This window comes from Pseudomonas sp. B15(2017) (genome assembly GCF_002113215.1).
Lineage (GTDB): Bacteria > Pseudomonadota > Gammaproteobacteria > Pseudomonadales > Pseudomonadaceae > Aquipseudomonas.
The window spans coordinates 1-88,518 of the sequence record NZ_NEJZ01000023.1 but is presented as its reverse complement, the minus strand read 5'-3'; the positions used below and the strand labels follow the sequence as shown (position 1 = coordinate 88,518).

At 60.9% G+C, this 88,518-nt stretch carries 70 protein-coding genes and 3 pseudogenes; 47 read left to right on the top strand and 26 right to left on the bottom strand.

Translation table 11 applies throughout. The annotated features are described in order from the left end of the window. Positions 1-823: 823 nt before the first annotated feature. Both CAF73_RS27095 and putP read right to left on the bottom strand, forming a co-directional pair. Positions 824-2,830: pseudogene (locus tag CAF73_RS27095) on the bottom strand (type VI secretion system tip protein VgrG); the annotation flags it as partial. A gap of 351 nt (positions 2,831-3,181) precedes the next feature. After that, on the bottom strand, positions 3,182-4,666 hold the full coding sequence (putP, locus tag CAF73_RS27090; protein ID WP_085701076.1) for a sodium/proline symporter PutP: 1,485 nt from the start codon (positions 4,664-4,666) through the stop codon (positions 3,182-3,184). A gap of 456 nt (positions 4,667-5,122) precedes the next feature. Between putP and putA the strand changes: the two genes are divergently transcribed. Together putA and CAF73_RS27080 are read left to right on the top strand one after the other, a co-directional pair. Next, positions 5,123-9,076 carry a trifunctional transcriptional regulator/proline dehydrogenase/L-glutamate gamma-semialdehyde dehydrogenase gene (gene putA, locus CAF73_RS27085; protein ID WP_085685356.1) on the top strand — a complete coding sequence of 1,318 codons (3,954 nt, stop codon included), beginning with the start codon at positions 5,123-5,125 and terminating at the stop codon, positions 9,074-9,076. A 277-nt stretch (positions 9,077-9,353) separates the two neighbouring features. Further along, complete coding sequence (locus CAF73_RS27080) at positions 9,354-11,156, top strand: acyl-CoA dehydrogenase (RefSeq protein WP_085704993.1); 1,803 nt, start codon at positions 9,354-9,356, stop codon at positions 11,154-11,156. A 161-nt stretch (positions 11,157-11,317) separates the two neighbouring features. On the opposite strand, the gene CAF73_RS27075 is transcribed toward CAF73_RS27080, so the two are convergent. From CAF73_RS27075 to CAF73_RS27065, 3 genes are all read right to left on the bottom strand, one after another. Then, positions 11,318-13,255: a methyl-accepting chemotaxis protein gene (locus CAF73_RS27075; protein ID WP_085701079.1), complete on the bottom strand. Its 1,938-nt coding sequence runs from the start codon at positions 13,253-13,255 to the stop codon at positions 11,318-11,320. Between the two features lie 100 nt (positions 13,256-13,355). Next, positions 13,356-13,658: a cell division protein ZapA gene (locus CAF73_RS27070; protein WP_085704991.1), complete on the bottom strand. Its 303-nt coding sequence runs from the start codon at positions 13,656-13,658 to the stop codon at positions 13,356-13,358. After that, complete coding sequence (locus CAF73_RS27065) at positions 13,655-13,885, bottom strand: hypothetical protein (RefSeq protein ID WP_085685455.1); 231 nt, start codon at positions 13,883-13,885, stop codon at positions 13,655-13,657. Before CAF73_RS27065 ends, CAF73_RS27070 begins: the two co-directional genes overlap by 4 nt. Positions 13,886-14,057: 172 nt before the next feature. Here CAF73_RS27065 and CAF73_RS30880 point away from each other — a divergent pair. The 6 genes and pseudogenes from CAF73_RS30880 to trxC all read left to right on the top strand — a co-directional run. Then, positions 14,058-14,936: pseudogene (locus tag CAF73_RS30880) on the top strand (MCP four helix bundle domain-containing protein); the annotation flags it as partial. After that, complete coding sequence (locus CAF73_RS30875) at positions 14,919-15,791, top strand: methyl-accepting chemotaxis protein (protein WP_371850982.1); 873 nt, start codon at positions 14,919-14,921, stop codon at positions 15,789-15,791. The pseudogene CAF73_RS30880 and the gene CAF73_RS30875, both read left to right, overlap by 18 nt. A gap of 300 nt (positions 15,792-16,091) precedes the next feature. Then, on the top strand, positions 16,092-17,834 hold the full coding sequence (locus CAF73_RS27055; protein ID WP_085701081.1) for a potassium/proton antiporter: 1,743 nt from the start codon (positions 16,092-16,094) through the stop codon (positions 17,832-17,834). Between the two features lie 34 nt (positions 17,835-17,868). Further along, a complete protein-coding gene (gene mscK, locus CAF73_RS27050; RefSeq protein ID WP_085701082.1) occupies positions 17,869-21,222 on the top strand; it encodes a mechanosensitive channel MscK in 3,354 nt (1,117 codons plus the stop codon). Positions 21,223-21,270: 48 nt separating this feature from the next. After that, positions 21,271-22,734 carry a protein adenylyltransferase SelO gene (selO, locus tag CAF73_RS27045; RefSeq protein WP_085704987.1) on the top strand — a complete coding sequence of 488 codons (1,464 nt, stop codon included), beginning with the start codon at positions 21,271-21,273 and terminating at the stop codon, positions 22,732-22,734. Positions 22,735-22,815: 81 nt separating this feature from the next. Beyond that, complete coding sequence (trxC, locus tag CAF73_RS27040) at positions 22,816-23,250, top strand: thioredoxin TrxC (protein WP_011332109.1); 435 nt, start codon at positions 22,816-22,818, stop codon at positions 23,248-23,250. Positions 23,251-23,257: 7 nt separating this feature from the next. Here trxC and CAF73_RS27035 read toward each other — a convergent pair whose 3' ends face one another. Next, positions 23,258-24,028, bottom strand: coding sequence for a ParA family protein (locus tag CAF73_RS27035; RefSeq protein WP_064382864.1), 771 nt, complete (start codon positions 24,026-24,028; stop codon positions 23,258-23,260). A gap of 370 nt (positions 24,029-24,398) precedes the next feature. On the opposite strand from CAF73_RS27035, the gene CAF73_RS27030 reads away from it, so the two are divergent. From CAF73_RS27030 to queC, 22 genes are all read left to right on the top strand, one after another. Next, a complete protein-coding gene (locus CAF73_RS27030) occupies positions 24,399-25,124 on the top strand; it encodes a beta-ketoacyl synthase chain length factor (protein ID WP_085704985.1) in 726 nt (241 codons plus the stop codon). Further along, positions 25,100-25,909: a 1-acyl-sn-glycerol-3-phosphate acyltransferase gene (locus CAF73_RS27025; RefSeq protein WP_085704983.1), complete on the top strand. Its 810-nt coding sequence runs from the start codon at positions 25,100-25,102 to the stop codon at positions 25,907-25,909. The genes CAF73_RS27030 and CAF73_RS27025 overlap by 25 nt, the downstream gene beginning before the upstream one ends. Next, positions 25,890-26,150 (top strand): phosphopantetheine-binding protein, encoded by a 261-nt coding sequence (locus CAF73_RS27020; RefSeq protein WP_085701087.1) that lies wholly within the window; start codon positions 25,890-25,892, stop codon positions 26,148-26,150. The genes CAF73_RS27025 and CAF73_RS27020 overlap by 20 nt, the downstream gene beginning before the upstream one ends. A gap of 9 nt (positions 26,151-26,159) precedes the next feature. Then, entirely contained in the window at positions 26,160-26,414 is a 255-nt protein-coding gene (locus CAF73_RS27015) for an acyl carrier protein (protein ID WP_007947135.1), read from the top strand. After that, complete coding sequence (locus CAF73_RS27010; RefSeq protein WP_007952346.1) at positions 26,411-26,956, top strand: hypothetical protein; 546 nt, start codon at positions 26,411-26,413, stop codon at positions 26,954-26,956. Before CAF73_RS27015 ends, CAF73_RS27010 begins: the two co-directional genes overlap by 4 nt. Further along, a complete protein-coding gene (locus CAF73_RS27005; RefSeq protein ID WP_085704981.1) occupies positions 26,953-28,632 on the top strand; it encodes an acyl-CoA synthetase family protein in 1,680 nt (559 codons plus the stop codon). Before CAF73_RS27010 ends, CAF73_RS27005 begins: the two co-directional genes overlap by 4 nt. Continuing rightward, positions 28,625-29,359: a glycosyltransferase family 2 protein gene (locus tag CAF73_RS27000; protein WP_011332103.1), complete on the top strand. Its 735-nt coding sequence runs from the start codon at positions 28,625-28,627 to the stop codon at positions 29,357-29,359. Before CAF73_RS27005 ends, CAF73_RS27000 begins: the two co-directional genes overlap by 8 nt. Continuing rightward, on the top strand, positions 29,356-30,303 hold the full coding sequence (locus CAF73_RS26995; RefSeq protein ID WP_085701091.1) for a glycosyl transferase: 948 nt from the start codon (positions 29,356-29,358) through the stop codon (positions 30,301-30,303). Before CAF73_RS27000 ends, CAF73_RS26995 begins: the two co-directional genes overlap by 4 nt. After that, a complete protein-coding gene (hutH, locus tag CAF73_RS26990; RefSeq protein ID WP_085704979.1) occupies positions 30,284-31,828 on the top strand; it encodes a histidine ammonia-lyase in 1,545 nt (514 codons plus the stop codon). Before CAF73_RS26995 ends, hutH begins: the two co-directional genes overlap by 20 nt. Next, a complete protein-coding gene (locus tag CAF73_RS26985; RefSeq protein ID WP_085685400.1) occupies positions 31,821-32,246 on the top strand; it encodes a thioesterase family protein in 426 nt (141 codons plus the stop codon). The genes hutH and CAF73_RS26985 overlap by 8 nt, the downstream gene beginning before the upstream one ends. Further along, entirely contained in the window at positions 32,243-32,845 is a 603-nt protein-coding gene (locus CAF73_RS26980) for an outer membrane lipoprotein carrier protein LolA (RefSeq protein WP_085701093.1), read from the top strand. Before CAF73_RS26985 ends, CAF73_RS26980 begins: the two co-directional genes overlap by 4 nt. Next, entirely contained in the window at positions 32,829-35,168 is a 2,340-nt protein-coding gene (locus tag CAF73_RS26975) for an MMPL family transporter (RefSeq protein ID WP_085704977.1), read from the top strand. The genes CAF73_RS26980 and CAF73_RS26975 overlap by 17 nt, the downstream gene beginning before the upstream one ends. Beyond that, positions 35,165-36,325, top strand: a complete 1,161-nt coding sequence (locus tag CAF73_RS26970; protein WP_085704975.1) for a sodium:proton antiporter — start codon at positions 35,165-35,167, stop codon at positions 36,323-36,325. The genes CAF73_RS26975 and CAF73_RS26970 overlap by 4 nt, the downstream gene beginning before the upstream one ends. Beyond that, on the top strand, positions 36,312-37,559 hold the full coding sequence (locus CAF73_RS26965) for an NAD(P)/FAD-dependent oxidoreductase (protein ID WP_085704973.1): 1,248 nt from the start codon (positions 36,312-36,314) through the stop codon (positions 37,557-37,559). Before CAF73_RS26970 ends, CAF73_RS26965 begins: the two co-directional genes overlap by 14 nt. Beyond that, on the top strand, positions 37,556-38,281 hold the full coding sequence (locus CAF73_RS26960; RefSeq protein ID WP_085704971.1) for a class I SAM-dependent methyltransferase: 726 nt from the start codon (positions 37,556-37,558) through the stop codon (positions 38,279-38,281). Before CAF73_RS26965 ends, CAF73_RS26960 begins: the two co-directional genes overlap by 4 nt. Further along, positions 38,281-38,877, top strand: coding sequence for a hypothetical protein (locus tag CAF73_RS26955; protein WP_176247775.1), 597 nt, complete (start codon positions 38,281-38,283; stop codon positions 38,875-38,877). The genes CAF73_RS26960 and CAF73_RS26955 overlap by 1 nt, the downstream gene beginning before the upstream one ends. Further along, entirely contained in the window at positions 38,874-40,070 is a 1,197-nt protein-coding gene (locus tag CAF73_RS26950) for a beta-ketoacyl-[acyl-carrier-protein] synthase family protein (RefSeq protein WP_085704969.1), read from the top strand. The genes CAF73_RS26955 and CAF73_RS26950 overlap by 4 nt, the downstream gene beginning before the upstream one ends. Continuing rightward, complete coding sequence (locus CAF73_RS26945) at positions 40,067-40,546, top strand: hotdog family protein (RefSeq protein WP_085704967.1); 480 nt, start codon at positions 40,067-40,069, stop codon at positions 40,544-40,546. The genes CAF73_RS26950 and CAF73_RS26945 overlap by 4 nt, the downstream gene beginning before the upstream one ends. Then, positions 40,539-41,267, top strand: coding sequence for a 3-ketoacyl-ACP reductase FabG2 (locus CAF73_RS26940; protein WP_085704965.1), 729 nt, complete (start codon positions 40,539-40,541; stop codon positions 41,265-41,267). The genes CAF73_RS26945 and CAF73_RS26940 overlap by 8 nt, the downstream gene beginning before the upstream one ends. Further along, complete coding sequence (locus CAF73_RS26935; protein ID WP_085704963.1) at positions 41,267-42,493, top strand: beta-ketoacyl-ACP synthase; 1,227 nt, start codon at positions 41,267-41,269, stop codon at positions 42,491-42,493. The genes CAF73_RS26940 and CAF73_RS26935 overlap by 1 nt, the downstream gene beginning before the upstream one ends. A 25-nt stretch (positions 42,494-42,518) precedes the next feature. Further along, a complete protein-coding gene (locus tag CAF73_RS26930) occupies positions 42,519-43,322 on the top strand; it encodes a hypothetical protein (protein WP_085704961.1) in 804 nt (267 codons plus the stop codon). Between the two features lie 180 nt (positions 43,323-43,502). Next, a complete protein-coding gene (gene queC, locus CAF73_RS26925) occupies positions 43,503-44,201 on the top strand; it encodes a 7-cyano-7-deazaguanine synthase QueC (protein ID WP_085704960.1) in 699 nt (232 codons plus the stop codon). Positions 44,202-44,253: 52 nt separating this feature from the next. Here queC and CAF73_RS26920 read toward each other — a convergent pair. Both CAF73_RS26920 and CAF73_RS26915 read right to left on the bottom strand, forming a co-directional pair. Continuing rightward, positions 44,254-45,133, bottom strand: a pseudogene (locus CAF73_RS26920) (queuosine precursor transporter). Next, positions 45,117-45,719 carry a helix-turn-helix domain-containing protein gene (locus CAF73_RS26915; protein WP_085704958.1) on the bottom strand — a complete coding sequence of 201 codons (603 nt, stop codon included), beginning with the start codon at positions 45,717-45,719 and terminating at the stop codon, positions 45,117-45,119. Before CAF73_RS26915 ends, CAF73_RS26920 begins: the two are co-directional and overlap by 17 nt. Positions 45,720-46,059: 340 nt before the next feature. Between CAF73_RS26915 and CAF73_RS30315 the strand changes: the two genes are divergently transcribed. Both CAF73_RS30315 and CAF73_RS26905 read left to right on the top strand, forming a co-directional pair. Further along, positions 46,060-46,389 carry a DUF6124 family protein gene (locus CAF73_RS30315; protein WP_085704956.1) on the top strand — a complete coding sequence of 110 codons (330 nt, stop codon included), beginning with the start codon at positions 46,060-46,062 and terminating at the stop codon, positions 46,387-46,389. Between the two features lie 73 nt (positions 46,390-46,462). Further along, the gene (locus CAF73_RS26905; protein WP_085704954.1) at positions 46,463-46,741 is read left to right on the top strand and encodes a hypothetical protein; all 279 of its coding nucleotides are present in this window, start codon (positions 46,463-46,465) and stop codon (positions 46,739-46,741) included. Positions 46,742-46,943: 202 nt separating this feature from the next. Here the strand turns inward: CAF73_RS26905 and CAF73_RS26900 are convergent, their stop codons facing one another. Further along, the gene (locus tag CAF73_RS26900) at positions 46,944-47,327 is read right to left on the bottom strand and encodes a type II toxin-antitoxin system PemK/MazF family toxin (RefSeq protein WP_085704953.1); all 384 of its coding nucleotides are present in this window, start codon (positions 47,325-47,327) and stop codon (positions 46,944-46,946) included. 209 nt (positions 47,328-47,536) lie between these two features. On the opposite strand from CAF73_RS26900, the gene CAF73_RS26895 reads away from it, so the two are divergent. Beyond that, the gene (locus tag CAF73_RS26895) at positions 47,537-47,974 is read left to right on the top strand and encodes an excinuclease (protein WP_085704951.1); all 438 of its coding nucleotides are present in this window, start codon (positions 47,537-47,539) and stop codon (positions 47,972-47,974) included. Here the strand turns inward: CAF73_RS26895 and CAF73_RS26890 are convergent, their stop codons facing one another. Next, the gene (locus CAF73_RS26890) at positions 47,975-48,871 is read right to left on the bottom strand and encodes a LysR family transcriptional regulator (RefSeq protein WP_085701104.1); all 897 of its coding nucleotides are present in this window, start codon (positions 48,869-48,871) and stop codon (positions 47,975-47,977) included. Between the two features lie 114 nt (positions 48,872-48,985). On the opposite strand from CAF73_RS26890, the gene CAF73_RS26885 reads away from it, so the two are divergent. The 3 genes from CAF73_RS26885 (at position 48,986) to CAF73_RS26875 (ending at position 52,250) form a co-directional block, all read left to right on the top strand. After that, on the top strand, positions 48,986-50,263 hold the full coding sequence (locus CAF73_RS26885; RefSeq protein ID WP_085704949.1) for an MFS transporter: 1,278 nt from the start codon (positions 48,986-48,988) through the stop codon (positions 50,261-50,263). A gap of 77 nt (positions 50,264-50,340) precedes the next feature. Continuing rightward, a complete protein-coding gene (locus CAF73_RS26880; RefSeq protein ID WP_085701106.1) occupies positions 50,341-51,609 on the top strand; it encodes an AAA family ATPase in 1,269 nt (422 codons plus the stop codon). Continuing rightward, complete coding sequence (locus tag CAF73_RS26875) at positions 51,606-52,250, top strand: retron system putative HNH endonuclease (RefSeq protein ID WP_085704947.1); 645 nt, start codon at positions 51,606-51,608, stop codon at positions 52,248-52,250. The genes CAF73_RS26880 and CAF73_RS26875 overlap by 4 nt, the downstream gene beginning before the upstream one ends. A 71-nt stretch (positions 52,251-52,321) precedes the next feature. Here the strand turns inward: CAF73_RS26875 and hemE are convergent, their stop codons facing one another. From hemE to CAF73_RS26815, 11 genes are all read right to left on the bottom strand, one after another. Next, positions 52,322-53,389 carry a uroporphyrinogen decarboxylase gene (gene hemE, locus CAF73_RS26870; protein ID WP_085704945.1) on the bottom strand — a complete coding sequence of 356 codons (1,068 nt, stop codon included), beginning with the start codon at positions 53,387-53,389 and terminating at the stop codon, positions 52,322-52,324. Positions 53,390-53,642: 253 nt separating this feature from the next. After that, the gene (locus CAF73_RS26865) at positions 53,643-55,061 is read right to left on the bottom strand and encodes an FAD-dependent oxidoreductase (protein ID WP_007909438.1); all 1,419 of its coding nucleotides are present in this window, start codon (positions 55,059-55,061) and stop codon (positions 53,643-53,645) included. Positions 55,062-55,094: 33 nt separating this feature from the next. Next, complete coding sequence (gene gltB / locus CAF73_RS26860) at positions 55,095-59,540, bottom strand: glutamate synthase large subunit (protein ID WP_085704943.1); 4,446 nt, start codon at positions 59,538-59,540, stop codon at positions 55,095-55,097. A gap of 349 nt (positions 59,541-59,889) precedes the next feature. Next, positions 59,890-61,491 carry an AAA family ATPase gene (locus CAF73_RS26850; RefSeq protein ID WP_085698120.1) on the bottom strand — a complete coding sequence of 534 codons (1,602 nt, stop codon included), beginning with the start codon at positions 61,489-61,491 and terminating at the stop codon, positions 59,890-59,892. Positions 61,492-61,501: 10 nt separating this feature from the next. After that, positions 61,502-62,602, bottom strand: coding sequence for a 3-dehydroquinate synthase (gene aroB, locus CAF73_RS26845; protein ID WP_085704941.1), 1,101 nt, complete (start codon positions 62,600-62,602; stop codon positions 61,502-61,504). A gap of 152 nt (positions 62,603-62,754) precedes the next feature. Then, on the bottom strand, positions 62,755-63,273 hold the full coding sequence (aroK, locus tag CAF73_RS26840; protein ID WP_011332081.1) for a shikimate kinase AroK: 519 nt from the start codon (positions 63,271-63,273) through the stop codon (positions 62,755-62,757). A gap of 4 nt (positions 63,274-63,277) precedes the next feature. Further along, positions 63,278-65,356, bottom strand: a complete 2,079-nt coding sequence (gene pilQ, locus CAF73_RS26835; protein WP_085704939.1) for a type IV pilus secretin PilQ — start codon at positions 65,354-65,356, stop codon at positions 63,278-63,280. A gap of 14 nt (positions 65,357-65,370) precedes the next feature. Then, entirely contained in the window at positions 65,371-65,895 is a 525-nt protein-coding gene (locus CAF73_RS26830; protein ID WP_085704938.1) for a pilus assembly protein PilP, read from the bottom strand. Further along, positions 65,892-66,515: a type 4a pilus biogenesis protein PilO gene (gene pilO / locus CAF73_RS26825; RefSeq protein ID WP_085698116.1), complete on the bottom strand. Its 624-nt coding sequence runs from the start codon at positions 66,513-66,515 to the stop codon at positions 65,892-65,894. Before pilO ends, CAF73_RS26830 begins: the two co-directional genes overlap by 4 nt. After that, a complete protein-coding gene (locus CAF73_RS26820; RefSeq protein WP_085698115.1) occupies positions 66,512-67,078 on the bottom strand; it encodes a PilN domain-containing protein in 567 nt (188 codons plus the stop codon). Before CAF73_RS26820 ends, pilO begins: the two co-directional genes overlap by 4 nt. Next, entirely contained in the window at positions 67,078-68,142 is a 1,065-nt protein-coding gene (locus CAF73_RS26815; protein WP_007952389.1) for a pilus assembly protein PilM, read from the bottom strand. The genes CAF73_RS26820 and CAF73_RS26815 overlap by 1 nt, the downstream gene beginning before the upstream one ends. Before the next feature lie 218 nt (positions 68,143-68,360). Between CAF73_RS26815 and CAF73_RS26810 the strand changes: the two genes are divergently transcribed. Continuing rightward, on the top strand, positions 68,361-70,805 hold the full coding sequence (locus CAF73_RS26810) for a penicillin-binding protein 1A (RefSeq protein ID WP_371918985.1): 2,445 nt from the start codon (positions 68,361-68,363) through the stop codon (positions 70,803-70,805). Between the two features lie 243 nt (positions 70,806-71,048). Here CAF73_RS26810 and CAF73_RS26805 read toward each other — a convergent pair whose 3' ends face one another. From CAF73_RS26805 to rpmE, 3 genes are all read right to left on the bottom strand, one after another. After that, the gene (locus tag CAF73_RS26805) at positions 71,049-72,317 is read right to left on the bottom strand and encodes a malic enzyme-like NAD(P)-binding protein (protein ID WP_085698113.1); all 1,269 of its coding nucleotides are present in this window, start codon (positions 72,315-72,317) and stop codon (positions 71,049-71,051) included. Positions 72,318-72,502: 185 nt separating this feature from the next. Beyond that, positions 72,503-73,285, bottom strand: a complete 783-nt coding sequence (locus CAF73_RS26800; protein ID WP_085704936.1) for a thermonuclease family protein — start codon at positions 73,283-73,285, stop codon at positions 72,503-72,505. Positions 73,286-73,326: 41 nt separating this feature from the next. Beyond that, positions 73,327-73,545, bottom strand: a complete 219-nt coding sequence (gene rpmE / locus CAF73_RS26795; protein WP_085698111.1) for a 50S ribosomal protein L31 — start codon at positions 73,543-73,545, stop codon at positions 73,327-73,329. Positions 73,546-73,829: 284 nt separating this feature from the next. Between rpmE and CAF73_RS26790 the strand changes: the two genes are divergently transcribed. The 10 genes from CAF73_RS26790 (at position 73,830) to CAF73_RS26740 (ending at position 86,811) form a co-directional block, all read left to right on the top strand. Further along, positions 73,830-76,049 carry a primosomal protein N' gene (locus tag CAF73_RS26790; protein WP_085704934.1) on the top strand — a complete coding sequence of 740 codons (2,220 nt, stop codon included), beginning with the start codon at positions 73,830-73,832 and terminating at the stop codon, positions 76,047-76,049. Positions 76,050-76,215: 166 nt separating this feature from the next. Next, entirely contained in the window at positions 76,216-77,952 is a 1,737-nt protein-coding gene (argS, locus tag CAF73_RS26785; RefSeq protein ID WP_085704997.1) for an arginine--tRNA ligase, read from the top strand. A 1-nt stretch (position 77,953) separates the two neighbouring features. Beyond that, on the top strand, positions 77,954-78,670 hold the full coding sequence (locus CAF73_RS26780; RefSeq protein WP_085704932.1) for an SPOR domain-containing protein: 717 nt from the start codon (positions 77,954-77,956) through the stop codon (positions 78,668-78,670). A 258-nt stretch (positions 78,671-78,928) separates the two neighbouring features. After that, positions 78,929-79,459 carry an ATP-dependent protease subunit HslV gene (gene hslV, locus CAF73_RS26770; RefSeq protein WP_039772440.1) on the top strand — a complete coding sequence of 177 codons (531 nt, stop codon included), beginning with the start codon at positions 78,929-78,931 and terminating at the stop codon, positions 79,457-79,459. A 55-nt stretch (positions 79,460-79,514) separates the two neighbouring features. Then, positions 79,515-80,852, top strand: coding sequence for an ATP-dependent protease ATPase subunit HslU (gene hslU, locus CAF73_RS26765; protein ID WP_085704930.1), 1,338 nt, complete (start codon positions 79,515-79,517; stop codon positions 80,850-80,852). A 153-nt stretch (positions 80,853-81,005) separates the two neighbouring features. Beyond that, positions 81,006-81,383 carry a gamma-butyrobetaine hydroxylase-like domain-containing protein gene (locus CAF73_RS26760; protein ID WP_085698107.1) on the top strand — a complete coding sequence of 126 codons (378 nt, stop codon included), beginning with the start codon at positions 81,006-81,008 and terminating at the stop codon, positions 81,381-81,383. Positions 81,384-81,640: 257 nt separating this feature from the next. Beyond that, positions 81,641-83,320 carry a class II poly(R)-hydroxyalkanoic acid synthase gene (gene phaC, locus CAF73_RS26755; protein ID WP_085698106.1) on the top strand — a complete coding sequence of 560 codons (1,680 nt, stop codon included), beginning with the start codon at positions 81,641-81,643 and terminating at the stop codon, positions 83,318-83,320. A 154-nt stretch (positions 83,321-83,474) separates the two neighbouring features. Further along, complete coding sequence (gene phaZ / locus CAF73_RS26750) at positions 83,475-84,329, top strand: poly(3-hydroxyalkanoate) depolymerase (protein WP_007952412.1); 855 nt, start codon at positions 83,475-83,477, stop codon at positions 84,327-84,329. 151 nt (positions 84,330-84,480) lie between these two features. Further along, positions 84,481-86,163 (top strand): class II poly(R)-hydroxyalkanoic acid synthase, encoded by a 1,683-nt coding sequence (gene phaC / locus CAF73_RS26745; RefSeq protein ID WP_085704928.1) that lies wholly within the window; start codon positions 84,481-84,483, stop codon positions 86,161-86,163. A gap of 27 nt (positions 86,164-86,190) precedes the next feature. Continuing rightward, a complete protein-coding gene (locus CAF73_RS26740; RefSeq protein ID WP_085704926.1) occupies positions 86,191-86,811 on the top strand; it encodes a TetR/AcrR family transcriptional regulator in 621 nt (206 codons plus the stop codon). Positions 86,812-86,911: 100 nt separating this feature from the next. Here CAF73_RS26740 and CAF73_RS26735 read toward each other — a convergent pair whose 3' ends face one another. Together CAF73_RS26735 and CAF73_RS26730 are read right to left on the bottom strand one after the other, a co-directional pair. Next, positions 86,912-87,775 (bottom strand): phasin family protein, encoded by an 864-nt coding sequence (locus CAF73_RS26735; protein WP_085698103.1) that lies wholly within the window; start codon positions 87,773-87,775, stop codon positions 86,912-86,914. 10 nt (positions 87,776-87,785) lie between these two features. Beyond that, a complete protein-coding gene (locus CAF73_RS26730) occupies positions 87,786-88,208 on the bottom strand; it encodes a phasin family protein (protein WP_085698102.1) in 423 nt (140 codons plus the stop codon). Between the last annotated feature and the right edge of the window lie 310 nt (positions 88,209-88,518).

The following is an 88,518-nucleotide window of genomic DNA, read 5'->3' as shown; positions in this document are numbered from 1 at the left end:
ACGAGCGGCCTCATCTGTCGCTGAAATACAAAACACCCGATGCGGTGCATCGGGCGTTTTGAGGCTGAAACAGGTGTAAACCTATTTCAGGACTAGACACCTTACTGGCTTTGCTTACCCCTTCAATATGCGTCGCATAGCCCGGAATTCCGACGGAACTGCCAGCTTTTCTCCAGTGATGAACCAAGTTGCGACTGGAAATACCCAACGCACTTCTAAGGTCCGGGTGGTCGGGTAAACCGACCATTTTGCGCATCAGTGGGCTGAGGCTGTTATCCAGTTGCGCCATCAACTGTTTGCGCCTGGAAAAGAAATCAGCGCCCTGAAGTTTTCCGTGTTTTTCGAAGGTTTGCTTATGCAGTATCTCCAGCTCTTTCAGCGTCTTGCCAAGATTGTCCAGATGATTACTGAACATCGCCGAGCCGATCCCCACGGCCGTCGAACCCTGAGATAAAAACGACTGAATCTCACCGTGATGCCGCGCCATAAACTCAGCCTCCGCATCACTCATTGGCGCCAGCGCCGCATCAACCTTCTGCGCCGCCTCCATCAATAAGGCTTCTTCGCGCGTGCACTGCGTATTACGTGGATCACTCAGGACAATAAGTTGACCGGGTTTTGCGTATTGAGTGAGTTGTGGATTAAGACTGCGGAATTTATCCAGCACGGCAGAATCCGGCTGCGGGAACAACATTGATTCAAGCGCTGCCCGAGACATTCCCTGTTCAACAATATGAAAGCCCGGCTCAACGCTGGAAGGCGTTGGCCGGGCCGAAGGCTTTGGGGAGTGAGTCAAGCTGTTCGAGGGCAGAGTCGGAGTTGGGCACACACCCTCCTTACAGCGCTCGCACTCTTCACAGAACGGCGCGTCTCCCTTAAGGCTCATGATTTGCGCGGCAGTCAGAATCGCAGCCGGCGCTGCCACCAGTTTTTCCGGCAACCCCGGCACGGTCGGCGCCGCGCTCATCGCCGCCATCGGCGCACCACCCACCACAATCGGCACGCTACTGAAAATCCCGCCAGGGCCAATGTTGATCCACTGCCCGCCCGCCTGAATCGTCGCGCTCGCCCCACCGTCGATCACCACTTGCTGGCCGGCGCTGACGTGGAATTGAGCGCTGGCGTGGATCGCCTGATTACTCACGCGGATGTGCCGATCGCCGGTCACCGTGAGGTGGTCGTCCTGCTTCACTTCGGTCTGGCGCTGACCGTGGGTGATGCGCTGCTCATCGGCTTTATGTTCATGTTTGGCGAGACCGGTGACGACGACACTGCGCTGGTTATCCACCTGCACCTGCTGATCGTTCAGCACATGCTGGGTCCAGTTTCGCTGGGCGCGCAGGTAGATTTCCTCGGCGCCTTTGCGATCTTCAATGCGCAATTCGTTGTAACCGCCACCACCCGGACTGCTCTGACTGCGGAAAATGCTGCGGGTCTTGTCGGCCGGCAGGTCCAGCGGCACGGGTGTTTCGGCGTTCGGCAGGCAACCCATGACCAACGGTTTGTCGGCATCGGAATCGATGAACCCCACCAGCACTTCCATGCCGACCCGCGGGATCAGCACGCTGCCATAACGGTCATGGGCCCAACCGCTGGCGACCCGCAGCCAGCAACTGGAATGCTCGTTCAGTTCGCCGTCGCGATCCCAGGCCAGTTGCACCTTGACCCGACCGTACTCGTCGCAATGGATTTCACTGTCTTTCGGGCCGGTTACCACGGCCGGTTGATAGCCGAGCATCCGAGGCTTTTCCGGGCCCATCGGCGGGCGAAAGAACACGTCCCACGGCGTGGCCAGAAAGGTATTACGGTAACCCTGGAATTCGTCGCCATCGCTAGTGACCGATTCCTCCAGCACTTGCGGCTGTCGTCCATGGTGTTCGATAGCGGTCAGCAGCCAGAGGTCATTCAAATCCTGGCGCGGATGCTCGGTCAGTTGCAGGAAATGTCCGCTGACCAAGGAGGATTGATCGCTGCGACCCTCGGCCTGACGGTAGTCGGCGAGATGTCGCTCAAGCGTGCGCTGGGCCTGCTGCCTGCCGGTTTCGCGCTCGGTGAACTGGCCAGGAAAGTGGTAATCCTCGAGCACCGGGCGCTGTTCGCTCTCGGCGCGACTTTGCAGCGCCAGCCGGGGCTTGGTGAAGTCGTAATCACGTCGGGTGACCACGCTGGTGCGGGTTTCCACGCGGACGGTGAAGCGTTTGATCGCCGGTGCCGCCGCAGCCATGCCGCTGCCCGGCAGGTACAGGGTCGGCTCGGCCAGACGCGGAAACACCGTTTGATCGTCGCCGAACACCATCAGATGCCCGTCCGGGCTGTGCTGAAAATGGAAATGAATGCCCACTTCGGCACACAGGCGCTGAATGAAGGCGAGATCACTCTCGGCGTACTGCACGCAATATTCACGGGGCGGATAATCGCTGCCGAGGCGAAATTCGAAGGCATCGCGCAGGATCGCGTGATCCTTGAGGATCTGCGTCACGATCTGCGGCACGCTTTGGTGCTGGAAAATCCGCTGATTGATCCGGTGCCCCAGATAGGCCAGACGTGGAACGAGGCTGACGTGGTAGCGGGTCAGACGCTTGCCGGAATCCCCCTGCCCGACCCGATAGATCTGACCGTGGATACCGGAACCGCCTTCATCAAAACTCAGAAAGGCCTGACAGTGCAGCAGGCTTTCCAGATCCAGATCCGGCCGTTCACTGACCAGTTCCAGGTCAAAGCGAAAGGGTTGGCTGATGGCTTCCTTGCCCGTGAACTCAAGGACTTTGAGGTCAAATTGGGCGCCTTCGACGGTCAACGTGAAACGCGGTTGATTGGCAGGCGCGAACATCCGATGTCTCTCTGCAGATTGAGGGCGGGCGATTCTGCATGAGGGGCAAGGAGTGCAGGTTGGGTGACCGGAAAATCAGATTTTCCCTACTTGAAACTTCACTTTCCCCTTCAAAAATTAGCGCTTTCAACTACAGACATTTCCCTCAACAACATCACCAATCCCTGTGGGAGCGAGCTTGCTCGCGAATGCGGTGTGTCAGAAAAACAGATTTGAATGACAGGACGCCTTCGCGAGCAAGCTCGCTCCCACAGGGTTCTCGGTGTTTTCAAAGAACTTGCAGACAATAAAAAACGGCCCGTTTCCTGGCAGGAAACGGGCCGTTCTTTTGTGAGCCTCAGCTCATTCCCATCACTTGTTCAGATGGAAATCCTTCTCGGCCGCTTCAAAGCGCTGAACCATGCCAACACTCGGCTGGCCCATCAGGCTGACCAGGTAGATTGCCAGGCTGGCGAAGATGAAGCCCGGGATGATTTCGTACAGACCCAACAGTTCGAAATGCTTCCACACGATTACGGTGATCGCGCCGACCAGAATGCCGGCCAGTGCGCCGTTTCGGGTCATTTTTTTCCAGATCACCGAGATCAGCACTACCGGGCCGAAGGCTGCACCGAAACCGGCCCAGGCGTAGGACACCAGACCCAGTACGCGGTTTTCCGGATTGGCGGCCAGAGCGATGGCGACCAGGGCGACCAGCAGCACCATCGCACGACCGACCCACACCAGTTCAACCTGGGAAGCGCTCTTGCGCAGGAAAGCCTTGTAGAAGTCTTCGGTCAAGGCGCTGGAACACACCAGCAACTGGCAGCTCAGGGTACTCATCACTGCCGCGAGAATCGCCGACAACAGCACGCCCGCAACCCACGGGTTGAACAGGATTTTCGCCAGTTCGATGAATACGCGCTCGTGGTTTTCGGTCACTGGACCCGCCACTTCCGGGTGCGCCGAGAAGTAAGCGATACCGAAGAAGCCCACGGCCACGGTGCCGCCCAGGCACAGGATCATCCAGGTCATGGAGATGCGACGGGCGTTGGCGATGGATTTCACCGAATCAGCGGCCATGAAGCGCGCCAGGATGTGCGGCTGGCCGAAGTAGCCCAGACCCCAACCCATCAGCGAGATGATGCCGATGAAAGTGGTGCCCTTGAGCATGTCGAAGTTGCTCGGGTCCTGCGCCTCGATGGCCAGGAACGTGGTATCCACGCCACCGGTAGCCAGCAGCACGATGATCGGGGTCAGCAGCAGCGCGAAGATCATCAGGGTGGCTTGCACGGTGTCGGTCCAGCTGACCGCGAGGAAACCGCCGACGAAGGTGTAGGCAATTGTCGCCGCAGCACCGGCCCACAGCGCCGTCTCGTAGGACATGCCGAAGGTGCTTTCGAACAGGCGGGCGCCGGCCACGATGCCGGAAGCGCAGTAGATGGTGAAGAACACCAGAATCACGACTGCGGAAATGATCCGCAGCAGACCGCTCTTGTCTTCGAAACGGCTGGAGAAATAGTCCGGCAGGGTCAGCGCATCGCCGTTGTGTTCGGTTTGAACACGCAGACGACCGGCGACGAACAGCCAGTTCAGGTAGGCACCGACGATCAGGCCGATGGCGATCCAGCTTTCGGACAGGCCGGACATGTAGATGGCGCCCGGCAGGCCCATCAGCAACCAGCCGCTCATGTCGGAAGCGCCGGCGGACAATGCCGTCACCACGCTGCCCAGGCTGCGGCCGCCCAGAATGTAATCGGAAAGGTTGTTGGTGGAGCGATAGGCCATGAAGCCGATCAGCACCATTGCTGCGATGTAGATCACGAACGTGATCAGGGTTGGGTTGCTTGCGCTCATTACGTACGTGCCCTGGCTTTGTTTTTATGTAGCGGCGGCGGTTGCACCGTTTGCAGACTGACGTCTGACAGACGATTCGCACGGCCACGCATTTATGACCAATGTTTCCCCAGGAAAGCCATTGGCCGGTGCGCAGGGTTTCCCCGGTTGCACCTTGGGCGCGAATCCTATGCAACAAAGCAAAACAGGTGCAACCAGTTTCTGGAGAATAAGTTGCACCCAGTCGGATTTATCCTGCGAAAGTCGCTTTTTGCTCCCTTTTAACGCAGTCACAGCGCTTTTCTAGAAGCAAAAGCACCAAGCAGGAGCAGCACTTTCGTACCAGAAATTATTTCCTGACGAGTTGCAGAATATTCCGACAAAAAAAGGTTGCACCCGGTTGCACCTCTTTCGGCTCGCGGCTAATCTTGCCGCCAGCTGTTGTCGCGCAACTGCGGCACCTATGAGGATAAAAATATGGCTACCACCACCCTTGGGGTCAAACTTGACGACCCGACCCGCGAGCGCCTGAAGGCTGCCGCAACCTCGATTGATCGCACACCGCACTGGCTGATCAAGCAGGCAATTTTCAATTACCTGGAAAAACTCGAGGGTGGTGCAACCCTGACCGAGCTGAACGGTTTGACCGCCAAGGACGCCGACGACGCGGGCGAAGTCCACACCGATCACGCTCACCAATGCTTCCTCGAATTTGCCGAAAGCATCCTCCCGCAATCGGTGCTGCGCGCCTCGATCACCGCCGCTTACCGTCGCCCCGAGCCGGAAGTGGTGCCGATGCTGATCGAGCAGGCTCGCCTGCCGGCACCGATGGCCGAAGCCACCAACAAACTCGCTGCAACCATTGCGGAAAAACTGCGTAACCAGAAGAGTGCCGGTGGTCGTGCAGGCATTGTTCAGGGCCTGCTGCAGGAATTTTCCCTGTCGTCCCAGGAAGGCGTGGCGCTGATGTGCCTGGCCGAAGCGCTGCTGCGTATTCCGGACAAGGGCACTCGCGATGCGCTGATCCGCGACAAGATCAGCACCGGCAACTGGCAGCCGCACCTGGGCAACAGCCCGTCGCTGTTCGTCAACGCGGCGACCTGGGGCCTGCTGCTGACCGGCAAACTGGTCTCCACCCACAACGAAGCCGGCCTGACTTCGTCCCTGAGCCGCATCATCGGCAAGAGCGGCGAGCCGATGATCCGCAAGGGCGTCGACATGGCCATGCGCCTGATGGGCGAGCAGTTCGTCACTGGCGAAACCATCGCCGAAGCCCTGGCCAACGCGAGCAAGTTCGAAGCCAAGGGTTTCCGTTATTCCTACGACATGCTCGGTGAAGCGGCGCTGACCGAACACGACGCCCAGAAGTACCTGGCCTCGTACGAACAAGCCATTCACTCGATCGGCAAAGCGTCCCACGGCCGTGGGATTTATGAAGGTCCGGGCATCTCGATCAAACTGTCGGCCCTGCACCCGCGTTACAGCCGCGCCCAGTACGAGCGCGTGATGGACGAGCTGTACCCGCGCCTGCTGTCGCTGACGCTGTTGGCCAAGCAATACGACATCGGCCTGAACATCGACGCCGAAGAAGCCGACCGCCTGGAGCTGTCGCTGGATCTGCTTGAGCGCCTGTGCTTCGAGCCGCAACTGACTGGCTGGAACGGCATCGGTTTCGTGATCCAGGCCTATCAGAAACGCTGCCCGTATGTGATCGACTACGTGATCGACCTGGCTCGCCGCAGCCGTCATCGTCTGATGATCCGTCTGGTGAAAGGCGCGTACTGGGACAGCGAAATCAAGCGCGCCCAGGTCGAAGGCCTGGAAGGCTATCCGGTCTACACCCGCAAGGTGTACACCGACGTTTCCTACATCGCCTGCGCCCGCAAACTGCTGTCGGTACCGGAAGTCATCTACCCGCAGTTCGCCACGCACAACGCCCACACGCTGTCGGCGATTTATCACATTGCCGGTCAGAACTATTACCCGGGCCAGTACGAATTCCAGTGCCTGCACGGCATGGGCGAACCTTTGTACGAGCAGGTTGTAGGCAAAGTTTCCGAAGGCAAGCTGAACCGTCCGTGCCGTGTGTACGCTCCGGTCGGTACCCACGAAACCCTGCTGGCGTACCTCGTACGTCGTCTGCTGGAAAACGGCGCCAACACCTCGTTCGTCAACCGCATCGCCGACCAGTCGATTTCGATTCAGGAACTGGTGGCCGACCCGGTTGCGCAGATCGAGCAGATGGCAACCGTGGAAGGTGGTTTCGGCCTGCCGCATCCGCGCATTCCGCTGCCGCGTGACCTGTATGGTTCCGAGCGCGCCAATTCCAGCGGCATCGACATGGCCAACGAACATCGTCTGGCATCGCTGTCCTGCGCCCTGCTGGCGACCGCGCACAACGACTGGAAAGCCGCGCCGATGCTCGGTTGCGCCTCCAGCAACGAAGCGCCGGTTCCCGTCCTGAACCCGTCCGATCTGCGTGACGTGGTCGGCCATGTGCAGGAAGCCACGGTCGAAGACGTCGACAACGCCATTCAATGCGCCCTGAACGCCGCACCGATCTGGCAGGCGACCCCGCCGGCCGAACGCGCCGCGATTCTGGAACGTGCCGCTGACCTGATGGAAGGCGAGATCCAGCCGCTGATGGGCCTGCTGGCCCGCGAAGCCGGCAAGACCTTCGCCAACGCCATCGCCGAGGTCCGCGAAGCCGTCGACTTCCTGCGTTATTACGCGGTGCAGGCACGCAACGATTTCAGCAACGACGCCCACCGCCCACTGGGCCCGGTGGTCTGCATCAGCCCGTGGAACTTCCCGCTGGCGATCTTCAGCGGTCAGGTTGCTGCCGCACTGGCTGCCGGTAACCCGGTGCTGGCCAAACCGGCCGAACAGACTCCACTGGTCGCCGCACAAGCCGTGCGCCTGCTGCTCGAAGCCGGGATTCCGGAAGGCGTGCTGCAACTGCTGCCGGGTCGCGGTGAAACCGTCGGCGCCGGTCTGGTGGGTGACGAGCGCGTCAAGGGCGTGATGTTCACCGGTTCCACCGAAGTCGCGCGCCTGCTGCAACGCAACATTGCCGGCCGCCTCGACAACCAGGGCCGTCCGATCCCGCTGATCGCCGAAACCGGTGGCCAGAACGCGATGATCGTCGACTCTTCGGCTCTTACCGAACAAGTAGTGATCGATGTGGTGTCGTCGGCCTTCGACAGCGCCGGTCAGCGTTGCTCGGCCCTGCGTGTCCTGTGCTTGCAGGAAGATTCCGCTGATCGCGTCATCGAAATGCTTAAAGGTGCGATGGCTGAAAGCCGTCTCGGCAACCCGGAGCGTCTGTCCGTGGACATCGGCCCGGTGATCGACGCCGAAGCCAAGGCTGGCATCGAGAAGCACATCCAGAGCATGCGCGACAAAGGTCGCAACGTGTACCAGGTGGCCATCGCCGATGCCGAGGAAGTCAAACGCGGCACCTTCGTCATGCCGACCCTGATCGAGCTGGAAAGCTTCGACGAGCTGCAGCGCGAGATCTTCGGCCCGGTGCTGCACGTGGTGCGCTACAAGCGTAAAGAGATCGACCAGTTGATCGCCCAGATCAACGCCTCCGGCTACGGCCTGACCCTCGGCGTGCATACCCGCATCGACGAGACCATCGCCAAGGTGATCGACAACGTCAACGCCGGTAACGTCTACGTCAACCGCAACATTGTGGGCGCCGTGGTCGGCGTCCAGCCGTTCGGTGGCGAAGGCTTGTCGGGTACCGGCCCGAAAGCCGGTGGCCCGCTGTACCTGTACCGTCTGCTGTCGACGCGTCCTACCGACGCCATCGAACAATCTTTCGCTCGCGGTGATGCTGCCGTGGCGCCGGACGTTCGTCTGCGTGACGCCATGAGCAAACCGCTGACTGCCCTGAAAGCCTGGGCCGACAGCAACAAGTTCGCCGACCTGAGCACCCTGTGCGTGCAGTACGCAGCGCAGTCGCAAAGCGGTATCACCCGCGTACTGGCCGGCCCGACCGGCGAAAAGAACAGCTACGCGATCCTGCCGCGCGAGCACGTGCTGTGCCTGGCGGACATCGAAGGTGATCTGCTGACTCAACTCGCGGCGGTACTGGCGGTGGGTGGTTCGGCTGTCTGGCCGGAATCCGACACCAGCAAGGCATTGTTCGCACGCCTGCCGAAGGAGATTCAGGCGCGGATCAAACTGGTTTCCGACTGGAACAAGGACGATGTGGTGTTCGATGCGGTTCTGCATCACGGCCACTCCGACCAGTTGCGGGCGGTCTGCCAGCAGATCGCCAAGCGTGCCGGCGCCATCGTCGGGGTTCAGGGCCTGTCCCAGGGCGAGACCAACATTGCGCTGGAGCGTCTGGTGATCGAGCGTGCGCTGAGCGTCAATACCGCGGCAGCGGGTGGTAACGCCAGCCTGATGACCATCGGCTAATCCTCGCGCGATCGTTCCCACGCTCCGCGTGGGAATGCCTCAAGGGACGCTCCGCGTTCCAGCCGCGCTGCCAATTTCAAGTCTGGCACCGATGGGACGCGGAGCGTCCCGGGCTGCATTCCCACGCGGAGCGTGGGAACGATCGCACACCAATATAGAAATGGGCGCCCTCACCGGCGCCCATTTTTTTGGCCTCTCCATCACCGTCATCAATCTTCCTGTTCAGTCTTTATTCGCACGCCTAGACTCGGCCCATTCCAAAAAAAGGTAGGCCGCCATGTCCGAGACGCTGCTCAGTTCCCGCAATCTGGCTTTCGAGCTGTACGAAGTCCTCGATGCCGAGGGCCTGACCCGGCGTGAGCGGTTTGCCGAGCACAACCGCGAAACCTTCGATGCCGCCATCGGCACGGCGCGCAACATCGCCGAGAAGTACTTCGCACCGCACAACCGCAAGGGCGATGAGAACGAGCCGCGCTACGAGAACGGTCAGGCGATTCTGATTCCCGAGGTGAAACCGGCGGTGGATGCCTTCCTCGAAGCCGGATTCCTCAACGCCGCGCGCAGTTTCGACGCCGGCGGCATGCAACTGCCTACATTGTTGTCCCAGGCCTGCTTCGCTCACTTTCAGTCGGCCAACGCCGCTTCGACCTCCTATCCGTTCCTGACCATGGGCGCGGCCAACCTGATCGAAAGTTTCGGCACCGAAGAGCAGAAGCAGCGCTTCCTGCAACCGATGATCGACGGCCGCTTCTTCGGCACCATGGCCCTGACCGAACCCCATGCAGGCTCGTCGCTGTCGGATATTCGTACCCGTGCCGAGCCGGCGTCCGACGGCACTTATCGACTCAAGGGCAACAAGATCTTCATTTCCGGCGGCGATCACCCGCTCTCGGAAAACATCGTACACATGGTGCTGGCCAAGCTGCCGGATGCGCCGGCCGGGGTGAAGGGGATTTCGCTGTTTATCGTGCCCAAATTCCTGGTCAACGATGACGGCAGCCTCGGCAAGCGCAACGACGTGCTGCTGGCCGGGCTGTTTCACAAGATGGGTTGGCGCGGAACGACCTCGACTGCGCTGAACTTCGGCGATAACGGCGAATGCGTCGGCTATCTGGTTGGCAAGCCGCATCACGGTTTGAGCTACATGTTCCAGATGATGAACGAGGCGCGGATCGGCGTCGGCATGGGCGCGGTGATGCTCGGTTATGCCGGTTATCTGTACTCGCTGGAATACGCTCGCGAACGTCCGCAAGGCCGGGTACCGGACAGCAAGGACCCGACGACGGCGCCGGTGGCGATCATTCAGCACGCGGACGTCAGACGCATGCTGCTGACGCAAAAATCCTACGTCGAAGGTGCGTTCGATCTCGGCCTGTATGCGGCGCGACTGTTCGATGACACCACCACGCTGGAAACCGAAGCCGAGCGCAAGCAGGCTCACGAGCTGTTGGATTTGCTGACGCCGATCGTCAAATCCTGGCCGTCGGAGTTCTGCCTGAAAGCCAACGAACTGGCGATCCAGATTCTCGGCGGCCACGGTTACACCCGCGAATACCCGGTGGAGCAGTACTACCGCGACAACCGCCTGAACCCGATCCACGAAGGCACCCACGGCATTCAGTCGCTCGACTTGCTGGGACGCAAACTGGCGCAGAACGGTGGCGCCGGACTCAAGCACCTGATGCGCCTGATCGCCGACACCGCCGAACGCGCGACGGCGTATGAATCGTTGACCGCACTGCGTGAGCCTTTGGAGAAACTGGTGGCGCGCCTACAGAGCGTGACCATTGGTCTGCTTACCGACCTGGCCCAGGGCAAGGTCAACAGCAGCCTGGCGAATTCGGCGCTGTACCTGAAAGTGTTCGGGCATGCAGTGATCGGCTGGCGCTGGCTGGAACAGGCGATTCGCGCCGAGGAAGGGTTGGCCAAGGGCAATGCGGCGGATGTCGACTTCTATAAGGGCAAGTTGCAGGCGGCGCGGTATTTCCTGACGTGGGAAGTGCCGGGGTGCCAGCATGAGCTGGCGTTGCTGGAGGCGCGGGATGATACGTGTCTGGCAATGCAGGATGCGTGGTTCTAACCCCTAACCATGATCGTTCCCACGTCGAGGCGTCGAACCGTCTGCGTGGGAATGCCTACTCTGACGCTCTGCGTCACGATCTTGAGGGAACGCGGAGCGTCCCGGGCTGCATTCCCACGCGGAGCGTGGGAACGATCAGTGCCTCGACAGGGAACGATCAGTCAGCTCAGTTTGAACCCACCCATCTGCCGCGCCAGATCATCCGCCAGCCGCTGCAACATCTGACAATCCTCACGACAAGCGCGAACCTCGCCCGCCGTGGCCCGCGCCAGATCGGAAATCCCCTGCACATTGCGGTTGATCTCTTCGGTCACCGCCGACTGCTCCTCTGTCGCCGTCGCGACTTGATGGTTCATGTCGCTGATGCGCTCGACCTGCCCGGTAATCGCGGTCAGTGACGCCCCGGTACGCTGACTCGATTCAACGCCGGTGCCCGTCGCGGCCTGGCCGGTGCGCATCGATGACACCGCATTCTCCGCCCCCTGCTTGAGGCTGCCGATCATCTGCTGAATCTCGTCGGTAGACGCCTGAGTGCGGCGCGCCAGCGTCCGCACTTCATCAGCCACCACCGCAAAACCACGCCCCATGTCCCCGGCCCGCGCCGCCTCGATCGCCGCGTTCAACGCCAACAGATTGGTCTGCTCGGACACCCCGCGAATCACCGCCAGCACCTGATCGATCGACGCCACCTGATGCGCCAGTTCACCTACCGCGCCGGCAGCAACGCCGATTTCATCGGACATGCTTTCTATATGGCGAATCGACCCGCCGACCACTTCCCGCGCCTGCATCGCTTCATCGCGGGCGGTTTGCGAGGCGAGCGCCGCGTTACCGGCATTCTGGGCGATCTCCTGCACGGTCAGGCCCATTTCGTGGACGGCGGTGGCGACCATATCGGTCATTTCCTGCTGGCGACCCGAGCGTTCGGCGGTGTTATCCACAACCCTGGCCACCTGGCCGACGGCAACGCGCAGACGCTCGCTGGTGGTCAGCACTTCGCCGATCATCCCGCGCTGGCTGTCGAGGAAACGGTTGAAGCCCCGAGCGAGGTCGCCCAGTTCATCGGCGCGGCTGGAATCTAACCGGTGAGTCAAATCTCCACCACCGCTACCGATTGCTACCAGTGCCGCTGTTACCTGACGAATCGGTCGCACCAATCCCTGGGCCAGCCAGATCACCAGCGCCAGACAAACAACCGCCACGGCCAGACCGATACCGCTGCTCATCCACATCGCCCGGCGGGCTTCGGCGTAGATCTGCGACTGTGGCACTTCGGCCACCAGGGTCCAGCCGAGGTCGCGCAAAGGCAGGCTGAAGGCGAGGAAGTCTTCGCCATCGCGCTGGAAGCTGCTGTTGGTCGCTACTTTGTGGCCCATGACCGCTTGCGCCGCATTGGCGCCGATCTGCTCCGTGAGGGTGCGTTTGCCGCTGAACTGTGCCTCGGGATGAACCTGAATCAAACCGTCGGAACGCACGAGATAGACCTTGCCGCGTTCGCCGAAACTGAAGTTGTGGATCAGCTCGGACAGCTCTTTCATGCTCAGCCCGAGCCCCGCAACGCCGACCACTTTGCCGGCCTGCTCCACCTTCAAGTCGATGAACAGCGCCAGCTCTCCGGTAGCCCCGTCGTTGTCGATGTTGAGAGTTCGAGGCTGGTTGCTGTCGAGAAACGAGTAGAACCACGCATCGGCCGGTTTGTCGCGACTGAGGGTGCGATCCAGGCCTTTTTCGGTGATGTAGTGATTGGATTCGGTGCCGATGATCAGCGCCGTGAAAGCCTTGTGTTCGGCGCGGATACCTTCCAGATACTGTGCGAAGCCGGCCGTTTTGCCGGAGTCTTCACCATTGGCCAGCCAGTCGCGGACCATGGTGTTGCTGGCGATGTCTTTGGCGGCGGTGAGGGGTTGAACGAGGATACGTTCGATGTCGTTGCGCGTCGCTTCGATGCTCGACGGCAACGCCTGTTCGACCAGATAGCTCTGGGCGAGGCGGTTGACCACCAGGGTATAAATGCCAACCACGATCAAGATGCTGACCAGCAGAGCGGTGCCCATGCCGAGGATCAGCTGCCATTGAATACTGCGACGCCAGAACTGCATGGAGCACCCCCAAAGAATAAGAGGCTGAAACACTGCAACAGCCGTGCCGATTGTATACAGCTCAATCGACAATCTTATTCTTTGGTTGTGCGCAACCCCATCAACCCTGATTGATGGTCTTGGCGATGGTCTCGACCGTGGCGCTGACTTGCTCTTGGTAACGCTCGAGTTCTTCCTGATGCTGCTTCTTAATTTCAATCTGCTGCGAGCACAGATTCATCGCCGCCAGCACCAGCAGGCGGTCGCCGATCAGAGTCGGGTATTTGCGCTTGGTGTCGGCCAGTGCGGCCTTGAGCATCAAGGCGGCGTCCAGCAGGGTCTGTTCTTCCCCGGCCGGTGCCTTGATCGAATAGTCCTCCCCCATGATGGAGATGACTTTTACCCCTGCTGTGCCGTGGTTCATGCGCTGACAGGACCGGCGTTGACGCGATCAACCAGGGCCTGGATGCGTGCGGCGGTGGCGCCGTGCTTTTCTTCCTGTTCCATCAGGCTCAGTTGCAGGCTCTCGTTTTCATCCTTGGCCCGGGCCAGTTCCGTGGACAGGGTCTGGTTGGTTTCCGACAGGGTCTGGTTCTGTTGCACCAGATCGCTGACGAGCTGTTCCAATTGGCTGAGGGATGCTTCCAACATTTTGATATTCCAAGCGTTTTTCAAAGGGCGCGTACGATAAAGAAAAGTCGTCGTGGATGCCAGGATTAAACCGGCGCAAGGCCTTGATTTTCCTGGCGGCTCGACCGTTCTCGCGAGTCTTAGAGACTGTGATCTGCCGATCTGGTTCCTGCACTTCGTCGCTTGCGTGCGGATGCGACAAATACGCACACCGACTCAAGACTTTAGTCGTATGACCGATAAGTCACCCAACAGCAGTCTCAGCCCGCACGGATGCGGCCCTTCTTTGGTATCCGCCTCCATGTCCCTTCGCAATATGAACATCGCCCCCCGGGCGTTCACCGGTTTTGCCCTGATCGGCGGCCTGATGCTGATTCTCGGCATATTCGCCCTGAACCAGATGAGCAAGATCCGCGCAGCAGGCGAAGACATCGCCACCGCCAGCGTGCCTTCGATCAAGGCCCTGGACGAATTCACCCAGTTGACCCTGCGCCTGCGCGTGCTGTCGTATCGGTTGCTGATCAACCGTGAGCCAGACGTCCAGCAAAAAACCATCGAGCTGTTCGATTTGCGCAACCGGCAGATCGCCGACGCGCAACGCGCCTACGAGCCGCTGATCGAAGGCCCGCAAGAACGCGCGGCTTACGATCAGTACGTGCAGTTGCTGGCGCAGTACCGTCAACTCGAAGACCGCATGAAGACTCTGTCGCGCAACAATCAGGTCGACGAATTGCGGCAGATGCTCAACAGCGATTTGCTCGCCAATTCCGAAGCGGTGAATACCGCCCTCGCGCGTTTGCTGGAGATCAACACCCAACAGATCGCCGAGACCAATCAGGGCGCCACTGATCAGTATTCGATGTCGTTCAATCTGGTGGTGACGCTGCTGGTGATTGCCACCGGCCTGACCTTGCTGTTCGCCTGGCTGCTGACCGTCAGCATCACCAAGCCGATCGCCAAGGCACTGGATGCCGCGGAAACCATCGCCGAAGGCAACCTGACCCAGCCGATCCATGTGGATGGCAGCGACGAAGCCGGACGCCTGCTGGCGGCCATGGCCAAGATGCAGTCGAAACTGCGCGATACCCTGCAGCGGATTTCCGGCTCGGCTACGCAACTGGCGTCCGCCGCCGAAGAGCTGAACAGCGTCACCGACGAAAGCGCCCGTGGCCTGACCCAGCAGAACAACGAAATCGAGCAGGCCGCCACTGCGGTCAACGAAATGACCAGCGCTGTTGAAGAAGTCGCGCGCAACGCCGTCAGCACGTCCGAAGCTTCGAAGAATGCCACCACCTCCGCCGGCGACGGCCGCGATCTGGTGCAGGAAACCGTCAGCGCCATCGAACGCATGAGCGCCGACGTGCAAAGCACTGCGACCCTGATCGGCGATCTGGCCAACGAATCCCGCGATATCGGCAAGGTGCTGGACGTGATTCGCGGCCTGGCCGACCAGACCAACCTGCTGGCACTCAACGCTGCGATTGAAGCGGCCCGTGCCGGTGAGGCCGGTCGTGGTTTTGCCGTGGTGGCTGACGAAGTGCGGGCCCTGGCGCATCGCACCCAGCAGTCGACCAGTGAAATCGAGCGCATGATCGGCAGCATCCAGAGCGGCACCGAACACGCGGTGGATTCGATGCGCAACAGCACCGAGCGCGCCGAGTCGACCCTGAACATCGCCCGTGGCGCCGGCCTGTCGCTGGACACCATCAACACCGCCATCGTGGAAATCAACGAGCGCAATCTGGTGATCGCCAGCGCCGCCGAAGAACAGGCGCAAGTGGCGCGGGAAGTGGATCGCAACCTGGTGAACATCCGCGATCTGTCGGTGCAATCGGCGACCGGCGCGAATCAGACCAGTGCGGCGAGTAACGAACTGTCGCGTCTGGCGCTGGATCTGAACAATATGGTTGGGCGGTTTAGCCTCTAATCCTCCGCGTTGATCGTTCCCACGTCGAACCGTCTGCGTGGGAATACAGTCGCCCTCTGCGTTGATCGTTCCCACGCTCTGCGTGGGAATGCAGCCCGGGACGCTCTGCGTCCCAGAAGCGGACGCAGAGCGTCCATTGAAGCATTCCCACGCGGACGGTTCGACGCCTCGACGTGGGAACGATCGCCTCCTCTGGTACAAAACCTTTTTGACAGCATCACATTTCAACAGGTTAGAATCGCTGGCACGCAGACTGCATGGTCAGTTTGTGCCCGTCTTTCCGCTTCTGGAGTACTGCCTTTGAATGCGACGACCATCAACAGCCTGTTCTTGATCGGCGCGTTGCTGGTAGGCGCAAGCATTCTTGTCAGCTCCCTTTCCTCCCGTCTCGGCATCCCGATTCTGGTGATCATCCTTGCAGTCGGCATGACTGCCGGGGTCGATGGCGGCGGCATCATTTTCGATAACTACCCGACGGCCTATCTGGTCGGCAACCTCGCACTGGCAGTGATCCTGCTCGACGGCGGATTGCGCACCCGGGTGTCGAGTTTCCGCGTGGCCCTGTGGCCGGCCTTGTCGCTGGCCACGGTCGGCGTCCTTATCACCACCGGCCTCACCGGCATGGCCGCCGCGTGGCTGTTCGACCTTAATCTGATCCAAGGCCTGCTGATCGGCGCCATCGTCGGTTCCACAGATGCCGCGGCGGTGTTCTCACTGCTCGGTGGCAAGGGCCTGAACGAGCGGGTGACCGCCAGTCTGGAAATCGAGTCCGGCAGCAACGACCCGATGGCAGTGTTCCTCACCGTGACCCTGATCGACATGCTCGCCAGCGGCCAGACCGGCCTGCACTGGAGCCTGCTGACCCACCTGATCCGCGAGTTCGGCATCGGTGGCGTGATCGGCCTCGGCGGCGGCTGGCTGATGCTGCAACTGGTCAACCGGATCAATCTGGCTGCCGGCCTGTATCCGATTCTGGTGATCGCCGGCGGTCTGGTGGTGTTCGCCCTGACCAACGCCCTGCACGGCAGCGGCTTCCTCGCCGTGTACCTGTGCGGCCTGGTGATCGGCAACCGCCCGGTGCGCAGCCGTCACGGCATTCTGCACATGCTCGACGGCATGGCGTGGCTGGCGCAGATCGGCATGTTCCTGGTGCTGGGCCTGCTGGTCACCCCGCATGACTTGCTGCCGATCGCCTTGCCTGCCCTAGGCCTGGCGCTGTGGATGATCCTGTTCGCACGGCCGCTGTCGGTGGTAGTCGGGCTGCTGCCGTTCAAGGCCTTCCATGGCCGCGAAAAAGCCTTCATTTCCTGGGTCGGCCTGCGTGGCGCGGTGCCGATCATTCTGGCGGTGTTCCCGCTGATGGCCGGGCTGCCGAATGCGCAGCTGTACTTCAACCTCGCCTTCTTTATCGTGCTGGTGTCGCTGCTGGTGCAGGGCACGAGCCTGCCGTGGGTGGCCAAGCTGCTCAAGGTGACAGTACCGCCGGAGCCGGCACCAATCTCCCGCGCCGCCCTCGAAGTACACGTCACCAGCGAGTGGGAACTGTTCGTCTACAAGCTCGGCGCGGAAAAATGGTGCATCGGTTCGCCCCTGCGCGAACTGAAAATGCCCGAAGGCACCCGTATCGCAGCCCTGTTTCGCGGTCAGCAACTGCTCCATCCGTCGGGTAGTACGGTGCTGGAAGTCGATGATTTGCTGTGTGTTATCGGCCATGAACACAACCTTCCGGCCCTCGGAAAACTGTTCAGCCAGGCGCCGCAACGCGGCCTCGACCTGCGCTTCTTCGGCGACTTCGTACTTGAAGGAGACGCCCAGCTCAAAGCCGTTGCCGCCCTGTACGGCCTGCCCGCCGAAGGCATCGACCCGGACATGACCCTGGGCCACTTCATTGCTCAGAAAGTCGGCGGTGCACCGATCGTTGGCGACCAGGTGGAATGGAACAACACCCACTGGACGGTTGCGGTCATGGACGGGAACAAGATCGGCAAAGTGGGCGTCAGATTTCCCGAAGGAAGTCGCCCAGGCCCCGGGCTCTTCCTCTAAACTGCGTCCACTCCAACTTGCTTGACCGGTCTCTATGCCTACCCTGCGCTCCTTTTTCGTCGCGGCCCTGCTGGGCCTGAGTCTTACTGTCGGCCCGCTCCAAGCCGCCGAACCGCCGTCCAGCGAAGCCGTGCAGGCCAGTCTGGACAAGATCGCCGACAGCAAACTGCCCGACGCCGATAAAAAGACCCTGCAAACGGTCCTGCAAAACACGCTGAACCAGCTCAATAACCGGCGTGACTACGAGCAGAAGCTGATCGATCTCAAGCAGCAACTGGCCTCGGCACCGAAGCAAACCATCGAGAACACCCGCGAACTGACCCGCCTCAAGGCCAGCGCCGTGGTGCCGGTGGCGCAGCGCTTCCCCAAGGAAAACATCCAGCAGCTGGAGCAGATGCTCACCGAGCGCTCGACCCAGCAAAGCGATCTGCAAAAGGCCCTGGCCGAAGCCAACAGCCTGATCATCACCGCCCAGACCCGCCCCGAGCGCGCCCAGGCCGAGATCTCCAGCAGCCAGACGCGCATCCAGCAGATCAACAACATCCTCAAGACCGGCAAGGACGGCGGCAAGCCCCTGAGCGCCGAGCAACGCGACCAGCTCAACGCCGAGCTGGCCGCCCTGAACGCGCTGATCCCGCTGCGTCGGCAGGAACTGGCCGGCAACAACCAGTTGCAGGATCTGGGCAACAGTCAGCATGACCTGCTCTCGGAGAAATCCGACCGCCTGGACCGCGAGATCCAGGAACTGCAAACCCTGATCAACCAGAAGCGTCTGGCCCTGTCTCAAGAGACCGTGACCCAGCAATCGATCGAGGCGCAGAAGTCCGGCAGCAGTACCCTGCTCGCCACCGAAAGCGCGGCCAACCTCAAGCTCTCCGACTATCTGCTCAAGAGCACCGACCGCCTCAACGAAGTCACCCAGCAGAACCTGCAGACCAAACAGCAACTGGACAGCGTGACCCAGAGCGATTCGGCCCTCGACGAGCAGATCAACGTGCTCAAGGGCAGCCTGCTGCTGTCGAAGATTCTCTATAAACAGAAACAGGCCCTGCCACGCCTCAAGGTCGATCGCGACCTGGCGGACCAGATCGCCGATATTCGTCTGTATCAGTTCGAAGTCAGCCAGCAGCGAGAACTGCTGAGCAACCCGACGGCTTACGTCGACAACCTCCTGTCCACCCAGCCGCCGGAGCAAGTCACGCCGCAACTGCGCAAAAGCCTGCTGGAACTGGCCAACACCCGCGCCGACCTGCTGGAGCGTCTGAACCGCGAACTGAGCGCGATGCTCAACGAGTCGATCACCCTGCAACTGAACCAGAAACAACTGCTGAGCACCGCGCAGAGCCTGCGTGCGACGCTCGACGAGCAGATGTTCTGGATTCCGAGCAACAAGCCACTGGACGCCGAATGGATGCGCGGCGTGCCGGAACGCCTCAAGCGTCAGATCGACACCTTGCCACTGGCCTCAAGCTTCAGTGAACTGACCGACGGCCTGACCCAGCGACCGCTGTTGTTCCTGCCGCTGGCGCTGTTGATCGGCGCGTTGCTGTGGCGCCGCAAGCAGTTGTATTCGCGCCTGAACAAGGTTCACCAGGACATCGGTCACTTCAAACGTGACAGCCAGTGGCACACGCCGCAGGCGATTCTGATCAATATTTTGCTGGCGATGCCGGTGGCGCTGGGCCTGGCCCTGTGCGGGCTGGCGTTGCAGATCGACGCCCGCGGGCAGAACGCCAACATGGGCGCGGCGCTGCTGCAAATGGCCCAGGCATGGCTGGTGTTCTACACCGCTTACCGGATCCTCGCGCCGGGCGGCGTGGCCGAATTGCACTTCCGCTGGGAAAAGCCGCAGGTCGAATTCCTGCAAGGCTGGGTCCGTCGCCTCGGACTGGTGGTCATGGCACTGGTGGCGGTGGTGGCGGTTGCCGAGTTGCAACCGGCGGCGCTGGCCGACGACGTCATCGGCATGCCGGTGGTGCTGACCTGCTACGCCCTGATGGCATGGCTGCTCAGCCGCCTGCTGATCAGCAGCCCGACCCATGAAAACGCCTCGCTGTTCCGCAAGGCCGTAGGCGTGATGTTCACCCTGCTGCCTATCGCGCTGTTCGTCGCTGTGTGCTTCGGCTACTACTACACCGCGCTGAAGCTCAGCGACCGTTTGATCAACACGCTGTATCTGCTGATGTTCTGGCTGGTGATCGAGGCCACTTTCGTCCGTGGTCTGGCGGTCGCGGCCCGCCGCCTGGCTTACCAGCGCGCCCTGGCCAAACGTCAGGCTGCGAAGGAAGCCGGCGATGGCGAAGCGGTGATCGAAGAGCCAACCCTGGACATCGAGAAGGTCAACGAACAGTCCCTGCGCCTGATCCGCCTGGCCCTGCTCGGCGGTTTCATCGCCGCGCTGTACTGGGTCTGGGCCGACCTGATCACCGTGTTCTCGTACCTCGACAACATCACCCTCTACGAATACACCAGCGGCACCGGCGCCAACATGAGCATGGTGCCGATCAGCATCGGCGACATGCTCGGCGCGCTGATCATCATCGGCATTACCTTTGCGCTCGCCCGCAACTTGCCGGGCCTGCTGGAAGTGTTCGTACTGTCGAAACTCAATCTGGCCCAGGGCAGTGCCTACGCGACCACGACGCTGCTGTCGTACGTGATCGCCGGGGTCGGTTTCGTCTCGACCCTGTCGACCCTCGGCGTGAGCTGGGACAAGTTGCAGTGGCTGGTGGCGGCGCTCTCTGTGGGCCTCGGTTTCGGCATGCAGGAGATCTTCGCGAACTTCATCTCCGGCATCATGATCCTGTTCGAGCGCCCGGTGCGGATCGGCGACACCATCACTATCGGCAACCTGTCGGGCACGGTGAGCAAGATCCGCATCCGCGCCACGACCATCACCGACTTCGACCGCAAGGACATCATTGTCCCGAACAAGACGTTCATCACCGGGCAACTGATCAACTGGTCGCTGACCGACACCATCACCCGGGTGACCCTGAAACTCGGCGTGGATTACGGTTCGGATCTGGATCTGGTCAAGGAACTGCTGCTCAAGGCCGCCCGGGAAAACCCGCGCGTGCTCAAGGAACCCGAGCCGCACGTGTACTTCCTCAACTTCGGCGAAAGCACTCTCGATCATGAACTGCGCATGCATGTGCGCGACCTCGGTGACCGCAACCCGGTGCTCGACGAGGTCAACCGCTTCATCAACCGTGAGTTCAAGAAGCAGCACATCAACATCTCGTTCCGGCAGATGGAGGTGTACCTGAAGAACCTGCACGGCCAGGAATACAAGATGGTGCCGATCGAGCCGGAAACCAAAACCATCGTCCCGGTCAGCGACGAGCAAAAACCGCTGCAAGAGCCGCCGCCCGCCAAACTCGACTAACCGGACTAATCCCAGCAGAATGCTCGGACATTCTGCTGGAGCCGGCCCTTGAAAGCCCTCGACGAACTGACCTTCGACAACCGCTTCGCCCGCCTGGGCGACGCGTTCTCGGCCCATGTGCTGCCCGAACCGATCGACAATCCTCGACTGGTGGTCGCCAGCCCGGCGGCCCTCGCGCTGCTGGATCTGCAACCGGCGGCGGCTGACACCCGGGAATTCGCTGAATTGTTCGGCGGCCACAAGTTGTGGGCCGATGCCGAGCCACGGGCGATGGTTTATTCCGGGCATCAATTCGGCGGGTATACGCCGCAACTGGGCGATGGTCGTGGGCTATTGCTGGGCGAGGTCTATAACGAAGCCGGCGAGCACTGGGACTTGCATTTGAAGGGCGCCGGGCAGACACCGTTTTCGCGCATGGGCGACGGTCGCGCGGTGCTGCGTTCGTCGATCCGCGAGTTTCTCGCTTCCGAAGCGCTGCATGCGCTGAATATCCCCTCGTCACGCGCCGCCTGCGTGATCGGCTCCGACACTCCGGTCTGGCGTGAGAAACAGGAGCGCGCCGCGATGGTGCTGCGCCTGGCGCCGAGCCACATTCGCTTCGGCCATTTCGAATATTTCTATTACACCAAGCGTCCCGAACAGCAGAAGCAGCTCGGCGAGCACGTGCTGGCGATGCACTACCCCGAATGCCTGGAACAGCCGGAACCGTATCTGGCGATGTTCCGCGAGATCGTCGAACGCAACGCCGAATTGATCGCCAAATGGCAGGCCTACGGTTTTTGCCACGGGGTGATGAACACCGACAACATGTCGATCCTCGGCATTACCTTCGACTTCGGCCCGTTCGCCTTCCTCGACGATTTCGACGCGAACTTCATCTGCAACCACTCCGATGATCAGGGCCGCTACTCCTTCAGCAATCAGGTACCGGTCGGCCAGTGGAACCTCAGCGCCCTGGCCCAGGCCCTGACGCCGTTCATCAGCGTCGAAGCCCTGCGCGAAACGCTCGGCCTGTACCTGCCACTGTTCCAGGCGCACTACCTCGACCTGATGCGCCGCCGTTTCGGCTTCATCACCGCCGAGGACGACGACCAGCAGTTGCTGGAGCAACTGCTGCAACTGATGCAGAACAGCGGCGTCGACTACACGCTGTTCTTCCGCCGCCTGGGCGAAGAGTCAGCCGAGCGGGCCGTCGCTCGCCTGCGCGATGACTTCGTCGATATCAAAGGTTTCGATGCCTGGGGCGAGCGTTATGTCGCCCGTGTCGCACGCGACGGCGCGACCGATCAGGAACAGCGCCGTGCGCGGATGCATGCGGTGAACCCGCTGTACATCCTGCGCAATTATCTGGCGCAGAAGGCGATTGATGCGGCCGAGCAGGGTGACTACTCCGAGGTACGGCGGCTGCATGCGGTGTTGAGCAATCCATTCGAGGAACAGCCTGGAATGGAAAGCTATGCGGAACGGCCGCCGGAGTGGGGCAAGCATCTGGAGATCAGTTGTTCGTCGTAAGCGGGAACGACTGCACCTTGATAATCGATCCGTACGGCTCCAGATCAGTCGTACGATCCCGTTTTATTCATTGAGCTGATCATGACCGACCCACTCCTCATCCCCTGCCCCTCCTGCAACGGCCTCAACCGCATCCCCGCCGAGCGCCTCAACGATCATCCGAAGTGCGGCCGCTGCAAGTCCGAAGTGCTGTTGAACAAGCCGTTTGAACTCAAGCAAGGCGATTACGCCAGTCAGATCAAGGGCGATCTGCCGTTGCTGGTGGACGTGTGGGCGGACTGGTGCGGGCCGTGCAAGTCGTTTGCGCCGGTGTTCGAGCAGGCGGCTGCGCAGCTGGCAGGCAAGTGCCGGCTGGCCAAGCTGGACAGCGAGGCCAATCAGCAGTTGTCGGCGCAGTTGGGGATTCGTTCGATTCCGAGCCTGATTCTGTTGCGCAACGGCCGGGAAGTGGCCCGTCAGAGCGGGGCCTTCCCGTTGCCGCAGTTGATGGCCTGGCTGCGCAGCCAGGGCATCTGACAAGGCTTCAGGCGTCTTCGAGCAGGTTGTGCAGTTCCACGAACTGCTGCGTCAGCTTGTGCCGCGGGTCGAGATGGATCAGCGGCATACTGGCCTGATGCGATTCGCGCATGCGCACTGAGCTGGCGAGGTAGACCGGCAATACCGGCAGGCCCTCGGCGATCAGTTCGTCGAGGATCTGCTGCGGCAGGCTGGCCCGGGCCTGGAACTGGTTGACCACAATGCCTTCGACTTCCAGGCCTTCGTTGTGGTCTTCCTTCAACTCGTCGATCTCGGCGATCAGACCGTAGAGGGCCTGACGCGAGAAGCTGTCGCAGTCAAAGGGAATCAGTACCCGATCGGCGGCAATCAGTGCCGAGACCGCATAGAAATTCAGCGCCGGCGGCGTATCCAGATAGATCCGGTCGTAATCTTCCGACAATTCGTCGAGCAGCTTTCGCAGCTTGTTGATCTTGTGTTTGGCCTCGAGCTTGGGTTGCAAGTCGGCCAGTTCGGCGGTGGCGGTGATGATGTGCAGGTTGTCGAACGGCGTTTCGTAGATATCCGCCTGATTCTTTTTCGAGAACGGCCCGGAAGACAGGGTCTGCTTGAAGAAGTCGGCAATGCCCATCGGAATGTCATCACCCGTGAGCCCGGTCAGATACTGAGTGGAGTTGGCTTGGGCATCGAGGTCCACCAACAGCGTGCGATAACCCTCGCTGGCGCTCACCGCCGCCAGATTGCAGGCAATGCTGGATTTGCCCACGCCACCTTTCTGATTGAACACCACGCGCCGCATGACAAAACCTCCGTGTATCAAAGAATGACCGAGTGTAGTGGTGCCCGGTGCCGGTTCGCTACCTCGATGGATACGGACTACAGAGTCAGGCGCCAATATCCCAATGAATACGGGGCAAAGACACCCGTTGATCGCCGATTCGCCCGACAGACAGACACCCGACAATCTGGATAATGGCCAAGTGACAGTTTTCTGCTGCGTACCATTCGGTCCATTTCACTGCGCAAAATGTAACCAGCATTTGCTACACACTCGTCGCACCGGGATAATGCGCGCCACCCGGCGCCACGCGCCATGCCATTTCAGGCTAAATCAGCTCAGCGGCGACGTTGGCGAAACCGCGTCAAATCGGCCCGCAGGGGCGGGATAAATGTCCGTGATCAACTTCAACATCGCCCAATGGCGCGCCTGGGCTCCCGGGCTCGACAGCGTGGAAGCCTGGCAGGCCTGGAGCCGACAACCGGTCGTGCTCGAAAGCAGCGATGCCGCACCCGATGTGTCGTTTCTGCCGGCCATGCAGCGCCGTCGTCTCAGCCGTCTGGCGCGGATGGCGTTCAGCGTCGGCTGGCCGCTGGCCGACGGTCGGGAAAATCTGCCGCTGGTCTTTGTCTCCCGGCATGGCGAAACCCCGCGCACCTTTGAAATCCTCAGCGATCTGGCTAACGAACAGCCGCTGTCGCCGACCCAGTTCAGCCTGTCGGTGCACAACGCGATCATCGGCCTGTGGTCGATCATGCGCGGCGAAACCAGCGAAATGACCGCCCTCGCCGCGGCCGGCGACGGCCTCGAACACGGCATGCTCGAAGCCGCCACATTGCTCAACGAAGGCGCCCCGGCAGTTTTGCTGGTGATCACCGAGGAACAACCGCCCGAAGCCTATTCGACGTGGGTCGACGACGTTCCGTTTCCCTATGCGGTCGGGCTGTTGCTCACCCCCGGTACCGACTGGCGGCTGACCCTGAACAGCGCCCCGCAAGCAGTGTCAAAACCGCAGTGGCCCCATGCACTGAATCTGCTGCGAACCCTGCTCGGTCAGCAACCCCATTGCCAACATGCCTGGAAGACTCGTCTATGGACCTGGCAACGCAACCTGTAATCGGAAAAAACCGCGATGCCTATTACTGGCGTCTGCTGGCCACCGCCACCAGCTTCGCCCTGTTCGGGCTCGGTGGCCTGTGCCTGCGCCTGCTGGTATTCCCATTGCTCGGTTGCCTGCCGGGCGACGCCATTGCGCATCGCGAGCGGGCGCGCCAGACCGTCAGCCGGCTGTTCTGGTTTTTCGTTCGGTTCATGGCCCGTACCGGCGTGCTGACCTACGACATCCAGGGCGCCGAACGTCTGGGCCGTCCGGGGCAGATGATCATCGCCAATCACCCGTCGCTGATCGATGTGGTGTTCCTGATCGGCCTGGTGCGCCGGGCCAACTGCGTGGTGAAGAAAAGCCTGTGGGAAAACCCCTTCACCCGTGGCCCGCTGCGCAGCACCGAATACATCAGCAACGACGGCAGCATGGACATGCTCGATGCCGCCGCCAACGCGCTGCAAAGCGGCCAGACCCTGATCATTTTTCCCGAAGGCACCCGCACCCAACCGGGTCAGGCGCCAGCCTTTCATCGGGGCGCAGCGGCCATTGCACTGCGCGGTGCGAAAATCGTCACCCCGGTGGTCATCCAGGTCAGTCCGACCACCCTGACCAAGGCCGAACCCTGGTATCGCATCCCCAGTCGCCGCGTGCACTTCAGTTTTCGCGTCGGGGCCGATATAGACCCACAGACTTTTGCCGCGCAGGGACCTGCCCCGCAGGCTTCGCGCAAGCTCAACGACTATTTGCACCAATTCTTTATCAAGGAGCTCGCCGAAGATGAGCGATCTAAACCGTGACATCAAAGAGCTGATCATCGACGCCCTGGGCCTCGAAGACATCAGCGCAGAGGACATCGGCGACGACCAGACGCTGTTCGGCGAAGGCCTGGGCCTGGACTCCGTCGACGCTCTGGAGCTCGGCCTGGCGATTCAGAAAAAGTACGGCATCAAGATCGACGCCGACGCCAAGGACACCCGCAACCATTTCACCAACGTGGCGAGCCTTGCGGCGTTCGTCACTGCAAAACAGGCAGCTTGAGACCGGACCATGCAAACTCGTGACGACATTTTCAACACCCTGCGCGATGCCCTGGTCGAGCTGTTCGAACTGGACCCGGCTCGCGTGAGCCTGGAATCCAACCTGTATCAGGATCTGGAAATCGACAGCATCGACGCCGTCGACCTGATCGATCACATCAAACGCCAGACCGGCAAGAAAATCGCCGCCGAGGAATTCAAGTCGGTGCGTACCGTCAGCGACGTGGTCGAGGCGGTCTACCGTCTGGTTCAACCGGCCGCATGAGCCGACTGATCGGCCTCGGCCTGCTGCTGGCGGGCCTGCTGTATCCCTTTGCGGTGTATTTCGGCATGGAGCATTTCGCGCCATGGCAGTTCGGCCTGCTGCTGGGCGGCCTGTGGCTGGCCCGGGCGCTGACCGGCGAACGCAAGCCCGGCAGTTTGTGGATGGCCTGCGTGGCGATCGTGTTCTGCCTGCTGCTGGCGGTGTTCGACAGCCCTTTGCTGTTGCGCTGGTACCCGGTGCTGATCAGCGGCTTCATGCTGGTGCTGTTCAGCCTGAGCCTGAAATACGGGCCGCCGATGGTCGAGCGTCTGGCGCGCCTGCGTGAGCCACAACTGCCGCCCAAGGCGATTCGTTACACCCGCCAGGTCACCGTGGCCTGGAGCGTGTTTTTCTTTTGCAACGGTTTGTGCGCCGCCCTGCTGACACTCTGGGCGCCGCTGAACTGGTGGATGTTGTACACCGGCCTGATCTCCTACGGATTGATCGGCCTGATGTTTGCCATTGAATGGCTGATACGACAAAGGGTAAGAGGTCGCCCATGAACTGGATAAAACTTGAGCAGCTGTTGCTCAAGGATCTGCCGCAGCGCGCAATCACCGTCGCGCCGGCACTCGATCACGCACACCTGCGCGAGCAAGCCCTGAGTCTGGCCGCCGGTCTGCAGGCCCGCGGCGTGAAGCGTCTGGCAGTGCATCTGGAAGATGCCGCCGAGCTTGCCATCGCCCTGCTCGGTGCCTGGCGCGCCGGCATCAGCGTGTTGCTGCCTTCGGATCTGCAAGCGCAGACCCGCCAGCGCTGGTCGAACGAAGTCGATCTGTGGCACACCGATCAGGCCGATGACGCTCGCCTGAGCGATCTGCTGCAACCTCCTCTGCCCGCTGCCGAACTGGATCTCGACCAGTGCCGTCTGAGCCTGTGCACCTCCGGCTCCAGCGGCGAGCCCAAGCGCATCGACAAATCCCTGCGGCAACTGGCCAACGAAGTCGAAGCCCTTGAGCAACTGTGGGGCGCCGATCTGGGTGAGGCCTGCATCCTCGGCAGCGTCGCCACCCAACACATCTACGGCTTGCTGTTCCGCGTGCTGTGGCCGTTGTGCGCCGGGCGTCCGTTCCTGCGCAAGCAACTGGCCTTCCCGGAAGACCTGCAACGCGCCAGCCGCGAGCACCCGGCCTTTGCCTGGGTCGCCAGCCCGGCGCTCCTCAAGCGCATGGGCGACAACCTCGACTGGCCAGCGCTGAGCGTCGTGCGCCGGGTGTTTTCATCCGGTGGCGCACTGCCGGCAGACGCCGCGCAAAGCCTGCATGAACGTCTGGGACAATGGCCGACGGAAATCCTCGGCAGCTCGGAAACCGGCGGCATCGCCTGGCGTCAGGGCGAATCGTTGTGGCAGCCGTTTGCCGGCGTCGAGTTGACTCAGGACAGCGACGGCGCCTTGCTGATCGCTTCGCCGTATCTGCCCGCCGGGCATGTCGAACATACCGCCGATGCGGCGCGCATTCAGGGCGATGGCCGCTTTGAATTGCTCGGACGGCTCGACCGGATCGTCAAACTCGAAGAAAAACGTATTTCCCTGCCAATGCTTGAACAGGCGCTGGTGGCTCACGACTGGGTCGCCGAAGCACGTCTGGGCGTGGTGCAGGAAAACCGTGCGTCCCTCGGCGCGCTGCTGGTGCTCAGCGAATCCGGCCTGTTTGCCCTGCGCGAACATGGCCGGCGCAGCCTGACCGAAACCCTGCGCCGTTATCTCGGCGACCATTGCGAAGCCCTGGCCCTGCCCCGCCGCTGGCGCCTGCTGCGACAACTGCCGCTGAACACTCAGGGCAAGTTGCCTCAGGCCGACGTCGAAGCCTTGCTGCTGGCGCCACGGCCAAAGGCGCCGGAGATTCTGGAACAGGCCGAAACCGAGGGCGAATGGAACCTGCAATTAAGCGTTCCGCCGGACCTGGCCTACTTCAGCGGCCACTTCCCCAAGGCCCCGGTGCTGCCCGGCGTGGTGCAGGTCGAATGGGCGCTGAACCTGGGTCGGCAACTGCTGAACCTGCCCGGCGCGTTCGCCGGCATGGAAGTGCTGAAATTCCAGCAACTGGTGCGCCCCGGCGATGAAATCCAGCTGCACCTGCGTTTCGACCCGGAGCGCGGCAAGTTGTATTTCGCCTACCGCAACGACACCGCCACCTGTTCCAGCGGGCGGATTCTGCTGGGGACTGGCGATGCATAACCCTTGCGCAGTGATCCCGGTCTACAACCACGAAACCGCCATCGGCACGGTGGTCGACGCCCTGCTCGCCGAAGATCTGCCATGCATTCTGGTGGACGATGCCAGCAGCAAATCCTGCGCCGCGGTGCTGGACGCGCTGGCCGAGCGCGAGCGGGTTTATCTGGTGCGCCTCACCGCCAACCAGGGCAAGGGCGGCGCGGTCATGACCGGCCTGCGTGAAGCCGCGCGTCTGGGCTTCAGCCATGCCTTGCAGGTCGACGCCGACGGTCAGCACGACTTGCAGGATGTCGCGCGTTTCATCGAAGAGTCCCGCGCTCACCCCGAGTCGCTGGTCTGCGGCTATCCGCTGTATGACGCCAGCGTGCCCAAGGGCCGTTTGTATGCGCGTTACCTGACCCATGTGATGGTGTGGATCAACACCTTGTCGCTGCAGATTCGCGATTCGATGTGCGGCTTCCGGGTGTATCCGCTGGAACCGACGCTGGGCGTGATCGATTCGGCGCGGATCGGCAAGCGCATGGATTTCGACTCGGACATTCTGGTGCGCCTGGCGTGGCGCAATCAGCCGATGCGCTGGTTGCAGACCAGCGTGCATTACCCGCTGGACGGCGTGTCGCACTTTCGCCTGTTCCATGACAACGTGCTGATCTCGAGCATGCACACGCGCCTGTTCTTCGGCATGTTGCTGCGCCTGCCCGTGATCCTCTGGCGACGGTGGCGCCCATGACCGTCGAGACCGACAAGAAGCATTGGGCCGACCGCGAAGAGCGCGGCAGTTTCCTGCTGATGAAACTCACCGCGTTCGCCGCCAAAGTCCTTGGCCGACGCCTGCTGAGCCCGTTGCTGTACGGCATCGTTCTGTACTTTTTCCTGTTCGGCCGCACGGCGCGGCGCAGTGCCTGGCAGTATCAACAGCGCCTCGCTGACTGGAGCGGTCGCCGCGAACTGCGTCCGACCCGTTGGCGGGTGTTCCGCCAGTTCATGGCATTCGCCGATTCGCTGCTCGACAAGCTCGACGTGTGGAACGGCAAGCTGAAGATCGAGCAGATCGAAATCATCGACCCGGCGCTGCTGCGCAATCAGTTGCGCGGCAGTCGCGGGCAAATGCTGGTGGGCGCGCATCTGGGCAACCTCGAAGTGTGCCGGGCGCTGGCGGAGCTGGGCGAAAAGGTCACGATGAACGTGCTGGTGCACACCAAGCACGCCGAGCAATTCAATCGCCTGCTGGGCGAAGCCGGAGCGACCAATTTGCGGCTGATCCAGGTCAGCGAGCTGGACCCGGTGATCATGCTGCAACTGCACGAACGCCTGGAACGTGGCGAATGGCTGGCGATTGCCGGCGACCGCGTGCCGCTGCATGGCGGGCGCAGTGTGACCGTGGACTTTCTCGGCCATCGCGCGCCATTCCCGCAAGGGCCGTGGCTGCTGGCCGGCCTGCTGAAATGCCCGGTCAACCTGCTGATGTGCCTGAAACAGCCCGACGGCCACTATCGCCTGACCCTGGAGCCGTTCGCCGATGCCGTGGTGTGGTCACGCCGCGAGCGCGAACAGGTCATTCATCAGTGGGCCACCCGCTACGCCGAACGCCTGAGTCACTATTGCCTCGAAGCACCGTGCCAATGGTTCAACTTTTACCCATTCTGGAAAACCGATGACAACGCCAACTCCTGAGCCGGTCACCTTCGGCGAACGCCCTTTGCGCATCGAAGACGTGCTGGCCCTGGCCAACCGTCAGGCGCCCGTGCAGTTGCAGAGCGACGCGCCTTATCGCGAACGCATCGCCAAGGGCGCGCGGTTCCTCGATTCGCTGCTGGACAAGGAAGGCGTGATCTACGGCGTGACCACCGGTTACGGTGATTCCTGCGTGGTCGCGGTGCCGCTGCATCACGTCGAGGCGCTGCCGCGTCATCTCTACACGTTCCACGGTTGCGGGCTGGGTAAACTGCTCGACGCCCCGGCCACGCGCGCGGTACTGGCGGCGCGTTTGCAGTCGCTGTGCCACGGCGTGTCCGGGGTGCGCATCGAGTTGCTGGAACGCCTGCATGCGTTTCTTGAACACGACATTCTGCCGCTGATCCCCGAAGAAGGTTCGGTGGGCGCCAGCGGCGATCTGACGCCGCTGTCCTACGTTGCCGCGACCCTGTCCGGCGAGCGTGAAGTGATGTTTCGTGGCGAGCGCCGCCAGGCTGCCGACGTACACCGTGAACTGGGCTGGACGCCGCTGGTGCTGCGTCCGAAAGAAGCGCTGGCACTGATGAACGGCACCGCCGTGATGACCGGTCTCGCCTGCCTGGCTTACGCCCGCGCCGACTACCTGCTGCAACTGGCCACCCGAATCACCGCGCTGAACGTGGTGGCGCTGCAAGGCAATCCGGAACACTTCGACGAGCGCCTGTTCGCCGCCAAGCCGCATCCGGGCCAGATGCAGGTGGCCGCGTGGCTGCGCAAGGATCTGGCGATCGACGCGCCGACCGCGCCGCTGCACCGCTTGCAGGATCGCTACTCGCTGCGCTGCGCACCGCATGTACTAGGCGTATTGGCCGACAGCCTGAACTGGCTGCGCTCGTTCATCGAAACCGAACTCAACAGCGCCAACGACAACCCGATCATCGACGCCGAAGCCGAGCGCGTGCTGCACGGCGGGCACTTCTACGGCGGGCATATCGCGTTCGCCATGGACAGCCTGAAAAACCTCGTGGCCAACGTCGCCGACCTGCTCGACCGACAACTCGCGCTGCTGGTGGACGAGCGTTACAACCACGGTTTGCCGAGCAATCTGTCCGGCGCCAGCGCCGACCGCGCGATGCTCAACCACGGCTTCAAGGCTGTGCAGATCGGCGCCAGCGCCTGGACTGCCGAAGCGTTGAAAAACACCCTGCCGGCCAGCGTGTTCTCGCGCTCCACCGAATGCCACAACCAGGACAAGGTGAGCATGGGCACCATCGCCGCCCGCGACGCCATTCGTGTGCTGGAGCTGACCGAACAGGTCGCCGCCGCCACGCTGCTCGCCGCCAATCAAGGCGTGTGGCTGCGCGGTCGCGATGCAGACGCGCGTCCGCTGCCTCCGTCCCTGGCCGCGATGCACGAAGCGCTGGCCCAGGACTTCCCGCCAGTCATCGAAGACCGTGCCCTGGAAGGCGAACTGCGCCTGTGTCTGCAACGCATCGCCGAGCAACACTGGAGGCTGCATGCGTAGTGCCGGAGTGCTTCACGCCGATACAGAAATCCTCGTGCCGTTCTTTGACGTCGACACCATGCACGTCGTCTGGCACGGCCATTACGTGAAATACCTGGAAGTGGCGCGGTGCGCATTGCTCGACAAGATCGGCCACAACTACAACCAGATGGTCGACTCGGGCTACGCCTGGCCGGTGATCGACCTGCAATTGCGCTACGTGCGCGGCGCGGTGTTCGGTCAACGGCTGAACGTGCGCGCCAGCCTGGTGGAATGGGAAAACCGCCTGAAGATTCACTACCTGATCACCGACGCCGAGACCGGCGAACGCCTGACTCGCGCCAGCTCGGTGCAGGTTGCCGTCGAAGTCAGCAGCCGCGAGATGCAACTGGCGTCGCCGAAAGTCTTCACCGATGCCGTGGAAAGGATGCTGCGATGAATGTGTTGGTGAAATCCCTCGGAGCCCTGGCGCTGCTGACGCTCTCGTCGCTGGCCAACGCCTTCGACCTGCAACAGTTGAGCGAGCAGCTGGCGAAACCGGACGTGATCCACGGCCAGTTCACCCAGGAAAAGCACCTGCGCGCCCTGCCACAGCCGCTGATCAGCAAGGGCAGTTTCGTCCTCGCGAAAAACCATGGCCTGCTGTGGCTGTTGAAAACGCCGCTGCAGCAGGACTACCGCATCAGTGCCAAGGGCATCGCCCGACGTGATGCCAGCGGCTGGCAACAGCTGCCGAACAAGAGCGCCGGCGCCGAGCAGAACCGTTTGTTCCTCGCCGTGCTGCAAGGCGACAGCAGCGGCCTGCAACGGGATTTCGAACTGGCCCTGAGCGGCGACGCGCAGCAATGGCAACTGACCCTGAGCCCGCGTTCGGTGCTGCTCAAGCAGGTCTTCAATCAGATCAACATCAGCGGCGGCGCGTTGGTAAACACCATCGAACTGCTGGAAACCCAGGGCGACAGCACCGTGCTGCGCATGCAGGACAGCACCGCCGGCCAACCTCTGAGCGACGCGGAGCAACATGACTTTGCCGAGTGAACGCAGGCTGCCCTGGCTGTTCCTGATCCTGCTGCTGGCCGTCGTCGCACTGGGCGCCTGGCAATGGCGCGACGGCGCGCCGCTGTCGGCGAACCTGATGGAACTGGTGCCCGGCACCCACCCGGACGCCCTCGAAGTGCGCGCCGAACAACGCATGCAGGAGCCGCTCAACCGCGACATGCTGGTGCTGGTCGGTCACGCCGATCGTCAGCAAGCCGTCGCGATGGCCCAGACCCTGGGCGAGCAATGGCAGGCCAGCGGCCTGTTCGAAAAGGTCCAGTGGAACCTGCAAGCCGACCTGCCGGCCCTGCGCACGCAACTGCTGCAAGGGCGGCTGGCGATGCTTTCGGCGGATGACCGGCAACTTTTGACCAAACATCCCGACGCCTTCATCCAGCAACGGGTGCAGGCGCTGTTCGACCCGTTCACCGGATTCAGTCTGGTGCCGAGCCAGGACGACTGGCTGGGCCTGACCGGGCGCATCCAGAACAGCCAGCCGCAACATGGCGCGGTGCAACTGGACATCGGCAGCGGCGCGTTGATCGCCGATGCCGACGGCAAGAGCTGGGTGCTGCTGCGCGCACGCACCACCGGCAGCGCCTTCGACATGAATCAGCCGCTGCAAGTCGCCGCTCTGCTGCAACACAGCCGTGAGCTGGCAGCGAGCGCCAACGTGCAATTGCTGGCCGCCAGCGGCCTGCTTTACGCCGCCAACGGTCAGCAACAGGCGACCCGGGAAATGACCTGGGTCGGCGGTGGCGCCACCGTCGGCATCCTGTTGCTGTTGCTGCTCGCCTTCCGCCGCTGGCGGGTGCTGCTGGCGTTCATTCCGGTGCTGGTCGGCATGCTGTTCGGGGCTGTGGCCTGTGTTGCGCTGTTCGGGCACATGCATGTGATGACCCTGGTGCTTGGTTCCAGCCTGATCGGAGTGGCGGTGGATTACCCGCTGCACTATCTGTCCAAGAGCTGGAGCCTCAAGCCGTGGCGCAGTTGGCCGGCGCTGCGCCTGACCCTGTCCGGGCTGACGTTGAGCCTGATCACCAGCGCCATCGGTTATCTGGCGCTGGCCTGGACGCCTTTCCCGGCACTGACCCAGATCGCGGTGTTCTCCGCCGCCGGTTTGCTCGGCGCCTACCTGTCGGCGGTGTGCCTGTTGCCGGCGCTGCTGAAAAACGTCGAACTGCGCCCGGCGCAATGGCCGCTGCGGCTTGCCGAACGTCTGGTGCGACTGCGGGAAAATCTGCTCGAACACGTCAGGACTCCGGTGTTGCTGGCCCTGCTGATCGCCTTCTGCGTCGGTGGTCTGCTGCAACTGGAGAGCAAGAACGACATTCGCCAGTGGGTCGGTGCCCCGCAACGCCTGACCGATGAGGCGCAGACCATTGCGCGGATTACCGGTTATCAGCCGACCAGCCAGTTCTTCCTGGTGCGCGCCGCCGACCAGCAGCAATTGCTGGAGCGGCAAGCGGCTTTGAGCGAGCGGCTGGATCAACTGGTCAACCTCGACAAGTTGCAAGGTTATCTGGCGCTCAATCAACTGGTCAGCCCGCCGGCTCAGCAACAACAAGTTCGTGAAGCGCTGAACAAGTTGCCGCCGTTCTGGCAGCCGTTGCTGGAGGTCGGGGTGCCGCTGGCGGCGCTGCAGAACGAACTGCAACAGTTGCAGGCCCTGCCCGCCGAAGACATCGATGCCGCGCTGGCCGGCCCGCTCGGCGAGCCCTACCGCACGTTGTGGCTGGGACGGACCGAGGACGGCGTGGCGGCAATGGTCAGCCTGCAAGGCCTGAACAATCCGTCGCTGCTGCGGGTGCAGGCGCTGGACCTGCCGGGTGTGATGCTGGTGGACCGGCTCGGTGATCTGAACAAGGTATTCGCCCAGACCCAGATCAGCGCCGCTGAACTGAAACTCGCCTCCTGCGTGTTGATCGTGCTGGTGCTGATGCTGCCGTTCGGTCTCGGTGGCGCCCTGCGGATCGTCGCCCTGCCGCTGCTTGCTGCGCTGTGCAGCCTCGCCAGCCTGGGCTGGCTCGGCCAGCCGCTGACCCTGTTCAGCCTGTTCGGCCTGCTGCTGGTGACGGCGATCAGCGTCGACTACGCAATCCTCATGCGCGAGCAGGTCGGCGGCGCGGCCGTCAGCCTGCTCGGCACCTTGCTTGCGGCCGCCACCACCTGGCTGTCGTTCGGCCTGCTGGCGGTGTCGAGTACGCCAGCGGTGAGCAACTTCGGTCTGTCGGTGAGCCTCGGTCTGGCCTTCAGCTTCATGCTCGCGCCGTGGGCCGGGCGTCAGGCCCATGCGGTTGCCGTCACGGAGCGTTCAGCGTGATGGTGTGGATTTTCTGGCTGATGGCCCTGGCGCTGTTCTTCGTCGCCACCCGGGTCGGCCGGCATTTCGGGCTGATCCCGATCGTCAGTCAATTGCTGCTGGCCAGCTTCGGCCTGCCGCTGCTGATGTACTTCTGGATCGAACCGGGCTGGCAACTCAACGGCGCCGAACTGATTGCGCCGGGCTGGCTGAAAAACCTCTACAGCCTGAGCTTCGCCCTGTTGCTGGGGCACATCCTCAGCGACGTGATCGACCTGCGCCTGGACCGTCAGAGCGTGAAGATCGCCCTGCCGAGTTTCGCCGTGCCGTTCACCTGCGGCCTGGCGACGGCGTACTGGCTGTTGCCGACGCAGCCGTGGATCAACTCGCTGGCCATCGGCCTGGTGTTCGCCATCACCGCGATCCCGGTGCTTTACCTGTACCTGCGCCATATCGACTATCCGCCTGCCGCCACCCGGCGCCTGGTGCAGACCGCGATCCTGATCGACCTGACCTGCTGGACTCTGTTCGGCCTCGCTCAGGGCAGCCTGCACCTGAGCAGTCTGTTGTTGCCGCTGGGGCTGGCCTGCGTGCCGGTGCTGCTGCGGGTGTGCGGCATACGCCGGCCATTGACCTACAGCCTCGGTTTCTTTGCGCTGCTGGTGCTGGCCGAACACTACAAACTCAACGCGCTGATTTTCGGCATCGGCTATCTGTTGTGCATGGCCGCGCTCAAGGTGCCGCTGGTGTTGCCGCTGCCGGCGCACTGGATGAACCGCTTGCAGACGTGGGTCGCGATTCCGCTGATCCTCACTTTCGGCATCGTGCAGATCGATGTGCACAGCGCCCTCGCCAGCCTTGGCGCTGTGCAATGGGCAGCGCTCCTGCTGCTGCCGGTCGTTAGCAAAATCGTGGGCAACTGGCTCGGCCTCGGCTGGGCCGGCGCGTCGTTCGCGGGCGCCAGCCGCTGGCGCGAAAGCGTGCTGCTGAACATTCGCGGCTTGAGCGAAATCGTCTTTCTCAATCTGCTGTTGCAACAACAGCTCATCAGCCCGGCGCTGTACTTTGCGCTGATGCTGATGGGTCTGATCGCGACGCTGTTGCCGGCTTTCATCGGCCTGCACCGGGCGTCACTGAATCCTATTGCCGTACCCAGGAGCTCGCGTGCCAATCGTTGAAATGGAATCCCGTCAGGTCGTGATCATCGGCGCCGGCCCCTCCGGCGCCATCGCCGCCGCATTGCTCAAGCGCAAGGGGCACGACGTGCTGGTGATCGAGCGTCAGCATTTCCCGAGGTTCTCCATCGGTGAAAGCCTGCTCTGCCATTGCCTGGATTTCGTCGAAGAGGCCGGCATGCTCGAGGCGGTGAATGCCGCCGGGTTCCAGCGCAAGAACGGTGCGGCGTTTGCCTGGGGCGAGCGCTACAGCGCGTTTGATTTTGCTGACACCTTCACCGCCGGCAAGCCGACGACCCTGCAGGTGCAACGCGCCGACTTCGACAAGTTGCTGGCCGATCAGGCGGCGTTGCAGGGTGCGGAAATCCGCTACGGCGACGCGATTGTCAGCGTCGATTTCGAACGCCCGCGCCCGCAGCTGAATGTGCGTCGCGAGGACGGCAGCGAATACCGCGTCGAAGCCGATTTTGTCCTCGATGCCAGCGGCTACGGCCGCGTGCTGTCACGCCTGCTCGACCTGGAAGCGCCGTCGAATTTCCCGATTCGCCAGGCCGTATTCACCCACGTTGAAGACCATATCGATCATCCCGGTTTCGACCGGGAGAAAATCCTCATCACCATCCACCCGCAGCACCGCGATATCTGGTTCTGGTCGATCCCGTTCAGCAACGGTCGCTGCTCCGTCGGCGTGGTGGCGGCTGCCGAACATTTCGCAGGTCGCGATGCCGATCTCGACGGCTGCCTGCGCGGGTTCATCGCCGAAACCCCGAGCCTGGCCAAGGTGCTGAACAACGCCGTGTGGGATACACCGGCACGCACCCTCGGCGGCTATGCAGCCAACGTCAAAACCCTGCACGGCCCGGGCTTCGCGCTGCTGGGCAACGCGGCGGAATTTCTCGACCCGGTGTTCTCCTCCGGCGTGACCATTGCCATGCGTTCGGCAAGCATGGCCGCCGCTGTGCTGCACCGGCAGTTGCAGGGCGAAGCGGTGGACTGGCAACGGGAGTTCGCCGAGCCGCTGAAGCGCGGGGTCGACACCTTCCGCTGTTACGTCGAAGGCTGGTACGCCAGCACTTTCCAGGACGTGATTTTCCACGAGCAAGGCTCGCCGGAAATCCGCCGCATGATCTGCTCGATCCTCGCCGGTTACGCCTGGGACGAACGCAACCCGTTCGTCAGTGAAGCGCGCCGTCGGTTGAAGACGATCTCCGAACTCTGTGCAAGGGACGACACATGAATTACTTGAGCGACAACTACGTCGAGGAAACCCGTTTCGGCTTCTGGTTCCTGCGCAGCCACACCTGGCAACACCATGTGCTGCGCGTGGCGATCAACGATCTGCGCGGGCTGTTCAGCGAATCGTTGCCAGCCAACCCGGTGCTGCTGGATGCCGGTTGCGGCCAGGGCAAGTCGTTCGGCCACCTGCGCCAGACCTTCGCGCCACAGCGCCTGATCGGCGTCGATGCCGATCCGCACAGCCTTGAACTGAGCGCTGCCGAGGCCGCACGTCAGGGCTTCGACGTCGAGCTGATCGGCAGCGACTGCGCGACGCTCAATGTGCCGGACGCCAGCGTCGACCTGCTGTTCTGTCACCAGACCTTCCATCATCTGGTCGAGCAGGAAAAAGCCCTCGCCGAGTTCTATCGAGTGCTCAAGCCGGGCGGTTATCTGCTGTTCGCCGAGTCCACCGAGGCTTACATTGATACGTGGGTGATTCGCTGGCTGTTCCGCCATCCGATGCACGTACAAAAGAGTGCGGCGCAGTACCTGGAGATGATTCGCCAGCAGGGTTTCGAGTTCGGCGAACAGAACGTTTCGTACCCGTATCTGTGGTGGAGCCGGTCGAAGGATTTCGGTTTGCTCGAACGTTTTGGCCTGCGCCAGCCCAAGCCCTTTGGCCAACGGGAAGAAACCCTGGTCAACGTGGTGGCCCGCAAACCGCTGCAAGGTGATAACTGATGCCACACATCGCATGTGGGAGCGAGCTTGCTCGCGAAAACGGTATTTCAGACACCAGAAAGGTTGAATGTGAGATCGCATTCGCGAGCAAGCTCGCTCCCACAGTGTCCGATGTATGCCGTTTTTTTGTGCTCGTCGTTGTACTGTTCTTGAGTGCCTGCGCCAGTCGGGCGCCGCTGCCGGTTGGCAACCCGAACCTGGCGCTGCCGATGCAATTGCATATCGAGCGGCATCTGGCCGGGCAACAGCAAGACTGGTTGCTGGTGATCCAGCGCGAAGGCCCCGGCATCCGCTGGTCGATGATGGATCCACTGGGCATTCCCCAGGCGCGTCAGCAGTTGATCGACGGGCACTGGCAGGCTGACGGCCTGCTGCCGCCCAACCCGGAAGCCCGGGAACTGTTCGCCGCGCTGCTGTTCGCCCTGACCCCATCGGGCGAACTGTCGCGCAACTACCCCGACGCGCAGCAACAGGGCGGCCAACGTTCCCTGCCGGCGCGCTGGGACATCCGTTACACCCAACCCTTGAGCTTCGAATTGAATCTGCCCCAAGGCCCGCACTATCGCGTAACGCCACTCGGTGAACCGACGTCATGACCGCCTACCTCAATGCCCTCGGCGTGATCTGCGCCCTGGGGCGCGACAAGCAAGCCGTGGCACGCAACCTGTTTGCCGGCGACTGCTCGGGCATGCGCCGCGAGTCCGGCTGGGTGCCGGAGCGCGAGCTGCCGGTGGCCGCTGTGCACGGCGATCTGGCGCCGATTCCAGATGCCTTGGCCGACCAGCGCAGCCGCAACAACCAACTGTTGCTGGAAGCCGCGTTGCAGATTCGCGATGACATCGAGCAGGCGATCCAGACTTACGGTCGTGATCGCATCGGCGTGGTGCTTGGCACCAGCACTTCGGGTATCGACGAGGCCAGTCGCGGCTTGGCGCACTACATTCGGGACCACCAGTTCCCGGCCGATTACGACTACCGGCAACAGGAACTCGGCGCTCCGGCGAATTTCCTCGCCGACTGGCTGCAACTGAGCGGCCCGACCTATGTGATTTCAACTGCCTGCACCTCCAGCGCACGCGCACTGATGAGCGCCCGGCGCCTGCTTGATCTGGGCCTGTGCGACGCAGTGCTGTGCGGCGGTGTCGACAGCCTGTGCAAGCTGACCCTCAATGGTTTCAGTGCGCTGGAAGCCGTGTCGGACGAGCGCTGCAATCCGTTTTCCGCCAACCGAAACGGCATCAACATCGGCGAAGCGGCGGTGCTGTTCGTGATGAGCAAAGAACGCGGCGCAGGGCCGGGCATCGCCCTGCTCGGCGCTGGCGCCAGCTCCGACGCGCACCACATTTCCGCGCCGGAGCCGACCGGCCGTGGCGCGCGGCAATCGATGCAGAAAGCCCTCGATCAGGCCCAACTGCAAGCCGGCGATATCAGCTACCTGAACCTGCACGGCACCGCGACTCAACACAACGACGCCATGGAAAGCCTGGCCGTCGCCGCGCTGTTTGTCGACGGCGTGCCGTGTTCCTCGACCAAACCGATGACCGGCCACACTCTCGGTGCCGCCGGCGCACTGGAAGCGGCGTTCTGCTGGTTGAGCCTGAGTGCCGACAATCCCGACCACGCCTTGCCGCCGCACATCTGGGACGGCCAGGCCGACCCGGCACTGCCAGCGTTGAAGTGGGTGACCGCAAGCGAACGCCTGGCGTCCACTGCACCCCGCTACCTGATGAGCAATTCGTTTGCCTTCGGTGGCAATAACGTCAGCCTGATTATCGGAGACGCCCCATGACCCACTGGCCGCTCGCCGAACTGCTGCCCCACGCTGGCGACATGATCCTGATCGACCGGATCCTGAGCTTTGACGACGAACAGATCCACACCACCCTCACCGTCCGGCCCGGCGGCCTGTTCAGCCTGCCCGACGGCAGCCTGCCGGCCTGGGTCGGCGTCGAGCTGATGGCGCAAAGCGTCGCCGCGTTCGCCGGCTGCCATGCACGACAGAAAGGCAATCCGGTGGAGCTGGGTTTTCTGCTCGGCACACGCAAGTTCGAATGCAATGTCGCGGCCTTTCCGGTCGGCAGCGAACTGACCATCCATGGCCTGCGCTCGCTGGAAGACGACAACGGCATGGGGGTATTCGAATGCCATATCAACGCGCCCGGCATCGAGGCCAGCGCCCGGCTGAACGTGTTCCGCCCGCCGCAGGCGGCGGACTATCTGGAACAAACCCGCAACGAAACCAACAAGGAGTCGAACGATGACTGAATCAATACTGGTCACCGGCTCCAGCCGTGGCATCGGTCGCGCCATCGCCCTGCGTCTGGCCAGCGCCGGCCACGATATCGTCCTGCATTGCCGCAGCGGCGTGAGCGAAGCAAAAGCGGTGAAAGCCGAAGTCGAAGCGCTCGGCCGCAACGCGCGCATCCTGCAATTCGACGTGGCTGACCGCGAAAGCTGCAAAACCATCCTCGAAGCCGATGTTGAAGCCCACGGCGCCTATTACGGCGTGGTGCTCAACGCCGGCCTGACCCGCGACGGCGCCTTTCCGGCCCTGAGCGACGACGACTGGGACGTGGTGCTGCGCACCAACCTCGACGGCTTCTACAACGTCCTGCACCCGGTGATGATGCCGATGATCCGCCGCCGCGCCGCTGGTCGCATCGTTTGCATCACCTCGGTTTCGGGACTGATCGGCAATCGCGGCCAGGTCAATTACAGCGCCTCGAAAGCCGGCGTGATCGGCGCCGCGAAAGCCTTGGCGATCGAACTGGCCAAGCGCAAGATCACGGTCAACTGCGTTGCGCCGGGCCTGATCGATACGGCGATGCTCGATGAAAACGTGCCGGTGGAAGAACTGATGAAAATGATCCCCGCACAACGCATGGGCACGCCTGAAGAGGTGGCCGGTGCGGTGAATTTCCTGATGTCGGCGGAAGCGTCGTACATCACCCGCCAGGTGCTGGCGGTCAACGGAGGCTTGTGCTGATGAAGCGCGTTGTCGTCACCGGCATGGCCGGCATTACCTCGCTGGGCAGCGACTGGGACACCATCGCCGGCAATTTCGCCGCCAACCGCAGCGGCATCCGCCGGATGGACGAGTGGGATCGTTTCAGCGAGCTCAACACGCGCCTGGCCGGGCCCATCGATGATTTCCAGGTACCGGCGCACTGGACCCGCAAGCAGCTGCGCAGCATGGGCCGGGTTTCACGCCTGGCCGTCTGCGCGGCGGAAAAAGCGCTGGCCGATGCCGGCCTGCTTGGCGACGAGTCGATCAAGGACGGGCGCATGGGCGTGGCCTGTGGTTCGTCCACCGGCAGCACCGACGAAATCAAGGCGTTCGGCAACATGCTGCTCAACTCGGTGGCCGAAGGCCTTAATGCCAACTCCTATGTGCGGATGATGCCGCACACCACGGCGGCGAACATCAGCATCTTCTTCGGCCTCACCGGCCGTTTGATCCCGACCTCCAGCGCCTGCACCAGTGGCAGCCAGGGTATCGGCTACGCCTACGAGGCGATCAAGTTCGGACGTCTGCCGCTGATGCTCGCCGGTGGCGCCGAAGAGCTGTGCCCGACCGAAGCCATGGTGTTCGACGCGCTGTACGCCACCAGCCTGAAAAACGATGCACCGCACACCTCGCCACGCCCGTACGACAAGGGCCGCGACGGTCTGGTGATCGGTGAAGGCGGCGGCATGCTGGTGCTTGAAGAGCTGGAGCACGCCCTTGCCCGCGGAGCACACATTCACGCCGAAATCGTCGGCTTCGGCAGCAACGCCGACGGCCAGCACACCACCCGCCCCGAACAAGTCACCATGCGCCGGGCGATGGAACTGGCGCTGGAAGACGCAGGCCTTGCGCCGGACGTCATCGGCTACGTCAACGGCCACGGCACCGCCACTGAACAGGGCGATGTCGCTGAGACCCTGGCCACCAGTGCCCTGTTCGGCGAACGCATGCCGATCAGTTCGCAAAAGAGCTTCCTGGGCCATACCCTCGGCGCCTGCGGGGCGCTGGAATCGTGGTTCAGCATCGAGATGCTCAACCGTGACCTGTACGTGCACACGCTCAACCTCGATGAGGTCGATCCGCACTGCGGTAAGCTTGATTACCTGCGCGGCGAGTTCCGCCAGATGAGCCACGAATACGTGATGAACAACAATTTCGCTTTTGGTGGCGTCAACACTTCGTTGATTTTCCGCCGCTGGCACTGACCGCAACATTTCTGGAGTGAAGGGAATGACTCAGTTTCACCGCATCGCCGCCATCCTGGCCCTGGCTTTCGTACTCGGCGGTTGCACCAGCAAACCGGTATACAACGCAAAGGAAGAGTTTTCCAGCAACCTGGGCTTCACCGACGCGCAGATGAGCCGTGCCATTGTCACGGCGCTGAATGACCGCCAGTGGGTCGTGCAATCGGTACGTCCGGGCATGATCAAAGCCGCCATCACTGTGCGCGGCCGCCATCACGCCGAAGTCGACATTCCGTTCAGCGCGACTTCGTTCGAGATCGACTACCGCAGCAGCTACGGCCTGGACGCCAAGGACGGCAAGATCCACGGTAACTACAATCGCTGGGTCAATCGTCTGCGTGACAACGTACTCAAAGAGCTGTCGATCAACCCGGACATCGAAGCCGTCAATAACCTGGGCATCATCAAGCAAGGCGCCGATGAGCCGACTTACCTGAGCTTCCGTGAAGGCGTCAAACGCGCTACCGACGCCGGCCTGCTCGACGGCAGCGTGAAGTTCTACCTGGCCGGCGAAGTGCTGCCCAACCAGGTGCGCAAACTCGACACCGTCAGCAGTAGCCGCAAGACCAACGGTTCGAACAAATCCGACGCCGACGCCTGCTTCTGGGCGCTGCAATCGGCCCTCGCGACCTTGCAGGCAGCGGCGAAGAAAGCCGATGCGAATGCGGTAATCAACATCGCCAGCGTCGACCAGCGCGACCTGTACAAAGACACCGAAAAATTCCAGTGCCGCGCCGGGCTGGTGGTGTCGAGTGTGGCGTTGCGCGGGGATCTGGCGCACGTGGATTGATTGAGCCGTCGGAAACGACAAAGGGCGCCATTCGGCGCCCTTTTTTCCATCTATTGCACAAAAAACTGCACACAAGGAAAGCTCAGCGTTTCTATTCGGAAAAGTCCCACATTCAGCGCATTTTCTACTCTGTAAGGTCAGTGGTGCCGCGATCAAGCGGCACACCTCAAGGACGAAAAAATGCGTAAAAAAGCGGTAATCGTTTTCAGCGGCGGGCAGGATTCCACGACTTGTTTGATCCATGCCTTGTCAAAGTACGACGAGATTCACTGCGTCACGTTTGATTACGGACAACGCCATCGCGAAGAAATCGACGTAGCACGTCGACTGGCGAAAGAACTGGGTGTGACTGCGCACAGCGTGATGGACGTGAAGGTACTCAACGACTTGACCGTCAGCAGCCTGACGCGTCACAACATCCCCATACCGTCCGCCAATTCATCCGGAAACGATTTGCCCAACACATTCGTACCTGGAAGAAACATTCTGTTTTTAACGCTCGCGTCGGTTTATGCGTATCAAATTCGGGCTCAGACTGTGATTACAGGTGTCTGCGAAACAGATTTTTCTGGCTACCCGGATTGTCGTGATGATTTCGTTAAAACGCTAAATGAAGCTATCAACTTAGGCATGGAATATGAACTGCGGCTAGAAACGCCACTGATGTGGTTGACCAAGGCCGAAATCTGGGCGCTGGCCAGTTATCATGATCGGCTCGACTTTGTTCGCGAACATACACTGTCTTGCTATAACGGGATAAAGGCTGGTGGCTGTGAGGAATGTGATGCTTGTGCTCTTCGCTCCAAGGGACTAGACGAGTTCCTGAAAAACAAGAAAAAATTCACAAACAGTTTGAGATATCGATTGAGCTTAAGTTAACTCCCCAACGAACAGGAGGAGGAGCGTAATAACGCCCCTCCCCCGATGCCTGCTATGCGACCTTACTCTCCGCAACAAACCTTCTAAAAAGCGACCTTGCTCCGTACGCGGGAAAAACATTGAAAAATGCAAAAAACATTTTTATGGTGATTTGCACCATCACGATTGACAATATTTCATCACTCTCCAGCACACCATAAAAAGCTATAAAACAAAAAAGTACACTATCGATCAGAACTGCAAAAAACGTACTAAAAAAGACACGCAGGAAGAGATACCTAGAATTTGTCAACTGCTTAATTTTGCACAAGAGGTATGAATTAATGTATTCGGAAAACAGAAACGAAACCGATGAGGCCAACAACACCGAGGAAACATGCGATACCACTTCACCATAAGGTTCATCAAGTTTCCAATCCGCCACTCCCGGCATCATTTTTGCCGCACTCAACAATAAGATAATCAGCGCATTGCTCAGAAATCCAAAAAAAAATTGCCCTTCTGGCCAGCTTGAACCCATACAACTCATTCAACATATCGACTACGAGAAAGGTCAGAGGATAGAGAAAAACCCCGGGTGTCAGAACGACGTCAAATTGCTCGATATAGATCAGCTTTGTCGCGCCAATATTCGAGAACACATACAACACCAAGAGCAACAGGTTTAATACAACATAGACCATCCAGGATCGTTCATGACGGTCTGCCAAATCATAGGCGGTCACGGCTGCACTCGTAGAATAATATTTCCTGTATATACTTTTGACCTCGGCCCTGCTGAGATCATCAATCAAATCACTTTTTAGAAGCTCCGCCAATTTAAGCTTAATCAGCTTGCCAGTTGAAACAATCATGACTACAGCCAGCTTCTTATCCGACTCAAAACCCACAAGCTTATACTTATCTCTCATAACTTCAATAGTTTCCGACATTAAACCTTTCCTCTATCAAATCTCCTATGATACGTACACCAACATCGAACTCTGAGCCGGTGACAATTATGAATTTTCTGGTACGCTCGTCATATACAAGCTTTTCATTCTTGCTAATCGATACGCCTTTTCTAACTATCAGAAGGTCACCCACCTCATTGGCCCCGACTATCTCACTCTCCAAAAGCACGCCTATTAGATTACTCGCCGCTCCGAAGTAGTAGGTCAAAGGATGCGATATAGCCAACTCGCCGATCCTTTTATCCAAACTCTGAAGCAGCAAGCTTTCTTTGATGATCGGAACTGCGGCTGGATTCATATTCCCGTGCAAAGAAACAGTGGATTCAATTATTTCCCGCTCTTCAAAATCAACAGTTTCAATCTCCTTGTAAGATACCCCGAAAAAATCCGATATCTTCCGGATCGTAGATTGCTGCACGTTAACCACTCTACCCTCCAGAATATTATAGATAGTTGTCCTGGTTAACCCACTGGAGTTACACAGTGAAATTCTCGTCTCACCTCGGCTTTCTATCAGGTACTTAATATTCCTTTTTAGCTTTTCTGTTTTTTCTTTCTTATGCATTAAATATCTGCCAATCATTTTATAGGTTGAAGCTCATCCGCTACTTGTTGGAATGTTGCAGATTGCTGCCAAACGCTGATGAATTGTACAGCCACAGCAGCATGTTTAAATCAACGTTGAATACTAAACATCGAATAGAAGATAAATCCCACAATATTGAAAGACGTTACCCACAGGCATCCGCAAAGAATCATTTAATTACACAAACGTTCAATTATTTGATTAATAGAAGCGAAATTATTAGTTATAAATACATCCGCTTTCCACGCCCTTCGCTGAGCACCTATGAATAACTGGAAGTGGATGTCACTACTCATAAAAAACCAGAAGGAGTTCCGAAATGAAAAAAATTGATTCCTACCCCACGCAATCGCTAGGTACAAGTAATCCAGCCACGCCCGACCAACTCGAGACCACTGTCCGCGTCACCTCCCACCTCTCGCTTAAACCGGAAACGCTTAGCCACATTTTCACAATCCTTCCGGAGGTCGACACTGAGTCATTGCTTTGCCATGCGTCCGAAAACCTCGCTTCGCTCAATATCATGGCTACGAATCTCGCGGGCGAGGTGGAAGGGCCGCAGCGGAACGTAACGTTGGCTATTCAGCAGCTCACCGTCCTGAGCGAGTTGCTGGTGAATCGGGCGCTGGACAACCTGGATCCTCCTTGAAAAAGAGCCTGCAAACTCACTGAACGCTGACTACCGAGTATCCGCACCTATTACCTAATGGAGTTCTTCTGTCATGGATCGATACAGGCCTATCACCGGAATTGACTGCGAAATACCTTCACTCCTGATCGACACTCAAGCACCACTGGACGTACTTCACGAAATAGCCGCCTATCGCATACGCACTGCGACACAGTTTCTTGAAAATCTGGCGTTCAGCGAGGGCATTTACAGTGAGTTGGCGAAGGTATTGGTCACATCGTTGCGCGATGGCTGTGACTTGTTGGATGTGATCGGGCGCAGATTGCAGGATGAAACTTCGACTCAGGAGGTAATGCAATCAAACCTTTGAAAATGACAAAGGGCGCCTTTCGGCGCCCTTTCACAAACAGGTTGGCTTGTCATCGCCTGTCACCTGTCTGGCTCTGCGATGGCTGGTTGCCCAGGATCCTCAGAGTCTCACAAGCCCCTTTCGGGAACGCCGGCAGTATTGCCTGAAACCTCATGTCGAGCAACGGCTGGCATTTGGCTTCGATGCGCCACTTCCGTTGCCATCACAGTCCCAACGCCCGTCTGACCGCAGTTTTAATGGCGTGAAACTCGTCTGTTGCAAGATGTGAGATCAGGTAAATGCGCTTGCCTTGCCGATCCCGGCTTTTGATCCGATCAAGCCGCGAAAGGCTGACCGTGGCAATCATGTCGCACTTTGCCCAACAAGTCGGACTGGCCCCCTGAAGGTGACTTGCAAGTTCAAGATGGTGCCCAAGCAAACAATCAGGGGCGGTGGTACTCAACGGCACTACTGTTACCAACAGGCTGTTGGTTCGATGTTTACGTATCACAACAACAGGTCTGACTTTGACCATCTCGGGGACTTCATAACCCCTGAAATCGCAAATCAAAACGCTGCCCTCCTTAGGCTGATATCGAAGTGGCATCCGTGACACTCGTTTGAAAAAGAACTGATTTTGCGCAACAACGGCCATATTCCCTAAGACAGTTCCGTTTCTCGAAATGTACGGAGTCGAGCCAACCAAACCTGTTCACCACAACTACACTCGCTCAAACAGGTCGACACACTACGCCTGCCGGAACGGCGAGCCCGGTTGATCACTCGCGGTTCTCTTTCACCGTCAAGGAGATGACCATGCAAGCGAAAGCCCTGATCACCGCCACCCTTATCGGCCTGCTCCCCAGCGCCAGCCACGCCACCAATCTGATGTACATGCCGTTCGAAACAGTCGTGTCGGATGCGATGCGTGCCGGGCGGCTGGATGGCAGTGTGAAGTTTTATCTGGTCGGCAACGGGCCTCAGGGCACTCAGCGGTTGTTGCAGCGCGGAGTGGTCAGTGACTTGAAGACCAACGGCTTCAACAAGAGCGATCACGACTCGTGCGAGTGGGTGCTGCAGTCGAATCTGATTGCGTTGCAGGCCGAAGCCAAGCGTGTCGGGGCGAATGCGGTGACCAATATCGTCAGCTACTACGACCAGCACGTACGCAAGGATCTGAATACTTACGAATGTCGCGCCGGGGTGTTTGTGACGCGCGTGGCATTGAAGGGGGATCTGGTGCGGCTGCCCTGATCAACCGGCTTCAACCTTGCGCGTGAGCAACTCGACGAATGCCTTGGCCATCGGTGATTTCTGGTCCTTGCGCTGCACCAGCCACACGGCCGAAATCGCTTCAGGATCGAGCAAGGGTCGATAAACCACGCCATCGATGCGCATCCGCTGATAGGACGCCGGCAGCACCGACACGCCCAAACCCGCCGCTACCAGACCGATGATGGTCATGGCTTCGCCCGCCTCCTGTGCAAAATGCGGACTGAATCCGGCATCTCGGGCCAGGTTGATGAGTTGCGAGTACAAACCACTGCCGTAGCTGCGCGGAAAAAACACAAACGGTTCGAGGGCCAGTGCCGAGAGGAACAGCCCCTCTTCAGAGCCCTGCGCCAGCGGATGTTTGGAGCTGAGCACGGCCACCAGCGGCTCGCGCATCAGTTCGACCACGCTGAGCGAATCCGGCAAACCCAGCGGCCGCATGATGCCGACCTCGATCGACTCGTCCACCAGCGCATCTGCCACCTGAGTGCTGCTCATCTCCCGCAGGTTCAGATGCACGGCCGGGAAGCGTTGGCGAAACGAGAAGATCGCCTGGGGAATGGTCGAGTTGAATGGCGCCGACGAGGTGAAGCCGATCTTCAGTTCACCCAGCTCGCCAAGTTGCGCGCGGCGGGCCACGTCGGCTGCTTTATCGACTTGCGCGAGCACCAGCCGCGCTTCCTCCAGAAACAGTCGCCCGGCCTCGCTGAGCTCGACCCGACGATTGGTACGCTCGAAAAGCCGCGCGCCGACTTCCTGTTCCAGTGCCTGAATCTGCTGGCTCAGCGGTGGCTGGGAGATACCCAGCACCTGTGCGGCGCGGCCAAAGTGCAGTTCTTCGGCCACGGCGATGAAGTAGCGCAGATGACGCAATTCCATGAACACTCCATTAGGTCGTTAAAACTATCAAACAGGTCGAACAATATATTGGATAGAAACATTAGCCAGCTATATGATTTTTTCACTGCCTGCCCGCACCCTCCGAGGTCCGATGTGAAAACCGCCGTCGCTCCACTGGCCCATGAAGTTCCGCCCGCTGCGGCGGACGATGTGCTGACCGAACTGCAAGAGATCTACATCGAGAAAGGCACGCCCGCGTTCATGCGCACGGTACTTGCGCTGTTCAGCGGCGGCTTCGCGACGTTCGCCCTGCTGTACTGCGTGCAGCCGATGATGCCGTTGCTGTCCCACGAATATTCGATCAACGCGGCGCAGAGCAGCCTGATCCTGTCGGTGGCCACCGGCATGCTGGCGTTCGGTCTGCTGATCACTGGCCCGATTTCCGATCGGATCGGGCGCAAACCGGTGATGGTTGCCGCACTGTTTGCCGCTGCGTTGTGCACCGTCGCCAGTTCGATGATGCCGAGCTGGCACGGCGTGCTGATCATGCGTGCGCTGATCGGGTTGTCGTTGAGTGGTCTGGCGGCGGTGGCAATGACGTACCTGAGCGAGGAAATTCACCCGCAGCACATCGGTCTGGCAATGGGTTTGTACATCGGCGGCAACGCGATCGGCGGGATGAGCGGGCGTCTGATCACCGGCGTGCTGATCGACTTCGTCAGCTGGCACACGGCGATGATGGTGATCGGTGGTCTGGCGCTGATCGCGGCGGCGGTATTCTGGAAAATCCTGCCGGAGTCGCGCAACTTCCGTTCCCGCTCGCTGCACCCACGCAGCCTGCTCGACGGCTTCACCATGCACTTTCGCGATGCCGGCCTGCCGCTGCTGTTCCTCGAAGCGTTCGTGCTGATGGGCGCGTTCGTCACCCTGTTCAACTACATCGGTTATCGCCTGCTGGCCGAGCCGTATCACCTGGATCAAGTGTTCGTGGGGCTGTTGTCGGTGGTGTACCTGTCGGGCATCTACAGCTCGGCGAAAATCGGTTCGCTGGCCGACAAACTGGGCCGCCGCAAAGTGCTGTGGGCCATCATTGCCCTGATGTTCGCCGGCCTCGCCCTGACGATGTTCACGCCGCTGCCACTGGTGATCGTCGGCATGCTGGTTTTCACCTTCGGCTTCTTCGGCGCCCACTCGGTGGCCAGCAGCTGGATCGGCCGCCGGGCGCTCAAGGCCAAGGGCCAGGCGTCGTCGCTGTACCTGTTCAGCTATTACGCCGGGTCGAGTATCGCCGGGACGGCAGGCGGGGTGTTCTGGCACCTTGGCGGCTGGAACGGTATTGGTTTGTTCAACGGCGCGCTATTGCTGGTGGCGCTGTTGGTGGCGTTGAAGCTGGCGAAGTTGCCGCCTTTGGGTGGTGGCGAAAAGGTTTAGCCACAACTGCGCCCTAGCAGTAACGGCGGGCCAAGGTACACTGACGGCATTCGTCTGCTTTGGTAAAGGAAGCCAGAATGCGCCTGGACCGTCTCCACATTAAGAATTTTCGTTGCTACGAAGATGCCACGTTCGACTTTCAGCCGGGATTCAATCTGGTGGTGGGGGTTAATGGGAGCGGGAAGACGTCGCTGCTGAATGCTGTAGCACAAAGCTTTAACGATATCTTCGGTTCAGTCGGCCATCCTATGACGCTTTCCGACGATGAAGATGTGCGCACGGTCATCAACCATCACGAAAATGGAAACCGATTCGAAAGGGTTTTTCCGCTGGTTTTAGAGGGCCACGGCAAAGCGTTTCAATCTTCATCCTGGGCTCGGGCAAAACATCAACCTTCACACGGTTCGATTCCTCCTATACCTGTGGTGGACATCAACGCTCTCAACTCATCCTCTGCGCTCGCAGGCAAGATTGACCTTCCGCTGATCGCCTTTTATCGAGCAGACCGCCGCTGGACTATCGCCAACACGTCTACCGAACAGGCTGCATCACTGAAACTGTCGCGACTTGATGGTTATAAGAATTGGTCGAACACAGCCACCAATCTGCAAGACTTTGAAAGTTGGTTCGTTAAAAAGACATTGGAGCAACTGCAAAAAGCTTTCCGGTCTGCAAAGCCAGTAACTGAGTTTTACGATGAGCTTTCACTGGTAAATTCTGCCTTGCAAGTGATGTTACCGGGCTCAAGTGGACTTTATTACGACGTCGAACTTGCGAGCTTGATTGTTGAAATGGGCGGCAACGCCACTTCGAAGTTCAGCAATCTAAGTGATGGTCAACGCGGGATGATTGCATTGTTCGCCGATATCGCCCGCCGCATGTGCATCCTCAACCCCCACATGGGCAAAGATGTCCTGAAAAACACCTCAGGCGTGGTCATCATCGACGAACTGGATATCCACCTTCACCCGGCCTGGCAACGCAGCATCGTGCCTGCATTGAGACAGGCTTTTCCCAAAGTCCAATTCATCGCCGCAAGCCACTCCCCACAAATCATCGGCAGCCTGAAACCTGAAGAAGTAATCCTGTTGCACAACGGGGATCCGACTCATCCGCGGGTCACCTACGGTCTGGATTCCAGCAGCGTGCTTGAAGAGGTAATGGGCGTTACGCAGCGCGAACCAGAAATCGAAGATCTGCTGTCCGAGCTTTTTTCCACGTTGGAAGACAACGACCTCGAAAAGGCAAAATCACAACTTGAGGCGCTGAAAAAGAAAGCTCCCGACCTACCGGAATTCGCCGGCGCCGAAGCACTGATCAGGCGCAAGGAGATTCTCGGCAAATGAAGCGAGTGCTCAAAGGAACTGAACCCGCTTCATTTACAGATTGGAAAAACTCGGCGAACGACGAGTGGAGCCCAACTTACCCAACGCTACAAAACCCGCAAAAACGGGATTTGCATAATGCCCTGCTTAAGGAGCAAGGCTTCTTCTGCTGTTATTGCGGCCAGGAAATAGATGCCTCGACCAGCCATATCGAGCACTTCAGACCTCAAGAGCATTTCGAAGAGTTGGCGTTGGAGTTTCACAACCTTCATGCCTCCTGCCTGCGAGAAACCAAGCCCGGCAATCCGTTGCACTGCGGCCATAAGAAGGGCAACTGGTTCGACGAAAACCAACATATTTCTCCCACCGACGAGAACTGTGAACAGCGCTTCCGATATCTGCGAACCGGCGAAATCCAGCCAAAAGATTCTGACGACCTTCCCGCCACAAAGATGATCGAGGTATTGGCGCTAGACATCGCCTACCTCAAAAATCGACGGCAGGACACAATCCGCCGCCTCTTCGATGATGAGTTTGTCATGCAAGTCAGCGAGGAAGAACTTGAGCGGTTGGTGACGGCGATCCGAAATACCGCGATTCCCGATCAAAAAACCTTCGACCACATCATCGCCCGCTACGCCGAACAGCTCCTTGGACGCTAAACCCATCGCAAACAAAAACGCCCGGCATAAGCCGGGCGTTTTTGTTTTCTACCATTAGAGCTGAGCGCCGATCACTGGTGATACTGCGCCGACAACTCATGTACGGCACGCAAGAACGCACCCGCATGCTCAGGATCAACTTCCGGCGTGATGCCGTGGCCGAGGTTGAACACGTGGCCGCTGCCCTTGCCGTAGCTGGCGAGGATGCGCCCGACTTCAGTGCGGATCGCTTCAGGTTTGGCATAGAGCACGGTCGGGTCCATGTTGCCTTGCAGCGCAACCTTGTCACCAACAAGGGCGCGGGCGTTGCCGATGTCGCAGGTCCAGTCCAGACCCAGCGCATCGGCGCCAGCGTCGGCGATGCTTTCCAGCCACAGGCCGCCGTTCTTGGTGAAGAGGATCACCGGCACTTTGCGACCGTCGTGCTCGCGGATCAGGCCGCTGACGATTTTCTTCATGTAGGCCAGGGAGAATTCCTGATACGCCGCCGCCGACAGGTTGCCGCCCCAGGTGTCGAAAATCTGCACCGCTTGCGCACCGGCCTGGATCTGGCCGTTGAGGTACCCAGTCACCGACTGCGCCAGCTTGTCCAGCAGCAGGTGCATGGCTTGCGGGTTGTCGTAGAGCATCGCCTTGGTCTTGCGGAAGTCTTTCGACGAGCCGCCTTCGACCATGTAGGTGGCGAGGGTCCACGGGCTGCCGGAGAAACCGATCAGCGGCACGCGACCGTTCAGTTCGCGGCGGATGGTGCTGACCGCGTCCATCACGTAGCCGAGGTCTTTGTGTGGATCCGGGATCGGCAGGGCTTCGATGTCGGCCAGGGTGCTGACGACTTTCTTGAAGCGCGGACCTTCACCGGTCTCGAAGTACAGGCCCTGGCCCATGGCATCGGGAATGGTGAGGATGTCGGAGAACAGGATCGCCGCGTCCAGTTGCGGATAGCGGTCGAGGGGTTGCAGCGTGACTTCGCAGGCGAATTCCGGATTCATGCACAGGCTCATGAAATCACCGGCCTGGGCGCGGCTGGCGCGGTATTCCGGCAGGTAGCGGCCGGCCTGGCGCATCATCCACACAGGGGTGATGTCTACGGGTTGCTTGAGCAGGGCGCGGAGGAAACGGTCGTTCTTCAGGGCAGTCATGTCGGCATCCGGAAAAAAAGTGCGGGCATTTTCTCAGAGCGCGACGCAAAAGGCACGGATGCAGGTCAGCCTTTTGTCTATCGGGTCAATTTGTCGCAACAAATACGGGGCATCAGCAACAGCGAGAAACAACTGTGGGAGCGAGCTTGCTCGCGAATAGGCCTGTACATCCAACATTGAAGTTGACTGACAGGCCGCTTTCGCGAGCAAGCTCGCTCCCACAGAGTTATTGCTTTTGTTTCAGGATCCGGGTTTAGACGCCCAGGTAATCCAGGATCCCTTCCGCCGCATTGCGGCCTTCGAAGATAGCCGTCACCACCAGGTCGGACCCGCGCACCATGTCGCCACCGGCGAAGATTTTCGGGTTGCTGGTCTGGTGCTTGTACTGACCTTGCTCGGGCGCAACGACGCGACCCTGGCTGTCGGTCTGGATCTCGAACTGCTCGAACCATGGCGCCGGGCTCGGGCGGAAACCGAAAGCGATGACCACGGCGTCGGCCGGGATGATCTCTTCGGAGCCCGGAATCGGCTCGGGGCTGCGACGGCCACGGGCGTCCGGTTCGCCGAGACGGGTCTCGACCACTTTCACGCCTTCGACCTTGTCCTCGCCAACGATGGCGATCGGCTGGCGGTTGTAGAGGAATTTCACGCCTTCTTCCTTGGCGTTCTTCACCTCTTTTCGCGAGCCGGGCATGTTCGCTTCGTCACGACGATAGGCGCAGGTCACCGACTTGGCGCCCTGGCGGATCGACGTGCGGTTGCAGTCCATCGCCGTGTCGCCGCCGCCCAGCACCACGACCTTCTTGCCTTTCATGTCGACGAAATCTTCCGGCGACTTTTCAAAGCCCAGGTTGCGGTTGACGTTGGCGATCAGGAAGTCCAGCGCGTCATACACGCCTGGCAGATCTTCACCGGCAAAACCGCCCTTCATGTAGGTGTAGGTACCCATGCCCATGAACACGGCATCGTATTCGGCGAGCAGCTGCTCCATGGTCACGTCCTTGCCGACCTCGGTGTTGAGGCGGAATTCGATGCCCATGCCGGTGAAGACTTCGCGGCGATTGCTCAGCACGGTCTTCTCGAGCTTGAACTCGGGGATGCCGAAGGTCAGCAGACCGCCGATTTCCGGGTTCTTGTCGAACACCACCGGAGTCACGCCGCCGCGCACCAGCACGTCGGCACAACCGAGGCCCGCCGGGCCCGCGCCGATGATCGCGACACGCTTGCCGGTCGGTTTGACCTTGGACATGTCCGGGCGCCAGCCCATGGCGAACGCGGTGTCGGTGATGTACTTCTCGACCGAACCGATGGTCACCGCACCGAAGCCGTCGTTAAGGGTGCACGCACCCTCGCACAGACGATCCTGCGGGCACACCCGGCCGCAGACTTCCGGCAGGGTGTTGGTCTGGTGCGACAGCTCGGCGGCCTGGAGGATGTTGCCCTCGGCTACCAGTTTCAACCAGTTCGGAATGAAGTTGTGCACCGGGCACTTCCATTCGCAATACGGGTTGCCGCAACCCAGGCAGCGGTGGGCCTGATCGGCCGACTGCTGGGGTTTGAACGGTTCGTAGATTTCCACGAATTCTTTCTTGCGTTGACGCAACAGTTTCTTCTTCGGATCCTTGCGCCCGACATCGATGAACTGGAAGTCGTTATTCAGACGTTCAGCCATTGTTAAAACCTCATCAAACTCTTCAGGCGCATATCACTGCGGGTTGGCACGGGTGCTGGAAAGCAACGACTTCAGGTTGGCAGCCTTCGGCTTGACCAGCCAGAAACGACGCAAGTAGTCATCGAGGTTCTCGGCGAGTTCACGACCCCACTCGCTGTCGGTTTCCGCGACGTACTCGTTCAGCACGTTCTGCAGGTGGCTGCGATAGGCTTCCATCGCCTCGCCGCTGATCCGCTGGATTTCCACCAGTTCGTGGTTGACCCGGTCAACGAAGGTGTTGTCCTGGTCGAGCACGTAGGCGAAACCACCGGTCATGCCAGAGCCGAAGTTGTAACCGGTCTTGCCCAGAACGCAGACAAAACCACCGGTCATGTACTCGCAGCAGTGATCGCCGGTGCCTTCCACAACCGTGTGGGCACCGGAGTTGCGCACGGCGAAACGCTCGCCTGCGGTGCCGGCGGCGAATAGCTTGCCGCCGGTGGCGCCGTACAGGCAGGTGTTGCCGATGATGGCGCTTTCCTGAGTCTTATAGACGCTGCCTTTCGGCGGCACGATGGTCAGCTTGCCACCGGTCATGCCTTTGCCGACGTAGTCGTTGGCGTCGCCTTCCAGGTACATGTTCAGACCGCCGGCGTTCCACACGCCGAAGCTCTGACCCGCAGTGCCCTTGAAGCGGAAGGTGATCGGCGCTTTCGCCATGCCCTGATTGCCGTGCTTGCGCGCGATTTCGCCGGAGATCCGTGCGCCGATCGAACGGTCGCAGTTGCAGATGTCCAGATCGAACTCGGCGCCGCTGAGGTCGTTGATCGCCGATGTCGCCATCTCGACCATTTTCTCGGCCAGCAGGCCCTGGTCGAATGGCGGGTTGCGCTCGACGCCGCAGAACTGAGGCTTGTCCGCCGGGATGTGATCGCTGCCCAGCAGCGGGGTCAGATCCAGGTGATGCTGCTTGGCGGTCTGGCCTTCGAGGACTTCCAGCAGATCGGTACGGCCGATCAGCTCCTCGAGGGAACGCACGCCCAGCTTGGCCAGCCACTCACGGGTTTCTTCGGCGACGTAGGTGAAGAAGTTCACCACCATGTCGACGGTGCCGATGTAGTGATCCTTGCGCAACTTCTCGTTCTGGGTGGCGACACCGGTGGCGCAGTTGTTCAGGTGGCAGATACGCAGGTATTTGCAGCCCAGAGCGATCATCGGCGCGGTGCCGAAGCCAAAGCTCTCGGCGCCGAGAATCGCTGCCTTGATCACGTCGAGACCGGTTTTCAGGCCGCCGTCGGTCTGCACCCGGACCTTGCCGCGCAGGTCGTTCCCGCGCAGGGTCTGGTGGGTTTCGGCAAGGCCGAGTTCCCACGGCGCACCGGCGTATTTGATCGAAGTCAGCGGCGAGGCACCGGTGCCGCCGTCGTAGCCGGAGATGGTGATCAAGTCCGCATAGGCCTTGGCCACACCGGCGGCGATGGTGCCGACGCCCGCTTCAGCCACCAGTTTCACCGAGACCAGTGCATTCGGGTTGACCTGTTTCAGGTCAAAGATCAGCTGCGACAAGTCTTCGATCGAATAGATGTCGTGGTGCGGCGGTGGCGAAATCAGGGTCACGCCCGGCACTGCGTAACGCAGCTTGGCGATCAGCCCGTTCACTTTACCGCCCGGCAGTTGACCGCCTTCACCCGGCTTGGCGCCCTGGGCAACCTTGATCTGCAGCACTTCGGCGTTGACCAGGTATTCCGGGGTCACCCCGAAACGGCCGGTCGCGACCTGTTTGATTTTCGAGCTCTTGATGGTGCCGTAGCGCGCCGGGTCTTCGCCGCCTTCGCCGGAGTTGGAACGCGCACCGAGGCGGTTCATGGCTTCGGCCAGGGCTTCGTGAGCTTCCGGCGACAGGGCGCCCAGCGAGATGCCGGCGGAGTCGAAGCGCTTGAGCACCGATTCCAGCGGCTCGACTTCGCTGATGTCCAGTGGTTTGTCGAGGGTCTTGACCTTGAACAGGTCGCGGATCATCGACACCGGGCGGTTGTCCACCAGCGAGGTGTATTCCTTGAATTTGGCGTAGTCGCCCTGTTGCACGGCGGCTTGCAGGGTGTTGACCACGTCCGGGTTGTAGGCGTGGTATTCGCCACCGTGGACGAACTTCAGCAGACCGCCCTGCTGGATCGGCTTGCGTGGACTCCAGGCTTCGGTGGCCAGAGCTTTCTGCTCGGCTTCGATGTCGACGAAACGCGCACCCTTGATACGGCTCGGCACGCCACGGAAGCTCAGCTCGCAGACTTCCTCGGACAGGCCGATGGCTTCGAACAGCTGAGCACCGCGATACGACGCGATGGTCGAGATGCCCATCTTCGACAGGATCTTCAACAGACCCTTGGTGATGCCCTTACGGTAGTTCTTGAACACCTCGTAGAGGTCGCCCAGCACTTCACCGGTCCGGATCAGGTCGCCCAGCACTTCGTACGCCAGGAACGGATAGACCGCCGAGGCGCCGAAACCGATCAGTACGGCGAAGTGGTGCGGATCGCGTGCAGTGGCGGTTTCAACCAGGATATTGGAGTCGCAGCGCAGGCCTTTTTCGGTCAGGCGATGGTGCACCGCGCCGGTGGCCAGCGAGGCGTGGATCGGCAGTTTACCCGGCGCGATATGGCGGTCGCTCAGGACGATCTGGGTACGACCGGCACGCACGGCTTCTTCAGCCTGATCGGCGACGTTGCGGATCGCCGCTTCGAGACCGACGCTTTCATCGTAGTTGAGATCGATGATCTGCCGCTCGAAACCCGGGCGGTCGAGGTTCATCAGCGAGCGCCACTTGGCCGGGGAAATGACCGGCGAGCTGAGGATCACGCGCGAGGCGTGTTCCGGCGATTCCTGGAAGATGTTGCGCTCGGCACCGAGGCAGATTTCCAGCGACATCACGATCGCTTCACGCAGCGGGTCGATCGGCGGGTTGGTCACCTGCGCAAACTGCTGGCGGAAATAGTCGTACGGCGTGCGCACGCGCTGGGACAGCACGGCCATCGGCGTGTCGTCGCCCATCGAACCAACGGCTTCATAGCCTTGTTCGCCAAGCGGACGCAGTACCTGATCGCGTTCTTCGAACGTGACCTGATACATCTTCATGTATTGCTTGAGTTGATCGACGTCGTAGAAAGCCGAACCGTGATCGTTGTCTTCCATGGTCGCCTGAATGCGCAGGGCATTCTTGCGCAGCCATTGCTTGTATGGATGACGGGATTTCAGACGGTTGTCGATCGCGTCGGTGTCGAGGATCTGCCCGGTTTCGATGTCCACGGCGAAGATCTGGCCCGGGCCGACACGGCCTTTGGCAATCACGTCTTCAGGCTTGTAGTCCCACACGCCGATTTCCGACGCGAGAGTGATGAAACCGTTGGTGGTGGTGACCCAGCGCGCCGGGCGCAGACCGTTACGGTCGAGCAGGCACACCGCGTAGCGACCGTCGGTCATTACCACGCCGGCCGGGCCGTCCCACGGCTCCATGTGCATCGAGTTGTACTCGTAGAACGCACGCAGGTCCGGGTCCATGGTTTCGACGTTCTGCCACGCTGGCGGAATGATCATCCGCACGCCACGGAACAGGTCGATGCCGCCGGTGACCATCAGTTCGAGCATGTTGTCCATGCTCGAGGAGTCGGAACCGACACGGTTGACCAGCGGGCCGAGTTCTTCCAGATCCATCAGATCGTTGGTGAACTTGGTGCGGCGGGCCTGGGCCCAGTTGCGGTTGCCGGTGATGGTGTTGATCTCGCCGTTGTGGGCGAGGAAGCGGAATGGCTGGGCCAGCGGCCATTTCGGCAGGGTGTTGGTGGAGAAGCGCTGGTGGAACACGCAGATTGCGGTTTGCAGGCGCTGGTCACCCAGGTCCGGATAGAACGCGGCCAGGTCGGCCGGCATCATCAGGCCTTTATAAATGATGGTCTTGTGGGAAAAGCTGCAGATGTAGTGGTCGGTATCGGCAGCGTTGGCCACGGAAGAACGACGACGGGCACTGAACAGCTTGACCGCCATGTCCTGATCGCTCAGGCCTTCGCCACCGATGTACACCTGCTCGATCTGCGGCAGGCGCTCAAGGGCCAGGCGGCCGAGGACGCTGGTGTCGATCGGCACTTTGCGCCAGCCGATCAGTTGCAGGCCTTCGGCCAGGATCTCGCGGTTCATGTTCTCGCGAGCGGCTTCGGCCTTGGCCGGATCCTGATTGAAGAAAACCATGCCCACGGCATATTGCTTGGGCAGCTCGACGCTGAAGGTTTCCTGGGCAATGGCACGCAGGAATACGTCGGGCTTTTGAATCAGCAGACCGCAACCGTCACCGGTCTTGCCGTCGGCATTAATCCCACCGCGGTGGGTCATGCAGGTCAGGGCCTCGATGGCCGTTTGCAAAAGGGTATGACTGGGTTCGCCCTGCATATGGGCTATCAGGCCGAAACCGCAGTTATCCTTGAATTCATCTGGTTGGTACAGACCTGCTTTCATAGACACTTTCTCACCAGGCTGCCTCTTGTCGAGGCAAATTTCTTTTCAATTCAACCACTTGCTTGCCGCGCCGAACGTACGCCGGCTTTGCGGGGGCAAAAGGGTGGTCATTGTACACAGCGACACAGAGGCTCACAAATTTGACGACGAAATGTCGCAAATTCATGTCGCATTTGTGAAAGGTTTAAAGCGATCTGCTGTGCTAGTCAAAACTTTTTTAATTTTGACCGCAACGACTCAAAGACTACTGTGACGCAGACACCACAAGGCACGCGACCTGAAAGGAAGCGCGCACTTGTAGAAATTTTGAGGTGCTTGGAGAGGCGGCCTGGGTAAGGCCGCCGAATCTTCAGCGAGTTGTTGCCAGTTCCTGTTGGACGCTGGCGACAGTGCGAGGCCAAGGTTTACCAGCCTGAACCTTCGCTGGCAAGGCCTTGATGGCAGAAACGGCTGCATCACGATTGGCGAAGTTGCCGTAGGTGATCACGTACAGAGGCTTGCCGTTGAGGACTTTCTTGAAGTAACGGTACTCACCGCCCTGCTCCTTGACGAAGTTTTGCGCGGTCGCTTCGGAGCTGGTGCCGAGGATCTGCACCACGTAGTTGCTGGTCGGCTGACCGGCGTACCAGCTGCCACCGGCTGCCTTGGCGACGGTGACCGGCTTCTCGGCAGGTTTGGCGGCGGCAACAGGCTTGGCAGGCGCAGGAGCCGGTTTGGCCGCTGGAGCGGCAGGAGCTGGCGCAGGCTTGGCGGTAGCGACCTGGGTTGGCGCCGGGGTCGGTTTGGCTGCCGGAACCGGAACCGGGGTCGGCGCAGGACCGGCCGGAACGCCCGCCGGTGGCGCAGTGGTGGTCACGGTCGGTGGCGTGTTGCTGGAACCTTCGACCGGCACACCGTCGTCGCCTTCGGTAATGCCGCCAGCCGCTTCAGCCAACGGACCGCGCATCACCGGTTGCGAGTTGCCGACCAGCGGCAGCGGCATCGGCTGGGTATTGCCGTTGAATTCGACGGACGGCGCGCCACCCGCCTGCGGCGTGCCCTGGCCCAATGGCAGTTGCGCCTGCTCGTTGGCCGGCGCACCGGTGGTCGGCGCCTTGTTGCGACCCGGCATCAGCCAGGCGGCAGCGACCGCGACCACAACGACGGCGGAAATCGCCAATACGTGTTTCTTCGGCATGTTGAACCCCATACTTGGACGCTTGACCGCGGAGCGGCTGGCAATCATGACTTCGATCAGAGCATCGCGAGCGACCTGGTTGATGTTGCCCGGCCAACCCTCGGAGCTTTCGTGAATATCAGAGATCTGATCCGCGGTGAAAAGTTCGACACCCCGGCCCGCGCCTTCCAGCCGCTGGTCGAGATACTCGCGGGTTTCTTCTTCGGTGTACGGCTGCAATTCGATGACGTGGAAGCGCTCTTCCTCAAGGTGCAAAGCCTCGAGCTGGGCGATCAGCGACGACTCACCGAACAGGAACACATGCGGGCGGCCTTCCGGAGCGCCGGCGCCCAGCGCCATCAGGGCCTCAAGCGCGGACTCGTCGAGCTGCTCGGCATCGTCAACCAGCAGATAGACTTCCTGCCCTGTCAGCGCCAACTGTACGACCTGATCGAGGATCGCCCCGACCTCGGCCTGCGCCACGTCCAGCGCCTGGGCGATCTGACGCAGCACACCGGCTGCATCGCCTGCGCCACGGGCGGAAACGACAACGCTCTGCACCGATTGCTTGTTGGTGCTGGCGACCAGCGCCTGACGCAGCAGGGTCTTGCCGCTGCCCTGCGGGCCGGTAACCACCAGCAGCAACTGGCTGTAACGCGCCAGATGATGCAGCTGCCCCAGCACCGGCTTGCGCTGGGCCGGGAAGAATTTGAAGCCCGGAACCCGCGGCGCGAAAGGGTCGTGACTTAACTGGAAATGGCCGAGGAACGCCTCGTCGGCATGCAAACTAGTCATCGGAATCTTATTAACCTTTAAGCTGAGCCAGAGCGCGGTAATCCGCTCCCAGCGTGGCCTGTAGAACCTCTTTCGGATAATCGTCGGTCACCACCGCTTCGCCCATCCGGCGCAGCAGCACCAGGCGCAAGCGACCGTCGATCACTTTTTTGTCAATTGCCATGTGTTCAAGAAAATCGGCTTCGGTCATCTCTTCCGGCGGGATCACCGGCAGACCGGCACGCTGGAACAGGCGGATGCCGCGATCACGCTCCTGCTCGCTGATCCAGCCGAGGCGCGCGGACATGTCCAGTGCCATCACGGTGCCAGCGGCGACCGCTTCGCCATGCAACCAGACACCATAGCCCATGTGGGTTTCGATGGCGTGGCCAAAGGTGTGGCCGAGATTGAGGGTGGCCCGCACGCCGGTTTCCTTCTCGTCCGCACCGACCACCGCAGCCTTGGCGGCGCAGGAGCGTTCGATAGCATAGGTCAGGGCCGTTTGATCCAGCGCGCGCAGGGCGTCAACGTTGTCTTCGAGCCAGGTCAGGAATGGCTCGTCGCAGATCAGACCGTACTTGATGACTTCCGCCAGGCCGGCCGACAGCTCGCGCGCGGGCAGGGTTTTCAGGGACGCAGTATCGATCAGCACCACGTTCGGCTGATAGAACGCGCCGACCATGTTCTTGCCCAGCGGATGGTTGATCCCGGTCTTGCCGCCCACCGACGAATCGACCTGGGACAGCAGCGTGGTAGGAATCTGGATGAAATCGACGCCACGCTGGTAGCAGGCGGCCGCGAAACCGGCCATGTCGCCGATTACGCCGCCGCCGAGGGCGATTACCGTGGTGCGGCGGTCATGACGGGCGGTCAGCAGGCCGTCGAAGATCAGTTGCAGGGTTTCCCAGTTCTTGAAGGCTTCGCCGTCGGGCAGCACCACGGAAATCACTGAGAACTGCGCCAGGCTGCGGGTCAGACGCTCGAGATAGAGCGGCGCAACGGTCTCGTTGGAGATGATTGCCACTTGCCGCCCGTGGATATGCGGGGCCAGCAATTCAGGCTGGTCCAGTAATCCTTCGCCAATATGAATCGGGTAGCTGCGCTCGCCTAGGTCGACCTTGAGTGTCTGCATGTGTCCCCACAGTGAAGATGGAAGCAGGCGTCCTGCCCTGAATTATTGGTTGTCTGCGGCCTGTAGCGGGTATGACGCCGCTCGCACGCCATCCGCCACAACCTCGGCGGGCTGTGACAGGACGCCGAGGATAGCGCATTTCGAGCGATGCTTTAACGGGGCGGAAGCTGCGCCAGGCGGTCGAGAATATCGAGCACGACCATGCGCGGTGGCCGCTCGTCGGTTTCCACCACCAGATCGGCGATTTCCCGATAGAGCGGATCCCGGATCGCCAGCAGATCGCGCAAGGTTTTCTCCGGATTGGCGGTGCGCAGCAACGGCCGGTTGCGATCGCGAGAGGTGCGGCCGACCTGCTGTTCGACAGATGCGTGCAGGTAGACCACCCGCCCGCCCTCGTGCAGGGCCTTGCGGTTGGCATCGCGCATCACCGCGCCGCCGCCGGTCGCCAGCACCACGCCGTCGAACGCGCACAACTCGGCGATCATCGCCTGCTCACGATCACGAAAGCCGGGCTCGCCTTCCTTGTCGAAGATCCACGGGATATTGGCGCCCGTGCGCAGTTCAATTTCCTTGTCGGAATCCTTGAACGGCAGGCGCAGCTCTTTGGCCAGTAATCGGCCGATGGTGCTTTTTCCAGCCCCCATCGGTCCTACAAGAATCAAATTTCGCACAGAATCAACGACTCACAGCAATCGCCTGGTTATTCATGATACGCGGAGTGAGAAATACCAGCAGCTCGGATTTTTTCTCCGAAACCACATCACGCCGGAAAAGGCGGCCAAGATACGGCACATCGCCAAGAAATGGCACCTTATCTACGACCTTGCTTTGAGTATTTGAGAAAACGCCCCCGATCACGATGGTCTCGCCGTCGTTCACCAGCACCTTGGCATTGACCTCGTTCTTCTTGATCGGCGGAACATCCTGCACTTTGTTCAGGTAATCCGGTTCGTCCTTGGTGACCTTCACCTCCATGATGATGCGGTTGTCCGGAGTGATCTGCGGCGTCACTTCCAGCGACAGCGACGCTTCCTTGAAGGACACCGACGTAGCGCCGCTGGAGCTGGCTTCCTGATACGGAATCTCGGTGCCCTTGAGGATTTTCGCGGTTTCCTTGTCGGAGGTGACCACCTTGGGCTGCGAGACGATTTCGCCGTTGCCGGTTTTCTCCATCGCGGTCAGCTCAAGGTCCAGCAAGACGTTGTCGGTGATGAATGCGATGCCGATCCCGGACGTGTTGTTGACTGTACCCATGTCGACGAACGGCGAGTTGGTGCTGGTGCTGCCCGGCGTGCCAATGGTGGTCGAAGAGCCGTTGCTGACCCCGGAAGTGTTCCAGTTGCCCTTGTTCTGGATCGAGCCGCCCCAGCGCACGCCCAGGCTCTTGTCGTAGTCGACGTTGGCCTCGACGATCCGCGCCTCGATCATCACCTGACGCACCGGAATATCCAGTTGCGCCACGATCCGCCGCAGCTCGTCGAGGCGATCCTGGGTCTGGTAGGCAATGATGTTGTTGGTCCGCTCATCGACGGTGATCGAACCCCGTTCGTCTACCTTGGCCTCGGCGCTGGTGACCGACTGGAACAACTTGGCGATGTCCGCAGCCTTGGCGTAGTTCACTTGCAGCAGCTCGCGGCGCAACGGCGCCAGCTCAGCGATCTGTTTCTGCGACTCCAGTTCCTGCCGTTCCCGCGCTGCAATCTCATCTGCGGGCGCCACCAGCAACACGTTGCCGACCTTGCGCTTGTCCAGGCCTTTGGTCTTGAGCACCAGATCCAGCGCCTGATCCCACGGCACGTTCTGCAGGCGCAAGGTAATGCCGCCCTGCACCGTATCGCTGGCCACCAGATTGAGGTTGGTGAAATCGGCGATCAGTTGCAGCACCGAACGCACATCGATGTCCTGAAAGTTGAGCGAGAGCTTTTCGCCGCTGTAGCTGTTGCGGCCGGCGTTGCGTTTTTGCAGGTCATCGATGGTCAATGGGCGGATGCTGACGGTCAGCTTGTTGTCGGTCTGGTAAGTGGAATACTCGAACGTACCGCTGGGTTCGACGGTGATCGTCGCCCGATCACCGCTGACACCGGCATTGACGAACTGCACCGGGGTGGCGAAATCCTTGACGTCGAGGCGTACCCGCAGCGGTTCGGGCAATTGGGTACGGGCGAAATTGAGCATGATCTTGCCGTCGTGCTCCTGGATGTCCGGAGCGATGGCAGGGTCGGACAAATCGATGACCACATTGCCCTCGCCCGCCGTGCCACGCTGGAAATCCACGCCGCGAATGGCTCTGGCAGTCGGCGTAAACGTGCGGCCTGGCGCGGCCACAGGTGCTGCGCGCGGTGAACGCGCCGCCGTACGCGGGGCAGCGACTTTGCTGCCTTGCCCGACCACCACGAACACCGTATTGCCTTCGACCCGGGTGTCGTAAGGTGCCAGTTGCGTCAGGCTGATGATCAGCCGCGTCCGGTTATTGGCCTCCACTACCGTGGCCGTGCGGGCATTGCCGCTGCCCAGGTCGCGAGTCTTGCTCGTCAGCTGACTGGCCACCCCCGGCAGATCGAGGGCGATCCTTGCCGGCGAATCGGTGGTGTAGCCTTTAGGTTGCGGGGGCGGGCCGTCGAACGACAGCTTCAGCTCGACCCGGTCGCCCGGCAGTGCCGCGACGTCCAGCGCCTTCAGATTGGCTGCCTGTACCATCGGCGAAAGCAGCGCTATCCATAGCGAAAAACCGAGGGTGGAGAAAATCCTGTTCATTGTTCGACTTCCACTTATGAATGCTCTTTCAAAGGAATGGTGCGCGGCCGCTCAAGCCAGGCACCCTGGCCATCCGGAACGATTTCCACCACATCGACTTGTGAAGCACTGATGGCGACGATGCGCCCGTCGTTGCGGCCCAGATAATCGCCGACCTTGAGCCTGTGGACGCCACCCGCCCCACGCAGCAGGGCGAAGGAACCTGAGGCGTTGGCAATCGTGCCGACCATTTCGAATTGCTCGATGTTGAAGCCTTCGAGGTATTGCTTGACCCGGTGGGGATCGGGTTTTACGTCGCGCGAGCCATGTTTCTGCCCGGCCAGGTCGACCCGCAACTGGCGCGAAAACGGACTGCGCAGGTTGGCAGCGCTATAGGTGAACGTAGGGAAGGAGCGGAAGGTCGGGGTCGGCTCGATCTTGCCCGGCGGGCGCAGACGCACTTCATTCATATAAGCGTCGAGGTCGCTGAAGTCATCGCCGCCACAACCACCGAGCATCAATACCAATGCCGACAAGGCGATAAAACGGATCGGGCTCATTTCTGCAGCCCCTTGTCGTTATAGCGGTAGGTCTTGGCGAGGATGCTCATGCGCAACTTCGGTCCGCCTTCGGGATTGGCCGGCGCCAGCTCGAAATCGTGCAGGGTGACGATCCGTGGCAAACCGGCCACGCCGCTGACGAAAGTCGCGAGGTCGTGATAGGCACCGGTCACGGTGATCTGGATGGGCAGCTCGATGTAGAACTGCTGGGTGACCTCCGGCAGCAGCTTGATCTCCTCGAACTCAAGACCGCTGCCCAGCCCGGTGCGGGTGATGTCTTCCAGCAACCCCGGCACTTCGGTGTCACTGGGCAGTTGCCGCAACAGTACGCCGAACGAGTTTTCCATCTCTTTCATCTGTTGGGTGTACAGCTCCAGATTAGCCGCCATGCGCGCCTTGCTCGCGAACTGCTCCTTGAGAGTCGTCTCCTCCTCACGCTTGAGCTCGAGCTGGTTCTCCAGGTCACTGATGTAAAAGTTATAGCCAAGCGCCAGGACCAGCACCATCAACAGCCCGCCGGCCAGAGTTTTGACCACTGGCGGCCAGGAGCCGATGTTGCTGGTGTCCAGGTCGTTGAAATCGACATTGCGCAGGCTTTGCAGCCACTCGGACGGCTTCATTGCTCGCCCTCCTCGAGCCTGGGTCGAGTCTGGCGAACGGTCAGTTGAAAGACATTGGCCTGATCCACTTGGCCGGCGGTGGTGGCTTTCACTTCATTGAGGTTGGGCGCGTCGAACCAATCGGACGCGTCGAGGTTGCGCATCAGGTCGGATACGCGATTGTTGGACTCCGCTGCACCGCTGATCGACAGGGTCTTGCCGACCATTTTCACATCGGTGAAATACACCCCGTCAGGCAAGGTGCGCGCCAGCTGATCGAAGATCCGCCCGCTGATCTGCCGGTTGCCCTGCAAGTCCTGGATGATGCGCATGCGCTCCACCAGTTGCTGGCGACGGGCCTTGAGCTCGCTGATTTGCTTGATCCGCTCGTCGATTACTTCGATCTGCTTGCCAATGTAGTCATTGCGCGCCACCTGCCGGGCGATGGCGGCGCTGATGATCTGATCGGCAATGAGCACTGCCCCCACCGAACCGACCACCACACCGATCAAGACCAGCAGGAAGCGTTTGCGCCGTTCTTCGCGGCGCTCTTCGCGCCAGGGTAAAAGGTTGATCCGCGCCATCAGTCGAAACTCCTGAGCGCGAGCCCGCAGGCGATCATCAGGGCCGGCGCATCGCTTGCCAGCGCCCCGGCGTTGACTTTGCTGCTCAAGGCCATGTCGGAAAACGGGTTGGCAACCTGGGTCGGGGTGTTCAGGCGCTCTTCGATCAGCCGGTCGAGCCCGGGCACCGACGCCGTGCCGCCGGCCAACAGTATGTGGTCGACGGCGTTGTACTGGCCGGAGGCGAAAAAGAACTGCAGGGAGCGCGACACCTGCTGCACCAGCGCCTCGCGAAACGGTTGCAGCACCTCGCTGACGTAGTCGTCCGGCAGCCCACCCTGCTTCTTGGCGAGCCCCGCCTGCTCAAGGGTCAGACCATAACGGCGCTGGATTTCCTCGGTCAGTTGTCGACCACCGAACAATTGTTCGCGGGTGTAGATGATCCGGCCATTGTGCAGGACGCTGAGGGTGGTCATGGTGGCGCCGATGTCGACCACGGCCACCGTCAGCCGGTCCTGGGACGCGGCCAGTTGCGTGGCCAGCAGGCCGAACGAACGTTCCAGCGCATAGGCTTCGACATCCACCACCCGCGCAGTCAGCCCGGCCAGTGCGAGCGCCGCTTCGCGGACTTCGACGTTTTCCTTGCGACAGGCGGCCAGCAGCACGTTGACCCGCTCGGGGTTGCGCGGCGAGACGCCCTGGACTTCGAAGTCGATGGCAACCTCGTCCAGCGGATAGGGAATGTATTGATCGGCCTCGATTTTGAGCTGGTTTTCCAGTTCGTCGTCGGACAGCCCGGCGTCCATCTCGATGACCTTGGTGATCACCGCCGAACCGGCCACCGCCACTGCCACGGTTTTCAGCCCGGTGCGTGCCTTGACCAGGACCCGGGACAGGGCCTGGCCGACGCCCTCGAGCTCGGCGATGTTCTTTTCGACCACGGCACTCGCCGGCAACGGCTCCACCGCATACGCCTCGACCCGGTAGCGCTCCCCCTGACGACTCAGCTCCAGCAGCTTCACCGATGTGGAACTGATGTCGATCCCCAGTAACGTATTGGCCTTTTTATTGAAGAGTCCTAGCACTACCAATTCCCTATGACTATCCGTGAGTTACGGACTCTGTAATGCGCATTGCGTTCCCTCGCCCCGTCTTGACAGAAGCGCAAATGACGCCCTCAGCGGAAAAGTGCTTATAATGCCCAGCGTTTTTTTCCGCTTTTTACTGCCGGCGCGGGTCGTTCTGTGTTAACCGGAACCCTGTCGCCCAATTCATTCTTTGCCGTGGATGTCCAAAAGCCTTGATTCGTCTGCTGAAATTTTTCGGTTGGTCCATCGTCGCCGTTTTCTGCGGACTGCTTTTAGGTCTCAGCGGCGCGTTTCTTTACCTTAGTCCGGGTTTGCCATCTGTGGAGGCGCTGAGAAGCATTCAGTTGCAGATTCCGCTCCGGGTCTACAGCAGCGACAACAAGTTGATCGCAGAATTTGGCGAAATGCGCCGTACACCGATCCGTTTCGCCGACATTCCCCCCAATTTCATCAATGCGTTACTAAGTGCTGAAGACGACAACTTCGCCAATCACTACGGCGTCGATCCGAGCAGCCTGATGCGCGCCGCGACCCAACTGGTCAAAAGCGGGCACATCCAGTCCGGCGGCAGCACCATCACCATGCAGGTGGCGAAGAACTTCTTCCTGACCAGCGAACGCAGCTTTTCGCGCAAGACCACTGAAATCCTCCTGGCGCTGCAGATCGAACGACAGCTGACCAAGGACGAGATCCTCGAGCTGTACGTGAACAAGATCTATCTGGGCAACCGCGCCTACGGCATCGAGGCGGCGGCGCAGGTGTATTACGGCAAGTCGATCCGCGATGTCAGCCTGGCGCAGATGGCGATGATCGCCGGTCTGCCGAAAGCCCCGTCGCGCTTCAACCCGCTGGCCAACCCGGCGCGCAGCAAGGAGCGTCGCGACTGGATCCTTGGCCGCATGTACAAGCTCGGCAAGATCACCGAAGCCGACTACACCGCCGCGGTCAACGAGCCACTGAACGCCAGCTATCACGTGCCGACCCCGGAAGTGAACGCGCCGTATATCGCCGAAATGGCCCGTGCGGAAATGGTCGGCCGCTACGGCAGCGACGCGTACACCGAAGGTTTCCGCGTCACCACCACGGTGCCGAGCAACCTCCAGGAAATGGCCAACACCGCGCTGCACGAAGGCCTGATGACCTACGATCAGCGTCACGGCTACCGTGGCCCCGAATCGCGCCTGCCGGGCAAGACCCGTGAAGCCTGGGCCACCGAACTGACCAAGCAACGCACCATCAGCAGCCTTGAGCCGGCCATCGTCACCCAGGTCGACAAGAACGGCCTGCAGGTACTGACCCGCACCGGCGAAGAGCACGTAGCGTGGGACACCATGAAATGGGCCCGTCCGTTCCTCAATACCAACAGCATGGGCGCCAACCCGCGTCAGCCGTCGGATGTGGCGCAGGTCGGCGATCTGATTCGCGTGCAACGCCAGCCGAACAATTCGCTTAAGTTCAGCCAGATCCCCCAGGCACAAGGCGCGCTGGTGTCGCTGGATCCGCAGAACGGCGCGATCCGTTCGCTGGTCGGCGGTTTCGCCTTCGAGCAGAGCAACTACAACCGCGCGATGCAGGCCAAGCGTCAGCCGGGCTCGAGCTTCAAGCCGTTCGTCTACAGCGCCGCGCTGGATAACGGCTACACCGCCGCCAGCCTGGTCAACGATGCGCCGATCGTGTTCGTCGACGAATACCTGGACAAGGTCTGGCGTCCGAAGAACGACACCAACACGTTCCTCGGCCCGATCCGTTTGCGTGAAGCGCTCTATAAGTCGCGCAACCTGGTTTCGATCCGCCTGCTGCAGGCGATGGGCGTAGGCAAGACCATCGACTACATCACCCGCTTCGGCTTCAACAAGCAGGACCTGCCGCCAAACCTTTCGCTGGCACTGGGCACCGCGACCCTGACGCCGATGGAAATCGCCACCGGCTGGAGCACCTTCGCCAACGGCGGTTACAAGATCACTCCGTACATCATCGACAAGATCGAAAGCCGCAACGGCGAGACGCTTTTCGTCGCCAACCCGCCGACCGTACCGCAGGGCGGCGCGGCCACCGACGGCATTGCGGCACCGGCGACCCAATCGATCACCGTCGACGCAGCACCGGTTCCGGGTGAAGCGCCGGGCAGCGCCGCTGTGCCGCAGGCACCGGCAGTCGCCGAGCGCATCGTCGATGGCCGTACCACCTACATCCTCAACAGCATGCTGCAGGACGTGATCAAGCTCGGCACCGGCCGTCGTGCACTGGCCATGGGCCGCAGCGACATCGCGGGCAAAACCGGTACCACCAACGAATCCAAGGATGCGTGGTTCTCCGGTTACAACGCCGATTACGTGACCACCGTGTGGACTGGTTTCGACCAGCCGGAAAGCCTCGGTCGCCGGGAGTTCGGCGGCACCGTGGCACTGCCGATCTGGATGAACTACATGAGCGCCGCGCTGAAGGACAAGCCGCCGCACGTCCAGCCAGAGCCGGAAGGCATCCTCAGCCTGCGGGTGGATCCGGTCAGCGGCCGTGCAGCCTCGCCGAGCACACCGGGTGCGTACTTCGAGCTGTTCAAGGCCGAGGACACGCCGCCGTCGGTCAACGAGATCGGCAATGGCACCGTGCCGGGCAGCCCGCTGCCGGCGGATGAGCAGGCGCCGATCGATCTGTTCTGATCCTGATCCTGAACCGCTAAAAAGCCCCGCCTTCAATTGAAGTGCGGGGCTTTTTATTGCCTGTTCATTTTGTGTGGTCCGGGCCCTCCTCTTCGCGGACAAGCCCGCTCCCGCAGTAACCACAAAACTCTGTGGGAGCGGGCTTGCCCGCGAAGAGGCCCTTAAGATCACCCCAAAATCGACAGGCACAAAAAAACCCCGACTCTCACGAGCCGGGGCTTTCGGTTGATGCGCTACAACGACTTAGCCGTTGAACACGTCATCCACGCTTTTCAGCGGGTAGTTCTTCGGATACGGCAGGGTCGCCACACCGGTCTCGATCGCGGCCTTGGCCACGGCGTCGGAGACGACGGTGATCAGGCGTGCGTCCATCGGCTTCGGAATGATGTACTCACGGCCGAACTCCAGCGCATCAACGCCGTAGGCGGCGCAGACTTCCTTCGGCACCGGCAGCTTGGCCAGGTCCTTCAGGGCGTTGGCGGCAGCGATCTTCATTTCTTCGTTGATGCGCTTGGCGCGAACGTCCAGAGCACCACGGAAGATGAACGGGAAGCCCAGTACGTTGTTGACCTGGTTCGGGTAGTCCGAACGGCCGGTGGCCATGATCACGTCGTTACGGGTGGCGTGAGCCAGTTCCGGGGAGATTTCCGGATCAGGGTTGGAGCAAGCGAAGACGATCGGGTTGGCCGCCATGCGCTTGAGTTGCTCGGCGCTCAGCAGGTTCGGGCCCGACAGGCCGACGAATACGTCAGCGCCTTCGATGGCGTCGTCCAGGGTGCGCTTCTCGGTAGGATGAGCGAACACGGCCTTGTACTGGTTCAGGTCGTCACGGCCAGCGTGGATCACGCCGGTACGGTCAACCATGAAGATGTTCTCGACCTTGGCGCCCATGCTCACCAGCAATTTCATGCAGGAGATGGCGGCAGCGCCTGCGCCCAGGCAGACGATCTTGGCGTCGGCCAGGGTTTTGCCAGCGATTTCCAGAGCGTTGATCATGCCCGCAGCGGTCACGATCGCGGTGCCGTGCTGGTCATCGTGGAATACCGGAATGTCGCACTGCTCGATCAGAGCGCGTTCGATCTCAAAGCACTCGGGTGCCTTGATGTCTTCCAGGTTGATGCCGCCGAAAGTGATGGAAATGCGTTTTACGGTGTCGATGAAGGCTTGCGGGCTTTCGGAGTCGACTTCGATGTCGAAGACGTCGATGCCGGCGAAGCGCTTGAACAGCACGCCTTTACCTTCCATGACTGGCTTGGAAGCCAGTGGGCCGAGGTTACCCAGACCCAGAATCGCGGTGCCATCGGAAATGACTGCAACCAGGTTGCCCTTGCCGGTGTACTTGTAGGCCAGTTCAGGATCGCGGGCGATCTCGCGCACTGGTTCAGCTACGCCGGGGCTGTAGGCCAGCGACAGGTCGCGGGCGGTAGCAGTGGCCTTGGTGAGCTCGACACTCAGCTTCCCTGGACGAGGATTGGCATGATATTCGAGAGCGGCAGTTTTCAGATCAGACATTTTGGCATTCCGCTTTTTTACTGTTGGACAGACTGGTCAGCGAGGATACGCGCCTCGCAAAGTCCCCACAAGACTGCCCGGTCACCCCTGTCAAGCGCCCTGCCCTACGACTTTGGGCCAAGAGCCACGGCGTACAAGGGCTGGACTGTTCACAATCGACAGAAAAAATGTCTACAACTTTTTATTCAGCGGGACGGCTGAAGCATCGAAGGATCGGTCAACGGCAACAGCCAGCGCGCCTGACCTGAATTCAGCCCACCGCGCCGGGAACGGTCCACCACCCAGCCACGGGCCTCGATCTGCTTGCCCTTCAACGCCTGCAGAGCGGCGACATCGAAGCGATCCAGCAGATTGGGTGCAACGCGCAGTACAAGCTTGTCCTGCAACTCGATCCAGATTCCGCCACGATTGCGCTGAACTTTGCTCACACGACCACTGACCAGCGCGAAACCAGAGCGCTCGATCTGCTCTGCTTTCAGTACAGGTGAGCGCCTCCACAGGCCGAGCCCGGCCTGTCGCGCACGGCGCTCGGCAGCTTGCTGGCAATCGATCAGATCGACATTCGGCGCCACCGCGACCTGGAAACCGAGACCATCGGCGAGCATTTGCGCTTCGAGGTTCTCACCCTTGGCGCTGAAAACGTGGGCCAGGGTTCGGCCGTAATGGTCTTTGGGCTGGGTGCCAAGGTGCAGACCAACCCGCCCGTCGCTCTCGGCGACCAGCGCTTCGAGACGCTTGCGCGCAACCACTGCAAACGGCTCGTCGCTACGACCCTGCTTGCCGAGTTCGGGCGTATTAAGGCCGATCATCCGCACATTGCGCCCGTCGCTCAGGCGCAGGGTGTCGCCGTCGACCACCCGCTGCACCGTGGCACCGTCCAGACCAGACGGTGCCGGGCAGAAGGCCTGGGCGGCGGAGAGCCAAATCGCGGACACAAAAAAGGCGCCCGCAAGGGACGCCTTTTTCATCAGACCGGAAAATCCGCTGAGGTTTTCCAGAATGAAGGGCCTTAGGCCTTTTTCGCGCCGAAAGCACCGAAACGGTCGGCGAACTTCTGAACGCGACCACCGGTGTCCAGAGTCTTCTGCTTACCGGTGTAGAACGGGTGGCACTCGTTGCAAACGTCGACCGCCAGGGCTTTGCCGAAGGTCGAACGGGTTTCGAACTTGTTGCCGCAGCTGCAAGTTACTGCAACTACTGGGTAATTCGGGTGGATATCGGCTTTCATGGTTTTTTCCTCAGCTGGCGTGCCGCCATCCAACACGATTGTTGAATACCGCACGTAATTAGGCCGCGGATTCTACCAGACAATCCCGATCACGCAAGCTGTCACTGAGACCGACCGTCTGCTAGGCTCCCGGCCCATTGCGCGATCCCTGTGGGAGCGAGCTTGCTCTCGAAGGCGATCTGTCAGCAACATATCAGCCGCCTGACGCACCGTTTTCGCGAGCAGCCTCGCTCCCACAGATTGAATACCAATCCCTTTTATCGTTGCTATCGAGAATCCCCCGCGTGCCCGACGCTATTCTGCGCCTCGCCCTGCCTTCGCCCCTGCGCCGCCTGTTCGACTATCGGGCCCCGGCCGGCGTGCTGCGTTCGCAGTTGCAACCGGGCATGCGCCTGCGGGTGCCGTTTGGCCGGCGGGAGATGATCGGGATTCTGGTGGAGGTCACTGACACCAGCGAAGTCCCGTTGGAGAAGCTCAAACCGGCGCTCGCCCTGCTCGACGCCACCGCACCGCTGCCGCCGGCGCTGTTCAAGCTTTGCCTGTGGACCGCCCAGTATTATCAGCACAGCCTCGGCGATACCCTGAGCTGGGCGCTGCCGGTGCTGCTGCGTCAGGGCGAACTGGCCGAGGCCCGTCAGGAACGTTTCTGGTCGGCGACTCCCGGCGCCAGCCTCGATGACCCGCGCATCGCCCGCGCCCCGCGCCAGCGTGAAGCCCTGGCGACGCTGGCCCAGCACCCTCATGGCGTCGCCCATCAGTTGCTGAGCAAACTGATGCTGAGCAAGGACAGCCTCGATCTGCTGCTGGCCAAGGATCTGGTGCAGGTCGAAGTGCGCCGCCACGCCCCCGGCGCGCGCCACGAACACTGGCTGGCCCAGCCCGAACTGCCGCTCAACGGCGAGCAGCGCGCCGCCTATGAAGCGATTCGCGCCGGGTTCGACAGTTATCACGCGTTCCTGCTGGCCGGGGTTACCGGCAGCGGCAAGACCGAAGTCTATTTGCAGTTGATCCGCGAAACCCTCGAGGCCGGCAAGCAGGCGCTGGTGCTGATACCGGAGATCAACCTCGGCCCGCAGACCCTCGCCCGTTTCGAACAACGTTTCAACGCGCGCATCGCCCTGCTGCACTCGGCGGTCAACGATCGTGATCGTCTGGATGCCTGGCTTGCCGCCCGCGATGGCGAGGCCGACATTATTATCGGCACCCGCTCGGCGCTGTTCACCCCGATGAAGAATCCGGGGCTGATCATCATCGACGAAGAACACGACGGTTCCTATAAACAGCAGGAAGGCCTGCGCTACCACGCGCGGGATCTGGCGCTGGTACGGGCGCGCCAGGAAAACATCCCGATCGTGCTCGGTTCCGCCACGCCATCGCTGGAAAGCCTGCACAACGCCTACACCGGTCGCTACGGACTGCTGCGAATGAACGAACGCGCTGGCGGTGCCAAGCCGCCACGATTCCTGCGCCTGGATGTAAAAAGTCGCCCGCTGGACAGTGGTATTTCCGGACCGATGCAACAAGCCATCGGCCAGACCCTCGCCGCCGGCCAGCAGGTATTGGTGTTCCTCAACCGCCGCGGGTTTGCCCCGACCTTGCTGTGCCACGACTGCGGCTGGATGTCCGAGTGCCAGCGCTGTGATGCGCGGATGACCGTGCATCAGCGCTATGGCGAATTGCGCTGCCACCATTGCGGTTACGTCGAGCGAGTGCCGCGCCAATGCCCGAAGTGCAACAAGGTCGATCTGCGGCCGGTGGGCGCCGGCACCGAGCGCGCCGAAGAACGGCTGGCGATTCTGTTCCCGGACTATCCGGTGCTGCGCGTCGACCGGGACAGCACCTCGCGCAAGGACGCGATGAACCAGTTGTTCGCCACCATCCAGAAAGGCCAGCCGTGCATTCTGGTCGGCACCCAGATGTTGGCCAAGGGTCACCACTTTCCTCGGGTGACGCTGGTGTCAATCCTTGATGCCGACGGCGGACTGTTCTCCGGCGACTTTCGCGCCAGCGAGCGCATGGCACAACTGATCGTGCAGGTCGCCGGACGCGCCGGGCGGGCGGAAGAGCCGGGCAAGGTGATCATCCAGACGCATCTGGCCGACCATCCTTTATTGGTGCAACTGACCGAGCAGGGTTACTTCGCCTTCGCCGAGCAGGCCCTGAGCGAACGCCGCGCCGCCGGCCTGCCGCCGTTCGCCCACCTCGCCCTGCTGCGCGCCGAAGCGCACAAGCCGGGGCAGGCCGAAGGCTTTCTTGATGAAGCGTGCAGCGAGGCCGAGCGTTTGCTGGCCGAACAGAACCTGAGCGGGATCGAACTGCTGGGACCGGTGCCAGCGCCAATGGAGCGCCGCGCCGGGCGCTTCCGCGCGCAGCTGCTGTTGCAGGCCACGGCCCGGGCGCCGCTGCACCGATTGCTGGCGAGCTGGCTGCTGGTGCTGGAACAGATGCCGAGCGGCCGGGCGGTGCGCTGGTCGCTGGATGTCGACCCCGTCGACTTGTATTGATTGATCGATTGCTATCGCTGGCAAGCCAGCGATGGCTGACGAATTGTCACCACACATCCACATCCTGCCTGCTAAGGTTGGCAAGCCCGTCTTCGCAACGGATAATGCCCAGTTTTTCCACCCGCGCATCGATGCGCCGCCGCGCTTGCGGTCGAAAGAGAAGACCATGAAAGACACCATTCGCCAGCTGATCCAACAAGCCCTCACCCAACTCGTCAACGAAGGTGTGTTGCCTGAAGGCCTGACGCCGGCGATCCAGGTGGAAAACGCCCGGGACAAGACCCACGGCGATTTCGCCAGCAACATCGCGATGATGCTGGCCAAGCCTGCGGGCATGAAGCCGCGTGACCTGGCAGAAAAAATCATCGCCGCCCTGCCGGCCGACGAGAACGTCACCAAGGCCGAAATCGCCGGCCCTGGTTTCATCAATTTCTTCCAGAACACCCAGGCGCTGGCCTCGCGCCTCGACGCCGCCCTGGCCGACGATCACGTCGGCGTGCGCAAGGCCGGCCCGGCGCAACGCACCGTGGTCGACCTGTCGGCGCCGAACCTGGCCAAAGAGATGCACGTCGGTCACCTGCGCTCGACCATCATCGGCGACGGCGTGGCCCGTGTGCTGGAGTTTCTCGGCGATACCGTGATCCGTCAGAACCACGTCGGCGACTGGGGCACCCAGTTCGGCATGCTGATGGCGTACCTGCAGGAAAACCCGATCACCAGCGACGAGCTGTCGGACCTGGAAAACTTCTACCGCGCCGCCAAGCAGCGCTTCGACGAGTCCCCGGAATTCGCCGACCGCGCCCGTGGCCTGGTGGTCAAGCTGCAGGCCGGCGATGCCGAGTGCCTGGCGCTGTGGACCAAGTTCAAGGACATCTCGCTGTCGCACTGCCAGAAGATCTACGAACTGCTCAACGTCAAACTGACCATGGCCGACGTGATGGGCGAAAGCGCCTACAACGACGACCTGATCAACGTGGTCAACGACCTGAAAGCCGCCGGCATGCTGGTCGAAAGCAACGGCGCCCAGTGCGTGTTCCTCGACGAATTCAAGAACGCCGAAGGCGAGCCGCTGCCGGTGATCATCGTCAAGGCCGACGGCGGCTACCTGTACGCCACCACCGACCTGGCCGCCGTGCGCTACCGCAGCGGCAAACTCAAGGCCGACCGTGCGCTGTACTTCGTCGACCAGCGTCAGGCCCTGCACTTCCAGCAAGTGTTCGCCGTGGCGCGCAAGGCCGGTTTCGTGACCCATCCGATGGAAATGGAGCACATGGGCTTCGGCACCATGAACGGCGCCGACGGCCGTCCGTTCAAGACCCGTGACGGCGGCACCGTGAAGCTGATCGACCTGCTGACCGAAGCGCAGGAACGTGCCTACAACCTGGTAAAGGAAAAGAACCCGACGCTGGCCGAAGACGAACTTCGCTCGATCGCCAAAGTGGTCGGCATCGGCGCGGTGAAATACGCCGACCTGTCGAAGCACCGCACCAGCGACTACAGCTTCAACTTCGACCTGATGCTCAACTTCGAAGGCAACACCGCGCCGTACCTGCTGTACGCCTACACTCGCGTGGCCGGCGTGTTCCGCAAACTGGGCAAGGATTTCAGCGAAGTCGACGGCCAGATCGTCCTCGAAGCGGCGCACGAGCAGGAACTGGCGGCCAAACTGGCGCAGTTCGGTGAAGTGCTGAACAACGTTGCGGAAAAGGGCACGCCACACACTCTGTGCACCTACCTGTACGATGTTGCCGGCCTGTTCTCCAGCTTCTACGAGAACTGCCCGATCCTCGCCGCCGAAACTCCGGCACAAATGCAAAGCCGTCTGCGCCTTGCCGCGCTGACCGGCCGTACCCTCAAGCAAGGCCTGGAACTGCTCGGCCTGGAAACCCTGGAGCGCATGTAAGTTGGCTGCCAAGAAAAAACCTGCACCCAAGCGTGGCGCCAGCCGTTACCAAGCTCCAGCGAAGCAGCCGATTCCGGGCTGGCTGTGGATGGCCATCGGCCTGACGGTTGGCGCGTTCATCGTGTTCCTGATGAAACTGGAGCCGGGCAAGGGCAGGGACACGGTCAAGCGCGAGAAAATCGAGCAACAGCAACAACAGAAAGCCACCAAGATCGCCGAGGCCAACAAGACCCCGCCGAGCCCGACGCAACCGGTGAAGCCGAAGTACGACTTCTACACCCTGCTGCCGGAATCGGAAGTGATCGTGCCGCCGGACGCGGTGCCGGAGAAAACCCTGCCGACGCCACAAGTGCCGGCGATCCCGACCACGCCGGTGACCCCGGCCGAAGCGGCGAAGATCGACACGGCGCGCGCGCAGGCGGCACTGGCCGGGATCACGCCGCCGCCAGCGCCACCGGTGACCAAGGCTGCACCGGTGACCAAATTCTTCCTGCAGGCCGGCTCGTTCCGCAAAGAGACGGATGCCGACAAGGTCCGCGCGCAGATCATTCTGCTCGGCCAGGCGGTCGCGGTTGAATCCGGGACGGTGAAGGATGAAACCTGGTACCGCGTACTGGTCGGCCCGTTCAGCAACCGCGAACAACTGACCACCGCCCAGAAACAACTGGCGGGCGCGGGCTTCAGCAACCTGTTGTTACAACAACGCCAGAGCCGCTGACAACTCCCCACTGATCGTTCCCACGCTCTGCGTGGGAATGTAGCCCGGGACCCTCCGCATCCCTTGCCGCAGGGACGCGGAGCGTCCATTGAGGCATTCCCGCGCGGAGCGTGGGAACGATCACGCTGCTTTGCGTGGGAACGACCCCACGCAAACCACCGCTCGTCCCCTCTCCCGCCCCGCAGTTGAAATCCTCTCCACCACCCCCATATGAGTGGGCATAAGGCATTTTCGCCCCGCAGTGTGGAGACTCTTCCCTTGACCACCATCGTTTCAGTCCGCCGCCACGGCAAAGTCGTCATGGGCGGCGACGGCCAGGTTTCACTCGGCAACACCGTGATGAAAGGCAACGCGAAGAAAGTTCGTCGCCTGTACCACGGTGAAGTCATTGCCGGATTCGCCGGTGCCACCGCCGACGCCTTCACCCTGTTCGAACGTTTCGAAGGCCAGCTCGAGAAACATCAGGGCCACCTGATCCGCGCTGCCGTCGAACTCGCCAAAGAATGGCGCACCGACCGCTCCCTGAGCCGCCTCGAAGCGATGCTTGCGGTCGCCAACAAGGACGCATCCCTGATCATCACCGGCAACGGTGACGTGGTCGAACCCGAGGACGGCCTGATCGCCATGGGTTCCGGTGGCGCCTATGCGCAAGCCGCCGCCAGCGCCCTGCTGAAGAAGACCGACCTGTCGGCCCGCGAAATCGTCGAGACCGCTCTCGGCATCGCCGGCGACATCTGTGTATTCACCAACCACACCCAGACCATTGAGGAGCAGGATCTCGCTGAATAAGCCTGACGCGGCCCCTGTGCCACGGCTTGTTTCTGCTTGAGGACCGTCAATTATTATGTCCATGACTCCCCGCGAAATCGTCCACGAACTCAACCGCCACATCATCGGCCAGGACGATGCCAAGCGCGCTGTCGCGATTGCCCTGCGCAACCGCTGGCGCCGCATGCAGCTGCCTGAAGAGCTGCGCGTTGAAGTGACCCCGAAGAACATCCTGATGATCGGCCCGACCGGTGTCGGTAAAACCGAAATCGCCCGTCGCCTGGCCAAGCTGGCCAACGCACCGTTCATCAAGGTCGAAGCGACCAAGTTCACCGAAGTCGGCTACGTCGGCCGTGACGTCGAATCGATCATCCGTGATCTGGCCGATGCCGCAATCAAGATGCTGCGCGAGCAGGAAATGACCCGCGTTCGTCACCGCGCCGAAGACGCCGCCGAGGACCGTATCCTCGACGCCCTGCTGCCACCGGCACGCATGGGCTTCGGCAACGAAGAAGCGCCGACCCAGGATTCCAACACTCGCCAACTGTTCCGCAAGCGCCTGCGCGAAGGTCAGTTGGACGACAAGGAAATCGAGATCGAAGTCGCCGAAATGGCCGGCATCGAAATCGCCACGCCTCCGGGCATGGAAGAAATGACCAACCAGTTGCAGAACCTGTTCGCCAACATGGGCAAGGGCAAGAAGAAGGCCCGCAAGCTCAAGGTCAAGGAAGCGCTGAAACTGGTGCGCGATGAAGAAGCCGGTCGTCTGGTCAACGAAGAAGAGTTGAAGGCCAAGGCCCTGGAAGCGGTCGAGCAGCACGGCATCGTGTTCATCGACGAAATCGACAAGGTCGCCAAGCGCGGCAATGTCGGTGGTGCCGATGTATCCCGCGAAGGCGTGCAACGTGACCTGCTGCCGCTGATCGAAGGCTGCACCGTCAACACCAAGCTGGGCATGGTCAAGACCGACCACATCCTGTTCATCGCCTCCGGTGCTTTCCACCTGAGCAAGCCGAGCGATCTGGTGCCGGAGCTGCAAGGCCGTCTGCCGATCCGCGTTGAACTCAAGGCCCTGAGCCCGCAGGATTTCGAACGCATCCTCAGCGAACCGCACGCCTCGCTCACCGAGCAATACTGCGCGCTGCTGAAAACCGAAGGCCTGAACATCCAGTTCCAGCCCGAAGGCATCAAGCGTCTGGCGGAGATCGCCTGGCAGGTCAACGAGAAGACCGAGAACATCGGTGCCCGTCGCCTGCACACGCTGCTCGAGCGTCTGCTGGAAGAGGTGTCGTTCAGTGCCGGCGATCTGGCCAGCGCCCACGATGACACGGCTATCCAGATCGACGCCGAGTACGTCAACAGCCACCTGGGCGAATTGGCGCAGAACGAAGACCTGTCCCGTTATATCCTGTAAGCCATACTTACAGTAGTAGCGGACCCTGTGGGAGCGAGCTTGCTCGCGAAGAGGCCGTGTCAGTCGATATCAATGTTGTCTGACACACCGCTTTCGCGAGCAAGCTCGCTCCCACATTTGCTTAAGGGTCGCCCACACTTCGGACGCCAGCCCATGACCCAACTCCCCACCGACATCAAACTGCACAAAGCCTCGAAAACCCTGTCGCTCAAATACGCGTCCGGCGAGGAATACACCCTGCCCGCCGAATTCCTGCGCGTGCACTCCCCCTCCGCCGAGGTCCAGGGCCACGGCAAACCGATCCTGCAATTCGGCAAACTGCACGTCGGCCTGACCAAGGTAGAACCGGCCGGTCAGTACGCACTGAAACTGACCTTCGACGACGGTCACGACAGCGGTCTGTTCACCTGGGATTACCTGTACGAGCTGGGGCGACGTTATGACGCACTCTGGGCGGATTATCTGGCCGAACTCAAAGCCGCCGGCAAAACCCGCGACCCGGATCAGTCCGTCGTCAAGCTGATGCTCTAGTCCGCGGCTCGGACTGTTTAGAGGGCATTTTCTAGATTCATCTGTTTGAATGCTCCGCTAAAGCGGCCCGGGATCGGCTGCTTGCGAAAAAAATCAATCTCGGGTAACCAATGGAACTGGCAAGTTCCCTGCAGTGCTCTACGACTGTAAAGCAGCTATGCAGAATCAACGGTCACCCGAGCAGTAGTACCTGGCATTGGCTGTGGAACTGCACAGCAGAAACCGGGTACTCGTCTCAGGACAATGGAGCGTCGTAGATGAGTAACAAGAATAACGATGATTTGAAGTACCAGGCCTCGGAGAACACCCTGGGGCTGAATCCTGTCGTTGGGCTTCGCGGAAAGGATCTGCTGGCCTCTGCTCGAATGGTGCTGACCCAGGCCATCAAACAACCGATCCATAGCGTCACGCACGTCACCCGGTTCGGCCTCGAACTGAAGAACGTGCTGTTCGGCAAATCGGAACTGCAACCGGCGGGCGATGACCGTCGCTTTGTCGATCCGGCGTGGAGCCAGAACCCGCTGTACAAACGTTATCTGCAGACTTATCTGGCATGGCGCAAGGAACTCCATGCCTGGATCGACGACAGCAGCCTCTCGCCCAAGGACATCGCGCGTGGCCACTTCGTGATCAACCTGATGACCGAAGCCATGGCGCCGACCAACAGCATGGCCAACCCGGCGGCGGTCAAACGCTTCTTCGAGACCGGCGGCAAGAGCCTGCTCGACGGTCTCTCGCATCTGGCCAAGGATCTGGTGCACAACGGCGGCATGCCGAGCCAGGTCAACATGGGCGCGTTCGAGGTCGGCAAGAGCCTGGGCGTGACCGAAGGCGCGGTGGTATTTCGCAACGACGTGCTGGAGCTGATCCAGTACAAGCCGATCACCGAGCAGGTGCACGAGCGCCCGCTGCTGGTGGTGCCGCCGCAGATCAACAAGTTCTACGTCTTCGACCTGAGCCCGGACAAGAGCCTGGCGCGCTTCTGCCTGCGCAACAATGTGCAGACCTTCATCGTCAGCTGGCGCAACCCGACCAAGGAACAGCGCGAGTGGGGCCTCTCGACTTACATCGAAGCCTTGAAGGAAGCGGTTGACGTGGTCACCGCGATCACCGGCAGCAAGGACGTCAACATGCTCGGCGCCTGCTCCGGCGGCATCACCTGCACCGCCCTGCTCGGCCACTATGCGGCGACGGGTGAGAACAAGGTCAATGCCCTGACTCTGCTGGTCAGCGTGCTCGATACCACGCTCGACAGCGACGTCGCGTTGTTCGTCGACGAGCAGACGCTGGAAATGGCCAAGCGGCACTCCTATCAGGCCGGTGTGCTTGAAGGCAAAGACATGGCCAAGGTCTTCGCCTGGATGCGCCCCAACGATCTGATCTGGAACTACTGGGTCAACAACTACCTGCTGGGCAACGAGCCGCCGGTGTTCGACATCCTGTTCTGGAACAACGATACGACTCGACTGCCGGCCGCGTTCCACGGCGACCTGATCGAGATGTTCAAAAACAATCCATTGACCCGCCCCGATGCACTGGAAGTGTGCGGCACGCCGATCGACCTCAAGAAGGTCACGGCCGACATCTTCTCGCTGGCCGGCACCAACGACCACATCACGCCGTGGAAGTCCTGCTACAAGTCGGCGCAGCTGTTTGGCGGCAAGGTGGAGTTCGTGCTGTCCAGCAGCGGGCATATCCAGAGCATTCTGAACCCGCCGGGCAACCCGAAATCGCGCTACATGACCAGCGACGAAATGACCGCCAATGCCGATGACTGGCAGGAAAATTCGACCAAGCATGCCGATTCCTGGTGGCTGCACTGGCAAGCCTGGCAGGCGGCACGTTCGGGCGAATTGAAAAAGGCACCGACGAAGCTGGGCAACAAGGCGTTCCCGGCAGGCGAAGCGTCGCCGGGCACTTACGTTCACGAGCGGTAACCGACATCTGTGGGAGCGAGCTTGCTCCGGGCGGCGTTCCGACGAAGGCGGACTGACATTCAACATTGAAGTCGACTGATCCGCCGCTTTCGCGAGCAAGCTCGCTCCCACAGTTAAAGATGAGATAGAGATTTCACCCACAGGGCCTTGAAGCATGCCGCATCCGTTCATCTTTCGAACCGTCGAGCTCGATGGCCAGACCATCCGCACGGCGGTCCGCCCCGGCAAGCCTCACTTGACGCCCTTGCTGATATTCAACGGCATCGGCGCCAACCTGGAGCTGGTGTTTCCTTTTGTCGCGGCGCTGGATCCGGATCTGGAAGTGATCGCCTTCGACGTGCCCGGTGTCGGCGGTTCCTCGACGCCGAGCCGACCGTACCGTTTTCCGGGGCTGGCGAAGCTCACCGCACGGATGCTCGATTACCTCGACTACGGACAGGTCAACGTGATCGGCGTGTCCTGGGGTGGTGCACTGGCGCAGCAGTTCGCCTACGACTATCCCGAGCGCTGCAAGAAGCTGGTGCTGGCGGCGACCGCTGCCGGTGCGGTGATGGTGCCGGGCAAGCCGAAAGTGCTGTGGATGATGGCCAGCCCACGGCGCTACATCCAGCCGTCCCATGTGATCCGCATCGCCCCGATGATCTACGGCGGCTCGTTCCGTCGCGACCCGACACTCGCCGCCAGCCATGCGGCCAAGGTGCGCTCGGCGGGCAAGCTCGGCTACTACTGGCAACTGTTCGCAGGCCTGGGCTGGACCAGCATTCACTGGCTGCACAAGATCCACCAGCCGACGCTGGTACTCGCCGGCGATGACGACCCGCTGATCCCGCTGATCAACATGCGCATGCTCGCCTGGCGAATCCCCAACGCGCAGTTGCACATCATCGACGACGGGCATCTGTTCCTGATTACCCGGGCCGAGGCGGTGGCGCCGATCATCATGAAGTTCCTCCAGGAGGAACGTCAGCGTGCGGTGATGCATCCGCACCCGACACCGCTGGGCGGATAACCTTCCCGGCACGGATTTCTGGAGAGCGTTTTGCAACGCATCCGCACAGGTGCGTGGCAGGGAGCCACGCAGGCAACAACCCGCAACAGCGTCTATGGTGTTCTGGTTCGGTGTGTTTGTTTCTGGCCTGAAGACGAAGGAGTGTTGAGTCATGCGTGACAAACCAGCGACGGGCGTCGTGCCCAGCCCCGCCGTGTTCATCAATGCACAGAGTGCCATGACCGGCCTGCGCGGTCGTGACCTGGTCTCGACCTTGCGCAGCGTGGCGGCTTACGGGCTGCGCAATCCGATCCACAGTGCAAAACACGCCTTGAAGCTGGGAGGCGCGCTCGGACGCGTGCTGCTCGGCGAAACCCTGCACCCGACCAATCCGCAGGACAGCCGCTTCGCCGATCCGGCGTGGAGCCTGAACCCGTTCTATCGGCGCAGCCTTCAGGCTTATCTGGCCTGGCAGAAACAGGTCAAGAGCTGGATCGACGAGAGCAGCATGAGCGACGACGACCGCGCCCGCGCGCACTTCGCCTTCACCCTGCTCAACGACGCCGTGGCGCCCTCCAACACCCTGCTCAATCCGCTGGCGGTGAAGGAGCTGTTCAACTCCGGCGGCCACAGTCTGGTGCGCGGTCTCAGTCATCTGTTCGATGATTTGCTGCACAACGACGGCCTGCCACGCCAGGTCACCAAACAGGCTTTCGAAGTCGGCAAGACCGTCGCCACCACCACCGGCTCGGTGGTGTTTCGCAACGAAATGCTCGAGCTGATCCAGTACCGGCCGATGAGCGAAAAACAGTATTCGAAACCGCTGCTGGTGGTGCCGCCGCAAATCAACAAGTACTACATTTTCGACCTCAGCCCGAGCAACAGCTTCGTCCAGTTTGCGCTGAAGAACGGCTTGCAGACCTTCATGATCAGTTGGCGCAACCCGGATGTGCGGCATCGCGAATGGGGCCTCTCGACCTATGTCGAAGCCGTGGAAGAAGCCATGAACATCTGCCGGGCGATCACCGGCGCTCGCGAGGTCAACCTGGTGGGCGCCTGCGCCGGCGGGCTGACCATCGCAGCGCTGCAAGGGCATCTGCAGGCCAAGCGGCAGTTGCGGCGGGTCTCCAGCGCCACTTATCTGGTGAGCCTGCTCGACAGTGAAATGAACACCCCGGCCACCCTGTTCGCCGATGAGCAAACGCTCGAGGCGGCCAAGCGACGCTCCTATCAGAAAGGCGTGCTGGACGGTCGCGACATGGCCAAGGTGTTCGCGTGGATGCGTCCCAACGATTTGATCTGGAGTTATTTCGTCAACAACTACCTGCTGGGCAAGGAGCCGCCGGCGTTCGACATCCTCTACTGGAACAACGACAGCACCCGCCTGCCCGCCGCGTTTCACGGCGACATTCTGGATTTCTTCAAGCACAACCCGTTGACCCATCCGGGCGGGCTGGAAGTGTGCGGCACGCCGATCGATCTGCAGAAGGTCACGGTCGACAGTTTCAGCGTGGGCGGCATGAACGACCACATCACGCCGTGGGATGCGGTGTATCGCTCGACGCTGTTGCTGGGCGGTGAGCGGCGTTTCGTGCTGTCCAACAGCGGTCACGTGCAGAGCATCCTTAACCCGCCGGGCAACCCGAAAGCCCATTACGTCGAGAACGGAAAGCTCAGCAGTGATCCGCGCGCCTGGTACTACGACGCCAGGAAAGTCGACGGCAGTTGGTGGCCGCAATGGCTGGAGTGGGTGCAGCAGCGCTCCGGCACCCTGCGCGAAACCCAGATGCCCCTCGGCAACGCCAATTATCCACCGATGGAAGCGGCACCCGGCACCTATGTGCGTGTGCGCTGACTGACTCAAGCCCTTTAAGAAGACTGGATGAAAACAAGCGAACGGATCCTCGAATGTGCCCTGCAGTTGTTCAATGAAAAGGGCGAGCCGAACGTCTCCACCATGGAGGTTGCCAATGAAATGGGGATCAGCCCCGGCAACCTCTACTACCACTTCCACGGCAAGGAACCGCTGATTCTCGGATTGTTCGAGCGCTTCCAGAACGACCTCGCCCCGCTGCTCGACCCGCCCGCCGATGTCGCACTGGCGCCAGAGGATTACTGGCTGTTCCTGCACCTGATCGTCGAACGGCTGGCGCAATATCGCTTTCTGTTCCAGGACCTGTCGAACCTGGCCGGACGTCTGCCGAAACTCGCCAAGGGCATTCGCCAGTTCCTCAACGTGCTCAAGCGCACGCTGGCGTCATTGCTGGCGCGGCTGAAGGCGTCGGGGCAACTGGTCAGCGACACTCAGGCGCTGGGGCAACTGGTGGAGCAGATCACCATGACGTTGCTGTTCTCGCTGGACTATCAGCGGATTCTCGATCGCGAAGGGGAAGTGCGACTGGTGGTGTACCAGATCATGATGCTGGTGGCGCCACACCTGTTGCCGCCGGTGAAGGTGGCGACGGAGAGAATGGCGCGGCAGTACCTCGAAGATCACGAATAACGCCAAAGCCCTCTCCTTTGAGGAGAAGGATGGCTTCCAAATCATCCAGACAAAAACGCCCGACCTTCACAGGCCGGGCGTTTTCTTGAGCCCTGAAAAATCAGGACTGACTGGTCGGCGTCGACGGAGTCGATGCAGCAGTCGGAGCAGGCGCCGGGGTTGGAGCCGAGGCGGAGTTCGACGTGCTTGCCAGTGCTTGCGGTGTGGTCACCGGTTTTGGTGCTGCAGCTTTCGGCGCAGCGGCTTTCGGCGCGGCCGGTTTTTTCACTGCCGGTTTTTTCGCCGCAGCCGGTTTGGCGGCAGGCTTGGCAGCGGGTTTGGCGGCAGCGGTTTTCGCTGCTGGCTTGGCCGCAGGTTTGGCGGCTGGTTTTGCAGCCGGCTTGGCGGCGGCCTTGGCAGCAACCGGTTTGGCCGCGGCTTTCGCAGCAGGCTTGGCGGCAGCAGTTTTGGCTGCTGGTTTTGCGGCCGGTTTGGCGGCTTTAGCCAGTGGCTTGGCAGCGGTTTTGGCTGCAGGCTTGGCTGCTGCGGTTTTGGCCGCGACAGGCTGAGCTTTCAGGCCGGTGAGTTTTTCGATCTGTTTGGTCAGGGTATCGACCTTCTTGTGCAGATCCTTCACCTCGTTGCGGCTCGGTACGCCCAGGCGCGAGATCGCACTGTTCAGGCGCTTGTCGAAAGCCCCTTCCAGTTGATCCCAGGTGCCCAGCGCGCGATCTTTCACGCCGCTGATGCGCGATTTTGCCGAGCTTGCAGAATCCTTGGCAGCATCAACTTTCTTGCCGACTGCAGCCTTGGTGAGCTTCTCGGCTTTCTCGCCGTCTTTGACCAATGTATCGAAGAGTTTGCTGCCGTCAGTGTCGATCTTCGAGTACACGCCTAAACCAGCCAGCCAGATCTTGCGGGAATAGTCTTCGACTTTTCCGATCCACGAGCTGCCTTCTTTATCGGTGTTCTTTTTACCAGCCATCCCGTTCTCCTTAAGATTTACGCGCGACGCGTTCGAGCAATGCCGTCAGCTCATCGAGCTTAGCAGAGAGTGCCTCAACGTCATGTTTAGACGGAATGCCGATACGATTCAAGGCACTGGCGACACGCGTGTCGAACGCCTTCTCGACCTTGTCGAGCTGAACTTCGACCCGGCCTTTGAAAGAGCTGACTTCGCTCTTGGCATCATCGATCTCGGCGTTGGCCGCTTCGAGTTTTTCGGTGACGGCTTTTTTGCCTTTCTTTTCAACAGTTTGACCAGCCTTGATCAGCTCTTGAAAGTACTCGCTGCCCTCCTGACCGACCTTGGTGTAGGCACCCAGGCCTGCCAGCCAGATCTTGCGGGCATAGGATTTGACGTCGCTCAGAGCGGAAGTCGAAGCGTCGATTTTTTTCTTCAAAATGACTTTGGCCATGGTGCACCTCACGCGCAGAAGGTTTGAGGAACTGCCCTGACAAGTGTCGGGCTCAGGCACAAAGTAGGGAGAAAAATTAGAAACGGCACCCTAACAACTGACATAAACAGGTGGGCACACCACAAAACAAATGTGGGAGCGAGCTTGCTCCGGGCGGCGATCCGACGAAGGCGTTGTATCAGCCAACATTTCAGTCAGCAGACAGTCCGCATTCGCGAGCAAGCTCGCTTGTATGCTGGTACTTGAAGGGAGGAGGAGGGACAAGGCTCGATTCTGACTGTTGGCGCAGTACAGATCCGTGGGAGATTTC

Bases quoted from the DNA above. Each gene is read 5' to 3' on its own strand.
- CAF73_RS26995 (WP_085701091.1), top strand. From the start codon at position 29,356: ATGACCGTCGAGACCGACAAGAAGCATTGGGCCGACCGCGAAGAGCGC.
- CAF73_RS26945 (WP_085704967.1), top strand. From the start codon at position 40,067: ATGACCCACTGGCCGCTCGCCGAACTGCTGCCCCACGCTGGCGACATG.
- CAF73_RS27015 (WP_007947135.1), top strand. From the start codon at position 26,160: ATGCAAACTCGTGACGACATTTTCAACACCCTGCGCGATGCCCTGGTC.
- CAF73_RS26940 (WP_085704965.1), top strand. From the start codon at position 40,539: ATGACTGAATCAATACTGGTCACCGGCTCCAGCCGTGGCATCGGTCGC.
- CAF73_RS26800 (WP_085704936.1), bottom strand. From the start codon at position 73,285: ATGAAAAAGGCGTCCCTTGCGGGCGCCTTTTTTGTGTCCGCGATTTGG.
- CAF73_RS26935 (WP_085704963.1), top strand. From the start codon at position 41,267: ATGAAGCGCGTTGTCGTCACCGGCATGGCCGGCATTACCTCGCTGGGC.
- hemE (WP_085704945.1), bottom strand. From the start codon at position 53,389: ATGACTGCCCTGAAGAACGACCGTTTCCTCCGCGCCCTGCTCAAGCAA.
- CAF73_RS27035 (WP_064382864.1), bottom strand. From the start codon at position 24,028: ATGCGGCGCGTGGTGTTCAATCAGAAAGGTGGCGTGGGCAAATCCAGC.
- CAF73_RS26865 (WP_007909438.1), bottom strand. From the start codon at position 55,061: ATGGCTGAACGTCTGAATAACGACTTCCAGTTCATCGATGTCGGGCGC.
- CAF73_RS27030 (WP_085704985.1), top strand. From the start codon at position 24,399: ATGTCCGTGATCAACTTCAACATCGCCCAATGGCGCGCCTGGGCTCCC.
- CAF73_RS26760 (WP_085698107.1), top strand. From the start codon at position 81,006: ATGACCCAACTCCCCACCGACATCAAACTGCACAAAGCCTCGAAAACC.
- CAF73_RS27000 (WP_011332103.1), top strand. From the start codon at position 28,625: ATGCATAACCCTTGCGCAGTGATCCCGGTCTACAACCACGAAACCGCC.
- putA (WP_085685356.1), top strand. From the start codon at position 5,123: ATGGCTACCACCACCCTTGGGGTCAAACTTGACGACCCGACCCGCGAG.
- CAF73_RS27075 (WP_085701079.1), bottom strand. From the start codon at position 13,255: ATGCAGTTCTGGCGTCGCAGTATTCAATGGCAGCTGATCCTCGGCATG.
- CAF73_RS26735 (WP_085698103.1), bottom strand. From the start codon at position 87,775: ATGGCTGGTAAAAAGAACACCGATAAAGAAGGCAGCTCGTGGATCGGA.
- CAF73_RS26830 (WP_085704938.1), bottom strand. From the start codon at position 65,895: ATGAGCCCGATCCGTTTTATCGCCTTGTCGGCATTGGTATTGATGCTC.
- CAF73_RS30315 (WP_085704956.1), top strand. From the start codon at position 46,060: ATGAAAAAAATTGATTCCTACCCCACGCAATCGCTAGGTACAAGTAAT.
- CAF73_RS27065 (WP_085685455.1), bottom strand. From the start codon at position 13,885: ATGTTGGAAGCATCCCTCAGCCAATTGGAACAGCTCGTCAGCGATCTG.
- hutH (WP_085704979.1), top strand. From the start codon at position 30,284: ATGACAACGCCAACTCCTGAGCCGGTCACCTTCGGCGAACGCCCTTTG.
- CAF73_RS26730 (WP_085698102.1), bottom strand. From the start codon at position 88,208: ATGGCCAAAGTCATTTTGAAGAAAAAAATCGACGCTTCGACTTCCGCT.
- CAF73_RS26930 (WP_085704961.1), top strand. From the start codon at position 42,519: ATGACTCAGTTTCACCGCATCGCCGCCATCCTGGCCCTGGCTTTCGTA.
- CAF73_RS26880 (WP_085701106.1), top strand. From the start codon at position 50,341: ATGCGCCTGGACCGTCTCCACATTAAGAATTTTCGTTGCTACGAAGAT.
- CAF73_RS27020 (WP_085701087.1), top strand. From the start codon at position 25,890: ATGAGCGATCTAAACCGTGACATCAAAGAGCTGATCATCGACGCCCTG.
- CAF73_RS26905 (WP_085704954.1), top strand. From the start codon at position 46,463: ATGGATCGATACAGGCCTATCACCGGAATTGACTGCGAAATACCTTCA.
- CAF73_RS26960 (WP_085704971.1), top strand. From the start codon at position 37,556: ATGAATTACTTGAGCGACAACTACGTCGAGGAAACCCGTTTCGGCTTC.
- phaC (WP_085698106.1), top strand. From the start codon at position 81,641: ATGAGTAACAAGAATAACGATGATTTGAAGTACCAGGCCTCGGAGAAC.
- CAF73_RS26740 (WP_085704926.1), top strand. From the start codon at position 86,191: ATGAAAACAAGCGAACGGATCCTCGAATGTGCCCTGCAGTTGTTCAAT.
- CAF73_RS26950 (WP_085704969.1), top strand. From the start codon at position 38,874: ATGACCGCCTACCTCAATGCCCTCGGCGTGATCTGCGCCCTGGGGCGC.
- CAF73_RS26875 (WP_085704947.1), top strand. From the start codon at position 51,606: ATGAAGCGAGTGCTCAAAGGAACTGAACCCGCTTCATTTACAGATTGG.
- phaC (WP_085704928.1), top strand. From the start codon at position 84,481: ATGCGTGACAAACCAGCGACGGGCGTCGTGCCCAGCCCCGCCGTGTTC.
- CAF73_RS27005 (WP_085704981.1), top strand. From the start codon at position 26,953: ATGAACTGGATAAAACTTGAGCAGCTGTTGCTCAAGGATCTGCCGCAG.
- queC (WP_085704960.1), top strand. From the start codon at position 43,503: ATGCGTAAAAAAGCGGTAATCGTTTTCAGCGGCGGGCAGGATTCCACG.
- CAF73_RS26890 (WP_085701104.1), bottom strand. From the start codon at position 48,871: ATGGAATTGCGTCATCTGCGCTACTTCATCGCCGTGGCCGAAGAACTG.
- CAF73_RS26955 (WP_176247775.1), top strand. From the start codon at position 38,281: ATGCCACACATCGCATGTGGGAGCGAGCTTGCTCGCGAAAACGGTATT.
- phaZ (WP_007952412.1), top strand. From the start codon at position 83,475: ATGCCGCATCCGTTCATCTTTCGAACCGTCGAGCTCGATGGCCAGACC.
- trxC (WP_011332109.1), top strand. From the start codon at position 22,816: ATGACCGACCCACTCCTCATCCCCTGCCCCTCCTGCAACGGCCTCAAC.
- CAF73_RS26900 (WP_085704953.1), bottom strand. From the start codon at position 47,327: ATGCCACTTCGATATCAGCCTAAGGAGGGCAGCGTTTTGATTTGCGAT.
- CAF73_RS26820 (WP_085698115.1), bottom strand. From the start codon at position 67,078: ATGGCGCGGATCAACCTTTTACCCTGGCGCGAAGAGCGCCGCGAAGAA.
- CAF73_RS26850 (WP_085698120.1), bottom strand. From the start codon at position 61,491: ATGACTAGTTTGCATGCCGACGAGGCGTTCCTCGGCCATTTCCAGTTA.
- CAF73_RS27070 (WP_085704991.1), bottom strand. From the start codon at position 13,658: ATGAACCACGGCACAGCAGGGGTAAAAGTCATCTCCATCATGGGGGAG.
- rpmE (WP_085698111.1), bottom strand. From the start codon at position 73,545: ATGAAAGCCGATATCCACCCGAATTACCCAGTAGTTGCAGTAACTTGC.
- CAF73_RS30875 (WP_371850982.1), top strand. From the start codon at position 14,919: ATGGCCAAGATGCAGTCGAAACTGCGCGATACCCTGCAGCGGATTTCC.
- CAF73_RS27080 (WP_085704993.1), top strand. From the start codon at position 9,354: ATGTCCGAGACGCTGCTCAGTTCCCGCAATCTGGCTTTCGAGCTGTAC.
- pilO (WP_085698116.1), bottom strand. From the start codon at position 66,515: ATGAAGCCGTCCGAGTGGCTGCAAAGCCTGCGCAATGTCGATTTCAAC.
- pilQ (WP_085704939.1), bottom strand. From the start codon at position 65,356: ATGAACAGGATTTTCTCCACCCTCGGTTTTTCGCTATGGATAGCGCTG.
- CAF73_RS27010 (WP_007952346.1), top strand. From the start codon at position 26,411: ATGAGCCGACTGATCGGCCTCGGCCTGCTGCTGGCGGGCCTGCTGTAT.
- CAF73_RS26805 (WP_085698113.1), bottom strand. From the start codon at position 72,317: ATGTCTGATCTGAAAACTGCCGCTCTCGAATATCATGCCAATCCTCGT.
- hslU (WP_085704930.1), top strand. From the start codon at position 79,515: ATGTCCATGACTCCCCGCGAAATCGTCCACGAACTCAACCGCCACATC.
- CAF73_RS27025 (WP_085704983.1), top strand. From the start codon at position 25,100: ATGGACCTGGCAACGCAACCTGTAATCGGAAAAAACCGCGATGCCTAT.
- putP (WP_085701076.1), bottom strand. From the start codon at position 4,666: ATGAGCGCAAGCAACCCAACCCTGATCACGTTCGTGATCTACATCGCA.
- CAF73_RS26895 (WP_085704951.1), top strand. From the start codon at position 47,537: ATGCAAGCGAAAGCCCTGATCACCGCCACCCTTATCGGCCTGCTCCCC.
- gltB (WP_085704943.1), bottom strand. From the start codon at position 59,540: ATGAAAGCAGGTCTGTACCAACCAGATGAATTCAAGGATAACTGCGGT.
- aroB (WP_085704941.1), bottom strand. From the start codon at position 62,602: ATGCAGACACTCAAGGTCGACCTAGGCGAGCGCAGCTACCCGATTCAT.
- CAF73_RS26975 (WP_085704977.1), top strand. From the start codon at position 32,829: ATGACTTTGCCGAGTGAACGCAGGCTGCCCTGGCTGTTCCTGATCCTG.
- mscK (WP_085701082.1), top strand. From the start codon at position 17,869: ATGCCTACCCTGCGCTCCTTTTTCGTCGCGGCCCTGCTGGGCCTGAGT.
- CAF73_RS26980 (WP_085701093.1), top strand. From the start codon at position 32,243: ATGAATGTGTTGGTGAAATCCCTCGGAGCCCTGGCGCTGCTGACGCTC.
- CAF73_RS26985 (WP_085685400.1), top strand. From the start codon at position 31,821: ATGCGTAGTGCCGGAGTGCTTCACGCCGATACAGAAATCCTCGTGCCG.
- CAF73_RS26915 (WP_085704958.1), bottom strand. From the start codon at position 45,719: ATGCATAAGAAAGAAAAAACAGAAAAGCTAAAAAGGAATATTAAGTAC.
- argS (WP_085704997.1), top strand. From the start codon at position 76,216: ATGAAAGACACCATTCGCCAGCTGATCCAACAAGCCCTCACCCAACTC.